The sequence below is a fragment of the Streptomyces sp. A1277 genome (assembly GCF_004795015.1).
GTDB lineage: Bacteria > Actinomycetota > Actinomycetes > Streptomycetales > Streptomycetaceae > Streptomyces.
This window is the reverse complement of record NZ_SSBI01000037.1, coordinates 1-82,913: the sequence shown is the minus strand read 5'-3', so window position 1 is coordinate 82,913 and position 82,913 is coordinate 1. Positions and strand designations below refer to the sequence as shown.

The window sequence follows — 82,913 nt, the reverse complement described above, 5'->3', positions numbered from 1 at the left end:
CCGGGCGCTGGCCGCGGGGCCCTCGTCGTCGCGCCGGCGGTTGCGGCCGCGCCGGCTGCTGCCGCCGGTCCTGCCGTCCGCCTGGGGCCTGCGCCTGCTGCCGCATCCGGGCGGGGCGGGTGAACTCGCCCTGGAGCAGGAGCTGTCGGCGCTCGGCGGGCCGGCGCGTGCGGCCTTCGTGCTGCGCGGTCTTGAGGGGCTGGCGGACGGGGAGGTGCGGCGGGAGCTGGCCGCCGCCGGGGTGGCCGATCCGCACGCGGCGCTGACGGAGGCGGACGGGGTGAGCGGCGGCTACGCGCTGCTGGCGTCGCCGGAGTTCGACCCGTGCTCGCTCCAGGCCAGGCCGCCGGATCTGCCCCGCCGCCGCAGGCGGGCCCGGACGGTGCTCGCGGCCGTCGCCGCGCTGCTGGTGTGCGGGGCGCTGCTCGGGCTGCCCGGCGGCGGCTGGGGACGCGGGGCCCTGTCCGCCCCGCTGTACGCGCGCAATCCGGCGGCCGAAGCGGCCCTGGACCCGGGGGCGTTGCGCAGGGTGCCGGCGTCGTACTGGCAGCGGTCGCCGCGTACCGACTTCACCGCCTGGCCCACGCGCGGCGACCGCACACAGGACACCCGGCTGCTGCGGCGGGCGCTCGCGGTGTGGGCGCGGCCGGGTGACGGGGTGCGGACGTCGAAGACGCCGGGCACGCCGGTGGGTCCGCCGATGGGGGCGCCGCAGCTGCTGTACGCGGGCGAGGTGGGCGCCTCGGCGGTGGTGCTGTTCTACGACGGGCTGCGCGTCGTGCGGTACGCCGAGCCGCGCAACGCCGATCCGTCCCGGGGCGCCGCACTCGACTTCGCCCGGGTGGACGGGGCGGACGGGGCTTCGTCGGGCGCCCTGGTGGTGGCCCGCTCCGAGGACGGGGTCCGCTATCTGACGGCGCCCTGGGTGCGGGACGCACGGGTCCGGGACCTGCTCGCGCCGGACCGGGCGCCGCGCCCGCTGCCCCGCTCCCCCGACGGGGTGAGCGCGCCGCTGGCCGACCCCGCGGCGGACTCCGGCTGCCGGTCCTGGGAGGCGGTCGAGCTGTCCGAGGGCGCGGCGGTGCGGCTGGTGACCGACTTGGGCGAACTCGCCCCGGCCCGGCTCACCTCGGGCGCCCCCGGCGCCCCGCACGACGTCACCGGGCGGGCGGAGCGGGAGGGCTGGGCCCGGACCGCGTGCCTGCTGCCGGCGGTCCGGGCGCATGGCGTGCGGTCGGTCAACTCCTGGGTGTACGCGCGCCAGCCTCTGCCCGAGGGCGGCGGCGAGGCCCGGTGGCTGTGCACCAGGGCGGAGACCTGGCGGGGCGCCGGGAGCCGGGTCATCGCCCAGTTCCAGGCCCCGGCCGCCCGGCAGCCGGGGGGCGGGCCGCCGGGTGCGGTCGCGGCCCGCGCCGAGGACTCGCCGGCCTGCGGGGCGCGCACGCCCCGGGTGCTGGCGGGCGTGCTGTGGAAGTCGCCGGGCGGCCGGTGGTACGTACTGGCGGCGGGCAGCGAGCAGTTCGCGTCGCTGTCCACGTCGGGCGGGGTGACGGGCAGCGCCCGGGGGCGGCTGCTGGCGGTGCCCGCGGCGGCGGGCGACCGCGCGCGGCTGGACGGCCGGCTGAAGGACGGCAGCCGGGTCGGCGCGCTGCGCTGATCCGCCGCCCGGCGGGTGGGAAAGGGCGCAGGAATTCGCCGCACGCCCCTGTTCCCGCGGCTTACCCCTCAGTACATTGACAATATGTCTAACACGCAACCAGCGGCGGTCGCGTCGGAGCGGACCCCTCTCAAGGCCCGCCGGGTCAGCTTCGCCTGGGACGGGACCCCCCTGCACTGGGTGCCGGGCGACCCGTTCACCACGCACACCATCAATGTGCTCCACCTCCTGCTCCCGGCCGGGGAACGCTGGTTCATCCACGTCTACCGCCAGGTGCTGCCGTACATCCACGACGAGGAGCTGCGGCAGGACGTCATCGGGTTCATCGGCCAGGAGGCGATGCACTCCCAGGCCCACGACGACGTGCTCCCGCACCTCAAGGAGCAGGGGCTCGACCCGACGCCGTACACCGCGCAGGTCGACTGGCTCTTCGAGAAGCTCCTCGGCGACCGGACGCTGCCGCCGGGCCGGGCCCGCAAGTGGTGGCTGCTGGAGCGGGTGGCGACGATAGCGGCGATAGAGCACTACACCGCCTTCCTCGGCGACTGGATACTGAACGCCGACGAGCTGGACCGGCGCGGGGCCGACCCCACCATGCTGGACCTGCTGCGCTGGCACGGCGCCGAGGAGGTCGAGCACCGCTCGGTCGCCTTCGACGTGTTCATGCACATCGACGGCGGATACCGGCGGCGGGTGCGGACCTGGGCGACGGCGTTCTCCGCGCTGGCCTTCCTCTGGCAGCGCGGCGCCCGCTTCTTCATGGAGAACGACCCGAGCCTGCTGGACGGCAAAGCGTCCTTGGGGCAGTTCTACCGCAGCGGCCGGCACGGCACCCTGCCCAGCACCCCGTCGATGCTGCGTTCCATCCCGCGCTACCTGAGCCGTTCGTACCACCCCTCGCAGGAGGGCAGCACGGCACAGGCCGTCGACTACCTCACCCGCTCGCCCGCGGCCCTCGCCGCCGAGGCCCGTACGCCGGAAGCCCGCTGACCATGCCGCGTGCCCTCCCCCTCCCCCGCCTGCGTACGGTCGCCGTGGTGACCGGAGCCGCGTTGCTCGCCCGGCGGGCGATGCGCCGGCGCATCCAGAAGTCACCGCTGTGGCCGCTGCCCGCGCTGGACGAGCCCATATCCGGCCGGTCGCAGCGCCGTTCCACCACCGGGCGGCGGCTGCTGATCACCGAGCGGACCAGCCCCGCCGAAGGTGTCGTCCGACTCCGCCTGGAGGGAGGGGATTTGCCCGCCTGGGAGCCCGGGGCCCATCTGGACCTGGTGCTGCCCTCCGGTCTGGTCCGGCAGTACTCGCTGTGCGGCGACCCGGCCGACACCGGCGCCTACACCGTGGCGGCCCGCCTGGTCGAGGACGGGCGCGGCGGCTCCCGCGAGGTGCACACCGCGCTCCACGAGGGCGCGGAGGTGGAGGTGCGCGGCCCGCGCAACCGCTTCCCGCTCACCGAAGCCCCCGCCCACGTCCTGGTCGCCGGCGGCATCGGCATCACCCCGGTCCTGCCGATGGTGCGCCGGCTCGCCGCCGAGGGCGCCGACTGGCACCTGCTGTACGGCGGCCGCAGCCGGGCCACGATGCCGTTCCTGGAGGAGATCGAGAAGCTGGGCGCCGACGGCAGCCGGGTCACGGTCGTTCCGCAGGACGAGGCGGGCCACCCGGACATCGCCGCCGCCCTCGCGGACGCGGCCGAGGGCACGGCCGTCCACTGCTGCGGCCCGCAGCCCCTGATGGACGCGGTCGCCGCCGCGCTCCCGCCCGGCTGCACCCTGCACCTGGAGCGCTTCTCGGCGGCGGGCACGGACCCGGCCGGTGCGGTCCCCTTCGGGGTGGAGCTGCGCCGCTCGGGGCGTACGGTCCCGGTCGCGGCGGACCAGTCGGTGCTGGCCGCCGTGCGCGCCGAGCTGCCGCACGTCTCGTACTCCTGCGAACAGGGATTCTGCGGGACGTGCCGGCAGCGGGTCCTGGAGGGCGAGATCGAGCACCGCGACGACCTGCTGACGGACCAGGAGCGGGACGGTTCCATGCTGATCTGCGTCTCCAGGTGCCGGGGCGGGAAGCTGGTGCTGGACCTGTGACCGGTCCTGACCCACCGGTCGGTACGCTGGGTGCATGACGACCGAGGTGCGGCGCAGGATGGGCGTCGAGGAGCGCAGGCAGCAGCTGATCGGTGTCGCGCTGGAGTTGTTCAGCCGCCGCTCGCCGGACGAGGTGTCGATCGACGAGATCGCCGCGGCCGCCGGGATCTCGCGGCCGCTGGTCTACCACTACTTCCCGGGCAAGCAGAGCCTGTACGAGGCGGCGTTGCGGCGGGCGGCCGACGAGCTGGCCACCCGTTTCCTGGAGCCGCGCGAAGGGCCTCTGGGCGCACGGCTGCTGCGGGTGATGGGCCGGTTCTTCGACTTCGTGGACGAGCACGGGCCCGGGTTCGCCGCGCTGATGCGGGGCGGCCCGGCCGTGGGCTCCTCCACGGCGAACGCGATGATCGACGGGGTGCGCCAGGCGGCCTGCGCGCAGATCCTGGCCCATCTGGACGCCGACGAGCCCCCGGCCCGGCTGGAGTTGGTCGTACGCTCCTGGGTCTCGCTCGCCGAGTCGACGGCGCTGCTCTGGCTGGACGGGCGCCGGGTGCCCCGGGCCGAGCTGGAGTTGCAGCTGGTGCACGACTTCGCGGCGCTGGCCGCCGTGAGCGCCGCGTACGACGAGGAGGTGGCGGGGATCGTGCTGCGGGTGCTGGCGCGGGAGCCGGCGGACGGGCCGTTCGGAGACCTGCTGACGCGGCTCTCCTCGCTGGCGCCCGCCGTGCCGGCCGTGCCGTCGCAGCGGCTGGGGTAGCGGTCAGCTCTTGCGGTAGGAGGGGTCGAGGTCGCGGGCCTCGACCGAGAGGTGCAGGGCCGGCCCGGTGACCGTGCGGAGGTGGGCGGTCAGCAGCTCCAGGACGGATTCGGTGAGCCGGGCCTTGGTCTCCGGGGTGCGGCCGGGCAGCAGCGAGATGTCCACGTGGACGAGCGCGTCCCCGTCCGGGGCGTCCGCCACCACCGTCTCCTCGGCCCGCCGGAAGCGGGTCTTGCAGGCCGCGATCTTGGTGTTGACGGTTTCGGCGACCAGCGGGTGCAGCGCGAGGGCGAAGGCGGGGCGGTCGAAGGCGTCGGCGAGCTCGGCGGAGTAGTCGACGGTGATCTGCGGCATGGCGGGCTCCCGGGCGGGGCGGACGGCGGAGGAACGCCGCCCAGCCTTTCCCGGCCGCGCCCGTGCGCACAACAGGCATTCACTATGTGAGCCGGGGACCGGGAGTGCCGGGCGTTACGTGAGCAGTTCACCGTGCAGGGCGAGGGCCAGGCCCGCCTCCGCGCTGTCCGACCGGCCCTGTTCGAAGGCCCTCCGGTACGCCGCGTCGCCGACCGCCTCCCGGGCCCGGCGCTCGCATGCCTCGCGCACCGGGCCCAGTTCCGGGGTGCCGCGCTGCGGGTGGCCGACCATCCGCCAGTAGACCTGCCCGGTGCCGTAGACCCGGGCGGCCCTGGCCCCCTCGCCCTGGGCGGCGATGGCGGCGGCCAGGATGTCCAGGCCGAGCGCGATCCCGAAGCGGTCGCGGAGCCGGTGCTTGCCGGTGAGCATGGCCCGGGCGTGCGCGGCGGCCGGTGCGGCGCGGCCCTGGAGCAGGGCGATCAGGGCGAGTTGGTAGTCGGCGTAGGAGCGGGTCCAGCACTCGTCCTGGGCCTCGCAGGCGGCGCGCAGGACGACGGCCGCAGCGGCGGCCTCCTCCAGCCGGCCCAGTCCGGTGAGGGCGAAGACGGTGATCAGGTGGCAGCGCAGCCGGTAGGCCGATTCGAGCGGGGTGGCGGTCCCGGTGGTGCGCAGCACCCGTTCGGACTCGCGCAGCCCCTTCTCGGGCTCGCCGGTCATCAGGTGGGTGAGGCCGCGCAGATAGGCGGCGGCGAGGACGCCCTCGGCGGTCCCGTCGGCGGCGGCGGCGCGCACGCACTCCTCGCCGATGCGCTCGGCGGCCGGGTAGTCGCCCTGGAGCAGGACGCAGATGCCGAGCACCCACAGGGCGCGGGTGCGGTGCGGGCCGCTGACCGGTCCAGTGTCCAGGGCGCGCTGGGCGTAGCCGCGGGTCTGGGGCAGATGGCCGCAGCAGCACCAGAAGAAGCCGATGCGGCCCGCCATCTCCTGGGCGGCGGCCGGGTCGTGGGCGAGGAGGTGGTCGAGGGCCGCGCACAGGTCGGCGTGCGCCTCGGCGATGCGGTGGTACCAGAGGATCTGGTCGTCGCCGGTCCAGCCGGCGTGGGCGTTGCGGGCGAGGCGCAGGAAGCAGGCGGCGTGCCGGTCGGCGGCGGTGCGTTCCTCGCCGAGTTCGGCGAGCCACATCCGGCCGTACTCGCGCAGCGTGTCGAGCATGCGGTGGCGGTCCCCGTCGCGGGCGACGACGGACTTGGCGACGAGGCCGTTCAGGGCCGCGCGGACACCGTCGGCGGTGAGGGGGCCGCCGGCGCAGACGGTGGCGGCGGTGTCCGCGTCGAAGTCGCCGCGCAGCACGGTCAGCCGGGCCCACAGGAGCCGTTCGAGTGGGGTGCACAGTTCATGGGACCAGCCGATGGTGGTGCGCAGGGTGCGGTGGCGCAGGGGGCGCAGCGTGGCGTGGGCGAAGACGTCGAGGCGGGAGCCGAGCCGCTGGGCGATCTCCTGGACGCTCTGCCGGCCGACCCCGGCGGCGGCGAGTTCGATGGCGAGCGGGATGCCTTCGAGGCGGCGGCAGATCTCGGCGGCGGCCTCGGCGGTGCCGGGGTCGTCGAAGGGGGCGGCGGTCGCGGCCCGCTCCCGGAAGAGGGTGAGCGCGTCGGCTGCGCCGTCGACGGGCAGCGGTTCCACCTCGATCAGCTGCTCGCCCCGCAGGTCCAGGGGCTGGCGGCTGGTGGCGAGGACGGTGAGTCCGGGCGAGGTGGTGAGGATCTCGCCGAGGAGGTGGGCGCAGGCGTGGCGCAGGTGCTCGCAGGAGTCCAGGACCAGCAGGAGCCGTTTGTCGGCGAGCCATTCGCACAGCACGTCGATGGGCATGCGCAGGGTGTGGTCGCTGAGGCCGACCGCGTCGGAGACGGTGGCGAGGAGCAGTTCGTCGTCGTGCAGCGGGGCGAGGTCGGCCCACCAGACGCCGTCGCGGAAGCCGGGTTCGGCGCGGCGGGCGGCGCGCAGGGCGAGCCGGGTCTTGCCGACGCCGCCGGTGCCGGTGAGGGTGGTCAGCCGGCCGGTGGCGAGGGCGTGTTCGAGCCCGGCCAGCTCGGTCTTCCGTCCGACGAAGCTGGTGGTCTCCTCGGGGATGTTGCTGGCCATCGTCACCGTCGCTGCACAGGTGGAGCGGCCGGCCCCGGCCCCGCGCGGACGCGGGGGCCGGGGCCGGCCGGGTGGAGTGTGAGGGCGTGCCCGGGGGTGCGGTGGTGCGGCACCCCCGGACGGGTGCCCATACGGTAGTCCCGTGCGGGTCAGCGCAGGGTGAACACGGCCACCGTGCGTCCCGGAACGGTGAAGCTGCCCGAACTCCGCCCGTACGTCGAGCGCTTGACGGTAGAATCCGCGCCCTTCGCCTGGACGGGGTGCAGGGCGTAGTTCTTGCCGGCGAGTGCGGCGACCTTCTGGGTGGTGGTGCCGGGGGCGGCGTTGAGCACGACGACGAGCTTGCCGAGCCGCATGGTGATCACGCCCGGGGTCTCGTTCCTGCCGGAGAGCGGGAAGGAGAGCCGGGACTGCACCTGTGCGGTGGAGGCCAGGTCGAAGTCCTTCTCCGTGGTGCGGATGGTGAGCAGGTCGCGGTAGGCGGCCGAGGCGCCGTTGATCTGGGCGCAGCCGGGGCTGACCTTCGCGTTGGTGAGCAGCGGCTTCGCGTACGGCCACTTGTCCTCGTTGTCCGCGGCGGGCGGCAGTCCTCGGCCGAAGCCGTTGCCGGCACGGCAGTCCCAGTGCAGGGCGTTGAACCAGTCGCCGCTGTCGAAGGAGTTGCGGTCCAGCGACTTGGAGCGCAGCAGGTCGGTGCCGGCCTGGGAGAGCGCGGGGCCCTGCGAGAGGGTCGCCGTGGCCATGGCCAGGACCTGCATGCGGGCCCGGTCGGCCGCCGAGGTGCCCGCCGGGAGCTTGAAGGCGAGCGCGTCGTACAGGGTCTCGTTGTCGTGGGCGTCGGCGTAGGCCAGGGCGTCACCGGGGACCGCGGCGTATCCGGCCGGGGCCCCGTTGTAGTCGACGCCCGAGCCCTTGACGGTGGCGCCGGAGGTGTCGGTGAAGGTGTAGTCGGCGAGGTTGCCGGTGAGGCCGACCTTGATCAGGTCCTGGTAGTGCAGCAGGCGGGCCTTCTGCTCGGCCTTCGTACCGTTGGCGGTGGAGGTGTTGGGGTCGGTGTAGAGGCCGGTGGCGAAGCCCTGCACGCCGGGGTCCTCGTCGAACGGGGAGCCGCCGCGCACGGCGTCGCGGGCCCGGTCGGAGAAGGTGGCGATGCCGGTGCCGGCCATGTTCTTCTGGGTGGCCTGGACGAAGCGGGCGTCGTCGGCGATCTCACCGAAGTTCCAGCCCTCCCCGTACAGGATGATCTTCCTTCCGTCCACGCCGTCCTTGGCGGTGGTCAGGGCGTCGAGGGCCTTGCGGACGGCCAGGATGTTGGCCTTGGGGTGGTGGCCCATCAGGTCGAAGCGGAAGCCGTCGACCTTGTACTCCCTGGCCCAGGTGACCACCGAGTCCACGACGAGCTTGCCCATCATGGTGTTCTCGGGGGCGGTGTTGGCGCAGCAGGTGGAGGTGGCGACGGTGCCGTCCTCCAGGAGCCGCTGGTAGTAGCCGGGCACGATCCGGTCGAGCACGGACTTGTCGTCCTGGCCGGAGGCGACGGTGTGGTTGTAGACGACGTCCATGACGGTCCGCAGCCCGGCGCCGTTGATCCCCTGCACCATCTGCCGGAACTCGACCGTGCGCTTCGTGCCGTCCGGGTCGGAGGCGTAGCTGCCCTCGGGGACGGTGTAGTGCAGCGGGTCGTAGCCCCAGTTGAAGGCGTCGCTCGCGGCGGCCTTCGCCACGCATGCCTGCTGCTCGGCGGAGTCGGGGGCGTAGGCGGACAGCTCGCAGGCGGGCTCGGCCTGGTCCTTCTTCTTCTCGGGGATGGTTCCGATGTCGAAGGCGGGCAGCAGGTGGACGTAGCTGGTGCCGGAGTCCGCGAGCTGCCCCAGGTGCTTCATCCCGTCGGAGCGGGTGTCGGTGAAGGCGAGGTATTCGCCGGGGTGCTTGGAGGTGGGGTCCGCGATGGAGAAGTCGCGGATCTGGAGCTCCTGGATCTGGGCGTCGCGCAGCGGCACGGCGGCCGGCTTGCGCAGCGTGTCCCAGCCCTTGGGGGCGAGCTTCCGGTCCTCCAGGTCCACGACGAGGCTGCGGGCGGAGTCGGTGGTCAGGGCGGTGGAGTAGGGGTCGGTGACCTTGTTGGTGACGAGCTTGTGGACGGTGGGCGCCCAGACGTTCACGACGTACCGGTAGGGCTTGCCGTTCCAGCTCTTCTTGCCGGTGACGGACCAGACGCCGGTGCGGTCGTCGCGCCGCATGGCGACGGGCTTGCCGTCGAGTTCGAGCGAGACGGTACGGGCGGTGGGCGCCCACACGGACAGCGTCGGGGTGCCGTTGCGGAAGACCGGGCCGAGCGAGGCGCTGCTCGCCTTCGTCCCGTAGAGGTCGTCGAGCACGCCGGCGCTCTGCACCCCGGTGGCGGCGAGCAGGGCGCCGTTGGCGGCGCGCTGGGTGGCGATCAGCTGGCCGCGCAGGGCCTCGCGGACGCGGTCCCGGTCACGGGCGTCGACGGTGAAGGCGGGGTAGTCCTTGAGGTGCGGGTACTTCGCCTTCTGGGCGTCGCTCAGCGCGGAGGGGGTGAGCCGCAGCCACCGGCCCTCGTCGCTCAGGGCCCCGTCCACGACGGAGATGCCGCCCTTCGGGGCGTAGACGAGCTGCTGGCTGGTGGCCTCGGTGGCCTTCACCTTCCAGACGACGGTGTCGGCGTCGATCCACTGCGCCTCGGCCTTGGTCAGGTCGGGCGTGGGGACGCCGCCGGCCTGCGGGAGCAGATAGCCGGCCGTGCCACCGAGCATCCACACCTCGTGGCCGTGGCTCGCGAGGTCGAGCGCCTGGTCGCTGGGCAGGTCCTTCTCATCGCCCCGGTGCAGGATGTAGCTGAGCGAGGTGGCGCCTTCGGTGAGCGGGACCTCGAAGGTGAGCCCGGAGGCGTCCTTCTTCACCGGCTGGAGCGGCTTGGCCCAGTCGGTGGGCTCCTTGGCGCCGGTCCAGGTGTGCAGCCCCCAGCCGTCGTAGTCGCCGTCGGCCCGGTAGTAGTGCAGGACGGCCTTCCCGGTGTCCTGGGCCGGGTAGGCGCCCTCGGGGGCGGTGTCGGCCTGGCCGTCCCGTCCCTGCTCGATCCAGACCTCGCCGGTCTTCGCGAGGTCGACGGTGCGCTCCGGCCCGTCGGCCGTGCCGGACTTCTCGACGGTGTACGGGACGGTGGCGGCGTCCTCGGGCACCTTGATCCAGGCGAACGCGCCGTAGGCGTCCCGCCCGGTGAAGGCGGCGGTGGTCCCGCCGGACGTGATCTGCCAGCCGTCGTAGTCGCCGGCGGGGCGCTGGTAGTGGACGACGGCGTAGTCGCGCTCGACGGCGACGGGCTTGGCGGGGGCGGGTGCCTGTCCCGCGCTGGACGAGGCGAGCGCGCTCGCGGTGCGGCCGGTGCGGTCGACCACGACGGCCTTGTAGCGCAGCGGGGTTCCGGCGGCCGTCTTGTCGCTCAGCGTCTGGGTGACCTTGTACGGGGCGTGGTCGGCGGTGCCGAGGGTGGTCCACTCGCCGTTGCCGGTCTGGGCGGCGAAGACGACCCGGTCGAGGGAGCCGCCGGAGATGTCGGCGGTCAGCTCGACGGTGCCGGTGGCGCCGGCGGCCGGTGCCTTCAGGGAGATCCCGGGCTTCGCGGAGGGGGTGCCCAGGGGCTTCGCGGCGCGGAGCACGATGCTCGACAGGGCCGGGACGGTGACCTCGATCTTCTTGTCGGCGCCGCTGCGGACCGTGCCGGAGCCGCCGTACAGGGTGCGGAAGTCCATCCGGGCGGACTCGGTGGGCAGCTCGACGGTCTTCGCCTTGTCGCCGTTGTTGGTGGCGACGACGTACTCATTGCTGTGCTCGGGGTCCGTACGGGAGAAGGCGTAGACGGAGCCCTCGGCGTACCGCTCGGTCTGCACGCCGTCGCGCAGCGCGGGGTTCTTCGCGGTCAGCTCGGAGAGGGCGGCGATGGTGCGGTAGAGCGGGTGCTTGACGTCGTACGCGTCGGAGGCGTGCGTGCGGTCGGTGCCCAGTTCGTCGTCGTCGAGATAGTCGGCGGTCTTCGAGGCGAACATCGTCTGGCGGGCGTCCTTGTCGCCGCCGGCGCCGGTGAAGCCCTGCTCGTCGCCGTAGTAGACGACGGGGTTGCCGCGGCTGAGGAACATCAGCTCGTTGGCGAGCTCCGCGCGCTTCACCAGCTCCGCGTCACCGGCCTTCGGGTTGTCCTGCTTGAGGAAGGTCCCGATGCGGCCCATGTCGTGGTTGCCGAGGAAGGTCACCTGCTCGTAGGCGTTGGCCTTGTCGGTGGTGTACCGGTAGTCGTCGCCGAAGACGGCGGCGAGCTTCGAGGCCGGGGCGCCCTGCGAGGCGTACTGGCGGGCCGCCTCCTGGAAGGGGAAGTCGAGCGTGGCGTCCAGCCGGCCCCGGGTGACGTAGGGCGAGGTGACGGCGGTGTCGGAGGAGTAGACCTCGCCGAACATGAAGAAGTCCTTGCGGCCGTGCTCGGCCGCGTACGCGTCGAGCGCGGTCGCCCACTGGGTCCAGAAGTCCATGTCGACGTGTTTGACGGTGTCGATCCGGAACCCGTCTATTCGGAAGTCGCGGACCCACTTCTCGTAGATCTTCTCCATGCCGGAGACGACCTCGGGCCGCTCGGTCCACAGGTCGTCCAGACCGGAGAAGTCGCCGTACGTGGTGGACTCGCCGGCATAGGTGGAGTCGCCGCGGTTGTGGTACATCGTCGGGTCGTTGAGCCAGGACGGCGTCTTGCCGCCGCTGGTCACCGGCTTGTACGGGAACGAGTCCGCGTCCACCCGCGCCATGCCCGCGCTGTCGTCGAAGGGCCGGCCGTCGCGGTCGAGGTAGGGGTAGGCGCCCTTGGACTTGTAGCCGTAGGTCTTCTCGGCGTAGTCGACGGTGTCGGCGGTGTGGTTGGTGATGACGTCGAAGAAGACCTTCATGCCCTTGCGGTGGGCCTTGTCGATCAGCTTCGTCAGGTCGGCGTTGGTGCCGAAGTGCGGGTCGACCTGGGTGAAGTCGGTGATCCAGTAGCCGTGGTAGCCGGCCGAGGCGTCCTCGCCGGTGCCCTGGACGGGCCGGTTCTTGAAGATCGGTGCGAGCCAGATGGCGGTGGTGCCGAGCCCCTTGATGTAGTCGAGCTTGTTCGTGAGCCCCTTGAGGTCGCCGCCCTGGTAGAACCCCTTGTCGGTGGGGTCGTAGCCGGTCTCCAGGCGCGAACCGGTCAGCCCGCCCCGGTCGTTGCGGGTGTCCCCGTTGGCGAACCGGTCGGGCATCACGAAGTAGAACTGCTCGCGGGTCAGGTCGTGCCGGGTGGCCTGCGCGGCCAGCTTGGCGTCCGAGGGCGCGGCGGGCGGCCGGGCCGCGGCGGCGGGCAGCGCGGGCACCAGGGCCGCGCACAGGGCGGCCGCGACGACGGCGGTCGCCGTTCTGCGTGCGGGCACGCGCGGGTACGGACGTTTCACTCTGGCTCTCCTCGACGGGGTACGGGGGTGTGCGGTGCCGGACGGGCCGCTGGGGGACGGCCCGTCCGGCGGGTGGGGCGGGAGGATCAGCCGCGCCAGACGTCCGAGGTCAGCGTGCCCTTGCCGGAGGAGGGCACCTTGGCCGTGCGGTTGGCACCGCTCTCCCAGGTGACGTTGCCGTTCGCGTCCTTGCGGATGTACTTGTACTCGAACGAGGTGCCGGCGGGCATGCTCACGTCGAGCTTCCAGACCGGGTACGTGGCCGGGTCGAGCTTCAGCGCGCTGCCGGGGTTCCAGTTGCCGAGGGCGGACTGGTTGCCGGTGACGTAGATGTTCTGGCCGAGCTGGGTGGTGGCGTTGACACCGAAGGAGGCGCCGGAGGTGCCCGTACCCGTGCCGGGGTCGGTCGGGTCCGTCGGGTCGGTCGTGCCGCCGCCGCAGGTGCGGGCGCCGGTGTGCAGGGCCAGGGCGGTGTTGGCGCCGAGGGTGGCGGTGAACTGGCCGGAGCCGTTGACCGTGACGCCGTTGCCGGACTGGACGTCGCAGTAGTCGCCGGCGGGCAGCGAGGTCTGGAACGTGCGCGTCAGCGAGGAGCCCTCGTGGTTGATCGCCACGTACGCCTTGGAGCCGCGGCCGAAGGCGATCTGGTCGCCGCCGTTGTCCCACCAGTTGGTGACGGACTCACCGCGCGCGGTGTTGCGGAAGCCGACCATGGAGGAGATCTCGCGCCAGGCGTGCTGGCACTTCCAGCCGTCGCTGTAGCAGGCGTTCACCGTGCCGCCGTTGGGCGGGCCCGCGTCCTTGTCGGACCACTCGTAACCGGAGTGGACGTCGGGCGAGCCGTAGGGCCAGGCCAGCATGAACACGTTGGCGAGCGTGTAGTTGGCGCCGTCCTTGTAGCTCAGCGTCTCGCCGTTGCGCTCCGTGTCGTGGTTGTCGACGAAGACCGCGGCCTTCGAGGAGGACATGAAGCCCCAGCCCTCGCCGAAGTTCTTCAGGTAAGCGAGGTTCTCGTTGTTGAAGACCTGCTTGAGGCTGCGGGCGTAGCGGAATTCCTGGACGTCGCCGGTGCCGGCGTACTCGTCGGGCGAGACGGCCTCGCCGGCGCCGTAGATCGCCTCCTGCTTCCAGTAGACGCCGGAGTTGCTCAGCCGGGACTTGATGTTGGCGAGGTCACCGGCGGGGATGTGCTTGGCCGCGTCGATACGGAAGCCGTCCACGCCGAGCGAGAGCAGGTCGTTGAGGTAGCCGGCGATCTTGCCCCGGACGTAGTCCTCACCGGTGTCCAGGTCGGCCAGACCCACGAGTTCGCAGTGCTGGACGTTGTACCGGTCCCCGTAGTTGCTGATCTGCGAGGTGCAGTCGTCCATGTCGTACGAGGAGTACAGGCCGGGGTAGTTGTACTTCGAGTACGGGGAGCCGCCGGTACCGGTGCCCGAGCCGGCGGACATGTGGTTGATGACCGAGTCGGCCACGACCTTGACGCCCGCGCTGTGGCAGGTGTTCACCATGTTGGCGAACGAGTTCCGGTCGCCGAGCCGTCCGGCGATCTTGTAGCTGACCGGCTGGTACGAGGTCCACCACTGGCCGCCCTGGATGTGCTCCTGCGGCGGCGAGACCTGGACGAAGCCGTACCCGGCCGGCCCGAGCGTGTCGGTACACGCCTTGGCGACGGAGTCGAACTTCCACTCGAAGAGGACGGCGGTGACGTCCTTGGTACCCGGGGCGGATGCCTCGGCCGTCGTGGCGGGGACCACGAGGGCGGCGGCTCCTGCTATCAGAGCGAGCGCGGCAGACAAGGGTCTGCTGGCCATGTTTCCTCCTGCGGTGGGGAAATGCGGGTGACGGTTCGGCCTCATACGGCAACGCGCCCTGCCCTCAAGGCCACTGAAGGTTCTTGCTGCAAGAATGCAAACCTTGCCGCGGGGAGACCGTACGAGCCCGTCAGGTCCCGGTCAACCCTTTGGACATCACCTGCTCACTTCCGCGAAACACTGCAGATTTCTTCCTGCAAGGGCTTACGCAAGACATTGCAGCGCTGTTAAGTTTCTCCCGACTCCGGTCCGGTCGGCCGGGGGTCCCGCTTACCCCGGGCCCCACGCGCCCGGCCGGCCGGGCCGGGCAGTGTCAGGAGAGGCACCGGCGGTCACCTCCCCGCCGGCCCGTCCGGGCCGACCTCCGGTGCCCCTCCTGAACCGTCCGGCCCGCCCCGAGACCCGAAAGCCCCCGGAAACGCGTAGGGGCCGGGTCCCCCCTCCGGACCCGGCCCCTCTCTCTATGCACCGCCTCACGCGCTCCGCAGCGCCGCCGTGGACCCCCGGACCACCAGCTCCGGCTGGAATACGTACTCCGTGCGCTGCACGGGGCTGCCGCCGATCTCCTCCAGGAGCGCGCCCACCGCGGCCGCCGCCATCGCCTGGACGGGCTGGCGCACCGTGGTCAGCGGCGGGTCCGTGAACGCGATGAGCTGGGAGTCGTCGAAGCCGACCACGGAGACGTCGCGCGGCACGTCCAGGCCGCGGTCCCGGGCGGCGCGGACCACGCCCAGCGCCATCAGGTCGCTGCCGCAGACGATGCCGGTGCACCCCTGGTCGAGCAGCGCACCGGCCGCGACCTGGCCGCCCTCGACGCTGAACAGCGTGGAGCACACCAGGAGTTCGGCGTCCGAGCGGTCGAGCCCAAGCAGCGAGACCGCCGCGTCCACGAAGCCGTCCCGCTTGCGGCGGGAGGGCACGTAGCGCTGCGGTCCGATGGCCAGGCCGACGCGGCGGTGGCCGAGTTCGGCGAGATGGCTGACGGCCATCCGCACGGCGGCGGTGTCGTCGGGCGAGACGAACGGGGCGCTGATCCGCTCGTTGTAGCCGTTGATCAGGACGAACGGCACCCCTCGCTCGGTCAGCGCGGCGTAGCGCGCCGGGTCGGCGGAGGTGTCGGCGTGCAGTCCGGAGAGGAAGACGATGCCGCCGACGCCGCGCTCGACGAGCTGCTCGACGAGCTCGTCCTCGGTGGCGCCGCCGGGCAGCTGGGTGCAGAGCACGGGGGTGTAGCCGTGGCCGGCGAGGACCTGCTCCACGGACTGGGCGAACGCCGGGAAGATCGGGTTGGTGAGCTCGGGGGTCACCAGCCCGATCAGCCCGGCGCTGCGCTGCCGCAGCCGTACGGGGCGTTCGTATCCGAGGATGTCGAGCGCCGCGAGCACCCGCTGACGCGTGGTGTCCGCGACGCCCGGCTTGCCGTTGAGGACCCGGCTGACGGTCGCTTCGCTGACGGATGCCTGGCCGGCGATGTCCGACAGCCTGAGCGCGCCGCCCGCGACGGGGCCCCGCGGCAGGGGGACGGTCGTCACACCGTCCACCACACCGTGGTGTCCGCGGGGATCACGACCGCGTCGCCGTCCGCCTCGACCGGGGCGCTGGAGAGCAGCACGGTGCCCTGGGCGGGGATACGGGCCGGCTCGCCGGTCGTGTTGACGGTGCAGACGAAGCCGGGGCGGGCGAAGGACAGCAGCCCCTCGGGGGCGTCCAGCCACCGCACGTCGGCGCCGGCCCCGAGCCCGGGGTGGGCGCGGCGGGCGGCGATCGCGGCCCGGTACAGCTCCAGGGTGGAGCCGGCCGTGCCGGTCTGCGCCTCGACGCTCAGCTCGCCCCAGCCCGCGGGCTGCGGGAGCCAGCTGCCGCCCGCGCCGAAGCCGTACGAGCTGCCCTCGCGGGTCCACGGGATCGGGACGCGGCAGCCGTCGCGGAAGCCGTCCTGGCCCTCGGCGCGGAAGAACGACGGGTCCTGGCGGGCCTCGTCGGGCAGGTCGGTGACGTCGGGCAGGCCGAGCTCCTCGCCCTGGTAGACGTAGGCGGAGCCGGGCAGCGCCAGCATCAGCAGGGTGGCCGCGCGGGCCCGGCGCAGGCCCAGCTCGCGGTCGCCGGCGGTACGGATCTGGGTGCCGAGGCCCGCCGGGTTGGCGAACCGGGTGGCGTGCCGGGTGACGTCGTGGTTGGAGAGCACCCAGGTGGTGGGGGCGCCGACCGGGCGCATCGCGTCGAGCGAGGTGTCGATGACCTCGCGGAGCGCGGCGGCGTCCCAGGCGGTGGCCAGGTACTGGAAGTTGAACGCCTGGTGCATCTCGTCGGGGCGCACGTAGTTGGCGGTGCGCTCGACGGTCGGGGTCCACGCCTCGGCCACCGCGATACGCCCGCCCGTCGCCCGCCCCCGCCCTTCTGACGAAGGCCCTCCGGGCCCCATCGTGTCGGGGTACTCGTCCAGGATGGTGCGCCAGCTGCGGTAGATCTCGTGCACCCCGTCCTGGTCGAAGAACGGCATGACATCGTTTCCGAGCAGCTTCAGCTGGTCGTGGGTGCCGAGGTCGGGCAGGCCCTCGGCCTTGACGAGGCCGTGCGCGACGTCGACCCGGAAGCCGTCGACGCCCATGTCGAGCCAGAAGCGCAGGATCGAGCGGAACTCGTCGGCGACGGCCGGGTGCTCCCAGTTGAAGTCGGGCTGCTCGGGCGCGAAGAGGTGGAGGTACCACTCGCCGGGGGTGCCGTCCGGGTCGGTGGTCCGGGTCCAGGCGGGGCCGCCGAAGATGGACTCCCAGTCGTTGGGCGGGAGTTCGCCGTCCACGCCCTTGCCGGGGCGGAAGTGGTAGCGGTCGCGCAGGGCGGAGCCGGGGCCCTCGGCGAGCGCGCGCTTGAACCACTCGTGCTGGTCGGAGGAGTGGTTGGGCACCAGGTCGACGATGATCCGCAGGCCGAGGTCGTGGGCGTCGCGGATCAACGCGTCGGCGTCCAGCAGGCTGCCGAACATCGGGTCGATGGCCCGGTAGTCGGCGACGTCGTAGCCGGCGTCGGCCTGCGGGGAGGCGTAGAACGGGCTGAGCCAGACCGCGTCGACGCCGAGGTCCTTGAGGTACGGGAGCCGGGCGGTGACGCCTGCGAGGTCGCCCATGCCGTCGCCGTTGCCGTCGGCGAAGCTGCGCGGATAGACCTGGTAGATCACCGCGTCCTGCCACCAGCCGGTGCGGTGGCCCGGGGCGTCGTCGGACGTGCCGGTGGAGGGGGCAGCGAGGTGCTGGGTCATGTCGTCCCTGGGGTGTCTGGGTGGGGGGTGGCGCCGGGACCGGGTCGGGATGCCGGCGCCACCGTGACTGGTGCGTGCGGGTCGTACGGGCGTGCCGCTGAGGACGCTCAGCCCTTGACGGCTCCGGCGGACATGCCGGTGACAAGGTGCTTCTGCGCGAACAGGAACACCAGGGCCGCGGGTATCGCGATCAGCACGGACGCGGCCGTCATCGGGCCCCACTGGGCCCCGTACCGGTTGACGAACAGCTGGAGTCCGCCCGCGAGCGTGAGGTTGTCCTCGCCGACCAGGAAGGCGGAGGCGTACGCCACCTCGCCCCAGGCGGTGATGAAGGAGTAGAACGCGGTGACGGCGAGGCCGGGCTTGGCCAGCGGCAGGATGAGCCGCCAGAACGTGCCGAACGGGGTGAGGCCGTCGACCTGCCCCGACTCGTCGATCTCGCGCGGGATGGTGTCGAAGAAGCCCTTCATCATCCAGGCGCAGAACGGCACCGAGATGGTGAGGTAGGTGATGACCAGACCGGCCGGCTTGTTGAGCAGCCCCATGCTGGCCATGATGTTGTAGATCGGCACGATGAGGACGGCGACCGGGAACATCTGGGTGATCAGCAGCGTCCACATCAGCCCGCGCTTGCCGGGGAACCGGAAGCGGCTGACGGCGTAGCCGGTGGAGGCGGAGACGATGACGCCGATGAGCGTGGTGAGCCCGGCGACGACCAGCGAGTTGCCGAACCAGGTCAGGAACTTCGTGTCCTTGATGAGGTTCGTGTAGTTCTCGAACGTCGTGTCTTTGAAGAAGTCCGTGGTGGTCGCGAACTCGGCCGGCTTCAGCGAGGTGAGCAGGACCCAGAGCACGGGGAAGACCGCGATCACGGACGCGACGATCAGCGTCAGGTGCAGGGCCGTGGAGGCCAGGGGCGAACGCTCGCCGCGCCGCCGGACCTTGGGTGCGGTGTGCCGCGCGGTGGGGGTGGTTGCGGTGGTCACCAGTCATCTCCCTGAGTGCGCAGGACCCGCCGGTAGATGGTGGCGAAGATCAGCAGGAGTACGAGGATCAGCACGCCCCAGGTGGAGGACTGCGCGAAGTCGCGCGGGCTGATCTCGAAGGAGAACTTGTACGCCTGCGTCACCAGGATCTGGGTGGCGTCGCCGGGTCCGCCGCCTGTGAGCAGGAAGATCACCGGGAACATGTTGAAGGTCCAGATGGTGGAGAGCAGGATCACGGTCGTGGAGACCGGCCGCAGTCCGGGCAGCGTGACGTGGCGGAAGCGCTGCCAGGCGGTGGCGCCGTCCATCTCCGCGGCCTCGTACTGCTCGCTGGGGATGGACTGCAGCCCGCCGAGGAGGGCCACCATGATGAACGGCACGCCGAGCCACACGTTGACCGCGATGACGGACAGCTTCGCCCAGGTGGGGTCGCCCAGCCAGTCGATGCCGCCGAAGCCGCCGCCGGAGAGGATCTTGTTGAGCAGCCCGCGGTCGTTGTTGTAGAGGAAGCGCCAGGCGAAGACGGAGACGAAGCCGGGGACCGCCCAGGGCAGGATGAGGGCCATCCGGTAGGCGGAGCGGCCGGCGATCCTGCGGTTGAGGATGTTCGCGAGCGCCATGCCGAGGGCGAAGGTGATGGCCACGCAGGAGACCGTCCACACCAGGGTCCACCCGAGTGTGCCGAGGAACTGTTCGCCGGTGAGGGCGTCGGCGTAGTTGTCCAGACCGACGAACTTGTACGTGGCGGGCAGGTGGTTGACACCGATGGACCGCGCGACGTTGCGCTCGTTGGCGTCGGTCAGCGACAGGTAGATGCCGCGGACCAGCGGATAACCGATGATCACGCCGACCACGATGACGACCGGGGCCACCATCGTCCAGGCGTACCAGTGCGTCGACAGGGTCCGCCGGAGCTTGCCCGGCGGCGGGGGGTTGCCAGTACCGCGGCTCCGGCCGCGGGCGACGTCGTCGCCCGCGGCCTTCGCCACCGACTGGCTGGTGTGGACAGCCATCAGCCGGCCTGCCTTCCTGAGTTACTTCCAGCCGTCAAGGAGCTTGCGGTAGGCGGTACCGGTCGTCTTGACCGCCTTCTCCGGGGAGGTCTGACCGGTGAGGGCCTTGGTGTACTCGGTGACGAGCGGCGCGAAGAGGCTGCCGGTCTCCGGAATCCAGGGGCGCTCGACGGCGCTCTCGACGACCGGCTTGAAGAAGCCGACGATCTCGTTGTCGACCACGGACTCCTCGGCGTAGGCGGAGGTGCGGGTCGGCAGGAGGTTGAGCTCCTTGGTGACCTGGGCCTGCGTCTTGACGGAGGTCATGTAGTCGACGAAGGCGTAGGAGGCTTCAAGGTTCTTGGAACCGGCGTAGACGGCCAGGTTGTGACCGCCCTGCGGGGCACCCTGCGCGGCGGAGCCGGCCGGGACCGGGGCGACGCCCAGGTTCGCCTTGTCCTTGAACTCCTTGCCGGCGTACGTGTCGGCGACGGCCCACGGGCCATTGATCATCATCGCGACGTCGCCGTCCTTGAAGGACGCCTGCATGTTGTCCCAGCCGTCCGTCGCGTCGGTCTTCGCGACGCCGGAGTCGACCAGGTCCTTGACGAGCTTCATCGCCTTGACGCCGGCCGCGTCGTCGATGGTGACGGCCTTGTCGGCGGCGTTGACCATGTCGCCGCCCTCGCCGTACAGGAAGGGCAGGAACCAGTACGCGTCGTCGCCGCGCAGGTAGAGGCCGGTCTTGCCGGTCTTCGACTTGATCTTCTTGGAGACGGACTTCAGCTCGTCCATCGTGGTGGGGACCTCGACGCCGGCCTCCTTGAAGATCTTCTTGTTGTAGAAGATGCCCAGGGAGTCGATCACCTGCGGAACGGCGAACGTCTTGCCGTTGTACTTGGTGGACGCGGCGGCCTGCTTCAGGAAGTCGCTCTCCTTCTGGAGGGCGGGGGTGCCGTCCAGCGGGGCGAGGTAGCCGAGGTCGGCGAACTCGGGGGTCCAGGCGACCTCGGAGCGGATCACGTCGGGGGCGCCGGAGCCCGCCTGGGCCGCGTTCTTGAACTTGTTCTGCGCGTCACCGAAGGGCACGTTGACGTACTTGACGTCGACCTTCGGGTGCTGCTTCTCGAAGCCCTCGGCGATCTTCTTGAAGACCTTGTCCTCGCTGCCCGCGGTGGAGGTGTCCCACCACGTCACGGTGCCGGAGAGCTCGCCCGAGCTCTTGGAACCGCCGTCGGACTTGTCGTCATCGCTGCCGCAGGCGGTCGCCGCGAGCGCCAGGGCCGCGACCAGGGCGGTGGCCGTTATGCCACGTCGCATCTGAACTCCTTCAACTGCCGTACCGCTCCGTCGCGGCGCCGGGTCGACGTGAACGTAACAAGGATGAAAGACGACCGAAAGACCTTGCGGAAGATTTCTGCAAGCTCCGGCGATCGTTACATTGGCGTGTCCTCAAGGTTGCCGTCAAGCCTCTTGACGGAACCCGTCGATCCCTGGCAGGAGGGGCCACCGCCGCCGATTCCGCAGTGCGACGATCCGACCGCAGCCGGCGAATCGTCTCCGCAAGACCTTGCAAGGTATTGCTACGGACCCGCGTCGGCCCCTCCCCCGGGCTGCAAGCCCACCCGCCCCCGGCGCCCCCGCCCGATTCCCCGCATGGTGGGCAATCCGACCTCGCTCCCGGTACAGTCCATTGCCATGACCGCACGGCTTGCCGATATCGCAACTCAGGCGGGGGTCAGCGAAGCGACGGTCAGCCGCGTACTGAACGGCAAGCCCGGGGTTGCCGCTGCCACCCGCGAATCCGTCCTCGCCGCGCTCGACGTCCTCGGCTACGAACGGCCCGTACGTCTGCGCAGGCGCAGCGCGGGGCTCGTCGGCCTGATCACGCCCGAGCTGGAGAACCCCATCTTCCCGGCGCTCGCCCAGGTCATCGGGCAGGCGCTGACCCGGCAGGGCTACACCCCGGTGCTGGCGACGCAGACCCCGGGCGGCTCCACCGAGGACGAGCTGACGGAGATGCTGGTCGACCGGGGCGTCTCCGGGATCATCTTCGTCTCCGGGCTGCACGCGGACACCTCCGCCGACATGCAGCGCTACGAACAACTGCGCGCGCAGGGCGTCCCGTTCGTCCTGGTCAACGGCTTCTCGCCCAAGGTGCGGGCGCCGTTCATCTCGCCGGACGACCGGGCCGCGATGCGGCTGGCGGTGACCCACCTGGTGTCGCTCGGCCACACCCGGATCGGGCTCGCGGTCGGCCCGAAGCGCTTCGTCCCGGTGCTCCGCAAGATCGAGGGCTTCCACGCCACGATGCGGGAGCAGTTGAACCTCACGGCGGACGAGGTCGAGGAGCTGATCCAGCACTCCCTGTACACGCTCGAAGGCGGTCAGGCAGCGGCGTCGGCGCTGATGGAGCGGGGCTGCACGGCGGTGGTGTGCGCGAGCGACATGATGGCGCTCGGTGCGATCCGGGCCGCCCGCCGGCTCTCCCGGGAGGTCCCGCGCGACACCTCGGTCGTGGGCTACGACGACTCGCCGCTCATAGCGTTCACCGACCCGCCGCTGACCACGATCCGCCAGCCGGTCACGGCGATGGGCCAGGCCGCGGTGCGCACACTCCTGGAGGAGATCGGCGGCACGCCCGCCCCGCACAGCGAGTTCGTCTTCATGCCGGAGCTGGTCGTGCGCGGCTCGACGGCCGCGGGCCCCGGCCCGAGCACGGCCGCCACCGCCCCGGCCGCTCTCCCAGAGTCGCACGCGCGCCCGTAGTCGGCCTGTCCGGCGGATCAGGGCCCCGCGCGGGCCTGCCGGGACGTGCAACTCGCTCCCGGCCGGAGGATCATCGGGCGCGGAGGGCAAATCTGGCAGACTCTGTACCTATGGGTGAATTGAGCGTGAAACGACAGGAAGGCCGTACGGAGGCCACCCCGTCACCCATCGTGAACGAGGCGGCTCCCGAGGCGAACACGAAGCAATCCGGTCGCGCGCACGGGATCGGCAGAGCGCTCGACAGACCGCTCGCCCACGCTGCGTCACGGCTGCGCGCCCCACGGTCGCCCCGGCGGCCCCGCCTCTGGTTCGAAATCCTGCTCATCGCGATGAGTTACTGGCTGTACTCGCTGGTGCGCAACGCGGTCCCGGAGCAGAAGGCCGCCGCCCTCGCCAATGCGGACTGGCTGTGGTCGGTCGAGCGGTTCCTCGGCATCGCCGTGGAGCAGTCGGTCAATCACGCGGTCAACTCGGTGACATGGCTCATCGTGTCGATGAACTACTACTACGCGACCCTGCACTTCATCGTCACGATCAGTGTGCTCGTATGGTTGTTCCGCCGGCACCCCGGCCGGTACGCGGCGGCCCGGCTGGCCCTGTTCGCGACCACGGGGGTCGCGCTCCTCGGCTACTACCTGTACCCGTTGGCGCCGCCCCGCCTGATGAACGGCGGCCACTTCATCGACACGGTCCTGGTCCACCAGACGTGGGGCTCGATGGCGTCGGGCAACTTCAAGAACATGTCGAACCAGTACGCGGCGATGCCGTCCATGCACATCGGCTGGTCCCTGTGGTGCGGCCTCACCGTCTTCGCCCTGGCCTCGGCCCCCTGGGCACGCATCCTGGGCCTGCTGTACCCGACGGTGACCCTGGTGGTCATCGTGTCGACGGCGAACCACTTCTGGCTGGACGCGGTGGGCGGCGTGGCGTGCCTGGCGTTCGGGTACGCGGTGTCGTACGCGTGGTACGGGTCGCTGCCGCATCGGCTGCCGAAGCGGATCGCGCCGAAGACGGCGCGTCCGCCACGGCTGAGCGCGCTCTCGGCGCAGCCGCGTGAGGCGGCGGCTAGCCGCAACTGAGCGCTCTCCCGGGGCTCTGCCCCGCACCCCGCTCCTCGACGCGCTCTCCCGGGGCTCTGGCCCCGCACCCCGCTCCTCAACGCGCTCTCTCGGGGGCTCGGCCCCGAACCCCGCTCCTCGATGCGCTCTCCCGGGGGCTCGGCCCCGAACCCCGCTCCTCAACGCGCTCTCTCGGGGGCTCGGCCCCGCACCAGGCTCCTCGATGCGCTCTCCCGGGGGCTCTGCCCCGCACCCCGCTCCTCGATCGCCGGAGCGGCTAGAGGGGGGTCACCCCCCGTAGAACCGCTCGTCCACCACACCCCGCGCCCGCCGCGTGATGCGGCGGTAGTCGTCCAGCATGTCGCCGACGTGCCCCTCCTCGTACCCCAGGTAGCGGCCCACCGCGGTCAGCTCGCGCGGCACCGAGGGGAAGGTGTCGCCGGGCCGGCCCCGTACCAGCATCACCGCGTTGCGCACCCGTGTCGCCAGGACCCACGCCTCGTCCAGCGTCTGCGCGTCCTCCTCGGAGATCAGCTCCGCCGTACACGCCGCCGCCAGGGCCTGCCGGGTGCGGGTGGTGCGCAGGCCCGGCACGGTGTGGGCGTGCTGCATCTGCATCAGCTGGACCGTCCACTCGACGTCGCTCAGCCCGCCCCGTCCCAGCTTGGTGTGGAGGGTCGGGTCCGCGCCGCGCGGCATCCGCTCGGACTCCATGCGGGCCTTGAGCCGGCGGATCTCGCGGACCGCGTCCTCCCCGAGCCCCCGCGCCGGATACCGCAGCGGGTCGATCAGCGCGACGAACTCCGCGCCCAGGTCCATGTCCCCGGCCATCGGCTCGGCCCGCAGCAGGGCCTGGCTCTCCCAGCCCAGCGCCCAGCGCCGGTAGTACGCCTCGTACGACTTCAGGGTGCGCACCAGCGGGCCGCTCTTGCCCTCGGGGCGCAGGTCGGGGTCGATGATGAGCGGCGGGTCGGCGGTGGGCAGCTGGAGCAGCCGGCGCATCTCCGAGACCACCCGGCTCGCGGCCCGGCTCGCCTCCTGCTCGTCCACGCCCTCGCGCGGCTCGTGGACGAAGAGGACGTCCGCGTCGGAGCCGTAGCCCAGCTCGTGCCCGCCGAAGCGGCCCATGCCGATGACCGCGAACCGGGTGGGCAGGGTGTCGCCCCACTCCGCGCGGACGGCGGCCCGCAGCGCCCCGGCGATGGTGACGGCGTTCAGGTCGGTGACGGCGCTGCCGACCCGGTCCACGAGGGCGCCCGGGTCGGACTCGGCGGGGCTGTCCTCCGTACCGTAGGAGCCGATGAGGTCGGCGGCCGTCGTACGGAACAGCTCGCGCCTGCGCACCCCGCGCACCACCGCGACGGCCGACTCCGCGTCTCCGGCGCGCCCCACGGCGGCCAGTACCTCCTGCTCCAGGTGCGCGTGGCTGCGGGGGGCGAGGCCGTGCGGGTCGCCCAGGATGGAGACGGCCTCGGGGGCGCGCAGCAGCAGGTCGGGGGCGAGCCGGCCGGCCGACAGGACCCGGGCCAGGTTCTCCGCGGCGGCCCCCTCGTCGCGCAGGAGCCGCAGGTACCAGGGGGTCTTGCCGAGCGCGTCGGACACCTTGCGGAAGCCGAGGAGGCCGGCGTCCGGGTCGGCGGAGTCCGCGAACCAGCCGAGCAGCACGGGCAGCAGGGTGCGCTGGATGGCGGCCTTGCGCGAGACGCCGGAGGACAGCGCCTCCAGGTGGCGCAGGGCGGCCGCCGGGTCCTCGTAGCCGAGGGCGACGAGCCGGGCGGTGGCGGCCTTCGTGCTGAGCCGGGACTCGCCGGGCGTGAGCTGGGCGACGGCGTCGAGCAGCGGCCGGTAGAACAGCTTCTCGTGCAGCCGGCGCACCACGGAGGCGTGCCGCTTCCATGCCTGGTTCAGCTCGGCGATGGGGTCGGTGCGCAGCCCGAGGGAGCGGCCGAGGCGGCGCAGGTCGGGCTCGTCGTCGGGCACGAGGTGGGTGCGGCGCAGCCGGTAGAGCTGGATGCGGTGTTCCATGGCGCGCAGGAAGCGGTAGGCGTCGTCCAGCTGTACGGCGTCCACGCGCCCCACGTAACCGCCGTCGGCGAGCGCCCCCAGGGCCTCCAGGGTCGATCCGCTGCGCAGGGCAGGGTCGCTGCGCCCGTGGACGAGCTGGAGCAGCTGGACGGCGAACTCGACGTCCCGCAGCCCGCCGGGTCCGAGCTTCAGCTCCCGGTCGACGCGGTCGGCGGGGATGGTGTCCACGACGCGGCGGCGCATCTTCTGCACGTCGGGGACGAAGTTCTCCCGGTCGGCGGCCTGCCAGACGAGCGGCGAGACGGCTTCGACGTACTCGGCGCCGAGCGCGGGGTCACCGGCCACCGGCCGGGCCTTGAGGAGCGCCTGGAACTCCCAGGTCTTGGCCCAGCGCTGGTAGTAGGCGAGGTGCGAGGAGAGCGTACGCACCAGGGGTCCGTTGCGGCCCTCGGGGCGGAGATTGGCGTCGACGGGCCAGATGGTGCCCTCGGCGGTCGTGTCGGAGCAGATCCGCATGAGGTGCGCGGCGAGCCGGGTGGCGGCCTGCATGGCCTTGTTCTCCTCGGCGCCGTCGGCGGGTTCCGCGACGAAGATGACGTCGACGTCGGAGACGTAGTTCAGCTCGTGGCCGCCGCACTTGCCCATCGCGATGACCGCGAGCCGGCACTGCGCGGCGTCGTCGGGGGCGGCCGCGGAGGCGATGCGCAGGGCGGCCCGCAGCGTCGCGGTGGCGAGGTCGGCCAGCTCTGCGGCGGTCTCGGCGACGTCGGTGGTGCCGCAGACGTCCCGGGCGGCGATGGAGAGCAGGCACCGCCGGTAGCCGGCGCGCAGCCCGTCCGGGTCGTCGGCCCCGGCCAGTTCCTGCTCGAACTCGGCGACCCCGGGGTGCAGGTCGGCGGCCTCGTACGTGACGAGAACCTGCCAGTCACGGGGGTGGCGTGCCAGGTGGTCGCCGAGCGCCTCGGACGCCCCCAGCACCCCGAGCAGCCGGTCCCGCAGGGGCTTGGCCGTCACCAGGGTGTCCAGCAGGATCTGCCGCTCACCCGCCTCCTCGGCTTCGACCAGCCGGACCAGGCCGCGCAGCGCCAGGTCGGGGTCGGCGGTGGCCCCGAGCGCGTCGAGGAGCACGGAGTCGGACCGTACGGAGGAGACGTCGGGCAGGTCGAGCAGCCGCTCGGCGGCGGACGGGTCGGTGAAACCGTGCCGCAGCAGTCGGGTGAACGTACTGCTCCTGCGCCCCGGCATCATCGTCATTCCACGCTCTCCCGCTCGCCGCCCGCTCAGCCTCCGGCTTCGAAGCCTATGGCCTTTCGTTCGGATCAGCCCGCGAGCCCGGCCCGGTTCGTTCAGGTGGCGGCCGGGCCCCGCCGCCCGCCGGAACAACGGCTCGGTGAGAACCGTCTCGGGCCTGTCGGGCGTCCTGGTCTACGGTGTCGTGAGTTCGCGGGAGAGGGAGGGGCCGTGGAGCGATCTGGGGCAGCGCTTGCCGAGCGCATAGCCGAGCGGAGGAGCGGGGTCGGGGACCCGCGGGCGCTGGTCGGTGAGATGCGGCGTTCGGTGCTCCTGGTGCCGATGTCCGGGGACCGTTTGTGGTCGGCGCGGCTGGGTGGGGTGCGGTGGGTCTACGGGTTCACGGACGAGGTGGCACTGGCCCGGTTCGCCCGGCATCACGCCCCCGGGGACCAGCCCATGGACTACGCGGCGCTGCTGGGCGCGCGGATCGTGGACGAGGTGGTGCCGGCCCTGGGCGAGCCCGCCGGTCTGGCCGTGGACGTCGCGACGGAGGACGGGTCGATGTTCTTCCCGCCGGTCGTCGGCATCGTTCCGGAGTCTGCCGCCGTCGATGCCGGTGAGGCCCAGGGGGTGTGGGCGTGAGCGGGGACGGGGCGGACCTGCACCTGGACAAGACGTCGGTCGCCAAGTTCACCAAGGGCCTGAACACGACCATCGACGAGCTCGGTGATCTGGGCGGGGCCACCGGTTCGGTGACGGGCAAGGGCTTCTCGGAGCTGTCGATGACCGGGATGGAGACCGGGCACCACGGCCTCTCGGTCGACTTCGAGGACTTCTGCGAGCGCTGGGAGTGGGGGGTGCGGGCGCTGGTGCGGGACGCCAGTGGGCTCGCGAGCCGGCTGGGCCTGGCGGCGGGTACGCAGTGGGAGAACGACCAGTACCTGGCGGGCACGCTCAAGGTGGGTGCCAACGCCGTGTTCGGCGGGAACCCGCACGCGAGTGAGGAGGAGATCGCGCAGCAGGGCTGGGGTGACATCTTCACGCCGGACTACCTGGACCCGGACTACAGTCCCGAGTCGTTCGAGAAGGCCGGCCAGGACATGGGGCAGACCTGGAAGGACACCGGCCGCACGGTCCTCACCGAGGGCTACGGGGGCCGTCAGTCCGACATGTTCAACAGTGCGTTCGGGATCTCCGACGACCGGTTCGGCCAGGCGCTGGACGAGACGTTCGGCCCGTCGCCGGAGGAACGCGCCCAGCAGGCGCAGCAGCAGAGTGAGCCGGGGGGCAACTGACCGTGGGTATCGGCGACATCATCAGCGACCTCACGCCGGATGCGGTCGAGGACGTTGTCGAGGACGGCGTCGAGTGGGTGGGCGACCGGGTCGAGGACGTTGGGAACTGGACCGCCGACCGGCTGGACGACGTCGGGTGGGAGTCCGGCGCGGACTGGGTGCGCGAGCAGTCCCGTTCGGTCGCCAACCGGCTGGGCGCGGAAGTCGACGAGATGGACCTCGGGCAGACCGAGGACAAGACCAAGCTGATCTACGGCAGCCCCAGCAAGATCGACGCCACGGTCACCAAGCTCCGCGCCTTCCAGTCGGCCTTCGACGGCACCGGGGACGGGCTCAAGGGCCTCAACTCCGGTGAGCTCAAGGGCGAGACGGCCAACGCCCTGCGCACCGCGGTGAGCACGCAGCCGCCGAAGTGGTACGCCGCGGCCGACGCCACCGCGAAGGCGCTGGGGGCGCTCGACGCGTTCGCGGACACCGTCACCTGGGCGCAAGGCCAGGCGCAGACGGCGATCGACAAGTGGAAGGAGGGCGTCAAGGCGTCCGAGGACGCCGCGGACGCCCACCGCAAGAAGGTGGACGACTACAACAGCGCGGTCGACCGCTACAACGCCCAGCCCGCCGACAAGCGCGACCCGTCCTCGCTGCCGCCGAGGCCCGCGTCCACGTTCACCGACCCCGGCAAGAAGCTGATGCAGGACGCGCAGGACCTCCTCGCCGAGGCCCGCAAGCAGCGCAACACGGCGGCGCAGACCGCCCGCACGGCGGTGCAGGCCGCCCGCGACATGGCGCCGAAGAAGCCCTCGTACGCCGAGCAGGTACGGGACGGGTTCGAGGAGTCCCAGGTCATGGGGATGCACCTGGACGGCGGGATCATCAAGGCGTCGGCGGGCATCGTCAACTTCGTGCGTGGCATCAACCCGATGGACCCGTACAACCTGACGCACCCGGCCGAGTACGTGACCTCCCTGAACAGCCTGGCCGCCGGGCTGGTGGTCGCCGCGAACGACCCGGTCGGCACCGGCACCCAGATGGTCAAGGACTTCATGAAGGACCCGGCCGAGGGCGTCGGCCGGCTGATCCCCGACCTCGCGCTGACCGTCGCCACGGGAGGCGGCGGAGCCGCGGTCAAGGGCCTGCGCGTCGTCGATGAGGCGTCCGACATCGCCCGGTTGCGGCGGCTGGCGGACGACGCCCCGGAGGGCACCCACACCCGCAAGCCCGGCGAGCGCGTCACCGACGACACCGACCCGGTCGACCTGGCCACGGGCCGGATGTTCCTGCCGCAGACCGACGTCGCGGTCCCGGGCATCCTGCCTCTGCTGTTCACCCGCCGCACCGAGTCCGGCCTGACCGCCGGCCGCTTCATGGGGCCCTCCTGGACCTCCACCGTCGACGAACGCCTCCAGATCGACTCCATCGGCGTCCTCCACGTCACCGCCGACGGCCTCCTGATCCGCTACCCGCACCCGGCCCCCGGCGCGCCCGTCCGGCCCGAGTCGGGGCGGGCCCGCACGCTGCTGGCCCGCGACGCGAACGGCGACTACACGGTCACCGACCCCGACAGCGGCCTGGTCCTCGACTTCGACGCCCCGCCGGGCGCGGAGCCCGGGGGCGACGGCGTGGCCTGGCTGACGGACCTCACCGACCGCAACGGCCACCGGATCACCGTCGACCGCGACGAGGACGGCCTGCCGCTGGCCCTGGCCCACTCCGCGGGCCGGCGGCTGGGCCTGACGACCGCCGATGGCCGGATCACCGCCCTGTCCCTGACGGGCGCGGGCGAGGACGGCACGGACCTGCTCCTGATGAGCTACGGCTACACGGACGGTGACCTCACAACGGTCACCAAGCCGTCCGGCGCCACGACCACCTTCGTCTACGACGACCGCCACCGCGTCATCGCCTGGATCGACTCCAACGACAGCCGCTACGACTACGTCTACGACGACCAGGACCGCGTCGTCGCGGAGGGCGGCGAGGCCGGCCACGTACAGATCACCCTCGCCTACACCGACCCCGACCCCGAGACCGGCCACCGCACCACCACGCTCACCACCGCCGACGGCCACACCACCCGCCACCTCTTCGGCCCCGGCTGCCTCCCGCTCGCGGTCACCGACCCGCTCGGCCACACCACCCGCTTCACCCACGACCCGCACGGCAACCTGCACTCCCGCACCGACCCGCTGGGCCTGCGCACCGCCTTCTCCTACGACGAGGACGACCGGCTCGTCGCCACCACCGCGCCCGACGGCGGCGAACTGCGCACCGTGCGCGACCCGTCCGGCCTGCCGGTGGAGATCATCGGCCCGGACGGCAACCGCGTGCTCCAGGAGTTCGACGAACGCGGCAACCGCACCGCGGTCACCGACCCCGCCGGGGCCACCACCCGCTACACCTACGACACCGCCGGCCGCCTCACCTCCATCACCGACGCGCTGGGCGCCACGACCCGGGTGGAGTGCGACGCCGCCGGCCTGACCGTACGGGTCACCGACCCCGGCGGCGCCGTCACCCGCACCGAGCGGGACGCCCTCGGCCGGCCCGTCCGCATCACCGGCCCGACCGGCGGCGTCACCCGCCTGGAGTGGCACCCCGACGGCAAGCTCGCCCGGCGCACCGCCCCTGACGGCTCCGCCGAGTCATGGACGTACGACGGCGAGGGCAACACCCTCACCCACACCGGCGCGTCCGGCGGCGTCTCCCGCTTCGAGTACACCCACTTCGACCTCCTCGCCGCCCGCACCGGACCGGACGGCGCCCGCTACGAGTTCGAGCACGACCGCGCACTGCGCCTCACCCGCGTCACCAACCCGCAGGGCATGACCTGGGCCTACGAGCACGACGCGGCAGGCCGCGTCGTCTCCGAGACCGACTTCGACGGCCGCACCCTCACCTACGAACTGGACGCGGCGGGCAGGCTCACCGCCCGCACCGACGCCCTCGGCGGAACGATCACTTTCGAACGCGACCCGCTCGGCCAGGTCCTCCGCAAGGACGTCGACGGCCGGGTGACGACCTACGCCTACGACCGGGCGGGACGCCTCCTCGAAGCCGCGGGCCCCGAGAGCGAGATCCGCTACCAGTACGACCGCATGGGCAGGACCAAGACGGAACTGGTAGACGGCCGCCCCGTCTCCTACACGTACGACGCCCTGGGCCGCCGTACGAGACGCGTCACGCCCACGGGCCACGTGACCTCCTACACGTACGGCCCCGACGGCCGTCCCCACAGCCTCACCAGCGGCGTCCACCGCATCGACTTCACCCACGACGACGCCGGGCGCGAACTCACCCGCGCCTACGACGACGCGCTGACCATGACCTCCGCCTGGGACGAGGCCGGACGCCTCACCGCCCAGCACATCGACGCCGGAACCCGCCACATCAACAGCCGCGCCTACACCTACCGCGCCGACGGCCACCTGATATCCGTCGCCGACCGGAAGTCCGGCACCCGCACCTTCGACCTCGACCCGGTCGGCCGCGTCACCGCCGTCCACGCCCAGAACTGGACCGAGCGCTACGCCTACGACGACGCCGGCAACCAGACCTCCGCCACCTGGCCCTCCGCCCACCCCGGCACCGAGGCCACCGGCCCCCGCGCCTACACCGGCACCACCCTCACCCGCGCCGGCGACACCCGCTTCGAACACGACGCCCTGGGCCGGGTCACCCTGCGCCGCAAAACCCGCCTCTCCCGCAAGCCCGACGCCTGGCACTACACCTGGAACACGGAGAACCGCCTCACCTCCGTCACCACCCCCGACGGCACCCAATGGCGCTACCGCTACGACCCACTCGGCCGCCGCACCGCCAAGCAACGCCTCACCGCCGACGGGAACGTGGCCGAGGAGACCCGCTTCACCTGGGACGGTCTCACCCTCTGCGAACAGACCACCCACCAGCCCGACACCCCGAACACGGTCGCCCTCACCTGGGACCACCGCGATCAGGCGCCCCTGGCCCAGACCGAACGCCTCCTCACTGCCGACGACCGCCAGACGGAGACCGACCGCCGCTTCTTCGCCATCGCCACCGACCTCGTCGGCACCCCCACCGAACTCATCGACGAAACCGGCCACACCGCCTGGCACGCCCGCGCCACCCTCTGGGGCACCACCGCATGGCCCCGCACCAGCACCACGTACACCCCGCTCCGCTTCCCCGGCCAGTACTACGACCCCGAATCCGGCCTCCACTACAACGTCTTCCGCCACTACGACCCGGAAACCGGCCGCTACGCCTCCCCGGACCCCCTGGGGCTGGCGCCGGCGCCCAACCCCGTTGCTTACGTGTACAACCCGTGCACCTGGGCCGACCCCTTGGGCTTGGCGCCGGACTACCCGGATGGGCAGCACACTCCCGCCGACCTCCCTCCGGACACCGTTCAGATCTACCGAAATGTGGACGGTGTCGAGTTCGATGCCATCGCCACGACGAGCCGGTTCGGGACCGGTGCGGGGCAGATGGAAGGCAAGTGGTTCGCGACCCAAGGCGAGCACGCCGACCAATGGGGCAGACTTCTCAACGGCGGTGACGGATTGACGGTCACCACGCGCATACCCAAGTCGTTGGCCGACGAGCTGCACTACCACGCGGGAAAGTTGGACGGGGTTGGCCCCGGTTACTACGCAGATGGCGGTCAACTCGCCAGGATCAACGAGCACGCGAGCGAAATCGAGTTGTGGCCGTAATGCAGAAAATCGAGAATCCAGCAGGCGAGGGCGTGGTCGTATGGCTTACACGTCGAGAAGGAGGACGAGAGTCGGGCCCGCCCACCGCCCCCGTATATATGGCGACGGCGGTATTCGTCCAGGGCTCCGAGGAGGAGGTTCAGCCGGGCTGGCCGGCATCAGCCGACCAGCTGAGCATCCTGCTGCAAGAGACCGAACGGCTGGACGAAGAGCACCGGAGATGTCTGGTGGGATTCCTCGCGCCCGAGTTGGCCTTTCCTCACATGCGTCCCGGAGCCGAACTGGTGGTGCTGGAGGGGCCACGCACCGTCGCCCAGCTGCGGATCGAGACCGTGCGCGGCCCGGGGGGAGGGACGTCGGCCTGATGGCCGCCACACGCATGGGCGGGCATCGCATCGTTGGCGACGGCGCCGGGCAGCTCGAGATCTATTCGGTGGAGGACCGGAGCGCCGGGGCGGCCACGTGCGTCGTCCGCTGCGTGGGCGGCGTGGTGCGCACTGGTCAGCGGTTCGGCGCCGCCCCGGACGCTGATGAGGCAGAGGCTGCTCAGGGACTCTTCGTCCTCGACCGGATCACTCGCTACGAGAAGGACATGGACTTGATCGATCCGCTCCACAGCGCGACGGTTCGATTGTCGGGCGACGGCGTGGACCTCCTGAAGAGAGGCGTCATCCTCATCGCTGCCGCGGAATAGCCCTCAGGAGAGTGAGGCACGGGATCTGGACGAGGCCGCCGACCGGGTCGCAGGTGAGGCCCGGGTTGTGTTCCATGCCGATCTCGGCGGCGTTCTCGACCTGCTCGGGGCTGCTGCCCAGGACCTCGGCGAGGGCGCCGGCGGCCATGGAGCAGGCGGAGCCGACCTGGGCCCTGGCAGCCGACCTCGGCGCCGGAGATGGAAGGCGTTCTCCTTGAACAGCATGCCGATGGCGCCGGCCGCCAGCAGGAAGCGGACGATACCGACCTCCTTCTCCGCCTCGGTGGCGCCGCCCGCCGCGAAGTTCACGTAGTAGTGCAGGGCGGCAGAGTCGCGCGGCCGGACATGCATTGAATGGAAAATCCGGCCCCTGGGAGTCGGTTGTCGACACCAACACCAACACCATCCTCCACTTCAACTTCGTCAGGTAGAAATGGTGCACAAATTCAGCGTCCGAGAAGCGAACCCACTGGCGGGTACGCTTCGCTACTCCGAGTCGGATCGAGGGTTCTCCTTCCAGCCGCAGAGCCTTGATGACCTGGCTCGGCTGGAAGGTGGCGGGGGGCGAACAAGTCTCGTCGCCGACACCCTTCAGTTGGAGGTGGCGGTGGACAGCGGTCGCGCCCTCTATGTGTGGGGTTACTTGCCGAAGGAATCGTGGCAGCGGGAGGAACTGAAACTGCCGATCTCCGCGAGCGGTGCCGTGACAGTGGAACTGGACGACCCTCCGCTTGAGGAGCACATTTCTGTATCGATCGCTCGATCGGACTGGGATGTTCTGTTTGATGAGAATTCGGGATTGGTTCGAGTCGTACGGGATCGGCGGGTTCCCGAGAAGCTGGTAGAGATCGCCGATGGTATTCATCTTGGCCTGAACGGTACGGAATTCATCTCGTTCTGGCTCTCCCCGGAGTTCGTTTTTTCCTACGATGCGCCGACGTGATCAGTAAGGATCGATCCGCTGGGTGGACGGTCAAGGTGTCGAGATGCTGGATCTCTTTCGCGAAGGCGCGACGCGTCTTTCCTTCGCCTCAGGGCAGACAGTCAAACAAATTTTCGTCGGCTTCCACACGGGCGAGTGCGCGGGCACCATGAAAATCCAGGTGACACCCCACTTTTCGGTGAGCGACCGCCTTCTGTTCCAGTAGGAAGAACTTCCCTTTCTCCGCAGCCGGAAACGCCCATGGCAACTGCGACCAGACTGTGTAACAATCCGCCCAGTGGAGTCCTTGAATCTCACGAATGGAGGGCGTCGCGAAACCATGACCCACGTGTTCAGGTTCCGATTCCGGAGCCCAGTGGGCGGGCTCGCCGTGGACCTGCGGGCCGAGACCGATCCGGCCGGCAGCGGAATTCCCCCGCACAGCATGCAGATCCACCGCAACATCCGGCTCGGTCTGCCTGCGTCCGGCCTGCATTGGAAGGACACCGCCTGGCTGGCGTTCGGGGTGTCCCTCAACGCACCCACGCTCAGCGAACTCCGGCCCGACGGCGTCTCCATCCAGGTGACCTCGCTCGACCACTCCCCGAGCGACTACCGGTCCGAGGCGGCGGCCCTGGCCATGGACGGATGGCTCCGCGAGCGCTTCGCCCTGGAGGGCCCGGGTGCCTCGGTCGCGTACGACGCCGCCCAGGACCGGTACGTCTTCGCCTGGGGAACCACGTTCCAGCCCTTCTCCGACGACCCGCGCCTCAAGGACCCGCCCCCGTTCCGAGACCACCAGGAACTCGACGTAACGGTGACCGGCGTCGCGTCGGTGGGCTCGCGGGCCGACGTCGACGGCGGCGGCACCGGCTTCATCGACCAGACGAAGCACCCCTCCTGGTGGGGCGAGGACGCGGCACCGCCCCGGCCCGGGGACCGCCTGCACGTGGTCGTGCTCGACGCGAGCCGCGAGGAGCCACGCTTCAGCGCCCTGCAGAAGGACATCGACATCGCGCGCCGCCTCCGGGCCCTGCGGAACGAGGCATGAGCCCCTGACGCGTCAGCCCGCCGGTCCCGCCGCCCGGGTCCCGGTGACTACGGTCGCGTACCGCTCCTCGCAGGAGTCGACGCGGGCCACGAGCCCACTGTCCGCCAGGACCCCTGCGGCGCGCTCCGCCTGCCGCTCGCTCGTCTCGGCGAGAAGGCTGCCGCCCGGGGCCAGCCAGCGGGGGGCCTCGGCGGCGACCCGGCGCAGGACGTCGAGGCCGTCGCCGCCGCCGTCGAGCGCGACGAGCGGTTCGTGGACACGGGCCTCGGCGGGCAGCAGGGCGACGTCCTCGGTCGGTACGTACGGCACGTTGGCGAGGAGCACGTCCACGCGTCCGCGCAGGGAGCCGGGCAGCGGGTCGAAGAGGTCGCCCTCGTAGACCCGGCCGCGCTCCCCGATGTTGCGCCGGGCGCAGCGTACGGCGGCGGGCTCGACGTCGGTGGCGTGGAGTTCGACGCGGTCCAGGGCGGCGGCGAGCGCGGCGCCGAGCGCGCCCGAGCCGCAGCACAGGTCCACGACGACGGCCGGGTCGGGGGCGAGGGCGACCGCCTGGCCGATCAGGAACTCGGTACGGCGGCGCGGTACGAACACGCCGGGGTCCACGGCGATCCGCAGCCCGTTGAACTCGGCCCAGCCGAGCACGTGTTCCAGGGGGTGGCCGGCGGCGCGGCGCTCCGCCATGGCGGTGAGTTCGGCGGGCCCGGCGGCGGTGGCGGCGATGAGGTCGGCCTCGTCCTCGGCGAAGACGCAGCCGGCGGAGCGCAGGGCGGCGACGAGGGAGGAGAGGGCGGACGGTGACAGGGGGACCGGCATGGTGCGGAGCCTTTCGGAGAACGCCGAGGGGTGCTCCGCGGCCGGTCAGGTCCGGTCGGCCACGCGATCGCGAAGGATGAGCACCCGGGTCGATACAGCGGTAATGGGTCCCACCTCCTTGGTTACGTCCCCGTGCGGGGATGCGAAAGACTACCCCAGGCTCTCGGCGTTCCCGGGGCCGGTGGCCGGCGGCGGCCGGTCCGGGGCCGACGGTCCGCCCCGGTGCCGCTGCCGCCACCTCTACGCCAACGGGCAGCGGGTCCCGGTGTAGATGGTGGGCATGCAGCGGTTGCAGTGGACACAGCTGGACGCGGTGGCCGCGTCGCGCCCGATGCGGCGCAGCAGGTCGGGCTCGCGCAGGAGTGCGCGGGCCATGGCCACGAAGTCGAACCCCTCGGCCATGGCGCGGTCCATGCCGTCTTGGTCGGTGATCCCGCCGAGGAGGATGAGCGGCAGATCCAGCGCGGCCCGGAAGCGGCGGGCATCGTCCAGCAGATAGAGCGGCCGGTAGGGGTACGTACGGAAGAAGGCGCGTCCCAGGGCCCGGATGGCGAGGCGCTGTGCGACCGGGAAGTTGGCCGCGAACTCCCGTACGGGGGCGTCGCCCCGGAAGAGGTACATCGGGTTCAACAGGGAGCTTCCGGCGGTCAGTTCGAGCGCGTCGACGCTGCCGTCCTCCTGGAGCCAGCGGGCGACCTGAAGGCTCTCTTCCAGGGTGAGTCCGCCGGGCGCCCCGTCCTTCATGTTGAGCTTGGCGGTGATGGCGAGCCGGTCGCCCAGCGCCTCGCGTACGGCCCGCGCGATGTCCAGCGCCACGGTGGCCCGCGCCCGCAGGGACCCGCCGTAGGCGTCGGTACGCCGGTTCAGCCGGGGGCTGAGGAAGGCGCTGGCCAGGTAGTTGTGGCCGAGATGGATCTCCACCGCGTCGAACCCGGCCTCGGCCGCGAGCAGGGCGGCGTCGGCGTGGGCGGCCACGACCCGGGCGATGTCCTCGGCGGTGGCGGCCTTGTTGCGCCGCATGCTGAGCGGGTTGAACCCGGCCATCGGCGCGAGGGCGGGCACCCCGTTGGACCGCCCGTCGGCCACCGGCCCGGCATGCCCGAGCTGAGCGCTGACGGCGGCCCCGGCCCCGTGCACCGCCTCCGTCAGCCTCCGCAGCCCGGGCACCGCCTCGGCCCGCATCCACACCTGCCGCCGCTCGGTCCGCCCCTCCGGCGACACCGCGCAGTACGCCACGGTGGTCATTCCGACGCCACCCTCGGCGGGGCGCAGGTGGTAGTCGATGAGCTCCTGCGTCACGAGCGCCTCGGGGGTGGCCCCTTCGAAGGTGGCCGCCTTGATGACCCGGTTGCGCAGCCTCAGCGGCCCGAGCCGGGCCGGGGCCAGCACATCGGGTACGACACGTTTCTCTCCGCCCGCCATGGGGCGGAGCATGACATGAATCTGACGATTAGTCAGCAGCCGTGCGCAGCGCCGTCTCGACGGCTTCGAAGATGTCGGCATCGGTCTCCCGCTGCCAGCCCGGCAGCTCGGCCCGGTCCGCCACGTACCCGGGCTTCGGCTCCTCGAAGTGCTTGTACATCTGAGCCGTCCAGCACAAGGCGACGAACCGCCCCTCCTGCTCCCGCGAAAGCCGCGCCGCACGCCCGCCACTCACCTCGACGAACTGCCGCACCTGCGCGTAGACGGCGCCCGCCGCGTCACGTTCCCACTGCGGGGTGCCGTCCCACGGTGTCACGTACCCGGCCTTCGGTTCCCCGGGAAAATGCCGCCGTACCCCGACGATCCAGGTCTCACGGAACAGCCGGGCACCTTGGCTCTCGGACAGACCTACCCCTTCTTCGCGGTGTGTTCAGCATGACGCGCGAACGTCCTGCCATCGTGCGCACGCTCGATGAGCTGGACCCGCCCCGTTGGGCGGCCCCTCCCGCTGACGCGACGCGTCTGGTCCGCACGGTGCACGAGCGACGGCGCGTACCCCTGGGCAAACTGCAACCGACGGATCTGCGCACGCTCATCTCCCAGCAGGTGGCGCTGCCGTACGTCGTTCCGCTCGCCGTGCGCCTGTTGCCGGAGGAGCCGCTGATCGACGCCTACTTCTACGAGGGCGACCTGCTGCTCGCCACCGTGGACGTCCCAGCGTCGGTCTGGGCCCTGCTCCCGGACCTCGCGGCCCGACTGCGCGCCGTTGTCTTGGCTCTGCCAGAGGCGACGTTCGCGGACCTGCCGCGCGGCGCCACGGAGAAGATCGCCCGCTTCGTCGCGGAGGCCAAGTCGTCCCAACCGGCGTACAGAAGGCACCAGCCTCGCCCCGGACGTGTCCGCAAACGCGTCTGGAGTACGCGATGACCGCGATCACCGACGACCGGCTGGCCATACACGAGCTGATCGCGCTCCACGGTCACCTGTGTGATGACGGCGCCTATGAACGATTCGACAAGGTGTTCACGCACGCTCTCGTGGTGGACGCCACCGCTCTCGGTCCCGCCCCGCTGCCGGCCCAGGACCCGTCCCGGCCGCGCCTGGACACGTCCATCGCGGCTGCGCACCGCCATGGGCCCGACGGCCCGCTCGCCCACCATGTCACCAACGTCATCGTCCGCGAGGGCGGCGACGGCGCCCGGGCCTGGTCCAAGGGCATCGTCCTGAACCAGGACGGCTCGGTCACCTGCTTCACTTACGAGGATCAGCTCGTACGAACGGGTCGGGGTTGACGCATCAGGCACCGGAAGGTCTCGGCTCGCCGCAAGGCCGGACACGGGGTCGAGCCGCTCGTCCTGCCCAAGGGCTGAGGGCACGCCTCGCCTCCGGCTCCTCAACGGAACTCGTGGACCACCTGGATCTCGCCGACGATGTGCGCGTTGAAGTCGTCCAACTCCTCCGCCGGGACCCACAGTTCCAGGATCGTCCGCCCGCCCGCCTGCTGGACGGGGTACCGGCTCAGGAACTCCGTCTCGACCTCGAAGCGGGTGACGTAGCCGACGCCGCTGTGCTTGACGTTCCAGTCCCTGGCGATCCGGATCGCGTAGTCCTCGTTGAGGACCGGGTAGAAGATCGGCTGCTCGGGGAGCCGAGGGGGCCAGGCGCGCCAGTTCAGCTCGCAGACCAGGGCCAGCTCCTCGGGGCCGGTGGGGCGCCACAGGGTGGTCGTTGCTCGGCGGCTGGTCATGGCAGGACGCTACCGGTCCCGAGAACCTGGGGCTACGCGGTTTCGGGGCCAGGGCGGCGGATGTGGCCCGTGTCGATGACCTCCGACGTTCCGTCGCGGTAGTAGTCCGTGTGCCTGGTCGCGTAGGCATCGTCGAACACAAGCGCCACCAACGGGACCGAGGTGTCCTCGCGACAGCAGCTGCACGCCTTCACGAAGGAGAGGCGTAGTTTCTTGTAGACGGGGGCGCTTTCGATGTGGCGGGACTTCACATAGTTCTCCGCCGGGTCGGACGACTCCTCAGGAAGGCGGTAGGTTTCCTCCGTCGACGCCGTGGCCGTCGTCTCGGTCGTCCGGGTTTTCTTCACGATCCGGGTGACCGCCGCCTCGATGCGTGCGCCGACCTTCGATTTCCTCGCGACATCCGCCGCCAGGCTCCCCTTGGCGTTGTACTGCTGGGATGTCTCCACGATGAACGCCTCTTTGACGGATGTGCTGTACGTGTACTTCTTCTCCTGGCCCGCGTTGATCTGCTGGACCGTGACCCAGCTGTCCGGAATCACATGCGCTTCGTCGAGGACCTGGACGCCGGCCAGGTAGTACCTGACCCTGTCGCCGAACAGCAGGTATTTTCTCCGCTCGGAATGGAGGAGTTCAGGGGCGCCGACACGCCATTGGGCAGCCCGGTCGACCTCGTACTGGGTGTGCAATTTGAGGACGACATCGGAAAGTCTGGCGATTTCGCCCTTGGCGAGGTAATCCGAGAACCCGAGAGTCATCGCTTGGCCGACCTCATGCGAGCTCGCCTCTCCGGTAACCATGACGGCTTTGAGCGCGGGGTTCACCTGCTGGAGCTCGCGGTATAGCTCGGTGCCGCTCTTGACCGGCATGCGCTGGTCCAGCAGGGCGACCCGGATCGGGTGCTCCTGCACGGCCGCGAGGGCGTCTTCCGGCTTGCTGCAGGCCAGCACACGGAATCCGGTCTGCACGGTGATCAGGTCGGCGAGCTGATCGGCCATGCCGCGCGAGTCATCGACCACCAGTACCGAGTACATCGCCGTCCTCCTCTCTGCGGAAAGGAAGCGACACGATGAACGCCACCTCGTCACCGTCCACGTCCATGGCTATATCGCCGCTCGCGTACCCTTCGATCAGGCCCTTGCTCACGGACAGGCCCACGCCCTGATGCCCGCTCTTGGTGGTGTATCCCCTCTCGAAGGCTTTGTCGGCCGGCGCTCCGCTCGCGCACGCATTGGAGATGATGAAGGAAATGGCGTCCGGCCTCCTCCTGAAGGTCACCGCGACCTTTCCGCCCTCCGGAGAGGCGTCGACAGCGTTCTCGAGGAGCGGCAGGAGCGCGGCGATGACGAAGTCGTTCGAATATCCGACGAAGGACTCCGGAATGTCACCGATCTCCGCATCGATGGATTTACCGACCGCGTTCGCGTAGAAGTCAATCGCCATTGTCAGCGCGTTCGCACCCGCGCCCGCGAAGGATTCCCCCATGCCCTTCTGAAGGGTTCCGTAGTTTCTGTACGCGTTGATGAAGCACTTGCATATCTCGACGCCCCCGCGGATGCGCTGGACAGCGAGCTCCGCGCCGCCTCGTCCCGGCCTGCCGACCGGGACTCCATGGACAGCGCCGCGGCCTCGATCTGAGCCAGCGGGGTGCCGAGCGAGTGGGCGATCTCCTGCGTCAGCCTGGCCCGTTCGGCACTCACGTCGGCCGAGCTCATGTGGACGATGTCGGCTCTCACGTTGGTGACGGGCTGCGTCCGGCGTTTCATGTCCTGCCAGACCCGGTAGGCGATCTCATCGGGGAGGCGTTCGATCAGTCGCGGCACCAGGCGCTGGGACCGGGCCGACTCCATCACCTCGTACCCCTGCATGCGCAGGGTCTCCTGTATCTCCTTGATCGACATCGCGAGTTCGTCCGTCCTGTCCTCCGCACGCCTCGACTGCCTGGCGGCGGACCCCATGACCAGCAGCCCGGTGACACCCACGGTCATCGCTGACAAGACCGCGGTGATGATTCCGTTCATGGCCCCCCTCGGCAGTGCGCCCAGATTAGGCCGCACCGCCGGGCACCGTCACCGCTTCACCCGAACACGACGGGGGTACGCGAACGGCTCGGGGCCGACGGTGAACACCCGTCGGCCCCGAGCCGTTCCCACAAGCCCGACCGCCCTACAACACCGGCAGCAGCGCCTTCAGTTCGAACGCCGTGACCTCGCTGCGGTACTCCTCCCACTCCCGCTTCTTGTTGCGGAGGAAGAAGTCGAAGACGTGCTCGCCGAGGGTTTCGGCGACCAACTCGCTCTTCTCCATCAGGGAGATCGCCTCGCCCAGGTTCTGCGGCAGGGGTTCGATGCCCATCGCGCGGCGTTCCGCGTCGGAGAGGGCCCAGACGTCGTCGTCGGCGCCGGCCGGGAGTTCGTAGCCTTCCTCGATGCCCTTGAGGCCGGCGGCGAGGAGCACCGCGTACGTGAGGTAGGGGTTCGCGCCGGAGTCGATGGAGCGGACCTCGACGCGGGCCGAGCCGGTCTTGCCGGGCTTGTACATGGGGACGCGGATCAGCGCGGAGCGGTTGTTGTGGCCCCAGCAGATGTACGAGGGGGCCTCGCCGCCGGCGCCGGCCGCGCGGGAGGAGCCGCCCCAGATGCGCTTGTAGGAGTTGACCCACTGGTTGGTGACGGCGGAGATCTCCGCGGCGTGCCGCAGCAGGCCCGCGATGAAGGAGCGGCCGACCTTGGAGAGCTGGTACTCCGCGCCGGACTCGTAGAACGCGTTGCGGTCGCCCTCGAAGAGGGAGAGGTGGGTGTGCATGCCCGAGCCGGGGTACTCCGAGAACGGCTTCGGCATGAACGTCGCCTGCACGCCCTGCTCCAGCGCGACCTGCTTCATGACCAGGCGGAAGGTCATGATGTTGTCGGCCGTCGAGAGCGCGTCCGCGTAGCGCAGGTCGATCTCCTGCTGGCCGGGGGCGCCCTCGTGGTGGCTGAACTCGACCGAGATGCCCATGGATTCGAGCATGGTGATCGCCTGGCGGCGGAAGTCCATGCCGACGTTCTGCGGGGTGTGGTCGAAGTAGCCGGAGCTGTCGGCGGGGGTGGGGCGCGTACCGTCGACCGGCTTGTCCTTCAGCAGGAAGAACTCGATCTCCGGGTGGGTGTAGAAGGTGAAGCCCAGGTCGGAGGTCTTGGCCAGGATGCGCTTGAGCACGTACCGCGGGTCGGCGAAGGACGGCGAGCCGTCCGGCATCAGGATGTCGCAGAACATGCGGGCCGTGCCCGGGGCCTCCGCACGCCACGGCAGGATCTGGAACGTGCCCGGGTCCGGCTTGGCGATCATGTCCGACTCGTACACCCGGGCGAAGCCCTCGATGGCGGAGCCGTCGAAGCCGATGCCCTCGTCGAACGCCTGCTCCAGCTCGGCCGGGGCCACGGCCACGGACTTGAGGTAGCCGAGCACATCGGTGAACCACAGCCGTACGAACCGGATGTCACGCTCCTCAAGGGTCCTGAGGACGAATTCCTGCTGCTTGTCCATAGCCACATCCTTGCAGTTCAGACGGTCCGTGCTCCACCTCCCGGGGTTGGGGAGAGACTCCAGTATCACGACCCCGGATTTCCCCCAGATTACGCACCCGACGTGACGTGGAGCACCCGGCCACCCACTACGATCGGCGGCCATGGTGCGAGTGGGGCGCAGCCGCCTCGCGGCCGTCCCGCGCGCACCGGGTTCCCGCTCTCCCGTCCCCCTCATCGCCCCTTCGCAGAAGGACCCACGACATGAGCTTCGACCGCAGGACCCGCATAGAGCAGATGCGCAGCGCCGACCGCGCGCGGGACCGCCGCAACCGCGTCCTGGTCATAGGCGTCAGCGCCCTCGCCGTCGCCGGGCTCGTCACCTTCGGTACGTACACGATCCTCGACAAGTCCGACGCCTCGGCCAGTTCGATGAGCGGTGACAGCAAGGCCGCGAAGGGCTCGGACCAGAAGGACGGGGACGACCTCTCCTCCGGGCCCATCGAGGGCGAGAAGTCCTGGGACGCGAAGAAGCTGGGCCGCAACCACGTCGAGGAGGACGTGAAGTACCCCATGAAGCCCCCGGTCGGCGGTGACCACAATCCCGTCTGGATGAACTGCGACGGCGAGGTGTACGAGAAGGCCATTCCCGATGTGAACGCCGTGCACGCCCTGGAGCACGGTTCCGTCTGGGTGACGTACACGGACGACGCGCCGGCCTCCGACGTCGACAAGCTCGCCGGCCGGGTGTCGAAGACGCCGTACTCGCTGATGAGCCCCTACAAGGACCAGGCCGGGGCGATCATGCTGACCGCCTGGGGCAAGCAGCTCACCGTGGACGGCGCGGACGACCCCCGGGTGGCCCAGTTCTTCGCCCATTACGTGCAGGGCCCGCAGACGCCCGAGCCGGGCGCCGCCTGCACCGGCGGGCTGGACGCCCCGTGAGCAGAAAGGGCATGAAAAGTTCCCCTGCGAAGTAAATACACCCGAATGGGTGATAGCGGTCGCGTCCCCCGAACGGGCCCATGACGATGGGTTCGTTCGGGGACGTACGTACGGCTGCCATCGGCACGCAGGAGGAACCCCCATGACCACCGCCAAGGACATCATGCACACCGGCGCCACCTGGATTCCGGCGCACGAGACCCTCGACCGCGCCGCCCAGCTCATGCGCGAGCACCACGTCGGCGCGCTGCCCATCTCGGCCAGCGGCGAGGAGGACCGGATGATCGGCATCCTCACGGACCGCGACATCGTGGTCGGCTGCGTGGCGGAGGGCCGGGACCCGTCCAAGGTCACCGCGGGCGACCTCGCCCAGGGCACGCCCCGCTGGATCGACGCGGACGCGGACGTGGAAGCGGTGCTGGAGCAGATGCAGAACCACCAGATCCGCCGGCTCCCGGTCATCGAGAACAAGAAGCTGATCGGCATGATCAGCGAGGCCGACCTGGCCCGGCACCTCTCCGACGACCAGATCGCCGACTGGGCGGAGAAGGTCTACTCGCGGACCTCCGCCGGCTGATCCACCGGGTGCGCGGTCACTTTCGCGCGGCCCGCCAGGGCATCGCGTCAGTCAGACGATTAGAGTGGGCCGCGTGCCTCAACTACGCCTCGCACTGAATCAGATCGACTCGACCGTCGGCGACCTCGCCGGCAACGCCGAGGCGATCGTCCACTGGACCCGGCACTCCGCCGAACAGGGCGCCCACTTCGTGGCGTTCCCCGAGATGGTGCTGACCGGCTACCCCGTCGAGGACCTGGCCCTGCGGTCGTCCTTCGTCGAGGCGTCACGCGACGCGCTGCGCGCGCTCGCCGCCCGCCTCGACGCGGAGGGCTTCGGGGAACTCCCCGTCCTCGTCGGCTACCTCGACCGCTCGGAATTCGCCGCGGAGCGCTACGGCCAGCCCGCCGGGTCTCCGCGCAACGCCGCCGCGGTACTGCACCGCGGCGGGATCGCGCTGAACTTCGCCAAGCACCACCTGCCGAACTACGGCGTCTTCGACGAGTTCCGGTACTTCGTGCCGGGCGACTCGATGCCCGTCGTACGCGTCCACGGCATCGACGTGGCACTCGCGATCTGCGAGGACCTCTGGCAGGACGGCGGCCGGGTACCGGCCGCGCGCGCCGCCGGGGCCGGGCTGCTGCTCTCGGTCAACGCCTCCCCGTACGAGCGGGACAAGGACGACACCCGGCTGGAGCTGGTCCGCAGGCGCGCCCGGGAAGCCGGCTGCACGACCGCCTACCTCGCGATGATCGGCGGCCAGGACGAGCTGGTCTTCGACGGCGACTCGATCGTGGTCGACCGGGACGGCGAGGTCATCGCCCGCGCCCCCCAGTTCGCCGAGGGCAGCGTCATCCTCGACCTGGACCTGCCGGCCGCCCCCGCCGACGCACCCTCCGGCGAGGTCGACGACGGCCTGCGGATCGACCACGTGGTCCTCTCCGAGGAACCGCTGCCGCCGTACGAGGCCGAGCTCGCCGGCGGGTACGCGGACCGGCTGGACGACGACGAGGAGCTGTACACGGCCCTCGTGGTGGGCCTGCGCGCGTACGCGGCGAAGAACGGCTTCGACAGCGTGCTGATCGGGCTCTCCGGCGGCATCGACTCGGCGCTGGTCGCCGCCATCGCCTGCGACGCGCTGGGCGCGCAGCAGGTGTACGGGGTCTCGATGCCCTCGAAGTACTCCTCGGACCACTCCAAGGGCGACGCGGCCGAGCTGGCCCGGCGCACCGGCCTGAACTACCGGACCGTGCCGATCGAGCCGATGTTCGACGCGTACATGGGGTCGCTGGGGCTCACCGGGCTCGCCGAGGAGAACCTCCAGTCGCGGCTGCGCGGCACGACGCTGATGGCCATCTCCAACCAGGAGGGCCAGATCGTCCTGGCGCCCGGCAACAAGTCGGAGCTGGCCGTCGGCTATTCGACGCTGTACGGGGACTCGGTCGGCGCGTACGGGCCGATCAAGGACGTGTACAAGACGTCGGTCTTCCGGCTGGCCAAGTGGCGCAACCGGGCCGCCGAGGAGCGCGGGCAGACGCCGCCGATCCCGGAGGCGTCCATCACCAAGCCGCCCAGCGCCGAGCTGCGCCCCGGCCAGGTGGACACGGACTCGCTGCCGGACTACGACGTGCTGGACCGCATCCTGGAGCTGTACGTCGACCGGGACCAGGGGCTCGACGCGATCGTCGCGGCCGGTTTCGACCGGGCGCTGGTGGCGAAGACGCTGCGGATGGTGGATGCGGCGGAGTACAAGCGGCGGCAGTACCCGCCGGGGACGAAGATCTCGCCCAAGGGGTTCGGGAAGGACCGGCGGCTGCCGATCACCAATCGGTGGCGCGAGGCCGGCTGACGCCGGCGGGTTCACGGATACGCCAGGCCCGTCCGGCCGAGGTTTTGTCCTCAAGCGCCGGACGGGCTGGGGCTGCCGGTCAGTGGCGGGTCCGGTCGGCTGGCGCCTCGTCCTCAATCGCCGGACGGGCTTGATCGTGCCCGGTGCCGGCTTGATTCCGGGCCACCACCCTCGACGCCCCGCAGTCCCGGTCCAGCGCGCCCGCCGTGACCGCCACCGCCAGGCCCGCCACTGCCAGGGCCGCTCCGACCAGGGCGGGGGACGTCCAGCCCCAGCCCGCCGCGATGGCCGCGCCGCCGAGCCAGGCGCCGCCCGCGTTGGCCAGGTTGAACGCGGAGTGGTTGGAGGCGGACGCCAGGGTCGGGGCGTCCTTGGCCTTGTTCATGACGAGCATCTGGAGCGGCGTGGTCGTCATGAAGCCCACCGCCCCCAGCAGCACCACCATCACCAGCGCCGCCCACTTCACGTGGGCGGCGAGCGGGAAGACGGCCAGGACGACGGCGAGCGCGCCCAGCGACCCGTACAGCGTCGGGCGCAGCGCCCGGTCGGTGAGCGGGCCCGCGGCGAGCGCGCCCAGGGTCATACCGATGCCGAAGAGGGCCAGCACCGGCGTCACGGAGGACTCGCCGAAGCCCATCGCCTCGGTGGTCATCGCCGAGAGGTAGGAGTACACGGCGAAGACCCCGGCGAAGCCGAAGACGGCGGTCAGGAGTCCGAGCAGGACCTGCCGGTCGCCCAGCGCGCGCAGCTCGTGGCGCACGTCCTGCCGGGCCTCGACGGGGATCTGCGGGACGAGCCGGGCGAGGGCCGCCATCGCGCAGACGCCGATCGCCGCGACCACCAGGAAGGTGGCCCGCCAGCCGAGGTGCTGGCCGAGCAGGGTCGCGGCGGGCACGCCGACGATGTTGGCGACGGTCAGGCCGAGGAACATCGTGGCGACGGCCCGCGCCCGGCGCCCCTCGGGCACCAGCCGGGAGGCGACGACGGCCCCGACGCCGAAGAACGCGCCGTGCGGCAGGCCGGCCAGGAGCCGGCCGGCGATCAGCCAGCCGAAGCCCGGGGCGAGCGCGGAGGCCAGGTTGCCGACGGTGAACAGGGCCATCAGCAGCAGGAGCATCCGCTTGCGCGGGATGCGCGAGCCGACGGCGGTGAGCAGTGGGGCGCCGAGCACCACACCGATCGCGTACGCCGACACGAGGTAGCCGGCGGTGGGGACGGAGGTCCCCAGGTCGTCCGCGACATTGGGCAGCAGGCCCATCATCACGAACTCGGTGGTGCCGATGCCGAAGGCGCTCACGGCCAGCGCGAGCAGGGCCAGGGGCATGAGGAGAGACCTTTCCGCAGAAGGCCCGCCCGCGGCCCGGCGGGACCCGGTCGGGGCCTGCTGGACGCGGAGGGGCGGAAGGGGCGCGTGGTCGTACGCGCGCCCGCGCGGTCCGCCGGTCGGCGGTGCGCACGGCGGCGGACCGGCCTCGTCGCCGGCGACCTTGTTCCCGTACGAAACAAAGTCTCTCAGATATGTGGGGCGTCCAGGTGAACGCCCTGTTGCGTCAGAGTTTGACGCGTGCGGCGATCGGGAGATGGTCGCTGCCGGTGGCCGGGAGCGTCCAGGAGGACATCGGCTCGACGCCCTTGACCATGATCTGGTCGATCCGGGCCATCGGGAACGACGCGGGCCAGCTGAACCCGAAGCCGTCGCCGGCCGCGCCCTGGGTGGAGCGCATCTGGGAGGTGACCGCGTTGAGCGCGCGGTCGTTCATCGTCCCGTTGAGGTCGCCGAGCAGGGCGATCCGGTCGAGCGGTTCGTGCGAGATGGCCTTGCCCAGCGCGTCGGCGCTCTGGTCGCGCTGGTTGGCGGTGAAGCCGGCGTGGAGCTTGACCCGTACGGACGGCAGGTGCGCCACGTAGACGGCGAGCGGGCCTTCGGGCGTGGCGACGGTGGTGCGCATGGCGCGGACCCAGCCCATCTTGAGGTCCACCGGTCGGGTGTCGCTGAGCCGGTACTTGCTCCACAGGCCGACGGTCCCCTGCACGGAGTGGTACCGGTACGTGCCGGCGAGCGCCTTCTCGTACGCGGCCACCTTCCCGGCGGGCAGCTCCTGGAGGGCGACGACGTCCGCGCCGGAGCCCGCGACCTGCTCGGCGGTGGCGGCGGGGTCGGGGTTGTCCGCGTTGACGTTGTGGGTGGCGACGGTGAGGTCGCCGCCGCTGCCCGACTTGTCGAAGAGCAGCCCGCCGAACAGGTTGAACCAGACCACGACCGGCAGCAGCAGCGCGACCAGGGCGGTCGCCGAGCGGCGTACCAGCCCCAGGATCAGCAGCAGCGGAATGAACACGGCGCACCAGGGCAGGAATGTCTCGGAGAGGCTGCCCAGGTTGCCGATGGTGTTCGGGATGCGGGAGTGGAAGACCATCACGAGGGTCAGCAGCAGCGAGCAGCAGGCCAGGACGATCCCCCGGCGCCAGATGCCCCGGTCCCCCGTGAGTCTCTCGCGCAGGTCCCGGAAGCGGGATCCGGAGCGCTGCGGCTCCGTGCCGCCGGTCTCCGTGTCCGCCCTGTACGCCTGCGCCATCGCACTGTCCTCACTGCCTTGCCGTACACATCGCCGCGCCCCCGACCCTAGGGGATGCGCGATGTGTTTCATGCCGCCGACTCATGCCTCCGCCGGCTGCCGTACTGCCACGAGGACGTAGGAGGCGGCGCCGGCAGTTCCGGCCGGGGGCGGTACGCGCGGGTCTGTGACGAAGCCTGCACACTCGTCCCCGCCCGGCACGTCAGCCCTGGTCCGTGCCGTCGTCCGGTTTGCCGGCGGCGCGCCGGGGTGCCAGGCCCTCGATCGCCAGCGCGATGATGCGGTCGGCGAGGTCCTCGGGCAGCGGCGCGTCGGGCCGGTGGATGGTGCGTACGAGCATGGGGCCGAGGAACAGGTCGTCCATCAGTTCCACGTCCGTGTCGTCCCGCAGCTCACCGGCCTCGACGGCGCGCCGGACGGCGGCGGCCATGGCGAGGCGTCGGGGGGCTATCACGGTGCACTGGTACTCGTGCCAGAGCTTGGGGTGGCTTTTCATCTGCGCGAACACGTTGTGCAGCAGGGCCGAGGAGCGCTGGGCGAGGCCGCGCGTACGGATGGACTCCAGCAGGACGCGCAGGTCGTCCAGGCCGCCGGTGCCGGAGACGTCCGGTTCGGGGGGCTCGATGGCGCGCAGGACGTCGACGAACAGCTCCTCCTTGCCGGCCCAGCGCCGGTAGATGGTGGCCTTGCCGACGCCCGCGGTACGGGCGATGCGCTCGATGGACAGGGCCGCGAGGGGTTCGCCGGCCTCCAGCAGCTCCACGACGGCGTCCAGGATGGCCCGCTCGGCGGCGGCGCTGCGCGGCCGGCCCCGGCGCGGCTCCGGCTCCTCGCCGGGGGCGGAGTCGGGTGCGGATGCTGAGGCCGAGGCGGGTGCGGAAGCCGAGGCGGGGGCTGAGGCGGGTGCGGAGGCGGAAGCCGAGGCGGGTGCGGAAGCCGAGGCGGGGGCTGAGGCGGGTGCGGAGGCGGAAGCCGAGGCGGGTGCGGAGGCCGGGGCGGGGCCCCGTGCGGCGGCGCCCGGGCCGCCCGGATCGGGGCCGGGGCCGCCGTCCGGCCGCCCGTCCCGCTCGCCCATGGCCCGCTCGTCCCGGTCCGGTGCCTGCGCCTGCACGTGAAACCACCTTTCGCCGCCCCCGATTCTCTCCGACGCGGGCGGGGCCCGGCCGCGTCCTGTCCCGCAGGTGTGAACCAGGTCGCACGCGGCCCGGTTCACACGAAAGGGTCAGCCGTACGCGGCCGCCGATGTCACCGCTCGGCGCCCGCCGGAGCGGTCCGCGCCCCGTCCTGTACGGGCGGCCGGCCGACGGGTTCGCGGCCCGGCAGCCAGAGGGCGACCACGACCGCCCCGATGAGCGCGACACAGGCCGAGCCGATGGCCGTGACGTGCATGGCGCTGATGAAGGCGTCGTGCGCGGCGGTGATCAGCGGGGTGCCGGTGGGGCCCATCTTCTCCGCGACGGCGAGCGTCGCCTCGATGGACTCCCCCGCCGCGTCCCGGGCCCCGGCGGGCAGCGCGCCGAGGTGGTCCTCGATGTCACCGCGGTAGACGGTGGACAGCACCGAGCCGAGGACGGCGATCCCGAGCGCGCCGCCGACCTGGCGGAACGTGTTGTTGACGGCCGATCCCGAGCCCGCCTTCTCGCGCGGCAGCGCCTGCATCACGGCCACGGTGACCGGCGGCATCACGTGTGCCATGCCGGTGCCCTGGACGAAGAAGACCACGCACATCACCCAGACCGGCGTGTCGGCTTCGAACAGGGCGAACGCGGCCAGGCCGAGCGCGACGGCCAGCATGCCGACGGTGCAGACGGCGCGGGCGCCGAACCGGGCGACGACGAGCCGGGCGCGGGGCGCGAAGAGCATCTGCGCCACGGCCAGCGGCAGGATCAGCAGCCCGGACTGCAGGGCGCTCCAGCCGCGCACGCTCTGCATGTAGAAGGCGGAGAAGAAGGTCACGCCCATCAGCGCGAAGAAGACCAGCGCGATGGCGGCGACGGCGGCGGAGAACGCGGGCTTCCTGAAGTACGAGATGTCGATGGCCGGGCTGGCGCTGCGCTTCTCGTGGAGGACGAAGACCACCAGGACGGCGAGTCCGCCGATGACCGGGAGCAGGACGGAGACGTCGGTGAAGTCGGCGAGTTCGCCGCCGCGGATGATGCCGTACACCAGCAGGACCAGGCCGATGATGGAGAGCACCACGCCGACCGGGTCGAGCTTCCCCGGCTTCGGGTCCTTCGAATCCGGCACCAGCAGCACCATGGCGATCAGCGCGATGACCACGACGGGCACGTTGACCAGGAAGATCGAGCCCCACCAGAAGTGTTCGAGGAGCAGGCCGCCGGTGATGGGGCCGATCGCGATGCCGAGGCCGACGCTGCCGGCCCAGATGCCGATGGCCTTGGGCTGCTCGTCGCGCTCGAAGACGTTCATCAGGACGGCGAGCGTGGCCGGCATGACGAAGGCGGCGCCGAAGCCCATCAGGGCGCGCCAGGTGATGAGCTGGCCGGGCGAGCCGGACATGGCGGCGAGCGCCGAGCCGATGCCGAAGAGGGTGATGCCGAAGAGCAGGACCTTCTTGCGGCCCAGGCGGTCGCCCAGCAGGCCGGCGGTGAAGAGGAGCCCGGCGAAGACGAGCGTGTAGGAGTTGATCGCCCACTCCAGCTCGCTCTGGGTGGCGCCGATGCCGGTGGGCGAGGGAGAGGCGATCGTCTTGACGGCGACGTTCAGGATCGAGTTGTCCAGCACCACGATGAGCAGGCTGAACATCAGGACGACGAGAATCGCCCAGCGGCGGCGGTGGACCGCCTCCGGTATCTGGGGCGCGGCGGGGGCGCCGGACGGTGTGGACATGGGGAGCAGCCTAACCTCATTCCGATACGAGACCGTCTCGTATTGTAAATTCTTTACCGACTCCCCGGATGCGCGGCCCACTTCCCGCGACCGGCTCCGGGATGCCACCATGGAAGCGATCCGGGGACGCCGTCAGGGCGCCTCGAGATGACGAAGGAGCCACCTGCCATGTCGCTTCAGGCTGCGCAGAACCAGTCCGCCACCCCCGCGGGTACCCCCTCCGACAGCAGCAAGGCGCTGTACGGGGGCAAGAGCAACCGCCGGGTCACCGTCCACGACGTCGCCGCCGCCACCGCGCGCGGCGAGAAGTGGCCGATGCTCACCGCCTACGACGCGATGACCGCGTCCGTCTTCGACGAGGCCGGCATCCCGGTCATGCTCGTCGGCGACTCCATGGGCAACTGTCACCTCGGCTACGAGACCACCGTGCCCGTCACGATGGACGAGATCGCCATCCTGTCCGCCGCCGTCGTCCGGGGCACCAAGCGCGCCCTGATCGTCGCGGACCTGCCCTTCGGGGCGTACCAGGAGAGCCCGGTCCAGGCCCTCCGCAACGCCACCCGGCTCATCAAGGAGTCCGGCGTCGGCGCGGTCAAGCTGGAGGGCGGCGAGCGCAGCCACGAGCAGATCAAGCTGCTGGTCGACGCCGGTATCCCGGTCATGGCCCACATCGGCCTGACCCCGCAGTCCGTCAACGCGATGGGCTACCGGGTGCAGGGCCGCGGCGAGGAGGCCGCCCAGCAGATGCTGCGCGACGCCAAGGCCGTGCAGGACGCGGGCGCGTTCGCCGTCGTCCTGGAACTCGTACCGGCCGAGCTGGCCGCGGAGGTCACCCGCACCCTGCACATCCCGACCATCGGGATCGGCGCGGGCCCGGAGACCGACGCGCAGGTGCTGGTCTACACCGACATGGCCGGACTGACCGGCGGCAAGGTGCCGCGCTTCACCAAGCAGTACGCCGACCTGCGGCAGATCCTCGGCGACGCGGCGAAGGCGTACGCCGAAGAGGTCGTCGGCGGCACGTTCCCGGCCCCGGAGCACACCTTCCACTGAGGCCCCGGGGGCTGTCCCCCGACGCCCGGGGGACAGCCCCCGATGACCACCACCGGCACCAACGACAGCCCGCCGACTTCCCCCATCGGCGGGCTGTCGGCCTGTGCCGGCGGCTGTAGGCGGGATGTCGGTGGGCTGTCGGTGGCGGCTGGTCTGATGGTCGGCATGACGCGAATCGACAAGAACCCCAGGAACGGCGGGAACGCCGTACAGGTACGGGGACTGGTCAAGCACTACGGCGAGACCAAGGCCCTGGACGGCGTGGACCTCGATGTGCGCGAGGGCACCGTCCTCGGTGTGCTCGGCCCCAACGGCGCCGGCAAGACCACCCTCGTACGCTGCCTCTCCACGCTGATCACGCCCGACGCCGGAACGGCGGTCGTGGCCGGCTTCGACGTGGTGAAGCAGCCCCGCGCGCTGCGCCGCACCATCGGCCTGACCGGGCAGTACGCCTCGGTCGACGAGAAGCTCTCCGGCTGGGAGAACCTCTACATGATCGGGCGGCTGCTCGACCTGTCCCGCAGGAAGGCGCGGTCGCGGGCCGACGAGCTGCTGGAGCGCTTCTCGCTCACGGACGCGGCGAAGAAGGCCGCGATGGAGTACTCCGGCGGTATGCGCCGCCGGCTCGACCTGGCCGCCTCCATGATCGGCAGCCCGGCCGTCCTCTACCTGGACGAGCCGACGACGGGGCTCGACCCCCGTACCCGCAACGAGGTCTGGGACGAGGTGCAGCGCATGGTCGCGGAGGGGGCGACCGTGCTCCTGACCACCCAGTACATGGAAGAGGCCGAGCAGCTGGCCAACGAGCTCACCGTCATCGACAAGGGCCGGATCATCGCCCGGGGCAGGGTCGACGAGCTGAAGGCCAAGGTCGGCGGCCGCACCCTGCAGATCCGCCCCTCGGACCCGGCCGAGCTGGCCGCGATGGCGCAGGCGCTGCGGGAGGCCGGTCTCGACGGGGTCGCGGGCGCGCAGGCCGTCCCGGACGAGGGCGTGCTCTACGTACCGATCCTCAGCGACGAGCAGCTCACCGCCGTCATCGGCCTGCTCGGCGCACGGGGCTTCTCGCTGGCCCACGTCGCCACCGCGCTGCCCAGCCTGGACGAGGTCTTCCTCGCCATCACGGGCGACAAGTCCCACGTCACCGACACGATCCCCGAGGAGGTCGCGGCATGAGCACGACGACTCTGACTCCCACCCCCACCGACACGTCCGTCTCCGCGCCGGCCGCGAAGCTCCACGACGAGGGCGGCATCGGGCTCCGGAACAACCTCCGCCACATCGGCGCGCTGGTACGGCGCAATCTGCTCCAGATCAAGAAGGATCCGGAGTCGATGTTCGACGCGCTGCTGATGCCCGTCATCTTCGTGCTGCTGTTCGTGTACGTCTTCGGCGGCTCGGTCGGCGGCAGCATGGGCGGCGGCCGGCAGGAGTACCTGAACTACCTGATCCCCGGGCTGATGGCGATGATGGGCATGAACATCGCCATGGCCGTCGGCAGCGGTGTCAACGACGACTTCCGCAAGGGCGTCATGGACCGCTTCCGTACGATGCCGATCGCGCGGTCCTCGGTGCTCATCGCCAAGATCGTGGTCGAGCTGGGCCGGATGATGGTCGCCACGCTCATCCTGCTCGGCATGGGCTTCGCGCTCGGCCTGGAGCTGCACGGCTCGGTGCTCGGGCTGATCGGGGCCATCGCCCTGTCGGCCGCGTTCGGCGCCGCCATCATGTGGATCTTCATCCTGCTCGGACTGGCCATGAAGACGTCCCAGGCCGTTCAGGGGATGGGGATGCTGGTGATGATGCCGCTCCAGTTCGGTTCCTCGATCTTCGCCCCGCCCACGACGATGCCCGGCTGGCTCCAGACGTTCACCGACTACAACCCGCTGTCGAACCTGGCCGACGCGGCCCGCGGGCTCATGATGGGCACCCCGCTCGGCCACTCGGTCTGGCTGACCCTCGGCTGGGCCGTGGTCATCACCACGCTCGTGGCCCCGCTCGCGGTGTCCAAGTTCCGCAAGAAGTCCTGACCCGCGGGTCCTTCAGTTCCGGTACGCGTCGACGAGGGCGGCGGCCTCCTCCAGGGAGAGGCCGCCGCCCTCGGCGTACGCGGCGGCAAAGGCGCTGTCGCCCAGCCGGTCGCGGACCAGTGCCTCGGCACGGGCGAAGTTCTCCCGTTCCACCGCGGTCATGAAGTGGCCCCTCGGCAGGTTCTGCCGGCCCGCGCCCAGCAGCCGTGCCGCGAGCCCGGAGCGCTCCTCGCCCCCGAGCCCGGCCAGCGCCCAGGCCAGGAGGACCAGATTGACCACCGCCATCTGCGGCGCCACCATCTGCGTCAGCGGGTCGCCCATCCCCGCCAGCGCCCGCCGGCTCCGCTCCAGCGCACGGGCGTAGTCGCCGTCCTGGTTGTCCAGCCAGGCCAGACCGCCGATGACGAACGCCTCGAAGACCGCCATGGCCTCGGACTGGAACTCCTCGTGCAGCAGGGCGAACTGCTCGCGCGCTTCGGCCGTACGCCCGGCCCGGCCCAGCCACATCGCGAGGAAGAGCCGCGCCGTCGGCCTCGCCTCGTGCCCGGTGTGGCGCTCGTCGGCCAGCGCCTCGCGCATGATCGCCTCGCCCTCCGCACCGCGGTCCAGCTCGGTCAGCACGGAGGCGTAACGGATGCGGAGCACCGACACCTGGGCCAGGGCTCCCAGCTTCTCGGCCGAGCGGATCGCGGCCTGGTAGTCCTCGGCCGCCTGCGCGTAGGCACCCGTCTTCTCGTTGGCCTCGCCGCGCGAGGAGAGCGCCTCGGCCATCCCCCAGTCGTCGCCGAGCCGGCGGAAGACCGCCAGGCTCTCGGCGGCGTCCGTGTGGGCCTCCCCGGCCCAGTCGGGGCGGTTGGCCAGCACGTTGGCCCGCATCTGGAGGGCTGCGGCGAGCTCCCACTCGTAGCCGAACTCCCGCGCGCCGCGCACGGTTTCGTCCAGCAGGTGCCGCAGGTCGGCGACGCCCCCGGTCAGCATGACGGCGTAGAACCAGAGCGAGGCGGGGCTGCGGCAGGTCTGCGGCTGCCCGGCCCGGTAGGTGGCGACGATCGCCCGCAGCCGGGCCATGCTGGCCTCGTTCGTCCACTCGTCCATCGCGTGGTCCATGTTGACCAGCTCCACCAGCGCCACCTGGCGCCGCGCCTCCTGGAGCAGTTCCGGCCCCATGGGCGGGGGCGCGTCGGTGCAGCGCTCGTAGATGGAGGGCGCGGGCCGTACGGGCATGGCGAACGGGTCCGGGCCGAGGGCCGCGACCGAGCCGGCCCAGTGCAGGGCGTCGCCGCGCAGATTGCGGATCTGCCAGTACCAGGAGAGCGACAGCACCATGCACAGCGCCTCCTGCTCGTCGCGGGCGGCGACGGCGTGCCGCAGGGCGGTGCGCAGGTTCTCGTACTCGCGCTGGAGCAGTTCGATGGCGGCGAGCTGTCCGGAGCCGCGCAGCAGCGGGTCGGTGGTACGGGCCAGCTCGCGGAAGTGGACGAGGTGCCGGCGCTCGACGGCGTCCCGCTCCCCGGACTCCTCCAGCCGCTCCGCCGCGTACTCGCCGACGGTCTCCAGCAGCCGGTAGCGCATCTGGCCGTCCGGCGCCGGGGCGGCCACGACCAGGGACTTGTCCACGAGGGAGCCGAGCAGCCGGGCGGCCTCGTGCGTCTGCCCCGCCCCGTCGGCGCAGACGGCCCCGGCGGCTTCGAGGGTGCAGCCGCCGGCGAAGGCGGACAGCCTGCGCAGGGTGACGCGCTCGGCGTCGTCCAGCAGCTCCCAGGACCAGTCGACGACGGCCCGCAGGGTCTGCTGGCGCGGGAGCACGGTCCGGCTGCCGTTGGTCAGCAGCCGGAACCGGTCGTCCAGCCGTTCGGCGATCTGCTGCGGGGTGAGCATCCGCAGCCGGGCGGCGGCGAGTTCGATGGCGAGCGGCAGCCCGTCCAGGCGGCGGCAGATCTCGGCGGCGGCGACCGCCGTCGCCTCGTCCGCGTCGATCCGGAAGCCGGGCCGGGCGGCGGCGCCGCGCTCGGCCAGCAGCCGCAGGGCCGTGGGGTCCGGCAGCGGATCGACCGGCCGGACGAACTCGCCGGGCACGCCCAGGGTTTCGCGGCTGGTCGCGAGGACGGTGAGCTGCGGGCAGCGGGCCAGCAGGTGGTCGGCGAGGGCGGCCGCGGCCTCGATGACGTGCTCGCAGTTGTCCAGCAGGAGCAGCATGCGGCGGCGGGAGCAGTACTCGGTGAGCCGGGCGAGCGATTCGCCGGCGGCCCGCTCCTCGCCCGAGGCCCGTTCGACCGCCCGGAACTCTCCGGCGCCGGCCCCGCTCAGCACGGTCTCCCGGGCACCGAGCGCGGCGAGCACCGCCTCCGGCACCGCTTCGGGATCGTCCACGGGCGCGAGCTCGGCCAGCCAGACGCCGTCCGGCCAGGTGCCGGGGGCGACGGTGTCGGCGACCTCCTGCGAGAGCCGGGTCTTGCCGGCCCCGCCGGGCCCGAGCAGGGTGACGAGCCGCCCCCGGGAGAGGTCGCCGCGCAGCGCCTCCATGTCGCGCTCCCGCCCGACGAAGCTGGTCAGCCGGGTCCGCAGATTGCCGAGCCGGGGGGCGGGGGCGGGCGCGGGGGCGGCGGCCGGCTGGGCGGCCGGGGCGGGCGCGGGCTCCTGCCGCAGCAGCTCCTCGTACAGGGCGGTCAGCTCGGGCCCGGGGCCGGTGCCGAGCCGGTCGGCGATGAGGGTGCGCACCTCGTCGTACGCGGCCAGCGCCTGGGCGGTGCGCCCGGCATCGCGCAGGGCGCGCAGCCGGAGGGCCTGGAGCGGTTCGTCCAGGGGGTGTTCACCGCAGAGCGCCGCCAGCTCCGGCAGCACCTCGGCGGCCCGGCCGAGCCGGAGCGCGGCGGTGAGCCTGGCCCGGCGGGCGTCGAGGCGCCGGGCCGTCCAGCGCGTGGCGGAGGTGTGCCGGTCGGGGAGATCGGCGAGCGCGGGGCCCCGCCAGAGCGCCAGTGCGTCGTCCAGGACGCGCATGGCCCGCGCCGGGTCGCCCTCCGCGAGGGCCCGCGCGCCTTCACCGGCGAGCCGCTCGAAGCGGAACAGGTCGACGGCCTCCGGCTCGGCCTCCAGCCGGTAGCCGCTCTCCGCCGAGGCGACGGCCTCGTGCCCGAGCGCCCGCCGCAGCCGCCCCACCAGCGCCTGGAGCGCACCGGCCGCGTCGGCCGGCGGCTCGCCGTCCCACACCTCGTCCACGAGCACGGCGACCGGGACCGTCCGCCCGGGCCGCAGCGCGAGCACGGTGAGCAGGGCACGCAGGCGCGCCCCGCCGACGGAGACGGGCGTGCCGTCGTCGTGGAGTGCCTGGGTGGTCCCGAGGATGCCGTAGCGCACGCGCCCATTGTCCGTGACCCCCGCCGCCCGGCGCACAGCCGCCCCGCCCCTGCTCGTCATGGCCCCCACCCTTCACGGAACCCCGGACCGGAAGCGAGGCGTTTTCGGCGTGTCGCCGCCGCCGTGTCAGTCCCGCGCCGGTTCCCGGTCCGCCTGCTCGACGGCGTACCCGGGCACGGACGGCCGGCGGACGCCGATACGGATCACGAAGACCTCGCCGTCCCGGCCGGGACGCGGCTTTCCGTGAAGAAGCAATCACCCAGGGGAATCGGCCAGTGCGTCTGGGCGGACACACTCATGGAGCCGGTCAGCCACGCACCCGAAGTTGCACGTGGTTGCACATGCCCCTGAGCAGCCTTGACGCCCAGCCGGAGGGCCCGTGAGGCTGCGTGCAACCAAGTGCGACCCGGTTCGACTTGAGGAGGGGCTATGCGTTTACGGTTCGTCGGGAAAGATCCCGAGTCCGGAGATCACGGCTGCCCGGCCGTGTGGGTGGACGTGGAGACGAAGGAACTCGTCATCCAGGGCGTGACGGCCGACGCCGCCACGACCGCCTTGACTGTCCAGGACAGTCCGCTTCCGGCACACGAGAGCGTGGTCCGGCTGCCGCGGCGCATGATTCCGCTGCTGAGGGAGGCACTTGATGGCGCAGAGCCTGAGTAACTTCACCGACCTGATCCGGTCGGCCGAGCGGTCCGCCGTCCATCTGGAGATACGCGACGTATACGCCATCCCGAACGAGGACGAACGCTTCGCGGCTTGGCGGCAGGGCCACAGGCTCGACCCGGACGACCGCGATTCCTGGTGGCGCCCCTGGCTCGATGTCGTGCAGGAGATCACCGCCAGGGGCGTCCGCCTGCGCCGCGCCCGCGTCGTGAGCGAACCTCACAGCGAGTACATCCGCTACGAGCACTCGTTCACCTTCACCAACATCGCCGCGGGCGAGGAAATCCGTTGGCTGCCACGCCGGTCGGCTTCTGGGCTCGCTCTGCCCGGAAACGACTTCTGGCTGTTCGACGGCAGACTCGTCCAGTTCAATGTGTTCGACGGTGAGGGGCGTTGGGCCCACACCGACCGAACCGATGATCAAGTGACAGTCGACCTCTGCTCGGGCGCCTTCGAAGCAGTCTGGGAACGAGCCATCCCCCACGACGAGTACGAGGTCTGAGAAGCAAGTCCATGGCCGAGTCGCCGCTTTCCACCGCTAAGGCTGCCCGTATGACCATCGCTGTCCGCCTGGACGGGCTGCGGCGGGACGCCGGGCTCACCGGACATGAAGTGGCCGTGCGGTGCGGCTGGCACAAGTCGAAAGCCTCCCGCATCGCCCGCGCCAAGACCGCTCCCTGCGACGCCGATATCCGGGCATGGTGTGAAGCCTGCGGCGCGGCAGACCAAGCAGCCGACCTGATCGCCGCGTCCCGAACCGCCGAATCCATGTACGTCCAGTGGCGGCAGATCCACCGGGACGGAATGCGGCGGGTCCACGAGAAGACCGTACCGCTGTACGAGCGGACAACCCACTTCCGGATCTACGCCTCCAACGTACTGCCCGGGGTGCTCCAGACCCCCCAGTACGCAACGGGGCTCCTGCGGTCCATCACGGCCTTTCAGGGTACCCCTGACGACGTGGCCGACGCCGTACGGGCTCGCCTGGCCCGCTCCCGCGTCCTCTACGAAGGCAACCACCGCTTCGCCCTGCTGGTCGAAGAGGCGGTGCTCCACTACCGGGTCTGCGACGGGCCCGAACTGGCCGCACAGCTCCGGCACCTGCGAGAGGTCATGACCCGGCAGAACGTGTCTCTGGGGATCATCCCGTTCAGGGCTCGGCGCACCGTGTGGCCGCTGGAAGCCTTCTACGCCTTCGATGACTCCCAAGTGGCCGTGGAAACACTGTCGGCAGAGGTGAATATCACCGCACCGAGTGAAGTCCACACCTATCTGAGGGCATTCGCGGAACTGTCCCGGATCGCCGTTTACGGCGCGGCTGCGCGCGATCTCATCGCCAAGGCCCTGAATTCCGCTCTCTCCTAACCGACAAAGTTGCGCAGCCGGATCATGTCGTCGTCTCCCGCCTCCAGCAGACAGGCGAAGGCGACTGATCAGGCAGGCAATCCACTCCTTCGGGAAACCCACCCGCAACAGCGTGCAACAAGGTGGAGTCCGACCATTGGCGCTACGTACCGTCATCGGGCGCACACAGTGTGCAGAACCCCCGCCTCCGGCTGATTCGGAAACACCGACTGTCCGAGGAAGGGCGGCATGTGTGCGACGGCGCGGAGAAATCATCTCCGCGTCAGCCCATCACCAGGAGGACCATTCCATGAAGAATCTCTACGCCTTTCCGGCCGAAGACGCGGAGTTCGAGCGCTTCTGCGGCGGCAACCTCGGCGGGGAACACGAGGCATGCGTCGAGGTCGGAGCGATTCCCGGCGTGGCCACTGCCTACGCGCTCCGCGACAACAAGCCCGAAGGAGCAGGTCTCGAACTCAGGTTCACCGAGGTGGAACTCAACGACTTCGCCCTCGGGTGGGTCAAGAAGCAGGGGCTGACGCTCTAGCCTCCTACCTCCCCGCCACCCCGCGCAGCGGGCCGCCCCGCCCGGGGCGGGGCGGCCCGGCATGTCTCAGAAAGGCACAGATGACCTGGTCAGGGCACTGGCATGGGTACGGACCGTGGACCGGCCCGCCAGCCGTATACGCAAGAGAAGGAGGCCGTCGGCCCCCTCACCCCAACGGACCGCCTTCCGTGCTGGATCCCGAGGACAAGAAGCAGCAGCAGGTCCTCGACCGGTACCGCGAGGCCGCCGCCGAGTTCCAGACAGGCAATGTGCCGCCCACCATGACGGGCTACTGGCTCCTCAAGCGGAACCAGGTCTCGAACGACCGGACCTGGGCCGACGTGGGCATCGCTCTGGCGTGGCTGACGAAGGAGTACGACGCCAACCCGCCATTCGTACGCTCGGACGGTCTTGCGGCGTACAGCGGCCTCCACAGCAAGCTCGAGTACGCCACCGACGTGCTCCCCCGCGGGGTCGATGTGACCTGGGTGTACTACACGTCGTCGAAGAACCTGATCTCGTTCTCCGTCGTGTGCTGCCCGAACCGCTTCCACCCCGGGGTTTCCTGCCCCCTCCCACCCTCGTAACACGAGAGGAGACCGGCATGTCGCTGCGTCTTCTACTGCCCGAGGAAGGCGTGACCGACCTTCTCCTCACCTGGCCCGACGAACCCCGCGTGTACGAGCGGGGCACCACGGCACTGGACGAGACGGTCACGGCGGACTTCCTGAAGGACTACCTCTTCACCGGCTGCGCCCCGGCGGATGAGATCGCGGTCGTCAAGGCCCCTCACCCTTCCCTGAACAGAGCGGCCTTCACGACCAACGGCCGGAGTGACGCCGGGAAGCTGCGGCGGCTTCACGAGAACGGGCACACCATCCGTCTGGGCAACCTCCAGAGGGTGTTGCCCTACATGGCGCACCTCTCCCGGCGCCTCCAGGAGGAGACAGGCTGTTCGAACTACGTGCACGCCTTCCTGACCCCTCCGGGCAGCCAGGGCCTGCGCCACCACTGGGACCAGCAGATGGCCGTGATCGTCCAGCTCTCGGGCACCAAGCGGTGGCAGCTCTGGCGGCCACCGGTGGAAGCGCCGATGCGCGAGTTCAACGAGAGCTGGCGGGTCTGGCGGGACGACTACATCCCGATGTGGGAAGCGCAAGGGCCTGACACCGAGTTCGACCTCACGCCCGGCCAGTCCTTTCTCCTCCCGCGAGGGTGGGTCCACAACCCCCGCGTCACCGGGTCCGAGGAGGCCAGCACCCACCTGACCTTCGCCCTGCGGGAACGCACACCTCTGTGGCTCGCCGAGAAGCTGATGGCCGACGCGATCACGGAGAGCGGGTTCCGCCGCGTCATCCGCCCCGGTCAGCTGGCAGGGGCCGAGCTGAGCGGGCAACTCCTGGGGGTACGTGACGCCCTCGTGCAGTACCTGGCCGGGATCGACGTCACGCAGGTGGCGACGGCCGTCCGCCAAGCCGCGGTGTCCGAGCTGGAGTACACCACCTGATCGAGCTGATCGAGGACGGGGCCGACCGGGCCGTCCGGCCCGAATCAGCCCCGTTCGAAGCAGTGGAAGCGGCCGATGGCCAAGAAGCCGCGGCGCTCGCACCAGTGGCGTGGCCAGTCCGTCGCATCGTCGTCCAGGACGGAGACCAGTCGGTGCGGCAGATGCCCCAGTGCCTCCTCCGCGACGGCGGGCAGCGTCCCGGGATCAGCGGTCTTGTCGATGATGACCTGGTTGTTCGCGCGGGAGTGTGCGAAGCCGTCGTCATATACGGCGAACCCGCCCGGGAGATCCGCGACGCGCTCGGCCTGGCGGCGCGCGAAGGCCGACAGGAAGGAGTTGATCCGCTGGAGTTCTGAACTCGGCATGCGCGGAGTGTAGGCAGCCGTGGATCGGGACCACCTTCGAATTGTGGTGCGGGCAGCCTAGGCTCGGGCCATGGCAAGCGCAGCGCAGCAGCGGATCAGTCCGGTCTTTCTCGGCATTGCCGCCGTGACCGCCGTGGCCGGGTGGGGGGTGTGGACGGACTTCGCGGCGCAGCCCGGGTTCGCGACGTTTCTGTTCGTCACCGGGGCCTGGGTCGTGTCGCTGTGTCTGCATGAGTACGCGCATGCCAGGACCGCGCTGCACAGCGGGGACATCTCGATCGGGGCCAAGGGCTACCTGACGCTGAATCCGCTGAAGTACACGCACGCGCTGCTGAGCATCGTGCTGCCGGTGCTGTTCGTGATCATGGGCGGGATCGGGCTGCCGGGTGGGGCGGTCTTCATCGAGCGGGGGCGGATCCGGGGGCGGTGGAGGCACAGCCTGATCTCGGCGGCGGGGCCGCTGACCAATGTGCTGTTCGCGCTCGTGTGCACCGCGCCGTTCTGGCTGCACGCGCTGGACGGGGTCCCGGTGGCCTTCCGGAACGCGCTGGGCTTCCTGGCGCTGCTCCAGGTGACGGCGGCGATCCTGAACTTCCTGCCGGTGCCGGGTCTGGACGGTTACGGGGTGATCGAGCCGTGGCTGTCGTACTCCGTGCGGCGGGCGGTGGAGCCGATCGCGCCGTTCGGGCTGATCGCGGTCTTCGCCCTGTTGTGGGTGCCCGAGCTGAACGCGGCCTTCTTCGACGCGGTCTACGCGGTGCTGAGGTCGCTGGGCGTGCACGGGCTCCGGGTGGACTGCGGTCTGGACGCCTACCGGTTCTGGCAGGGGGCGGCCGGGCCGGTGTGCGAGATGGGCGGGTGAGGATCGCGCTGCGCGGCCTGGACCCTTCCCCGCACGAGGACGGCCGGCACGGCATGCACCTGCACGCCCGTGTCCGGGGCCGCTGAGAGCTGTCCGGCGATCCGAGTAGTTCACCCTTACCTCGGACGTGGTCCTCTGGGGACCGCTGGGCCGCAGCGAGGGGATCGAGGCGGTCGAACGGACGGACGTCGTCCATCTGCGGCGGAGCCTCATCGACCAGGTCATCGTCTTCGCGGGGGAGATCAAGCCCTCCGGCCCCTGAACCTCGCAGTAGCACGCCCCGTCGTAGCACTGGGCACAGTGCGTCGCCGGGGCGCCGCGAGCCGGGCACGACCCGGGCGCGACCCGGGCGCGACCCGGGCGGTGGCCCTACAGGCTCTGGTCCGCCGGCCGCTGGGTGGCCTCGACGCGACGGCGGCGCAGGTAGTACCAGGCCATGTTGGACGAGAGCCCGACGAGCAGCACCCAGACGGCCCCGATGAGCCACATGCCCTCCACGAAGGACGTCACGGCCGCGGCAACGGCGAGGACGCAGACGACGAGGGCGTAGAGAGCGAGGCGGGGCATGGGGGTGGCTCCTGTCGGGGGGTGATGCGCGGTCCCCTCCAGTGTCCCCCATGCCCCCGGCCACCCGGAGCAGGGTGGGCCCGGCGGTGGGCCCGGCGGTGGGCCGGCGGTGGGCCCGGCGGTGGGCCGGCGGTGGGCCCGGCGGTGGGCCCGGGTCACACGTCGGTGGTACGCAGTCCGGCGTGGGCCTTGTAGCGGCGGTTGACCGAGATCAGGTTGGCGACCAGCGACTCGACCTGGTGGGCGTTGCGCAGCCGGCCGGCGAAGATGCCGCGCATGCCGGGGATGCGGCCGGCCAGGGCCTGGACGATGTCGGTGTCGGCGCGGGCCTCGCCCAGCACCATGACGTCGGTGTCGATCTCCTCGATCGCCGCGTCCTGGAGCAGCACCGCGGACAGGTGGTGGAAGGCGGCGGTCACACGGGAGTCCGGCAGCAGGGCGGCGGCCTGTTCGGCGGCGCTGCCCTCCTCCGGCTTCAGCGCGTAGGCGCCCTTCTTGTCGAAGCCGAGCGGGTTGACGCAGTCGACGACCAGTTTTCCGGCCAGCTCCTCGCGCAGCGACTCCAGCGTCTTGGCGTGCCCGTCCCACGGCACCGCGACGATCACCACATCGCTGTCGCGGGCGCAGGCGGCGTTGTCCGCGCCCCGTACGCCGTGCCCCAGCTCCTGGGCCGCGGCCTCGGCGCGGTCCGCGGCGCGGGAGCCGATGATCACCTGCTGTCCGGCGCGGGCGAACCGGTAGGCGAGGCCGCGCCCCTGCGGGCCGGTGCCGCCGAGCACGCCGATGGTCAGGCCGGACACGTCGGGCAGGTCCCAGGGGTCCTTGGCGGGGGGCTTGGGCGCGCTGCCGCTGTCATTCGTAGTCATGGCCCCGACACTACTACCAGGTAGCGCGTCGCGACCCTGTGTCCCCGGCCAGTGGGACGGATCACCGGACGGCCGTCCGGACGGCAGTGGGACGGATCACCGGACGGCCGTCCGGACGACCACCCGTACGGATGGCTGCACGGCCGTTCGCCGGTGGCGGGGTCCGACCTCGTGCATGATGCCGGGCCATGGATGCCGTACGTGTGGCGCTGCTGCGTGAAGTGCTCGCCAGGACCCAGTGGCCGGCGGCCACCCGGCAGTTCGCCGGGGCCCTGCGCTCCGCAGTGGTCCCGCACGGCGGCGGGCTGCTGCTGGTCGGGACCGAGGTGTACGAGCCCTGGCACCTGGCGGCCCATCTGGTCGACGAGTCCACCTGGTCGGGGCTGCCCGAACTCCGCCCCACCCTGGTACGCCACCGGGTGGAACCGGGCGTCCCGGCGCACCTCTCGGTCGGCCTCGGCCGGATCGAGGCGGCCGGGCGGGGCGAGACACTGCTCGTGGTGGTGCCGGAGCGGCCCGGCGAGGGGCTTCTCGAACGGGTCCACGACGCCCGCCGGGCCGGGGCGACGGTCCTCTCGCTGGACAACGGCGATCCGCAGGTGCGCGGGCTCGCCCATGAGGCGCTGTCCGTGACGGACGGCGACGACGTGGACCTGGACACCGTCCAGCACCTGGTCAGCGCCGCCGCCGGGGAGAACGGCGCACCCGTCCCGCGCGGCGGCCGGCGCACGTTCCGCGACCGCCTGTCCCGCCTCGCCGACCAACTGACCGCGCCGCCACCACCTCGGTGGTGAAGTGAGGTGAAGTGAGGTGAGGTGAGGTGAGGTGCGGGGGGCTGCCCTAATAGCCCGGCGCCGCGCCGGACACGCCGGACACGCCGGACACGCCGGACACGCCGGGCTCCCCGGGCTCCCCGGGTGTCCGCCCCCGCCCACCCGGGAGCCCGGCGTCCGGGACCGCCCCCGCCCACCCCCGAATACCGTTTGCATCGGGCACGTATCCCGACAGACCATGTCTCCTCGTGACCTCTCGCTCCTCCCTCGCCGCCAGGCTTGCCGCGCTTCTTCCCGATCTCTCGCCGTGGCGGTCATCGGCCGACTTCCGGCTGTTGTGGGTGCAGGGGATCGTCACCTACTTCGGCAGTTTCATGGCGCTGATCGCGCTGCCCCTCCAGATCAAGGACCTCACCGGCTCTCCCCTCGCAGTCGGCGCGATGGGCGCGGTCGAGCTGGTGCCGCTGGTCATATGCGGCCTGTACGGCGGCGCGCTCGCCGATGCCGCCGACCGGCGGAAGATCATCCTGGCCACCGAGGCCGGGCTCGGGATCCTCGCGCTCGTCCTCCTGGTGAACGCGTCCCTCCCCGACCCGCTGCTGTGGCCGCTCTACGTGGTGGCGGGCGGTGTCTCCGCGCTCGCCGGGCTCCAGCGGCCCGCGCTGGACTCGCTGATGGCCCGCATCGTGCCGCACGAGCAGCTGCCCGCGGCCGCCGCCCTGAACGCCCTGCGCTGGCAGGCCGGGGCGATCATGGGCCCGGCGCTGGCGGGTCTGGTGGTGGCCTACGCCGGGCACGCCACCGCGTACTCGGTCACCGTGGTCACCTTCGCCGTCTCGGTGCTGATGTGCCGCAGGCTCGCCCCCGCACCGCCCGCCGAGAAGGGGCAGAAGCCGTCGCTGCGCGGCATCGTGGAGGGGGCGCGCTACGCCTGGAGCCGGCCGGTGCTGCTCGGGACCTACGCCATCGACATGGCCGCGATGTTCTTCGCGTTCCCCAACACGATCTTCCCGTTCCTCGCCGACGAGCTGGACGCCGACTGGGCGCTCGGCCTGATGTACGCGGCGGGCTCGGTCGGCTCCCTCGTCCTGGGCCTGACCAGCGGCTGGACCTCACGGGTGCGCAGGCACGGGCTGTTCGTCGTGTTCGGTGCCGTCGTCTGGGGCATGGCCATCGCGGCGGCCGGCTGGTTCGGCAACGTGTGGCTGGTGCTGGTCTGCCTCGGGTTCGCCGGGGCGGGCGACATGCTCAGCGGGCTCGGCCGCTCCACCATCTGGAACCAGACGATCCCGGAGGAGCTGCGGGGCCGCCTGGCCGGCATCGAGGTGCTCTCGTACAGCGTCGGGCCGCAGCTCGGCCAGGTCCGGGCCGGCGGCATGGCGGGGTGGACCGGGACCAGGCCCGCGATCTGGACCGGCGGCGTGGCCTGCGTCGCCTCCGTGGCGCTACTGGCGGCGGCGCTCCCCAAGCTCCTGACGTACGACTCGGCGACGGACGAGGACGCGCTGCTGCGCAGGCGCGCGCGGCAGGCGGAGGGCACGCAGGGCGCGGACGGCCTGGACGTGGCGCCGGCGGGCTGAGCCGGGGCCTGCGAGCCCGACCAGGCTCACGGGACCGGCTCAGCCCGCCGGGCTCACGGGACCGGCTCAGCCCCTCCCGGGCTCACGGGACCGGCTCCGGCTCAGCGCGGCTCGGACTCACGGGACCGGCTCCGGCTCAGCGTGGCCCGGGCTCACGCGGCCCCGGGCGCCCGACCGGCCGGCTCAGGCGTCGTCCTCGTCCTGGCCCTGGCCCTGGCCCTGGCGGTCGTGCCACTTGGGGTCCGTCTCCCACTCCAGATTCCGCTCCCGGGCCGTCTCCATCGCGTGCTGCGCCTCCTGGCGGGTGGCGTACGGGCCGAAGCGGTCCTTGGCCGGGCACTCGGGGCCCTCCTCGACCTTCTTGTGCTCCAGGCAGTAGAACCACTCGCCCGGCTTGCCGACCGTGCGCTTCTTGAACAGGGCCATCGTCGGTTCCTTTCCTCTGTGCCATGGTGCCCCGGACACGCTGGTTAGACTCGCTGGCATGTCTGGCCAGTCGCTGCTTGTACCAGGGGAGCTCACTCCCGTCCGTTCCGTGCCCGGAAACATCCGGCGCCCCGAGTATGTGGGCAAGCCCGCCCCGACGCCGTACACCGGCCCGGAGGTCCAGGACGCCGACACCGTCGAGCGCATGCGTATCGCGGGACGGATCGCCGCGCAGGCGATGGCCGAGGCCGCCAAGCACATCGCCCCGGGCGTCACCACGGACGAACTCGACCGCGTCGCCCACGAGTTCATGTGCGACCACGGCGCCTACCCGTCGACGCTGGGCTACCGGGGCTTCCCCAAGTCGCTGTGCACCTCCCTCAACGAGGTGATCTGCCACGGCATCCCGGACTCCACGGTGCTGCGCGACGGCGACATCGTGAACCTCGACGTGACCGCGTACATCAACGGCGTGCACGGCGACAACAACGCGACCTACCTCTGCGGCGACGTCGACGACGAGTCCCGGCTGCTCGTCGAGCGCACCGAGGAGTCCCTGAACCGGGCGATCAAGGCGGTGCGGCCGGGCCGGCAGATCAATGTGATCGGGCGGGTCATCGAGTCGTACGCGAAGCGCTTCGGGTACGGCGTCGTACGGGACTTCACCGGGCACGGGATCAACACCTCGTTCCACTCCGGGCTGATCGTGCCGCACTACGACAGCCCGCACGCCACCACCGTGATGAAGCCCGGCATGACGTTCACCATCGAACCCATGCTGACGCTCGGCAGCCACGACTACGACATGTGGGACGACGGCTGGACCGTGGTGACCAAGGACCGCAAGCGCACCGCCCAGTTCGAGCACACGCTCGTGGTGACCGAGACCGGAGCGGACATCCTCACGCTGCCGTAGCACCCGCCGCGGGTATCAGCACCTCCCGGCACCACTGGCGGAAGCCGGTGGGGGCCGGGGTGGTCAGGGCCCGCCATTCGCCGTCGTAGACGCCGTTGTCCTGGGCGTCCGCCATGTCGAAGAGGCCCTGCGCCCACGCCTCGCTCATCCCGTACCGCACCATCGCCGCCTTGTACGCCGCGCGGTCGAGCTGCTCGAAGCGGACCGGGCGCCCCAGGACCTCCGACAGGACCCGGGCCATGTCCTCGGGGGACAGGGAGTCAGGGCCGACCACCGGGACGGTGGCCTGCCCGGACCAGGAGTCGTCGGCCAGGAGGCGGGCTGCGGTCGCGGCGATGTCGCGCGTGGCGACGAGCGGCAGGGGGCGGTCGGCGGCCACCGGCAGGGAGAGCACGCCCTGCGTCGTGAGCGCTTCGGCCTGGTGGAGCAGGTTCTCCATGAAGAACGGCATGGCCAGGGCCCGGTAGCCGGCCCCGGTGCTCTCGATCATCTCGTCCATCGCGAACGCGGCCGACAACTGCCCGGCGCCCGGGCCGTAGGCGCGGCCGAGGCTGCTGACGCCGACGACACGGCGGACGCCCTGGGCCCGGACGGCCTCGCAGGCCGGGCGGGTGAAGCCGAGGTAGTGCTCCCGGACGTCGCCGGCGACGGGGTTCGGCGGGACCAGCCACAGGACGCTGTCGGCGCCCTTGAACGCCTCCGCGAGGACCTGGGGGTCGCTGTGCGAGCCCTGGACGATCTCGGCGCCCTGCCGCGCTCGCGGGGTGAGCCGGGCGGGGTCGCGGGCGATCACCCGTACGTGCCGGCCGTCGTCGAGCAGTGCGTCGAGGACCTGGTGGCCGATCCGGCCGGTGGGTGCGGTGAGGACGATCACGGAAGCCTCCGGGGCATGGCTGCGGACAAGCGTGTGGCGCGTCGGCCGGTCACCGGCCGCACACCGTTTCCGCTGATAACAATTGCACGCTAACGCTGATATCGCAAACCGCTAACATCATTCCGTTATCATGGGAAACCATGGAGACCGACCGCCCCGCCCCCACCGGGAACAACCGCGAACGGATCATCGCCGCCGCCACCCGACTGCTCGCCGAAGAGGGGCGCGAGGCGGTGTCGACTCGGGCGGTCAGCGCCGCGGCCGGCGTCCAGGCGCCCACGATCTACCGGCTGTTCGGCGACAAGCAGGGCCTGCTCGACGCCGTGGCCGCACACGGCTTCGCGAGCCACCTCGGCGAGAAGGCATCCCTGGAGCTCACGGGCGACCCGGTCGAGGACCTGCGCACCGGCTGGAACTTCAACACGGAGTTCGGCCTGGCCAACCCGGCCCTGTACACCCTGATGTACGCCCAGCCCAGCCCCGGCACCCCCTCCCCCGCGGCCATCGCCGCACTGGAGGTCCTCGCCACCCACATCCACCGGATCGCCGAGGCCGGACGCCTGCGCATCGACGAGACGCGCGCCACCCACCTGGTGCACGCCGTGGGCGGCGGCACCACCCTCTCCCTCATCGCCACCCCCGAGGACCACCGGGACATGAGCGTGTCCCATCTGGCGCGGGAAGCGGTGATCGCCGCGATCACCACCGAGGCCCCGGCCACCCCTCCCCCCGGCCCCGCGGCGGCGGCGGTCGCCCTGCACGCCCTGCTCCCCCGGACCGGCGCGCTGACCACGGGTGAGCGCGCGCTGCTCGCGGAACTGCTCGACCGCATCTCGGGCGCGCCCGAAGAGGGCGCCTGACGCGCCACCCCGACGCACGCCCCCGACGCACGCCCCCGACGCGCGCCCCCGGCACACTCCCCCGGCGCCGCGTCGGCACCACACCCGTGCCGTAGTTACCGACAAGTCGTCGGCAAGGAGTTGACTTAGGTATGCCTAAGTAGGAAGATCGAGCCATCGGCAGGCGCTGCGGCGGACAGTTGCGGCGGGCCGATATCTCCGTCTCTTTCTGGACTTCCCGTCCCCCTCGGCCCCGGAGGCCCGCCTTGGACGCAACCGCCACCGCCACGTCCTTCTCGACGCTGATCCGCACCGCGTCGCACGAGCAGCACACCGAGGCGGAGACCTCGACCTTCATGAGCGATCTGCTCGGCGGGCGCCTCGGGGTGGACGCGTACACGCGGTACACCGAGCAGCTGTGGTTCGTGTACCGCGCCCTGGAGGAGGGCGCGCAGGCGCTGGCCGCCGACCCGGTCGCGGGGCCGTTCATACAGCCCGAGCTGATGCGCTCCGCCGAGCTGGAGCGCGACCTCGCCCATCTGCGGGGTGCCGACTGGCGCGAGGGCCTGGAGCCGCTTCCGGCCACCGCCGCGTACGCCGGGCGGGTCGCCGAGTGCGCCCGCACCTGGCCCGCCGGGTACATCGCGCACCACTACACGCGGTACCTGGGCGACCTGTCGGGCGGTCAGATCATCCGGGACAAGGCCGAGAAGACCTGGGGCTTCGCGCGCAAGGGCGACGGGGTGCGGTTCTACGTCTTCGAGGAGATCTCCAACCCCGCCTCCTTCAAGCGGGGTTACCGGGAGTTGCTGGACGCGGTGAACGCCGACGACCTGGAGAAGCGGCGGATCGTGGACGAGTGCAAGCGCGCCTTCGCGCTGAACACGGCCGTCTTCCGGGAGCTGGGCGAGGAGTTCCGGGCCGCCTGACGGCCGTCCCGATCCCCTGCGGGGCGAGGGGCCTGCCAAGTGCGGGCCCCTCGGCCGAAGGCGTCTCCTCAGTTGCCGGCCGCGTCCAGGGTGTCGCCGGCCCCGTGGTGATCCGGGCCGGTCCGGCGTGCCGGCGCCCGGACAGGACGCACCTGCCCTGCCGCTGCCGGTGATGTCTCGTCCCGAAGGTGCGGCAAGTGGTTCGAGGGCCGCGTACGCCGTCGCGCGCCCTCTGTATCTCTCTCGGCACCCCTCGGTATCCCTCCATCTCCGCATCGCCCTCGCGCCGATGCCCCGCTTTCACCCGGTTGCCCTCGTAGATGTCGGTGCCGTCCCCGGGCGGCGACGATGGCCGCATCGGCCATCGAGAGACGAGGGCATCACATGGTTCAGGGATTCTCCAGAGAGCCCGGCACCCACAGTCCGCTGACGCAGGTCGGCCCGGAGGGGACCCGGAAGATCACTCTCTGGGCGGCCGCGATCGCCCTGGGCGGGTTCCTGTTCGGTTTTGACACGGGTGTCGTCTCCGGTGCGCTGCTGTACCTCAAGAACGACTTCCACCTCAACTCCTTCGAGCAGGGCAGCGTGGTCAGCGTCCTGCTCATCGGAGCCGTCATCGGTGCCACCTCGGCGGGCGGTTTCTCCGACCGGGTCGGCCGGCGCAAGGCCCTGGGCCTCATCGGCCTGGTGTTCGTCGTCGGTACGGTGATCGCCTCCCTGGCCAACGGCTACCCGATGCTCATGGCCGGCCGGGTCGTCCTCGGCCTCTCCGTCGGCGCCGCGTCCGCGACGGTGCCGGTCTACCTCTCGGAGATCTCTCCGACCCGCGTCCGGGGCCGGCTGCTCACGATGAACCAGCTCATGATCACGGTCGGCATCCTCGTGGCGTACCTCGTCAACCTCGCCTTCGCGAGCAGCGAGAGGTGGCGGGCGATGTTCGCGGTGGGTGTGGTCCCCGCCCTCCTCATGATCGCGGCCACCCTGTGGCTGCTGCCCGAGTCGCCCCAGTGGCTCATCACCCACGGCCGGGCGGACGTGGCGCGCAAGGGGATCGCCGCGCTGACCGATGAGGAGACGGCGGACGAGCTGATCCGGCGGGCCCGGGAGCGCATGGACGCGGAGCGCGAGAAGGAGCGGCGGAAGGAGGCCGAGGGAGACGGGGGCACCCGGCGGCTGTTCGCCCCCGACGTGCGGCCCGCGCTGATCGTCGGCCTCGCCCTGGCGGCCGTCCAGCAGTTCGCCGGTATCAACACGATCATCTACTACGCGCCGACCATCATCCAGCAGACCGGCCTCAACGCATCGAACTCCATCTTCTACTCGGTGTTCATCGGCCTGATCAACCTGGTCATGACCCTGGTGGCGCTCAAGCTGGTGGACCGGGCGGGGCGGCGCCCCATGGTCCTGGTCTCGCTCGGTCTGATGGCGGTGTCCATCTTCATGCTGGGCCTCGCCTTCGTCGTGGACATGGGATCGGTGCTGACCCTGACGTTCATGGTGATCTACATCGCCGCCTTCGCCGGTGGCCTCGGACCCGTCTTCTGGACGCTGATCGGCGAGATCTTCCCGCCGTACGTCCGGGCCGAGGGGTCAAGCCTGTCCACCGCCGTCAACTGGGTGTCCAACTTCCTCGTGAGCCTCGCCTTCCTCCCCCTCGCCGGCCTCATCGGCCAGGGCGAGACCTTCTGGATCTTCGCGGGGATCTGCCTGCTCGCGTTCCTCTTCGTCAGCCGCTACCTGCCCGAGACGCGGGGCCGGGACGCCGACCAGATCCAGGAGGCCCTCGACACCCGCTTCAAGCACACCCCGGACCGCCCGGACGACTCCCGGCAGGGTCCCTCCCCGCAGAAAGGACGCCCGCGATGAGCAACACCCTCCCCGGCCCCGACGACCTCGAACGCGCCGACGCCCTCGTACTCTTCGGCATCACCGGCGACCTCGCCAAGAAGATGCTGATGCCCGCCCTGTACCGGCTCGCCGAGGACGGCCGGCTCACCGTGCCCGTCATCGGCGTGGCCGGCGGCGACTGGAACGACGACGCGCTGCGCGGACACGCCCGGGAGGCGATCGCCGCCGCCGTCCCCGGCTTCGACCAGCAGGTCTTCGACCGCCTCGCGGCGAACCTCTCCATCGTCACCGGTGACTTCACCGACCCCGGCACCTTCGCCCGGCTGCGCGAGGCCGTCGCCGGACACGGCTTCGTCACCCACTACCTGGCGATCCCGCCGATCCTGTTCACCACCGTCGCCCGCGCCCTGGCCGAAGCGGGCCTGAACCGCGACTCCCGCCTGGTCGTCGAGAAGCCCTTCGGACACGACGAGGAGTCCGCGCGCGAACTCCAGAAGGAGCTGAGCGCCTGCTTCGACGACCACCACCTGATGCGGGTGGACCACTTCCTGGGCAACACCGCGGTGGAGAGCCTGATGGTCGCCCGCTTCGCCAACACCCTCCTCGCCCCGATCTGGCACCGCTCGTACGTCGACAACGTACAGATCACCCTCGCCGAGGACTTCGACGTCGCCGACCGGGGGTCCTTCTACGACGCCGTGGGCTGCCTGCGCGACGTCGTCCAGAACCACCTGCTCCAGGTGCTCGCCTTCCTGGCCATGGACCCGCCCAACGTCTCCAACGCGCGCGCCCAGGGCCTGGAGAAGTGGCGGGTGCTGCGCGCCGTCCGCACCCTGGACCCCGACGCCACCGTGCGCGGCCAGTACGACGGGTACCTCGGGGTCGAGGGTGTCGCGCCCGGCTCCACCACCGAGACGTACTTCGCCACCCGCCTGTTCATCGACAACTGGCGCTGGGCCGGCGTCCCCTTCTACCTGCGCAGCGGCAAGGCGCTGCCCGTGACCGCCACCGAGGTGATCGTCCAGCTCCGCACCCCGCCGCTGGAGCTCTTCGGCAGCGACGCCGCCGAGACCCCGCCCAACCTCATCCGGTTCCGCATCGACGGCGACACCGGCATCCGGGCGGACCTGATGTTGCGCAAACCCGGTGGCGGCGGCGAACAGCCGGTGACCGTACCCATCGGCGTCGATTTCGCGACGGTCCTCGGGCGGCAGGACCTGCCCTACGAGAACATCCTGCGCGGCGCCGTCATGGGCGACCCGGAGACCTTCGCCTTCTACCCGACGATCCTGGAGTGCTGGCGGATCGTCGGAGCCGTCCTCGACCGGTCAGAGCCGCCCCTGCCGTACGCTCCCGGCTCCTGGGGCCCCGAACCGGCCAACCGGCTTCCCGGGCTGAAGTACTGGCACCAGCCGGGGCGGCGGCTCTTCGAGGATGTCGTCTGACGGGCGGGCGACCGGGTCCGAGCGGCGTGCCCGGCCGGGCGGCCACGATCCCCCACGGCCCCGCCGCCTTCGGCCTGGCCGTGTTCGTCGCGCTCCTCGTCGCCCTCGTCCTCGACGGCGAGCGCATCACCATGGCCCAGGCCGGACGCTCGCGTGGAGGGCGTGGTGGGCCAGTACGACCCTGCCGCCGATCTCCACCGTGCCGTCCGGTGCGGGTGCCGTGAGGATCTGGGAGCCGCGGCCCTGTGTGATGTTGAGCGCGCGTCCGAGCAGCGCGCTCAGCAACAGGGCCGCGCCTCCCGTCGCTTCGTCCTCCGCGATGTTGTCGTCCCGGCGCGGGAACGCCCGCGCCCTGACCCGGCCCGCCGCCTCGTCCTCCCAGGCCCACGCGTAGAGCCGGCCCTCGCCGGGCGGCGGGGCCGGGAGCGCGTCGACCTCGGCGGCCGACGCGTACTGCTGAAGGGTGCACGGCGGCGCCCACTCGGGGCGGGCGGTGATCCAGCTGAACTCGCCGTCCTGGCGGGCGAACACGTCGCCCACCTCCAGCTCCAGGATCTCCAGGTCGAGCAGCCAGGCCGCGCCGACCACGGGGTGTCCGGCGAACGGCAGCCGGAGGCCCGGGGTGTAGATGTCGAGCTGCCCGCGCTCGGGGTCGTCCACGAACACGGTCTCGCTGAAGCCGAGCCGGCCCGCGAGTTCCTGGCGGGCCTGCCGGTCCGGGTGGCGGTGCCCCTCGCGTACGACGCCGAGGGTGTTGCCGTGCCGGCCGTCGGGGCCGCAGAACACGCGCAGGACGTCGGTGCCGGCGGGTACGTCGTAGTCGTTCACGCCCCGCATTCAAGCACCGCCCGGGCACCGGGCCCCACGAGAGGCCCGGTACCCGGGCGGTGGTGTTGCCCGGCGCCGGGGTGTCAGGCGGTACGGCGGCGGCGGGCGATGACGACCGCGCCGGCGCCGGCGGCCACGACCAGGCCCGAGGCGGCGAACAGCGAGCCGGCCGGGATGTCGGAGCCGGTGGAGGCCAGGGCGCCCGAGCCGCCGACCGTGCCGGCGCCGCTGCCCGAACCGCCCACGCTGCCGGAGCCGCCCACGCTGCCCGAACCGCCCACGCTGCCGCCGGTGGACGAGCCGCCGGTCGTGGACGAGCCGCCGGTGGTGGAGCCGGTCGGGAGGGTGGCGTCCTTGTCGAGGGAGACCGCGACGGTCAGCGCGTCGAGCTGCTCGCCCGGGCCGTACATCGAGCCGAACGCCTTGGTGGCGCCGTCCGCGGTGAGGGTGGCCGGGACGCCGGACAGGGTCACCACACCGTCCTTGGCGGCGAGCTTGCCCGCGGGCAGCTTCAGATCGGCGATGGCCAGAGCGGTGTAGCGGGACACCTTCTTCGTCTGCCGGTCCTTGGAGGAGACGTCGGCGACGAGCTTGCCCTTGGTGCCGTCCGCCTGGATCGTCAGGTTGGTCAGCGACAGGTCGAGGGTGTAGGCGCCGTCCTCCTTGTGGCCGAGGAAGCGGACCTTTCCGTCGAACTCGGCCTTCAGGGTCTGCCCGGCGGCGTCGAAGCTGCCGGTGGCGTCGGAGAAGCGGTAGCCGTCTGCGGTCGCGGTCGCGCCGCCCGCCGTCTCGACCTCGCCCTGGGCGATGGAGCCCGTGACGTAGGAGCGGAAGGACGCCTTGACGCCCCAGTCCAGGGTGCCGTCGACGATCGGGCCGGACTCGGCGGCCGGCTTGTCGGTGGCGGTCGCCGTGGCCGTCGGGCTGGGCTTCGTCGTCGGCTGCGTGGGCCCGGTGGTGGGCTTCTCGGTCGGGGTGGCCGGGTCGGTCGGCTCCTCGGTGGGCTCGGCCGGGCCCGTGGGCTTCTCGGTCGGGGTGGCCGGATCGGTCGGCTTCTCGGTCGGGGCGGGGGCCGCCGTCACGGTGAGCGTGGCCGGGTCGAGCGCCTCCCCTTCCTTGTACTGGCCGTTGAAGGCATCGGAGCCGGCCTTGGTCAGCGTCGCGGGGATGTCCTTGAAGACCATCGCGCCGCCCGCGCCCTGGCCCGGCTTCACCGCCGAGAGGTCGAGGTCGGCGACGGCCACGTCGTTCCGCGTGCCCTGCGGGGTGGCCACGTCGGCGGTGATCGCGCCGCCCTTGCCGGCCGTGGAGACCTTGACGTCCGAGAGCGTGATGTTCAGGACACCGCCGTGCGCGAAGAAGTTGACCCCGCCGTCGAAGGCGGTGTCGGTGCCGTACGTGGCGGTGTCGTACGTGCCCTTGCCGTTGACGAAGGTGAAGACGCCGTTGCCCTCGGCCTGGGTGGCGCCGTCCTTCACCGTGATCTTGCCGGCGGCGCCGATGTACTTGCGGAAGGACTCCTTGAAGCCCCAGTCCAGCGTGCCGTCCTTCAGCTCGATCGTCGGCGCGGCGGCGGTGGCGTTCGGCGCGGAACGCTCGGCGGCGAGGGCCGGCAGGGCGAGTGCGGCGCCGAGTGCGGCGGCGGTGGCGACGGCTGCGGCGAGGGTTATGGGGCGGCGGGTGGCTGCCATGGTGGGTGGTCTCCTCAGGGGATGTGCGACATCACGGGGGTGATGGGGGGGGGACGGGGGTGGTGCGGGGGGTCAGGAAGAGGCGTCCGGCTTCGCGCGGTTGCGGCGCACGAGCAGCAGCACGGCGGCCGCCGCGGCGAGCACTCCGGCGCCGCCGAGGGCCAGGTACAGCCCGGTGTGGGAGTCGTCGTCCGCCTCGGCCGCGGCGGGGACCGCGTCGGTCCTCGTCACCGGGCTCTTCGACGGCTGCGGCGTGGCGGCGGTGTCGCTGCCCAGGTCGGGCAGGGCCGGCAGTTCCGCCTTCGCGTCGGTGGCCACGGCGAGCGAGACCGGGTCCATCGCGGTGCCCGCCTTGTAGAGGGAGCCGAATGCCTTGGCGCCGCCGGCGGTCAGCGTGGCGGGCGCCTCGGTGAGGACCGCGAGGCCGTTCTTCGGCGCGAACTCCTCGGCGGTGAAGGTGACGAGCGGCACCGCCCTGGTGGTGGCGCCGTCGCTCAGGACGTCGGCGCGGAGCGTGCCCTTGCCGGCTTTCAGGGCCACCGAGAACCGGGACAGCGTCAGATCGAGGCCATCGGCGGCGGTGAAGCGGACACTGCCGGCGAAGGTGGCCGCCAGGGTCTGCTCCTTCGGGTCGTACGTGCCCCGCCCCTTCGGGAAGCGGAAGAGCGCGCCGCCGTCCTCGGCGCCGTCGGCCAGCGTCCATTTGCCCTGGCCGATCGAGCCGGTGACGTACTCGCGGAAGGTGCGGCGCACGCCCCAGTCGACGGCCCCGTCCTCGAACGGGCCGGCCGCGGACTTCTTCTTCGGCGCGGTGCTCTTCTCGGGCGTGGCCGAGGACTTCGACGGGCTGGGCCTCGCGGCCGGGCCCGTGGTGTCCACGGAGAGGCCGACCGGGTCCAGCGGCGTACCGGCCGTGTAGTAGCCGGCGAACGACTTGGCACCCTGCGCGGTCAGCGTGGCGGGGATGTTGGTGAGGGCGATGGGGGTGGAACCGCCCCGCATGTCGATCCCGGACAGGCCGAGCGTGGCCAGCGGGACCTGGGCGGCGGTGGTGACGCGTCCGCTTCCCCGCTCCTTGCTGACCATGTCCGCGTACAGGGTGCCGCTGCCGCCCTGGATGCGGACGGTGGGGCGGCTGATGGTGAGGTCGAGCTCGTAGGAGCCGTCGGACTTCTTGTGGCCGAGGAAACGGACTCCGCCCGAGAAGCCGGCCCGGAACGCGCCGCTCGCCGGGTCGTAGGAGCCGGTCGCGGAGTGGAAGCGGAACTGACTGCCGCCGACCGTGGCGGCGCCGCCGGCCAGCGCCCAACTCCCCTGGGCAATCGGGCCCGTGACGTAGCTCTGGAACGAGGACTTGATGCCCCAGTCCAGCCGTCCGCCCTGCACCGTGCGGCTCGCCGCTTGCGCGGCGGTCGCCGGGAGCAGAGCGCCCAGCAGGACCGCGAGAAGCGCGACGGCGAGGGCAGGTCTGAACGATGGCATGGGGCCCCTCCGAGGTCTAGCAACACAGGTAAGGCTAACCTAAGGTATGTGGATCCTGTGTCGGTACCCTCTTCCGTCACATTCCACGCAGAACATCACCAACTGCTCGCCGTAGTACGAGCCGCACAACGAACAGGACGGTGCCCCGTGCGCTTCTCGCAGGACTTCGCCCCGCCGGGCCGCAGCGCCCGGCGGGCCGGGCGCGGGCGCACCGGCGTCCTGGCCACCGCCCTCTCCCTGGCCTCGGCCCTGCTCCTGTCCGGCTGCGGCGGTACGGGGGCGCCCTCGGCGAAGTCCGCGGGCGCCGGGGCCTCGTCGGCGGCGGACGCCGACCGGATAGAACCGCTGACCGGCGCCCCCGCCCCGAAGCTGCCGGTGACCGTGGAGTCGGCGGACGGCAAGCGGACCACCATCACATCGGCGGACCGGATCGTGCCGCTGACCGGCAGCCTGAGCGAGATCGTGTTCACGCTGGGTCTCGGCAAGCAGGTCGTGGCCCGCGACATCACCGCCACCTTCGAACAGGCCGAGAAGCTCCCGGTGGTGACCCGGGCCCACGACGTGTCGGCCGAGAGCGTCCTGTCGCTGAAGCCGACCGTGGTCCTCGCGGACACCACGACCGGCCCGGCCGAGGCGATCGGCCAGATCCGCGACGCCGGGATTCCGCTGGTGGTCGTCGAACCCGCCAAGGAACTCGCCGACGTGGGCCGCCGGATCGACACCGTGGCCGCTGCGCTCGGCGTACCGCGGTCCGGGCAGACGCTGAAGAAGCGCACCCAGGACCGTATCGACGCCGTGCGCAAGACCGTGCCCGCACCGGCCGCAGGGGCCGACAAGCCGCGCGTCGCCTTCCTCTACCTGCGCGGCTCCGCGTCCGTCTATCTGCTGGGCGGCCGGGATTCCGGGGCGAGTTCGCTGCTGGAGGCGGCGGGCGCGGTGGACGCCGGCAAGGCGTCCGGGCTGAAGAAGGACTTCACCGCCATCACCAGCGAGGCCCTGGCCAAGGCCGCCCCCGACGCGATCCTCGTCATGACGAAGGGCCTCGACTCGGTCGGCGGCATCGACGGCCTGGTGAAGATCCCGGGCGTCGCCGAGACCCCGGCCGGGATGGACCGGCGGATCGTCTCCGTCGACGACGGGGTGCTGCTGAACTACGGCCCGCGCACCGACCGCGTACTGAGTGAACTGGTCGCCCAGCTCTACCCGGAGAGCGGGCCGGGCAAGTGACCACCTCCTGCGAAGCGCCCGCCGCCAAGACGGCCGGGGCCGAGCCCGCCCCCGCCCCGCCCCGCGCCCGGCGCTCCACCGCCGTCACCCTCACCGCCGGACTGCTCGCCGCGCTGGTCCTGGGCTGCCTGCTGTCCGCCGGGCTCGGCGCGTACAGCATCCCGCTCGGTGACGTCCTCGCCTCCGTCCAGCACCGGATGGGGCTCGGCGGGCACGCCCTGGACCGGGTCGGCGAGAGCGTCCTGTGGAACGTACGGCTGCCGAGGGTCGTCCTCGCGCTGCTGGTCGGCGCCTCGCTCGGCTGCGCGGGCGCCCTGATGCAGGGCGTGTTCGGCAATCCGCTCGCCGAACCCGGCGTCATCGGGATCTCCGCCGGTGCGGCGGTCGGCGCGGTCGCCTCGATCGCGCTCGGGCTGAGCTTCTTCGGCAACTGGACCATCACCGTCTGCGCGTTCGCCGCCGGTCTGCTGACCGTGCTCCTGGTGTACACGCTGTCGCGGTCGGGCGGCCGGACCGAGGTGGTGACGCTGATCCTCACCGGCATCGCCGTCAACGCCTTCGCGGGCGCGCTGATCGGCCTGTTCGTCTTCTTCGCCGACAACGCGCAGATCACCCAGATCACCTTCTGGCAGCTCGGCTCGCTGGCCCAGGCCACCTGGCCCAAGGTGCTGGCCGTCCTGCCGTGCGCGGCGCTGGGGCTGCTGATCGCCCCGTTCTACGCACGCAAGCTGGACCTGCTCGCGCTCGGCGAGCGGCCCGCCCGGCACCTCGGCGTCGATGTGGAGCGGCTGCGTCTCGTGCTGGTGCTCGTCGTGGCGCTGCTGACGGCGGCGGCGGTCGCGGTCGCCGGGATCATCTCGTTCGTCGGGCTGCTGGTGCCGCACCTGCTGCGCATGGCGAACGGTCCCGGGCACCGCTTCCTCGTCCCCGGCAGCGCGCTCGGCGGAGCCCTCGTGCTGGTCGCGGGCGACCTCGCGGCCCGTACCGTCGCCGACCCGGCGGAGCTGCCGCTCGGCGTGCTGACCGCGCTCTTCGGCAGCCCGTTCTTCTTCTGGCTGCTGCGCAGGACCCGTCGCAAGCAAGGTGGTTGGGCATGAGGTCGCTGCGGAACCTCTTCGCCACGCACAGCCGGCAGCTGCCCGTACGCGTACCCTCCGGCGGCCCGGTCGCCGAGGTGCGCGGGCTGCGGGTGCGGCTCGGCGGGCGGCAGGTGCTGGACTCCATCGACCTGACCGCGCACGCGGGCGAAGTCGTGGCGCTCGTCGGCCCGAACGGGGCCGGGAAGTCCACCCTGCTGGCCGCCCTCGCCGCCGACCTGCCGGCCGAGAGCGGCTCCGTACGCATCGACGGCCGGCCGGTCACCGACTGGTCCGCCCCCGAACTGGCCCTGCGCCGGGCCGTGCTGCCGCAGTCCGCGGCCCTCGCCTTCCCGTTCTCGGTGGAGGACGTCGTACGGATGGGGCGCGCGCCCTGGGCGGGTACGGACCGGGCCGACGAGGACGATCCGGCGGTCGCCGCGGCGATGGCGGCCACCGAGGTCACACAGTTCGCCGGGCGCCCCTTCTCCGCGCTGTCCGGCGGCGAGCGGGCCCGGGTCGCCCTGGCCCGGGTGCTGGCGCAGCGGGCCCCGCTGCTGCTGCTGGACGAGCCGACCGCCGCGCTGGACCTGCGCCACCAGGAGCTGGTGCTGCGGATCTGCCGGGAGCGGGCCGCCGCCGGGGACGCGGTCGTCGTCGTCCTGCACGACTTGGGGCTCGCCGCCGCGTACGCGGACCGGGCGGCCGTGCTGCACGAGGGGCGGATCGCGGTGGCGGGCCCGCCGGCCGAGGTGTTCTCCGGTGAACTGCTCGGCAGGGTCTACCGGCAGCCCGTCGAGGTGTTCCCGCACCCGCGGACCGGGGTGCCGCTCGTCGTACCGGACCGCACCGCTTGACCTGTGCATTACCTGTGTGGGGTTCGTCCATGGGTCGGCTGTGATCGCACCGTTTCCGGACCCGCGCAGTGAGAGCTGAATCACTGCACGGGCGGGCATCGGGCAGGTAAGCCTCCGTTAAGTTAGGTCCGCCTCACCTACCTTTGTCCGACCCTTCCCGTCTTCTCCTTCATCCTCATGTGGAGCCCGTATGCGCGCCGTTCGTCTCTCCGTCGTCACCGCTGCCGCGACCGTGGCCGCTCTGACCGCCGTCACGGGCTGCGCCGAGAAGAGCGACGGCAAGGGCGAGGGGGCCGTCCAGGTCGTCGCCAAGGACGACTCCTGCGAGGTCTCCAAGAAGGAGCTGCCGGCCGGGCACATCGAGCTGGCCGTGCAGAACAAGGGCTCCAAGGTCACCGAGGTCTACGTCCTGTTCCCGGACGACCGCATCGTCGCCGAGCGCGAGAACATCGGTCCCGGCACCAAGGCCACCATCACGGCCGAGATCAAGGCCGGTTCGTACGAGATCGCCTGCAAGCCCGGCATGAAGGGCCACGGCATCCGCCAGAAGATCGAGGTCAGCGGCGGCAAGGCGGTCAAGCGCAGCCCCGAGATGGACAAGGCCGTCGCCGCGTACCGCACCTACGTCCAGGCGCAGGCCGACGAGACGCTGCCGAAGGCCAAGGTGTTCACGGACGCCGTCGCCGCCGGTGACATCGAGGCCGCGAAGAAGGCGTACGCCGACTCCCGCATCGGCTGGGAGCGCACCGAGCCGGTCGCCGAGTCCTTCGGCGACATCGACCCGAAGGTCGACGTGCGCGCGGACGGCCTGGAGGACGGCCAGAAGTGGACCGGCTGGCACCGCCTGGAGAAGGCGCTGTGGCAGGACGAGAAGCTGGGTGACGAGGAGAAGGCTCTCGCCCCGGCCCTCTACAAGGACCTGGTCGACTGGCAGAAGCGGGTCGGCCTGGCGGAGATCACCCCGACCTCGATGGCCAACGGCGCCAAGGAGCTCCTGGACGAGGTCGCGACCGGCAAGGTCACGGGCGAGGAGGAGCGCTACAGCCACACCGACCTGGTCGACTTCAAGGCCAACGTCGAGGGCGCCGAGCAGTCCTACCAGTTGCTGAAGCCGATCGCCTCCAAGAACGACGCGGCGCTCACCGCCACCCTGGACAAGCGGTTCGCGGCCCTGAACAAGCTGCTCGACAAGTACCGCAAGGACACCTCCTCCTACGAGTTCACCTCCTACGACAAGGTCGGCAAGGCGGACCGCAAGGAGCTGTCGGACGCGGTCAACGCGCTGGCCGAGCCGCTGTCCAAGCTCGCCGCCGCGGTGACGAAGTAACCGGCCGAAAGGAGGCTTCGGGCATGTCCGAGGAGACGCAGCAGCCACCCGCCACCGGCGGCGCCCCGTCGCGGCGGGCGCTGCTCGGCTGGGGCGGCGCCGGGCTCGCGCTCGGC

72 protein-coding genes and 2 pseudogenes are annotated in these 82,913 nt (G+C 71.5%); 41 read left to right on the top strand and 33 right to left on the bottom strand.

What is annotated here, in order from left to right; all coding sequences use genetic code 11:
* From E6R18_RS23445 to E6R18_RS23430, 4 genes are all read left to right on the top strand, one after another.
* Nucleotides 1-1,657 (top strand): hypothetical protein (locus tag E6R18_RS23445; protein ID WP_136318875.1); only part of this gene is annotated, 1,657 nt, incomplete at its 5' end.
* An 84-nt stretch (nt 1,658-1,741) separates the two neighbouring features.
* Nucleotides 1,742-2,647 carry a metal-dependent hydrolase gene (locus tag E6R18_RS23440; RefSeq protein WP_136318874.1) on the top strand — a complete coding sequence of 302 codons (906 nt, stop codon included), beginning with the start codon at nt 1,742-1,744 and terminating at the stop codon, nt 2,645-2,647.
* Nucleotides 2,648-2,649: 2 nt separating this feature from the next.
* The gene (locus E6R18_RS23435; RefSeq protein WP_136318873.1) at nt 2,650-3,738 is read left to right on the top strand and encodes a PDR/VanB family oxidoreductase; all 1,089 of its coding nucleotides are present in this window, start codon (nt 2,650-2,652) and stop codon (nt 3,736-3,738) included.
* 34 nt (nt 3,739-3,772) lie between these two features.
* Entirely contained in the window at nt 3,773-4,495 is a 723-nt protein-coding gene (locus E6R18_RS23430; protein WP_168712417.1) for a TetR/AcrR family transcriptional regulator, read from the top strand.
* Nucleotides 4,496-4,498: 3 nt separating this feature from the next.
* On the opposite strand, the gene E6R18_RS23425 is transcribed toward E6R18_RS23430, so the two are convergent.
* The 9 genes from E6R18_RS23425 to E6R18_RS23385 form a co-directional block, all read right to left on the bottom strand.
* A complete protein-coding gene (locus tag E6R18_RS23425; protein ID WP_136318872.1) occupies nt 4,499-4,849 on the bottom strand; it encodes a 5-carboxymethyl-2-hydroxymuconate Delta-isomerase in 351 nt (116 codons plus the stop codon).
* 114 nt (nt 4,850-4,963) lie between these two features.
* Nucleotides 4,964-6,991 (bottom strand): NB-ARC domain-containing protein, encoded by a 2,028-nt coding sequence (locus tag E6R18_RS23420; protein WP_136318871.1) that lies wholly within the window; start codon nt 6,989-6,991, stop codon nt 4,964-4,966.
* A gap of 149 nt (nt 6,992-7,140) precedes the next feature.
* Nucleotides 7,141-12,465, bottom strand: coding sequence for a pullulanase-type alpha-1,6-glucosidase (gene pulA, locus E6R18_RS23415; protein ID WP_136318870.1), 5,325 nt, complete (start codon nt 12,463-12,465; stop codon nt 7,141-7,143).
* Between the two features lie 86 nt (nt 12,466-12,551).
* Nucleotides 12,552-14,279: a carbohydrate-binding module family 20 domain-containing protein gene (locus E6R18_RS23410; protein WP_136318869.1), complete on the bottom strand. Its 1,728-nt coding sequence runs from the start codon at nt 14,277-14,279 to the stop codon at nt 12,552-12,554.
* A 473-nt stretch (nt 14,280-14,752) separates the two neighbouring features.
* Complete coding sequence (locus tag E6R18_RS23405; RefSeq protein ID WP_136318868.1) at nt 14,753-15,823, bottom strand: LacI family DNA-binding transcriptional regulator; 1,071 nt, start codon at nt 15,821-15,823, stop codon at nt 14,753-14,755.
* Nucleotides 15,808-17,535, bottom strand: coding sequence for a glycoside hydrolase family 13 protein (locus E6R18_RS23400; RefSeq protein WP_136318867.1), 1,728 nt, complete (start codon nt 17,533-17,535; stop codon nt 15,808-15,810). Before E6R18_RS23400 ends, E6R18_RS23405 begins: the two co-directional genes overlap by 16 nt.
* 107 nt (nt 17,536-17,642) lie before the next feature.
* Nucleotides 17,643-18,521, bottom strand: a complete 879-nt coding sequence (locus E6R18_RS23395; RefSeq protein ID WP_136318866.1) for a carbohydrate ABC transporter permease — start codon at nt 18,519-18,521, stop codon at nt 17,643-17,645.
* Complete coding sequence (locus tag E6R18_RS23390) at nt 18,518-19,534, bottom strand: sugar ABC transporter permease (protein WP_136318865.1); 1,017 nt, start codon at nt 19,532-19,534, stop codon at nt 18,518-18,520. Before E6R18_RS23390 ends, E6R18_RS23395 begins: the two co-directional genes overlap by 4 nt.
* A 21-nt stretch (nt 19,535-19,555) precedes the next feature.
* Nucleotides 19,556-20,833 (bottom strand): extracellular solute-binding protein, encoded by a 1,278-nt coding sequence (locus tag E6R18_RS23385; RefSeq protein WP_136318864.1) that lies wholly within the window; start codon nt 20,831-20,833, stop codon nt 19,556-19,558.
* 378 nt (nt 20,834-21,211) lie between these two features.
* Between E6R18_RS23385 and E6R18_RS23380 the strand changes: the two genes are divergently transcribed.
* Nucleotides 21,212-22,282, top strand: a complete 1,071-nt coding sequence (locus tag E6R18_RS23380) for a LacI family DNA-binding transcriptional regulator (protein ID WP_136318863.1) — start codon at nt 21,212-21,214, stop codon at nt 22,280-22,282.
* A 110-nt stretch (nt 22,283-22,392) separates the two neighbouring features.
* Nucleotides 22,393-23,361: a phosphatase PAP2 family protein gene (locus tag E6R18_RS23375; RefSeq protein ID WP_136318862.1), complete on the top strand. Its 969-nt coding sequence runs from the start codon at nt 22,393-22,395 to the stop codon at nt 23,359-23,361.
* Between the two features lie 267 nt (nt 23,362-23,628).
* On the opposite strand, the gene E6R18_RS23370 is transcribed toward E6R18_RS23375, so the two are convergent.
* Nucleotides 23,629-26,619, bottom strand: a complete 2,991-nt coding sequence (locus E6R18_RS23370; RefSeq protein WP_136318861.1) for a bifunctional [glutamine synthetase] adenylyltransferase/[glutamine synthetase]-adenylyl-L-tyrosine phosphorylase — start codon at nt 26,617-26,619, stop codon at nt 23,629-23,631.
* 207 nt (nt 26,620-26,826) lie between these two features.
* On the opposite strand from E6R18_RS23370, the gene E6R18_RS23365 reads away from it, so the two are divergent.
* From E6R18_RS23365 to E6R18_RS23345, 5 genes are all read left to right on the top strand, one after another.
* The gene (locus E6R18_RS23365; protein ID WP_206308369.1) at nt 26,827-27,240 is read left to right on the top strand and encodes an SseB family protein; all 414 of its coding nucleotides are present in this window, start codon (nt 26,827-26,829) and stop codon (nt 27,238-27,240) included.
* Complete coding sequence (locus E6R18_RS23360) at nt 27,237-27,893, top strand: hypothetical protein (protein ID WP_136318860.1); 657 nt, start codon at nt 27,237-27,239, stop codon at nt 27,891-27,893. Before E6R18_RS23365 ends, E6R18_RS23360 begins: the two co-directional genes overlap by 4 nt.
* A gap of 2 nt (nt 27,894-27,895) precedes the next feature.
* Nucleotides 27,896-32,590 (top strand): putative T7SS-secreted protein, encoded by a 4,695-nt coding sequence (locus E6R18_RS23355; RefSeq protein ID WP_240799832.1) that lies wholly within the window; start codon nt 27,896-27,898, stop codon nt 32,588-32,590.
* A 98-nt stretch (nt 32,591-32,688) separates the two neighbouring features.
* On the top strand, nt 32,689-32,955 hold the full coding sequence (locus tag E6R18_RS23350; RefSeq protein ID WP_206308368.1) for a hypothetical protein: 267 nt from the start codon (nt 32,689-32,691) through the stop codon (nt 32,953-32,955).
* Nucleotides 32,955-33,284, top strand: coding sequence for a hypothetical protein (locus tag E6R18_RS23345; protein WP_240799831.1), 330 nt, complete (start codon nt 32,955-32,957; stop codon nt 33,282-33,284). Before E6R18_RS23350 ends, E6R18_RS23345 begins: the two co-directional genes overlap by 1 nt.
* 13 nt (nt 33,285-33,297) lie before the next feature.
* Here E6R18_RS23345 and E6R18_RS23340 read toward each other — a convergent pair.
* Nucleotides 33,298-33,548, bottom strand: a pseudogene (locus E6R18_RS23340) (L-serine ammonia-lyase, iron-sulfur-dependent, subunit alpha); the annotation flags it as partial.
* 169 nt (nt 33,549-33,717) lie between these two features.
* Here E6R18_RS23340 and E6R18_RS34450 point away from each other — a divergent pair.
* The 3 genes from E6R18_RS34450 (at nt 33,718) to E6R18_RS23330 (ending at nt 35,257) form a co-directional block, all read left to right on the top strand.
* Nucleotides 33,718-34,227 carry a hypothetical protein gene (locus E6R18_RS34450; protein ID WP_206308370.1) on the top strand — a complete coding sequence of 170 codons (510 nt, stop codon included), beginning with the start codon at nt 33,718-33,720 and terminating at the stop codon, nt 34,225-34,227.
* Nucleotides 34,228-34,249: 22 nt separating this feature from the next.
* A complete protein-coding gene (locus E6R18_RS23335) occupies nt 34,250-34,432 on the top strand; it encodes a hypothetical protein (RefSeq protein ID WP_240799830.1) in 183 nt (60 codons plus the stop codon).
* A gap of 114 nt (nt 34,433-34,546) precedes the next feature.
* Nucleotides 34,547-35,257 (top strand): hypothetical protein, encoded by a 711-nt coding sequence (locus E6R18_RS23330; protein ID WP_136318858.1) that lies wholly within the window; start codon nt 34,547-34,549, stop codon nt 35,255-35,257.
* Nucleotides 35,258-35,269: 12 nt separating this feature from the next.
* Here E6R18_RS23330 and E6R18_RS23325 read toward each other — a convergent pair whose 3' ends face one another.
* From E6R18_RS23325 to E6R18_RS23315, 3 genes are all read right to left on the bottom strand, one after another.
* Nucleotides 35,270-36,070, bottom strand: coding sequence for a putative protein N(5)-glutamine methyltransferase (locus E6R18_RS23325; protein ID WP_136318857.1), 801 nt, complete (start codon nt 36,068-36,070; stop codon nt 35,270-35,272).
* Nucleotides 36,071-36,310: 240 nt separating this feature from the next.
* Nucleotides 36,311-37,492 (bottom strand): NADH:flavin oxidoreductase, encoded by a 1,182-nt coding sequence (locus E6R18_RS23320; protein WP_168712416.1) that lies wholly within the window; start codon nt 37,490-37,492, stop codon nt 36,311-36,313.
* Between the two features lie 28 nt (nt 37,493-37,520).
* Nucleotides 37,521-37,898 (bottom strand): hypothetical protein, encoded by a 378-nt coding sequence (locus E6R18_RS23315; RefSeq protein ID WP_136318855.1) that lies wholly within the window; start codon nt 37,896-37,898, stop codon nt 37,521-37,523.
* Nucleotides 37,899-37,927: 29 nt separating this feature from the next.
* Between E6R18_RS23315 and E6R18_RS23310 the strand changes: the two genes are divergently transcribed.
* A complete protein-coding gene (locus E6R18_RS23310; RefSeq protein WP_168712415.1) occupies nt 37,928-38,419 on the top strand; it encodes a contact-dependent growth inhibition system immunity protein in 492 nt (163 codons plus the stop codon).
* Complete coding sequence (locus E6R18_RS23305) at nt 38,416-38,784, top strand: nuclear transport factor 2 family protein (protein WP_136318854.1); 369 nt, start codon at nt 38,416-38,418, stop codon at nt 38,782-38,784. The genes E6R18_RS23310 and E6R18_RS23305 overlap by 4 nt, the downstream gene beginning before the upstream one ends.
* 101 nt (nt 38,785-38,885) lie before the next feature.
* On the opposite strand, the gene E6R18_RS23300 is transcribed toward E6R18_RS23305, so the two are convergent.
* From E6R18_RS23300 to glnA, 5 genes are all read right to left on the bottom strand, one after another.
* Nucleotides 38,886-39,239: a hypothetical protein gene (locus E6R18_RS23300; RefSeq protein ID WP_136318853.1), complete on the bottom strand. Its 354-nt coding sequence runs from the start codon at nt 39,237-39,239 to the stop codon at nt 38,886-38,888.
* A gap of 32 nt (nt 39,240-39,271) precedes the next feature.
* A complete protein-coding gene (locus E6R18_RS23295; RefSeq protein WP_136318852.1) occupies nt 39,272-40,273 on the bottom strand; it encodes a response regulator in 1,002 nt (333 codons plus the stop codon).
* On the bottom strand, nt 40,248-40,724 hold the full coding sequence (locus E6R18_RS23290) for an ATP-binding protein (protein ID WP_136318851.1): 477 nt from the start codon (nt 40,722-40,724) through the stop codon (nt 40,248-40,250). Before E6R18_RS23290 ends, E6R18_RS23295 begins: the two co-directional genes overlap by 26 nt.
* The gene (locus E6R18_RS23285; protein ID WP_136318850.1) at nt 40,685-41,260 is read right to left on the bottom strand and encodes a hypothetical protein; all 576 of its coding nucleotides are present in this window, start codon (nt 41,258-41,260) and stop codon (nt 40,685-40,687) included. Before E6R18_RS23285 ends, E6R18_RS23290 begins: the two co-directional genes overlap by 40 nt.
* Nucleotides 41,261-41,405: 145 nt before the next feature.
* Complete coding sequence (gene glnA, locus E6R18_RS23280; protein WP_136206950.1) at nt 41,406-42,767, bottom strand: type I glutamate--ammonia ligase; 1,362 nt, start codon at nt 42,765-42,767, stop codon at nt 41,406-41,408.
* A 242-nt stretch (nt 42,768-43,009) separates the two neighbouring features.
* Between glnA and E6R18_RS23275 the strand changes: the two genes are divergently transcribed.
* The 3 genes from E6R18_RS23275 (at nt 43,010) to E6R18_RS23265 (ending at nt 46,095) form a co-directional block, all read left to right on the top strand.
* Nucleotides 43,010-43,690, top strand: coding sequence for a DUF3105 domain-containing protein (locus E6R18_RS23275; RefSeq protein WP_168712414.1), 681 nt, complete (start codon nt 43,010-43,012; stop codon nt 43,688-43,690).
* 142 nt (nt 43,691-43,832) lie between these two features.
* A complete protein-coding gene (locus E6R18_RS23270) occupies nt 43,833-44,267 on the top strand; it encodes a CBS domain-containing protein (RefSeq protein WP_136318849.1) in 435 nt (144 codons plus the stop codon).
* A gap of 73 nt (nt 44,268-44,340) precedes the next feature.
* Nucleotides 44,341-46,095 (top strand): NAD+ synthase, encoded by a 1,755-nt coding sequence (locus E6R18_RS23265; RefSeq protein WP_136318848.1) that lies wholly within the window; start codon nt 44,341-44,343, stop codon nt 46,093-46,095.
* 79 nt (nt 46,096-46,174) lie between these two features.
* Here the strand turns inward: E6R18_RS23265 and E6R18_RS23260 are convergent, their stop codons facing one another.
* From E6R18_RS23260 to E6R18_RS23245, 4 genes are all read right to left on the bottom strand, one after another.
* Complete coding sequence (locus E6R18_RS23260) at nt 46,175-47,419, bottom strand: MFS transporter (RefSeq protein WP_136318847.1); 1,245 nt, start codon at nt 47,417-47,419, stop codon at nt 46,175-46,177.
* A 226-nt stretch (nt 47,420-47,645) separates the two neighbouring features.
* Nucleotides 47,646-48,668 (bottom strand): endonuclease/exonuclease/phosphatase family protein, encoded by a 1,023-nt coding sequence (locus E6R18_RS23255; RefSeq protein WP_136318846.1) that lies wholly within the window; start codon nt 48,666-48,668, stop codon nt 47,646-47,648.
* 202 nt (nt 48,669-48,870) lie between these two features.
* Nucleotides 48,871-49,779, bottom strand: a complete 909-nt coding sequence (locus tag E6R18_RS23250; protein WP_136318845.1) for a TetR/AcrR family transcriptional regulator — start codon at nt 49,777-49,779, stop codon at nt 48,871-48,873.
* Nucleotides 49,780-49,913: 134 nt separating this feature from the next.
* Nucleotides 49,914-51,518: an MFS transporter gene (locus tag E6R18_RS23245; protein WP_136318844.1), complete on the bottom strand. Its 1,605-nt coding sequence runs from the start codon at nt 51,516-51,518 to the stop codon at nt 49,914-49,916.
* Between the two features lie 168 nt (nt 51,519-51,686).
* Here E6R18_RS23245 and panB point away from each other — a divergent pair, with 168 nt between their 5' ends.
* The 3 genes from panB (at nt 51,687) to E6R18_RS23230 (ending at nt 54,601) form a co-directional block, all read left to right on the top strand.
* Nucleotides 51,687-52,571 carry a 3-methyl-2-oxobutanoate hydroxymethyltransferase gene (gene panB, locus E6R18_RS23240; RefSeq protein ID WP_136318843.1) on the top strand — a complete coding sequence of 295 codons (885 nt, stop codon included), beginning with the start codon at nt 51,687-51,689 and terminating at the stop codon, nt 52,569-52,571.
* A 156-nt stretch (nt 52,572-52,727) separates the two neighbouring features.
* On the top strand, nt 52,728-53,747 hold the full coding sequence (locus tag E6R18_RS23235) for an ATP-binding cassette domain-containing protein (RefSeq protein ID WP_136318876.1): 1,020 nt from the start codon (nt 52,728-52,730) through the stop codon (nt 53,745-53,747).
* Nucleotides 53,744-54,601: an ABC transporter permease gene (locus E6R18_RS23230; protein WP_136318842.1), complete on the top strand. Its 858-nt coding sequence runs from the start codon at nt 53,744-53,746 to the stop codon at nt 54,599-54,601. Before E6R18_RS23235 ends, E6R18_RS23230 begins: the two co-directional genes overlap by 4 nt.
* Nucleotides 54,602-54,613: 12 nt before the next feature.
* Here E6R18_RS23230 and E6R18_RS23225 read toward each other — a convergent pair whose 3' ends face one another.
* Both E6R18_RS23225 and E6R18_RS35295 read right to left on the bottom strand, forming a co-directional pair.
* A complete protein-coding gene (locus E6R18_RS23225) occupies nt 54,614-57,955 on the bottom strand; it encodes a BTAD domain-containing putative transcriptional regulator (RefSeq protein WP_136318841.1) in 3,342 nt (1,113 codons plus the stop codon).
* A gap of 126 nt (nt 57,956-58,081) precedes the next feature.
* Entirely contained in the window at nt 58,082-58,210 is a 129-nt protein-coding gene (locus E6R18_RS35295) for a hypothetical protein (protein WP_276607268.1), read from the bottom strand.
* Nucleotides 58,211-58,384: 174 nt separating this feature from the next.
* On the opposite strand from E6R18_RS35295, the gene E6R18_RS23220 reads away from it, so the two are divergent.
* From E6R18_RS23220 to E6R18_RS23195, 6 genes are all read left to right on the top strand, one after another.
* On the top strand, nt 58,385-58,618 hold the full coding sequence (locus tag E6R18_RS23220; RefSeq protein ID WP_136318840.1) for a hypothetical protein: 234 nt from the start codon (nt 58,385-58,387) through the stop codon (nt 58,616-58,618).
* Nucleotides 58,599-59,123, top strand: coding sequence for a DUF6879 family protein (locus tag E6R18_RS23215; protein ID WP_136318839.1), 525 nt, complete (start codon nt 58,599-58,601; stop codon nt 59,121-59,123). The genes E6R18_RS23220 and E6R18_RS23215 overlap by 20 nt, the downstream gene beginning before the upstream one ends.
* Nucleotides 59,124-59,134: 11 nt before the next feature.
* Nucleotides 59,135-59,986, top strand: coding sequence for a helix-turn-helix transcriptional regulator (locus E6R18_RS23210; protein ID WP_136318838.1), 852 nt, complete (start codon nt 59,135-59,137; stop codon nt 59,984-59,986).
* A gap of 289 nt (nt 59,987-60,275) precedes the next feature.
* Nucleotides 60,276-60,512 (top strand): DUF397 domain-containing protein, encoded by a 237-nt coding sequence (locus E6R18_RS23205; RefSeq protein WP_136318837.1) that lies wholly within the window; start codon nt 60,276-60,278, stop codon nt 60,510-60,512.
* A 188-nt stretch (nt 60,513-60,700) separates the two neighbouring features.
* Nucleotides 60,701-61,099, top strand: coding sequence for a hypothetical protein (locus E6R18_RS23200; RefSeq protein ID WP_240799829.1), 399 nt, complete (start codon nt 60,701-60,703; stop codon nt 61,097-61,099).
* Between the two features lie 17 nt (nt 61,100-61,116).
* Complete coding sequence (locus E6R18_RS23195) at nt 61,117-62,019, top strand: cupin domain-containing protein (protein WP_136318835.1); 903 nt, start codon at nt 61,117-61,119, stop codon at nt 62,017-62,019.
* 44 nt (nt 62,020-62,063) lie between these two features.
* On the opposite strand, the gene E6R18_RS23190 is transcribed toward E6R18_RS23195, so the two are convergent.
* Nucleotides 62,064-62,384: a hypothetical protein gene (locus E6R18_RS23190; RefSeq protein ID WP_136318834.1), complete on the bottom strand. Its 321-nt coding sequence runs from the start codon at nt 62,382-62,384 to the stop codon at nt 62,064-62,066.
* A 70-nt stretch (nt 62,385-62,454) separates the two neighbouring features.
* Here E6R18_RS23190 and E6R18_RS23185 point away from each other — a divergent pair, with 70 nt between their 5' ends.
* Together E6R18_RS23185 and E6R18_RS23180 are read left to right on the top strand one after the other, a co-directional pair.
* Nucleotides 62,455-63,246 (top strand): site-2 protease family protein, encoded by a 792-nt coding sequence (locus E6R18_RS23185; protein WP_136318833.1) that lies wholly within the window; start codon nt 62,455-62,457, stop codon nt 63,244-63,246.
* 115 nt (nt 63,247-63,361) lie between these two features.
* Nucleotides 63,362-63,508, top strand: a pseudogene (locus E6R18_RS23180) (nuclear transport factor 2 family protein); the annotation flags it as partial.
* Between the two features lie 107 nt (nt 63,509-63,615).
* Here the strand turns inward: E6R18_RS23180 and E6R18_RS23175 are convergent.
* Both E6R18_RS23175 and npdG read right to left on the bottom strand, forming a co-directional pair.
* A complete protein-coding gene (locus E6R18_RS23175) occupies nt 63,616-63,813 on the bottom strand; it encodes a hypothetical protein (protein ID WP_136318832.1) in 198 nt (65 codons plus the stop codon).
* 155 nt (nt 63,814-63,968) lie between these two features.
* Nucleotides 63,969-64,679, bottom strand: a complete 711-nt coding sequence (npdG, locus tag E6R18_RS23170) for an NADPH-dependent F420 reductase (RefSeq protein ID WP_136318831.1) — start codon at nt 64,677-64,679, stop codon at nt 63,969-63,971.
* Nucleotides 64,680-64,867: 188 nt separating this feature from the next.
* Here npdG and E6R18_RS23165 point away from each other — a divergent pair, with 188 nt between their 5' ends.
* Both E6R18_RS23165 and E6R18_RS23160 read left to right on the top strand, forming a co-directional pair.
* Complete coding sequence (locus E6R18_RS23165) at nt 64,868-65,473, top strand: hypothetical protein (protein WP_136318830.1); 606 nt, start codon at nt 64,868-64,870, stop codon at nt 65,471-65,473.
* Nucleotides 65,474-65,700: 227 nt separating this feature from the next.
* On the top strand, nt 65,701-67,032 hold the full coding sequence (locus tag E6R18_RS23160) for an MFS transporter (RefSeq protein ID WP_136318829.1): 1,332 nt from the start codon (nt 65,701-65,703) through the stop codon (nt 67,030-67,032).
* A 183-nt stretch (nt 67,033-67,215) separates the two neighbouring features.
* On the opposite strand, the gene E6R18_RS23155 is transcribed toward E6R18_RS23160, so the two are convergent.
* The gene (locus E6R18_RS23155) at nt 67,216-67,458 is read right to left on the bottom strand and encodes a hypothetical protein (protein WP_136318828.1); all 243 of its coding nucleotides are present in this window, start codon (nt 67,456-67,458) and stop codon (nt 67,216-67,218) included.
* Between the two features lie 58 nt (nt 67,459-67,516).
* Here E6R18_RS23155 and map point away from each other — a divergent pair, with 58 nt between their 5' ends.
* The gene (map, locus tag E6R18_RS23150; RefSeq protein WP_136318827.1) at nt 67,517-68,374 is read left to right on the top strand and encodes a type I methionyl aminopeptidase; all 858 of its coding nucleotides are present in this window, start codon (nt 67,517-67,519) and stop codon (nt 68,372-68,374) included.
* Here the strand turns inward: map and E6R18_RS23145 are convergent.
* Nucleotides 68,361-69,248, bottom strand: coding sequence for an NAD(P)H-binding protein (locus E6R18_RS23145; RefSeq protein WP_136318826.1), 888 nt, complete (start codon nt 69,246-69,248; stop codon nt 68,361-68,363). The genes map and E6R18_RS23145 overlap by 14 nt on opposite strands.
* Before the next feature lie 140 nt (nt 69,249-69,388).
* Between E6R18_RS23145 and E6R18_RS23140 the strand changes: the two genes are divergently transcribed.
* The 4 genes from E6R18_RS23140 to zwf all read left to right on the top strand — a co-directional run bounded on the left by E6R18_RS23140 (nt 69,389) and on the right by zwf (nt 74,309).
* Nucleotides 69,389-70,108: a TetR/AcrR family transcriptional regulator gene (locus tag E6R18_RS23140; RefSeq protein WP_136318825.1), complete on the top strand. Its 720-nt coding sequence runs from the start codon at nt 69,389-69,391 to the stop codon at nt 70,106-70,108.
* Nucleotides 70,109-70,353: 245 nt separating this feature from the next.
* Nucleotides 70,354-71,016 (top strand): biliverdin-producing heme oxygenase, encoded by a 663-nt coding sequence (locus tag E6R18_RS23135; RefSeq protein WP_136318824.1) that lies wholly within the window; start codon nt 70,354-70,356, stop codon nt 71,014-71,016.
* Between the two features lie 384 nt (nt 71,017-71,400).
* Nucleotides 71,401-72,882, top strand: a complete 1,482-nt coding sequence (locus E6R18_RS23130; protein ID WP_136318823.1) for a sugar porter family MFS transporter — start codon at nt 71,401-71,403, stop codon at nt 72,880-72,882.
* Complete coding sequence (gene zwf, locus E6R18_RS23125) at nt 72,879-74,309, top strand: glucose-6-phosphate dehydrogenase (RefSeq protein WP_136318822.1); 1,431 nt, start codon at nt 72,879-72,881, stop codon at nt 74,307-74,309. The genes E6R18_RS23130 and zwf overlap by 4 nt, the downstream gene beginning before the upstream one ends.
* A 126-nt stretch (nt 74,310-74,435) precedes the next feature.
* Here zwf and E6R18_RS23120 read toward each other — a convergent pair whose 3' ends face one another.
* The 3 genes from E6R18_RS23120 to E6R18_RS23110 form a co-directional block, all read right to left on the bottom strand.
* Nucleotides 74,436-75,137, bottom strand: coding sequence for a PhzF family phenazine biosynthesis protein (locus E6R18_RS23120; RefSeq protein ID WP_136318821.1), 702 nt, complete (start codon nt 75,135-75,137; stop codon nt 74,436-74,438).
* A gap of 83 nt (nt 75,138-75,220) precedes the next feature.
* Nucleotides 75,221-76,828 carry an HtaA domain-containing protein gene (locus tag E6R18_RS23115; RefSeq protein WP_136318820.1) on the bottom strand — a complete coding sequence of 536 codons (1,608 nt, stop codon included), beginning with the start codon at nt 76,826-76,828 and terminating at the stop codon, nt 75,221-75,223.
* Nucleotides 76,829-76,900: 72 nt separating this feature from the next.
* Nucleotides 76,901-78,310 carry an HtaA domain-containing protein gene (locus E6R18_RS23110; protein ID WP_136318819.1) on the bottom strand — a complete coding sequence of 470 codons (1,410 nt, stop codon included), beginning with the start codon at nt 78,308-78,310 and terminating at the stop codon, nt 76,901-76,903.
* 147 nt (nt 78,311-78,457) lie between these two features.
* On the opposite strand from E6R18_RS23110, the gene E6R18_RS23105 reads away from it, so the two are divergent.
* From E6R18_RS23105 to efeO, 4 genes are all read left to right on the top strand, one after another.
* The gene (locus tag E6R18_RS23105; RefSeq protein ID WP_136318818.1) at nt 78,458-79,537 is read left to right on the top strand and encodes an ABC transporter substrate-binding protein; all 1,080 of its coding nucleotides are present in this window, start codon (nt 78,458-78,460) and stop codon (nt 79,535-79,537) included.
* On the top strand, nt 79,534-80,634 hold the full coding sequence (locus tag E6R18_RS23100) for an iron ABC transporter permease (RefSeq protein WP_136318817.1): 1,101 nt from the start codon (nt 79,534-79,536) through the stop codon (nt 80,632-80,634). The genes E6R18_RS23105 and E6R18_RS23100 overlap by 4 nt, the downstream gene beginning before the upstream one ends.
* Entirely contained in the window at nt 80,631-81,470 is an 840-nt protein-coding gene (locus E6R18_RS23095) for a heme ABC transporter ATP-binding protein (protein ID WP_136318816.1), read from the top strand. The genes E6R18_RS23100 and E6R18_RS23095 overlap by 4 nt, the downstream gene beginning before the upstream one ends.
* Before the next feature lie 190 nt (nt 81,471-81,660).
* Entirely contained in the window at nt 81,661-82,797 is a 1,137-nt protein-coding gene (gene efeO, locus E6R18_RS23090) for an iron uptake system protein EfeO (RefSeq protein ID WP_136318815.1), read from the top strand.
* Nucleotides 82,798-82,913: the final 116 nt, after the last annotated feature.

Excerpts from the sequence above, each read along its gene's own strand:
- E6R18_RS23440 (WP_136318874.1), top strand. The coding sequence starts at position 1,742 with ATGTCTAACACGCAACCAGCGGCGGTCGCGTCGGAGCGGACCCCTCTC.
- E6R18_RS23435 (WP_136318873.1), top strand. The coding sequence starts at position 2,650 with ATGCCGCGTGCCCTCCCCCTCCCCCGCCTGCGTACGGTCGCCGTGGTG.
- E6R18_RS23430 (WP_168712417.1), top strand. The coding sequence starts at position 3,773 with ATGACGACCGAGGTGCGGCGCAGGATGGGCGTCGAGGAGCGCAGGCAG.
- E6R18_RS23425 (WP_136318872.1), bottom strand. The coding sequence starts at position 4,849 with ATGCCGCAGATCACCGTCGACTACTCCGCCGAGCTCGCCGACGCCTTC.
- E6R18_RS23420 (WP_136318871.1), bottom strand. The coding sequence starts at position 6,991 with ATGGCCAGCAACATCCCCGAGGAGACCACCAGCTTCGTCGGACGGAAG.
- E6R18_RS23410 (WP_136318869.1), bottom strand. The coding sequence starts at position 14,279 with ATGGCCAGCAGACCCTTGTCTGCCGCGCTCGCTCTGATAGCAGGAGCC.
- E6R18_RS23400 (WP_136318867.1), bottom strand. The coding sequence starts at position 17,535 with ATGACCCAGCACCTCGCTGCCCCCTCCACCGGCACGTCCGACGACGCC.
- E6R18_RS23390 (WP_136318865.1), bottom strand. The coding sequence starts at position 19,534 with ATGGCTGTCCACACCAGCCAGTCGGTGGCGAAGGCCGCGGGCGACGAC.
- E6R18_RS23385 (WP_136318864.1), bottom strand. The coding sequence starts at position 20,833 with ATGCGACGTGGCATAACGGCCACCGCCCTGGTCGCGGCCCTGGCGCTC.
- E6R18_RS23380 (WP_136318863.1), top strand. The coding sequence starts at position 21,212 with ATGACCGCACGGCTTGCCGATATCGCAACTCAGGCGGGGGTCAGCGAA.
- E6R18_RS23375 (WP_136318862.1), top strand. The coding sequence starts at position 22,393 with ATGGGTGAATTGAGCGTGAAACGACAGGAAGGCCGTACGGAGGCCACC.
- E6R18_RS23370 (WP_136318861.1), bottom strand. The coding sequence starts at position 26,619 with ATGACGATGATGCCGGGGCGCAGGAGCAGTACGTTCACCCGACTGCTG.
- E6R18_RS23350 (WP_206308368.1), top strand. The coding sequence starts at position 32,689 with ATGGCGACGGCGGTATTCGTCCAGGGCTCCGAGGAGGAGGTTCAGCCG.
- E6R18_RS23345 (WP_240799831.1), top strand. The coding sequence starts at position 32,955 with ATGGCCGCCACACGCATGGGCGGGCATCGCATCGTTGGCGACGGCGCC.
- E6R18_RS34450 (WP_206308370.1), top strand. The coding sequence starts at position 33,718 with ATGGTGCACAAATTCAGCGTCCGAGAAGCGAACCCACTGGCGGGTACG.
- E6R18_RS23330 (WP_136318858.1), top strand. The coding sequence starts at position 34,547 with ATGACCCACGTGTTCAGGTTCCGATTCCGGAGCCCAGTGGGCGGGCTC.
- E6R18_RS23325 (WP_136318857.1), bottom strand. The coding sequence starts at position 36,070 with ATGCCGGTCCCCCTGTCACCGTCCGCCCTCTCCTCCCTCGTCGCCGCC.
- E6R18_RS23320 (WP_168712416.1), bottom strand. The coding sequence starts at position 37,492 with ATGGCGGGCGGAGAGAAACGTGTCGTACCCGATGTGCTGGCCCCGGCC.
- E6R18_RS23310 (WP_168712415.1), top strand. The coding sequence starts at position 37,928 with ATGACGCGCGAACGTCCTGCCATCGTGCGCACGCTCGATGAGCTGGAC.
- E6R18_RS23305 (WP_136318854.1), top strand. The coding sequence starts at position 38,416 with ATGACCGCGATCACCGACGACCGGCTGGCCATACACGAGCTGATCGCG.
- E6R18_RS23300 (WP_136318853.1), bottom strand. The coding sequence starts at position 39,239 with ATGACCAGCCGCCGAGCAACGACCACCCTGTGGCGCCCCACCGGCCCC.
- E6R18_RS23295 (WP_136318852.1), bottom strand. The coding sequence starts at position 40,273 with ATGTACTCGGTACTGGTGGTCGATGACTCGCGCGGCATGGCCGATCAG.
- E6R18_RS23290 (WP_136318851.1), bottom strand. The coding sequence starts at position 40,724 with ATGGGGGAATCCTTCGCGGGCGCGGGTGCGAACGCGCTGACAATGGCG.
- E6R18_RS23285 (WP_136318850.1), bottom strand. The coding sequence starts at position 41,260 with ATGAACGGAATCATCACCGCGGTCTTGTCAGCGATGACCGTGGGTGTC.
- glnA (WP_136206950.1), bottom strand. The coding sequence starts at position 42,767 with ATGGACAAGCAGCAGGAATTCGTCCTCAGGACCCTTGAGGAGCGTGAC.
- E6R18_RS23275 (WP_168712414.1), top strand. The coding sequence starts at position 43,010 with ATGAGCTTCGACCGCAGGACCCGCATAGAGCAGATGCGCAGCGCCGAC.
- E6R18_RS23270 (WP_136318849.1), top strand. The coding sequence starts at position 43,833 with ATGACCACCGCCAAGGACATCATGCACACCGGCGCCACCTGGATTCCG.
- E6R18_RS23260 (WP_136318847.1), bottom strand. The coding sequence starts at position 47,419 with ATGCCCCTGGCCCTGCTCGCGCTGGCCGTGAGCGCCTTCGGCATCGGC.
- E6R18_RS23255 (WP_136318846.1), bottom strand. The coding sequence starts at position 48,668 with ATGGCGCAGGCGTACAGGGCGGACACGGAGACCGGCGGCACGGAGCCG.
- E6R18_RS23245 (WP_136318844.1), bottom strand. The coding sequence starts at position 51,518 with ATGTCCACACCGTCCGGCGCCCCCGCCGCGCCCCAGATACCGGAGGCG.
- panB (WP_136318843.1), top strand. The coding sequence starts at position 51,687 with ATGTCGCTTCAGGCTGCGCAGAACCAGTCCGCCACCCCCGCGGGTACC.
- E6R18_RS23235 (WP_136318876.1), top strand. The coding sequence starts at position 52,728 with ATGGTCGGCATGACGCGAATCGACAAGAACCCCAGGAACGGCGGGAAC.
- E6R18_RS23230 (WP_136318842.1), top strand. The coding sequence starts at position 53,744 with ATGAGCACGACGACTCTGACTCCCACCCCCACCGACACGTCCGTCTCC.
- E6R18_RS23220 (WP_136318840.1), top strand. The coding sequence starts at position 58,385 with ATGCGTTTACGGTTCGTCGGGAAAGATCCCGAGTCCGGAGATCACGGC.
- E6R18_RS23215 (WP_136318839.1), top strand. The coding sequence starts at position 58,599 with ATGGCGCAGAGCCTGAGTAACTTCACCGACCTGATCCGGTCGGCCGAG.
- E6R18_RS23210 (WP_136318838.1), top strand. The coding sequence starts at position 59,135 with ATGGCCGAGTCGCCGCTTTCCACCGCTAAGGCTGCCCGTATGACCATC.
- E6R18_RS23205 (WP_136318837.1), top strand. The coding sequence starts at position 60,276 with ATGAAGAATCTCTACGCCTTTCCGGCCGAAGACGCGGAGTTCGAGCGC.
- E6R18_RS23195 (WP_136318835.1), top strand. The coding sequence starts at position 61,117 with ATGTCGCTGCGTCTTCTACTGCCCGAGGAAGGCGTGACCGACCTTCTC.
- E6R18_RS23190 (WP_136318834.1), bottom strand. The coding sequence starts at position 62,384 with ATGCCGAGTTCAGAACTCCAGCGGATCAACTCCTTCCTGTCGGCCTTC.
- E6R18_RS23185 (WP_136318833.1), top strand. The coding sequence starts at position 62,455 with ATGGCAAGCGCAGCGCAGCAGCGGATCAGTCCGGTCTTTCTCGGCATT.
- E6R18_RS23175 (WP_136318832.1), bottom strand. The coding sequence starts at position 63,813 with ATGCCCCGCCTCGCTCTCTACGCCCTCGTCGTCTGCGTCCTCGCCGTT.
- npdG (WP_136318831.1), bottom strand. The coding sequence starts at position 64,679 with ATGACTACGAATGACAGCGGCAGCGCGCCCAAGCCCCCCGCCAAGGAC.
- E6R18_RS23165 (WP_136318830.1), top strand. The coding sequence starts at position 64,868 with ATGGATGCCGTACGTGTGGCGCTGCTGCGTGAAGTGCTCGCCAGGACC.
- E6R18_RS23155 (WP_136318828.1), bottom strand. The coding sequence starts at position 67,458 with ATGGCCCTGTTCAAGAAGCGCACGGTCGGCAAGCCGGGCGAGTGGTTC.
- map (WP_136318827.1), top strand. The coding sequence starts at position 67,517 with ATGTCTGGCCAGTCGCTGCTTGTACCAGGGGAGCTCACTCCCGTCCGT.
- E6R18_RS23140 (WP_136318825.1), top strand. The coding sequence starts at position 69,389 with ATGGAGACCGACCGCCCCGCCCCCACCGGGAACAACCGCGAACGGATC.
- E6R18_RS23130 (WP_136318823.1), top strand. The coding sequence starts at position 71,401 with ATGGTTCAGGGATTCTCCAGAGAGCCCGGCACCCACAGTCCGCTGACG.
- zwf (WP_136318822.1), top strand. The coding sequence starts at position 72,879 with ATGAGCAACACCCTCCCCGGCCCCGACGACCTCGAACGCGCCGACGCC.
- E6R18_RS23115 (WP_136318820.1), bottom strand. The coding sequence starts at position 76,828 with ATGGCAGCCACCCGCCGCCCCATAACCCTCGCCGCAGCCGTCGCCACC.
- E6R18_RS23110 (WP_136318819.1), bottom strand. The coding sequence starts at position 78,310 with ATGCCATCGTTCAGACCTGCCCTCGCCGTCGCGCTTCTCGCGGTCCTG.
- E6R18_RS23095 (WP_136318816.1), top strand. The coding sequence starts at position 80,631 with ATGAGGTCGCTGCGGAACCTCTTCGCCACGCACAGCCGGCAGCTGCCC.
- efeO (WP_136318815.1), top strand. The coding sequence starts at position 81,661 with ATGCGCGCCGTTCGTCTCTCCGTCGTCACCGCTGCCGCGACCGTGGCC.